At 24.9% G+C, this 115,343-nt stretch carries 109 protein-coding genes, 4 tRNA genes and 1 other RNA gene (2 of these 114 cut by a window edge); 60 read left to right on the top strand and 54 right to left on the bottom strand.

The window, feature by feature from the left end:
* Window positions 1-314, bottom strand: partial view of an rRNA maturation RNase YbeY gene (gene ybeY / locus DM817_RS02565; RefSeq protein ID WP_113738459.1) — the 5' portion only. The gene continues 112 nt to the left of window position 1, outside the view; the window shows 314 of its 426 coding nt (coding positions 1-314); it begins with the start codon at window positions 312-314; the stop codon falls past the left edge of the window.
* A 61-nt stretch (window positions 315-375) separates the two neighbouring features.
* On the opposite strand from ybeY, the gene DM817_RS02560 reads away from it, so the two are divergent.
* Together DM817_RS02560 and DM817_RS02555 are read left to right on the top strand one after the other, a co-directional pair.
* On the top strand, window positions 376-1,110 hold the full coding sequence (locus tag DM817_RS02560) for a CDP-alcohol phosphatidyltransferase family protein (protein ID WP_113738458.1): 735 nt from the start codon (window positions 376-378) through the stop codon (window positions 1,108-1,110).
* A 5-nt stretch (window positions 1,111-1,115) separates the two neighbouring features.
* Complete coding sequence (locus DM817_RS02555) at window positions 1,116-1,886, top strand: 3'-5' exonuclease (protein WP_113738457.1); 771 nt, start codon at window positions 1,116-1,118, stop codon at window positions 1,884-1,886.
* A gap of 11 nt (window positions 1,887-1,897) precedes the next feature.
* Here DM817_RS02555 and htpG read toward each other — a convergent pair whose 3' ends face one another.
* The 5 genes from htpG to rpmB all read right to left on the bottom strand — a co-directional run bounded on the left by htpG (window position 1,898) and on the right by rpmB (window position 5,415).
* Window positions 1,898-3,727 carry a molecular chaperone HtpG gene (gene htpG, locus DM817_RS02550; protein ID WP_113738456.1) on the bottom strand — a complete coding sequence of 610 codons (1,830 nt, stop codon included), beginning with the start codon at window positions 3,725-3,727 and terminating at the stop codon, window positions 1,898-1,900.
* A gap of 104 nt (window positions 3,728-3,831) precedes the next feature.
* Complete coding sequence (gene ftsY / locus DM817_RS02545) at window positions 3,832-4,806, bottom strand: signal recognition particle-docking protein FtsY (protein ID WP_113738455.1); 975 nt, start codon at window positions 4,804-4,806, stop codon at window positions 3,832-3,834.
* Between the two features lie 33 nt (window positions 4,807-4,839).
* On the bottom strand, window positions 4,840-5,004 hold the full coding sequence (locus DM817_RS02540) for a DUF4295 family protein (RefSeq protein WP_113738454.1): 165 nt from the start codon (window positions 5,002-5,004) through the stop codon (window positions 4,840-4,842).
* 2 nt (window positions 5,005-5,006) lie between these two features.
* Complete coding sequence (rpmG, locus tag DM817_RS02535; RefSeq protein WP_113738453.1) at window positions 5,007-5,189, bottom strand: 50S ribosomal protein L33; 183 nt, start codon at window positions 5,187-5,189, stop codon at window positions 5,007-5,009.
* Window positions 5,170-5,415: a 50S ribosomal protein L28 gene (rpmB, locus tag DM817_RS02530; protein ID WP_113738452.1), complete on the bottom strand. Its 246-nt coding sequence runs from the start codon at window positions 5,413-5,415 to the stop codon at window positions 5,170-5,172. The genes rpmG and rpmB overlap by 20 nt, the downstream gene beginning before the upstream one ends.
* 123 nt (window positions 5,416-5,538) lie before the next feature.
* Here rpmB and DM817_RS02525 point away from each other — a divergent pair, with 123 nt between their 5' ends.
* The 3 genes from DM817_RS02525 (at window position 5,539) to DM817_RS02515 (ending at window position 6,664) form a co-directional block, all read left to right on the top strand.
* Window positions 5,539-6,255: a YebC/PmpR family DNA-binding transcriptional regulator gene (locus DM817_RS02525; RefSeq protein ID WP_113738451.1), complete on the top strand. Its 717-nt coding sequence runs from the start codon at window positions 5,539-5,541 to the stop codon at window positions 6,253-6,255.
* Window positions 6,255-6,572, top strand: an RNA gene (gene rnpB, locus DM817_RS02520) — RNase P RNA component class A. The genes DM817_RS02525 and rnpB overlap by 1 nt, the downstream gene beginning before the upstream one ends.
* Before the next feature lie 6 nt (window positions 6,573-6,578).
* Window positions 6,579-6,664, top strand: a tRNA-Ser gene (locus DM817_RS02515).
* Here DM817_RS02515 and DM817_RS02510 read toward each other — a convergent pair.
* From DM817_RS02510 to rho, 3 genes are all read right to left on the bottom strand, one after another.
* Complete coding sequence (locus DM817_RS02510) at window positions 6,665-7,834, bottom strand: DNA recombination protein RmuC (RefSeq protein WP_113738450.1); 1,170 nt, start codon at window positions 7,832-7,834, stop codon at window positions 6,665-6,667.
* A 43-nt stretch (window positions 7,835-7,877) separates the two neighbouring features.
* A tRNA-Met gene (locus DM817_RS02505) sits at window positions 7,878-7,950 on the bottom strand.
* Between the two features lie 59 nt (window positions 7,951-8,009).
* Window positions 8,010-9,560 carry a transcription termination factor Rho gene (gene rho, locus DM817_RS02500; protein WP_113738449.1) on the bottom strand — a complete coding sequence of 517 codons (1,551 nt, stop codon included), beginning with the start codon at window positions 9,558-9,560 and terminating at the stop codon, window positions 8,010-8,012.
* Window positions 9,561-9,692: 132 nt separating this feature from the next.
* On the opposite strand from rho, the gene DM817_RS02495 reads away from it, so the two are divergent.
* Both DM817_RS02495 and prfA read left to right on the top strand, forming a co-directional pair.
* A complete protein-coding gene (locus DM817_RS02495) occupies window positions 9,693-10,109 on the top strand; it encodes a DUF4293 family protein (protein WP_113738448.1) in 417 nt (138 codons plus the stop codon).
* 82 nt (window positions 10,110-10,191) lie between these two features.
* Window positions 10,192-11,316, top strand: a complete 1,125-nt coding sequence (prfA, locus tag DM817_RS02490) for a peptide chain release factor 1 (RefSeq protein ID WP_113738447.1) — start codon at window positions 10,192-10,194, stop codon at window positions 11,314-11,316.
* On the opposite strand, the gene accC is transcribed toward prfA, so the two are convergent.
* From accC to rpmF, 3 genes are read right to left on the bottom strand one after another with little or no spacing between them, the layout of a single operon-like run.
* On the bottom strand, window positions 11,285-12,655 hold the full coding sequence (accC, locus tag DM817_RS02485; protein ID WP_113738446.1) for an acetyl-CoA carboxylase biotin carboxylase subunit: 1,371 nt from the start codon (window positions 12,653-12,655) through the stop codon (window positions 11,285-11,287). The genes prfA and accC overlap by 32 nt on opposite strands.
* Before the next feature lie 22 nt (window positions 12,656-12,677).
* Window positions 12,678-13,157: an acetyl-CoA carboxylase biotin carboxyl carrier protein gene (gene accB / locus DM817_RS02480; RefSeq protein ID WP_113738445.1), complete on the bottom strand. Its 480-nt coding sequence runs from the start codon at window positions 13,155-13,157 to the stop codon at window positions 12,678-12,680.
* A gap of 42 nt (window positions 13,158-13,199) precedes the next feature.
* Window positions 13,200-13,382, bottom strand: a complete 183-nt coding sequence (gene rpmF, locus DM817_RS02475) for a 50S ribosomal protein L32 (RefSeq protein WP_113738444.1) — start codon at window positions 13,380-13,382, stop codon at window positions 13,200-13,202.
* Between the two features lie 126 nt (window positions 13,383-13,508).
* Between rpmF and proS the strand changes: the two genes are divergently transcribed.
* On the top strand, window positions 13,509-14,981 hold the full coding sequence (gene proS, locus DM817_RS02470) for a proline--tRNA ligase (RefSeq protein ID WP_201260529.1): 1,473 nt from the start codon (window positions 13,509-13,511) through the stop codon (window positions 14,979-14,981).
* Here proS and DM817_RS02465 read toward each other — a convergent pair.
* A complete protein-coding gene (locus DM817_RS02465; RefSeq protein WP_113738443.1) occupies window positions 14,978-15,922 on the bottom strand; it encodes a dihydroorotate oxidase in 945 nt (314 codons plus the stop codon). The two genes, proS and DM817_RS02465, sit on opposite strands and share 4 nt — an antisense overlap.
* Before the next feature lie 73 nt (window positions 15,923-15,995).
* Between DM817_RS02465 and pyrF the strand changes: the two genes are divergently transcribed.
* Together pyrF and DM817_RS02455 are read left to right on the top strand one after the other, a co-directional pair.
* Window positions 15,996-17,363 carry an orotidine-5'-phosphate decarboxylase gene (pyrF, locus tag DM817_RS02460; protein WP_113738442.1) on the top strand — a complete coding sequence of 456 codons (1,368 nt, stop codon included), beginning with the start codon at window positions 15,996-15,998 and terminating at the stop codon, window positions 17,361-17,363.
* Between the two features lie 152 nt (window positions 17,364-17,515).
* Window positions 17,516-18,088 carry a MarC family protein gene (locus DM817_RS02455; protein ID WP_113738441.1) on the top strand — a complete coding sequence of 191 codons (573 nt, stop codon included), beginning with the start codon at window positions 17,516-17,518 and terminating at the stop codon, window positions 18,086-18,088.
* A 21-nt stretch (window positions 18,089-18,109) separates the two neighbouring features.
* On the opposite strand, the gene DM817_RS03100 is transcribed toward DM817_RS02455, so the two are convergent.
* From DM817_RS03100 to fbp, 3 genes are read right to left on the bottom strand one after another with little or no spacing between them, the layout of a single operon-like run.
* Window positions 18,110-18,286: a hypothetical protein gene (locus tag DM817_RS03100; RefSeq protein WP_113738577.1), complete on the bottom strand. Its 177-nt coding sequence runs from the start codon at window positions 18,284-18,286 to the stop codon at window positions 18,110-18,112.
* Window positions 18,283-18,477, bottom strand: a complete 195-nt coding sequence (locus DM817_RS02445) for a hypothetical protein (protein WP_113738440.1) — start codon at window positions 18,475-18,477, stop codon at window positions 18,283-18,285. The genes DM817_RS03100 and DM817_RS02445 overlap by 4 nt, the downstream gene beginning before the upstream one ends.
* Window positions 18,478-18,484: 7 nt before the next feature.
* The gene (gene fbp / locus DM817_RS02440) at window positions 18,485-19,474 is read right to left on the bottom strand and encodes a class 1 fructose-bisphosphatase (protein WP_113738439.1); all 990 of its coding nucleotides are present in this window, start codon (window positions 19,472-19,474) and stop codon (window positions 18,485-18,487) included.
* Between the two features lie 215 nt (window positions 19,475-19,689).
* Between fbp and DM817_RS02430 the strand changes: the two genes are divergently transcribed.
* Window positions 19,690-20,454, top strand: a complete 765-nt coding sequence (locus DM817_RS02430; protein WP_113738437.1) for a lysophospholipid acyltransferase family protein — start codon at window positions 19,690-19,692, stop codon at window positions 20,452-20,454.
* Window positions 20,454-20,936 carry a ribonuclease HI gene (locus DM817_RS02425; protein WP_113738436.1) on the top strand — a complete coding sequence of 161 codons (483 nt, stop codon included), beginning with the start codon at window positions 20,454-20,456 and terminating at the stop codon, window positions 20,934-20,936. Before DM817_RS02430 ends, DM817_RS02425 begins: the two co-directional genes overlap by 1 nt.
* On the opposite strand, the gene DM817_RS02420 is transcribed toward DM817_RS02425, so the two are convergent.
* Window positions 20,929-21,726: an RNA methyltransferase gene (locus DM817_RS02420; protein ID WP_113738435.1), complete on the bottom strand. Its 798-nt coding sequence runs from the start codon at window positions 21,724-21,726 to the stop codon at window positions 20,929-20,931. The two genes, DM817_RS02425 and DM817_RS02420, sit on opposite strands and share 8 nt — an antisense overlap.
* 13 nt (window positions 21,727-21,739) lie before the next feature.
* Here DM817_RS02420 and DM817_RS02415 point away from each other — a divergent pair, with 13 nt between their 5' ends.
* Both DM817_RS02415 and DM817_RS02410 read left to right on the top strand, forming a co-directional pair.
* Window positions 21,740-22,165, top strand: coding sequence for a deoxycytidylate deaminase (locus DM817_RS02415; RefSeq protein WP_113738434.1), 426 nt, complete (start codon window positions 21,740-21,742; stop codon window positions 22,163-22,165).
* 127 nt (window positions 22,166-22,292) lie between these two features.
* A tRNA-Leu gene (locus tag DM817_RS02410) sits at window positions 22,293-22,375 on the top strand.
* Between the two features lie 25 nt (window positions 22,376-22,400).
* Here DM817_RS02410 and ureC read toward each other — a convergent pair.
* Together ureC and DM817_RS02400 are read right to left on the bottom strand one after the other, a co-directional pair.
* A complete protein-coding gene (gene ureC / locus DM817_RS02405) occupies window positions 22,401-24,107 on the bottom strand; it encodes an urease subunit alpha (RefSeq protein WP_113738433.1) in 1,707 nt (568 codons plus the stop codon).
* On the bottom strand, window positions 24,104-24,733 hold the full coding sequence (locus tag DM817_RS02400) for an urease subunit gamma (protein WP_113738576.1): 630 nt from the start codon (window positions 24,731-24,733) through the stop codon (window positions 24,104-24,106). The genes ureC and DM817_RS02400 overlap by 4 nt, the downstream gene beginning before the upstream one ends.
* A gap of 358 nt (window positions 24,734-25,091) precedes the next feature.
* On the opposite strand from DM817_RS02400, the gene DM817_RS02395 reads away from it, so the two are divergent.
* A complete protein-coding gene (locus DM817_RS02395; RefSeq protein ID WP_113738432.1) occupies window positions 25,092-27,020 on the top strand; it encodes an aspartate kinase in 1,929 nt (642 codons plus the stop codon).
* A gap of 15 nt (window positions 27,021-27,035) precedes the next feature.
* On the opposite strand, the gene DM817_RS02390 is transcribed toward DM817_RS02395, so the two are convergent.
* On the bottom strand, window positions 27,036-27,830 hold the full coding sequence (locus DM817_RS02390) for a thymidylate synthase (RefSeq protein ID WP_113738431.1): 795 nt from the start codon (window positions 27,828-27,830) through the stop codon (window positions 27,036-27,038).
* Between the two features lie 35 nt (window positions 27,831-27,865).
* Between DM817_RS02390 and DM817_RS02385 the strand changes: the two genes are divergently transcribed.
* The 3 genes from DM817_RS02385 to DM817_RS02375 are packed head-to-tail and all read left to right on the top strand — an operon-like array spanning window position 27,866 to window position 29,891.
* Window positions 27,866-28,798 carry a ribose-phosphate pyrophosphokinase gene (locus DM817_RS02385; RefSeq protein WP_113738430.1) on the top strand — a complete coding sequence of 311 codons (933 nt, stop codon included), beginning with the start codon at window positions 27,866-27,868 and terminating at the stop codon, window positions 28,796-28,798.
* A 6-nt stretch (window positions 28,799-28,804) separates the two neighbouring features.
* A complete protein-coding gene (locus DM817_RS02380) occupies window positions 28,805-29,431 on the top strand; it encodes a 50S ribosomal protein L25 (RefSeq protein WP_113738429.1) in 627 nt (208 codons plus the stop codon).
* A 13-nt stretch (window positions 29,432-29,444) separates the two neighbouring features.
* On the top strand, window positions 29,445-29,891 hold the full coding sequence (locus DM817_RS02375) for a nucleoside deaminase (protein ID WP_113738428.1): 447 nt from the start codon (window positions 29,445-29,447) through the stop codon (window positions 29,889-29,891).
* Window positions 29,892-29,900: 9 nt separating this feature from the next.
* Here DM817_RS02375 and DM817_RS02370 read toward each other — a convergent pair whose 3' ends face one another.
* Window positions 29,901-30,554, bottom strand: coding sequence for a DedA family protein (locus DM817_RS02370; RefSeq protein WP_113738427.1), 654 nt, complete (start codon window positions 30,552-30,554; stop codon window positions 29,901-29,903).
* A 338-nt stretch (window positions 30,555-30,892) separates the two neighbouring features.
* On the opposite strand from DM817_RS02370, the gene aroB reads away from it, so the two are divergent.
* Together aroB and gyrA are read left to right on the top strand one after the other, a co-directional pair.
* Window positions 30,893-31,957 (top strand): 3-dehydroquinate synthase, encoded by a 1,065-nt coding sequence (gene aroB / locus DM817_RS02365; RefSeq protein WP_113738426.1) that lies wholly within the window; start codon window positions 30,893-30,895, stop codon window positions 31,955-31,957.
* A gap of 94 nt (window positions 31,958-32,051) precedes the next feature.
* Window positions 32,052-34,493, top strand: a complete 2,442-nt coding sequence (gyrA, locus tag DM817_RS02360; protein ID WP_113738425.1) for a DNA gyrase subunit A — start codon at window positions 32,052-32,054, stop codon at window positions 34,491-34,493.
* A gap of 41 nt (window positions 34,494-34,534) precedes the next feature.
* Here gyrA and DM817_RS02355 read toward each other — a convergent pair whose 3' ends face one another.
* Window positions 34,535-36,631, bottom strand: a complete 2,097-nt coding sequence (locus DM817_RS02355; protein ID WP_113738424.1) for a carboxy terminal-processing peptidase — start codon at window positions 36,629-36,631, stop codon at window positions 34,535-34,537.
* Window positions 36,632-36,687: 56 nt separating this feature from the next.
* Here DM817_RS02355 and surE point away from each other — a divergent pair, with 56 nt between their 5' ends.
* The 13 genes from surE (at window position 36,688) to guaA (ending at window position 53,800) form a co-directional block, all read left to right on the top strand.
* Window positions 36,688-37,485 (top strand): 5'/3'-nucleotidase SurE, encoded by a 798-nt coding sequence (surE, locus tag DM817_RS02350; RefSeq protein WP_113738423.1) that lies wholly within the window; start codon window positions 36,688-36,690, stop codon window positions 37,483-37,485.
* An 18-nt stretch (window positions 37,486-37,503) separates the two neighbouring features.
* Window positions 37,504-38,478 (top strand): Holliday junction branch migration DNA helicase RuvB, encoded by a 975-nt coding sequence (gene ruvB, locus DM817_RS02345; protein WP_113738422.1) that lies wholly within the window; start codon window positions 37,504-37,506, stop codon window positions 38,476-38,478.
* Window positions 38,479-38,542: 64 nt separating this feature from the next.
* Window positions 38,543-39,847 (top strand): adenylosuccinate synthase, encoded by a 1,305-nt coding sequence (locus DM817_RS02340; protein ID WP_113738421.1) that lies wholly within the window; start codon window positions 38,543-38,545, stop codon window positions 39,845-39,847.
* Window positions 39,848-39,883: 36 nt separating this feature from the next.
* Window positions 39,884-41,317 carry an adenylosuccinate lyase gene (gene purB, locus DM817_RS02335; RefSeq protein WP_113738420.1) on the top strand — a complete coding sequence of 478 codons (1,434 nt, stop codon included), beginning with the start codon at window positions 39,884-39,886 and terminating at the stop codon, window positions 41,315-41,317.
* Between the two features lie 49 nt (window positions 41,318-41,366).
* Window positions 41,367-45,092 (top strand): phosphoribosylformylglycinamidine synthase, encoded by a 3,726-nt coding sequence (locus tag DM817_RS02330; protein WP_113738419.1) that lies wholly within the window; start codon window positions 41,367-41,369, stop codon window positions 45,090-45,092.
* Window positions 45,093-45,101: 9 nt separating this feature from the next.
* Complete coding sequence (gene purE / locus DM817_RS02325; RefSeq protein ID WP_113738418.1) at window positions 45,102-45,590, top strand: 5-(carboxyamino)imidazole ribonucleotide mutase; 489 nt, start codon at window positions 45,102-45,104, stop codon at window positions 45,588-45,590.
* Between the two features lie 2 nt (window positions 45,591-45,592).
* Entirely contained in the window at window positions 45,593-46,321 is a 729-nt protein-coding gene (purC, locus tag DM817_RS02320; protein WP_113738575.1) for a phosphoribosylaminoimidazolesuccinocarboxamide synthase, read from the top strand.
* A 47-nt stretch (window positions 46,322-46,368) separates the two neighbouring features.
* The gene (gene purF, locus DM817_RS02315) at window positions 46,369-47,811 is read left to right on the top strand and encodes an amidophosphoribosyltransferase (RefSeq protein WP_113738417.1); all 1,443 of its coding nucleotides are present in this window, start codon (window positions 46,369-46,371) and stop codon (window positions 47,809-47,811) included.
* A gap of 5 nt (window positions 47,812-47,816) precedes the next feature.
* A complete protein-coding gene (gene purM, locus DM817_RS02310; protein ID WP_113738574.1) occupies window positions 47,817-48,803 on the top strand; it encodes a phosphoribosylformylglycinamidine cyclo-ligase in 987 nt (328 codons plus the stop codon).
* A gap of 10 nt (window positions 48,804-48,813) precedes the next feature.
* Complete coding sequence (locus DM817_RS02305; RefSeq protein WP_113738416.1) at window positions 48,814-49,377, top strand: formyltransferase family protein; 564 nt, start codon at window positions 48,814-48,816, stop codon at window positions 49,375-49,377.
* Window positions 49,378-49,442: 65 nt separating this feature from the next.
* On the top strand, window positions 49,443-50,960 hold the full coding sequence (gene purH / locus DM817_RS02300) for a bifunctional phosphoribosylaminoimidazolecarboxamide formyltransferase/IMP cyclohydrolase (RefSeq protein ID WP_113738415.1): 1,518 nt from the start codon (window positions 49,443-49,445) through the stop codon (window positions 50,958-50,960).
* An 11-nt stretch (window positions 50,961-50,971) separates the two neighbouring features.
* Window positions 50,972-52,207 (top strand): phosphoribosylamine--glycine ligase, encoded by a 1,236-nt coding sequence (purD, locus tag DM817_RS02295; protein WP_113738414.1) that lies wholly within the window; start codon window positions 50,972-50,974, stop codon window positions 52,205-52,207.
* Between the two features lie 39 nt (window positions 52,208-52,246).
* The gene (guaA, locus tag DM817_RS02290; RefSeq protein ID WP_113738573.1) at window positions 52,247-53,800 is read left to right on the top strand and encodes a glutamine-hydrolyzing GMP synthase; all 1,554 of its coding nucleotides are present in this window, start codon (window positions 52,247-52,249) and stop codon (window positions 53,798-53,800) included.
* 9 nt (window positions 53,801-53,809) lie between these two features.
* On the opposite strand, the gene accD is transcribed toward guaA, so the two are convergent.
* The 3 genes from accD to DM817_RS02275 are packed head-to-tail and all read right to left on the bottom strand — an operon-like array spanning window position 53,810 to window position 57,869.
* Complete coding sequence (gene accD, locus DM817_RS02285) at window positions 53,810-54,649, bottom strand: acetyl-CoA carboxylase, carboxyltransferase subunit beta (protein ID WP_113738413.1); 840 nt, start codon at window positions 54,647-54,649, stop codon at window positions 53,810-53,812.
* A 4-nt stretch (window positions 54,650-54,653) separates the two neighbouring features.
* Complete coding sequence (gene fbaA, locus DM817_RS02280; protein WP_113738412.1) at window positions 54,654-55,721, bottom strand: class II fructose-bisphosphate aldolase; 1,068 nt, start codon at window positions 55,719-55,721, stop codon at window positions 54,654-54,656.
* A 54-nt stretch (window positions 55,722-55,775) separates the two neighbouring features.
* Window positions 55,776-57,869, bottom strand: coding sequence for a POTRA domain-containing protein (locus DM817_RS02275; RefSeq protein ID WP_152025806.1), 2,094 nt, complete (start codon window positions 57,867-57,869; stop codon window positions 55,776-55,778).
* Window positions 57,870-57,925: 56 nt separating this feature from the next.
* On the opposite strand from DM817_RS02275, the gene DM817_RS02270 reads away from it, so the two are divergent.
* The gene (locus DM817_RS02270) at window positions 57,926-60,499 is read left to right on the top strand and encodes a UvrD-helicase domain-containing protein (RefSeq protein ID WP_113738410.1); all 2,574 of its coding nucleotides are present in this window, start codon (window positions 57,926-57,928) and stop codon (window positions 60,497-60,499) included.
* A gap of 12 nt (window positions 60,500-60,511) precedes the next feature.
* On the opposite strand, the gene lipA is transcribed toward DM817_RS02270, so the two are convergent.
* Window positions 60,512-61,366 carry a lipoyl synthase gene (gene lipA, locus DM817_RS02265; protein WP_113738409.1) on the bottom strand — a complete coding sequence of 285 codons (855 nt, stop codon included), beginning with the start codon at window positions 61,364-61,366 and terminating at the stop codon, window positions 60,512-60,514.
* Between the two features lie 117 nt (window positions 61,367-61,483).
* On the opposite strand from lipA, the gene DM817_RS02260 reads away from it, so the two are divergent.
* The 3 genes from DM817_RS02260 to DM817_RS02250 are packed head-to-tail and all read left to right on the top strand — an operon-like array spanning window position 61,484 to window position 63,994.
* Window positions 61,484-62,587 carry a Nif3-like dinuclear metal center hexameric protein gene (locus tag DM817_RS02260; protein WP_113738572.1) on the top strand — a complete coding sequence of 368 codons (1,104 nt, stop codon included), beginning with the start codon at window positions 61,484-61,486 and terminating at the stop codon, window positions 62,585-62,587.
* Between the two features lie 8 nt (window positions 62,588-62,595).
* The gene (locus DM817_RS02255) at window positions 62,596-63,393 is read left to right on the top strand and encodes a zinc ribbon domain-containing protein (protein ID WP_113738408.1); all 798 of its coding nucleotides are present in this window, start codon (window positions 62,596-62,598) and stop codon (window positions 63,391-63,393) included.
* A gap of 34 nt (window positions 63,394-63,427) precedes the next feature.
* Entirely contained in the window at window positions 63,428-63,994 is a 567-nt protein-coding gene (locus DM817_RS02250) for a thioredoxin family protein (RefSeq protein WP_113738407.1), read from the top strand.
* Here DM817_RS02250 and DM817_RS02245 read toward each other — a convergent pair.
* From DM817_RS02245 to DM817_RS02230, 4 genes are read right to left on the bottom strand one after another with little or no spacing between them, the layout of a single operon-like run.
* Window positions 63,978-64,985, bottom strand: a complete 1,008-nt coding sequence (locus DM817_RS02245) for a DHH family phosphoesterase (RefSeq protein ID WP_113738406.1) — start codon at window positions 64,983-64,985, stop codon at window positions 63,978-63,980. The genes DM817_RS02250 and DM817_RS02245 overlap by 17 nt on opposite strands.
* Window positions 64,986-64,988: 3 nt before the next feature.
* Window positions 64,989-66,416, bottom strand: coding sequence for a CCA tRNA nucleotidyltransferase (locus DM817_RS02240; RefSeq protein ID WP_113738405.1), 1,428 nt, complete (start codon window positions 66,414-66,416; stop codon window positions 64,989-64,991).
* Between the two features lie 5 nt (window positions 66,417-66,421).
* The gene (locus DM817_RS02235; protein WP_113738404.1) at window positions 66,422-67,006 is read right to left on the bottom strand and encodes an L-threonylcarbamoyladenylate synthase; all 585 of its coding nucleotides are present in this window, start codon (window positions 67,004-67,006) and stop codon (window positions 66,422-66,424) included.
* 15 nt (window positions 67,007-67,021) lie between these two features.
* A complete protein-coding gene (locus tag DM817_RS02230) occupies window positions 67,022-67,849 on the bottom strand; it encodes a 2,3,4,5-tetrahydropyridine-2,6-dicarboxylate N-succinyltransferase (protein WP_113738571.1) in 828 nt (275 codons plus the stop codon).
* A gap of 58 nt (window positions 67,850-67,907) precedes the next feature.
* On the opposite strand from DM817_RS02230, the gene ruvX reads away from it, so the two are divergent.
* Window positions 67,908-68,330 (top strand): Holliday junction resolvase RuvX, encoded by a 423-nt coding sequence (gene ruvX / locus DM817_RS02225; protein WP_113738403.1) that lies wholly within the window; start codon window positions 67,908-67,910, stop codon window positions 68,328-68,330.
* Between the two features lie 3 nt (window positions 68,331-68,333).
* Window positions 68,334-68,876 (top strand): peptide deformylase, encoded by a 543-nt coding sequence (gene def / locus DM817_RS02220; protein WP_113738402.1) that lies wholly within the window; start codon window positions 68,334-68,336, stop codon window positions 68,874-68,876.
* Here the strand turns inward: def and rplT are convergent.
* From rplT to DM817_RS02165, 11 genes are all read right to left on the bottom strand, one after another.
* Window positions 68,866-69,213 carry a 50S ribosomal protein L20 gene (rplT, locus tag DM817_RS02215; RefSeq protein WP_113738401.1) on the bottom strand — a complete coding sequence of 116 codons (348 nt, stop codon included), beginning with the start codon at window positions 69,211-69,213 and terminating at the stop codon, window positions 68,866-68,868. The genes def and rplT overlap by 11 nt on opposite strands.
* Window positions 69,214-69,226: 13 nt before the next feature.
* Window positions 69,227-69,415 (bottom strand): 50S ribosomal protein L35, encoded by a 189-nt coding sequence (gene rpmI / locus DM817_RS02210; protein WP_113738400.1) that lies wholly within the window; start codon window positions 69,413-69,415, stop codon window positions 69,227-69,229.
* 1 nt (window position 69,416) lies between these two features.
* Window positions 69,417-69,932 (bottom strand): translation initiation factor IF-3, encoded by a 516-nt coding sequence (gene infC / locus DM817_RS02205; protein WP_113738399.1) that lies wholly within the window; start codon window positions 69,930-69,932, stop codon window positions 69,417-69,419.
* A 72-nt stretch (window positions 69,933-70,004) separates the two neighbouring features.
* The gene (thrS, locus tag DM817_RS02200) at window positions 70,005-71,207 is read right to left on the bottom strand and encodes a threonine--tRNA ligase (protein WP_113738398.1); all 1,203 of its coding nucleotides are present in this window, start codon (window positions 71,205-71,207) and stop codon (window positions 70,005-70,007) included.
* A gap of 89 nt (window positions 71,208-71,296) precedes the next feature.
* Window positions 71,297-72,013 carry an MIP/aquaporin family protein gene (locus DM817_RS02195; protein ID WP_110477651.1) on the bottom strand — a complete coding sequence of 239 codons (717 nt, stop codon included), beginning with the start codon at window positions 72,011-72,013 and terminating at the stop codon, window positions 71,297-71,299.
* Between the two features lie 26 nt (window positions 72,014-72,039).
* Window positions 72,040-73,536: a glycerol kinase GlpK gene (gene glpK, locus DM817_RS02190; RefSeq protein WP_113738397.1), complete on the bottom strand. Its 1,497-nt coding sequence runs from the start codon at window positions 73,534-73,536 to the stop codon at window positions 72,040-72,042.
* Between the two features lie 37 nt (window positions 73,537-73,573).
* Complete coding sequence (locus DM817_RS02185) at window positions 73,574-75,178, bottom strand: glycerol-3-phosphate dehydrogenase/oxidase (protein WP_235610871.1); 1,605 nt, start codon at window positions 75,176-75,178, stop codon at window positions 73,574-73,576.
* Between the two features lie 152 nt (window positions 75,179-75,330).
* The gene (gene ffh / locus DM817_RS02180) at window positions 75,331-76,668 is read right to left on the bottom strand and encodes a signal recognition particle protein (protein ID WP_113738395.1); all 1,338 of its coding nucleotides are present in this window, start codon (window positions 76,666-76,668) and stop codon (window positions 75,331-75,333) included.
* Window positions 76,669-76,683: 15 nt separating this feature from the next.
* Window positions 76,684-78,444 (bottom strand): arginine--tRNA ligase, encoded by a 1,761-nt coding sequence (gene argS, locus DM817_RS02175; protein ID WP_113738570.1) that lies wholly within the window; start codon window positions 78,442-78,444, stop codon window positions 76,684-76,686.
* A 5-nt stretch (window positions 78,445-78,449) separates the two neighbouring features.
* Window positions 78,450-79,511 (bottom strand): branched-chain amino acid aminotransferase, encoded by a 1,062-nt coding sequence (locus DM817_RS02170; protein ID WP_113738394.1) that lies wholly within the window; start codon window positions 79,509-79,511, stop codon window positions 78,450-78,452.
* Between the two features lie 94 nt (window positions 79,512-79,605).
* On the bottom strand, window positions 79,606-82,044 hold the full coding sequence (locus tag DM817_RS02165) for an alpha-ketoacid dehydrogenase subunit alpha/beta (RefSeq protein WP_113738393.1): 2,439 nt from the start codon (window positions 82,042-82,044) through the stop codon (window positions 79,606-79,608).
* A 115-nt stretch (window positions 82,045-82,159) separates the two neighbouring features.
* On the opposite strand from DM817_RS02165, the gene ndk reads away from it, so the two are divergent.
* From ndk to DM817_RS02150, 3 genes are all read left to right on the top strand, one after another.
* Entirely contained in the window at window positions 82,160-82,597 is a 438-nt protein-coding gene (gene ndk / locus DM817_RS02160) for a nucleoside-diphosphate kinase (protein WP_113738392.1), read from the top strand.
* Window positions 82,598-82,684: 87 nt separating this feature from the next.
* Window positions 82,685-83,290 carry a LemA family protein gene (locus DM817_RS02155; protein ID WP_113738391.1) on the top strand — a complete coding sequence of 202 codons (606 nt, stop codon included), beginning with the start codon at window positions 82,685-82,687 and terminating at the stop codon, window positions 83,288-83,290.
* Window positions 83,291-83,315: 25 nt separating this feature from the next.
* On the top strand, window positions 83,316-84,071 hold the full coding sequence (locus tag DM817_RS02150) for a TPM domain-containing protein (RefSeq protein ID WP_113738569.1): 756 nt from the start codon (window positions 83,316-83,318) through the stop codon (window positions 84,069-84,071).
* A 1-nt stretch (window position 84,072) separates the two neighbouring features.
* On the opposite strand, the gene DM817_RS02145 is transcribed toward DM817_RS02150, so the two are convergent.
* Window positions 84,073-86,718 carry a valine--tRNA ligase gene (locus tag DM817_RS02145; protein ID WP_113738390.1) on the bottom strand — a complete coding sequence of 882 codons (2,646 nt, stop codon included), beginning with the start codon at window positions 86,716-86,718 and terminating at the stop codon, window positions 84,073-84,075.
* 25 nt (window positions 86,719-86,743) lie between these two features.
* On the opposite strand from DM817_RS02145, the gene DM817_RS02140 reads away from it, so the two are divergent.
* A complete protein-coding gene (locus tag DM817_RS02140; RefSeq protein WP_113738389.1) occupies window positions 86,744-87,241 on the top strand; it encodes a dihydrofolate reductase in 498 nt (165 codons plus the stop codon).
* A gap of 4 nt (window positions 87,242-87,245) precedes the next feature.
* Here the strand turns inward: DM817_RS02140 and DM817_RS02135 are convergent, their stop codons facing one another.
* A complete protein-coding gene (locus DM817_RS02135; protein WP_113738388.1) occupies window positions 87,246-87,860 on the bottom strand; it encodes a bifunctional nuclease family protein in 615 nt (204 codons plus the stop codon).
* A gap of 158 nt (window positions 87,861-88,018) precedes the next feature.
* Between DM817_RS02135 and DM817_RS02130 the strand changes: the two genes are divergently transcribed.
* The gene (locus tag DM817_RS02130; RefSeq protein WP_113738387.1) at window positions 88,019-88,636 is read left to right on the top strand and encodes a hypothetical protein; all 618 of its coding nucleotides are present in this window, start codon (window positions 88,019-88,021) and stop codon (window positions 88,634-88,636) included.
* 105 nt (window positions 88,637-88,741) lie between these two features.
* Window positions 88,742-89,722: a pyruvate dehydrogenase complex E1 component subunit beta gene (locus tag DM817_RS02125; protein ID WP_113738386.1), complete on the top strand. Its 981-nt coding sequence runs from the start codon at window positions 88,742-88,744 to the stop codon at window positions 89,720-89,722.
* A 5-nt stretch (window positions 89,723-89,727) separates the two neighbouring features.
* Here DM817_RS02125 and metF read toward each other — a convergent pair whose 3' ends face one another.
* Together metF and serS are read right to left on the bottom strand one after the other, a co-directional pair.
* The gene (metF, locus tag DM817_RS02120; protein ID WP_113738385.1) at window positions 89,728-90,687 is read right to left on the bottom strand and encodes a methylenetetrahydrofolate reductase [NAD(P)H]; all 960 of its coding nucleotides are present in this window, start codon (window positions 90,685-90,687) and stop codon (window positions 89,728-89,730) included.
* A gap of 14 nt (window positions 90,688-90,701) precedes the next feature.
* Complete coding sequence (gene serS / locus DM817_RS02115; RefSeq protein ID WP_113738384.1) at window positions 90,702-91,973, bottom strand: serine--tRNA ligase; 1,272 nt, start codon at window positions 91,971-91,973, stop codon at window positions 90,702-90,704.
* A 105-nt stretch (window positions 91,974-92,078) separates the two neighbouring features.
* Here serS and rsmA point away from each other — a divergent pair, with 105 nt between their 5' ends.
* Window positions 92,079-92,852 (top strand): 16S rRNA (adenine(1518)-N(6)/adenine(1519)-N(6))-dimethyltransferase RsmA, encoded by a 774-nt coding sequence (rsmA, locus tag DM817_RS02110; RefSeq protein ID WP_113738568.1) that lies wholly within the window; start codon window positions 92,079-92,081, stop codon window positions 92,850-92,852.
* Window positions 92,849-93,730 carry a bifunctional 5,10-methylenetetrahydrofolate dehydrogenase/5,10-methenyltetrahydrofolate cyclohydrolase gene (locus tag DM817_RS02105; RefSeq protein WP_113738383.1) on the top strand — a complete coding sequence of 294 codons (882 nt, stop codon included), beginning with the start codon at window positions 92,849-92,851 and terminating at the stop codon, window positions 93,728-93,730. The genes rsmA and DM817_RS02105 overlap by 4 nt, the downstream gene beginning before the upstream one ends.
* 220 nt (window positions 93,731-93,950) lie before the next feature.
* Here DM817_RS02105 and hisIE read toward each other — a convergent pair whose 3' ends face one another.
* The 8 genes from hisIE to hisG are packed head-to-tail and all read right to left on the bottom strand — an operon-like array spanning window position 93,951 to window position 101,175.
* Window positions 93,951-94,580 (bottom strand): bifunctional phosphoribosyl-AMP cyclohydrolase/phosphoribosyl-ATP diphosphatase HisIE, encoded by a 630-nt coding sequence (hisIE, locus tag DM817_RS02100; RefSeq protein WP_113738382.1) that lies wholly within the window; start codon window positions 94,578-94,580, stop codon window positions 93,951-93,953.
* A gap of 10 nt (window positions 94,581-94,590) precedes the next feature.
* Window positions 94,591-95,352: an imidazole glycerol phosphate synthase subunit HisF gene (hisF, locus tag DM817_RS02095; RefSeq protein ID WP_113738381.1), complete on the bottom strand. Its 762-nt coding sequence runs from the start codon at window positions 95,350-95,352 to the stop codon at window positions 94,591-94,593.
* 18 nt (window positions 95,353-95,370) lie between these two features.
* The gene (gene hisA / locus DM817_RS02090) at window positions 95,371-96,102 is read right to left on the bottom strand and encodes a 1-(5-phosphoribosyl)-5-[(5-phosphoribosylamino)methylideneamino]imidazole-4-carboxamide isomerase (RefSeq protein WP_113738380.1); all 732 of its coding nucleotides are present in this window, start codon (window positions 96,100-96,102) and stop codon (window positions 95,371-95,373) included.
* A gap of 17 nt (window positions 96,103-96,119) precedes the next feature.
* Window positions 96,120-96,710, bottom strand: a complete 591-nt coding sequence (hisH, locus tag DM817_RS02085; protein ID WP_113738379.1) for an imidazole glycerol phosphate synthase subunit HisH — start codon at window positions 96,708-96,710, stop codon at window positions 96,120-96,122.
* Window positions 96,711-96,731: 21 nt separating this feature from the next.
* On the bottom strand, window positions 96,732-97,877 hold the full coding sequence (gene hisB / locus DM817_RS02080; RefSeq protein ID WP_113738378.1) for a bifunctional histidinol-phosphatase/imidazoleglycerol-phosphate dehydratase HisB: 1,146 nt from the start codon (window positions 97,875-97,877) through the stop codon (window positions 96,732-96,734).
* Between the two features lie 14 nt (window positions 97,878-97,891).
* A complete protein-coding gene (gene hisC, locus DM817_RS02075) occupies window positions 97,892-99,022 on the bottom strand; it encodes a histidinol-phosphate transaminase (protein WP_235610870.1) in 1,131 nt (376 codons plus the stop codon).
* Window positions 99,019-100,311, bottom strand: coding sequence for a histidinol dehydrogenase (gene hisD / locus DM817_RS02070; RefSeq protein WP_113738377.1), 1,293 nt, complete (start codon window positions 100,309-100,311; stop codon window positions 99,019-99,021). Before hisD ends, hisC begins: the two co-directional genes overlap by 4 nt.
* 6 nt (window positions 100,312-100,317) lie before the next feature.
* Entirely contained in the window at window positions 100,318-101,175 is an 858-nt protein-coding gene (gene hisG / locus DM817_RS02065) for an ATP phosphoribosyltransferase (RefSeq protein WP_113738376.1), read from the bottom strand.
* Window positions 101,176-101,389: 214 nt separating this feature from the next.
* Here hisG and DM817_RS02060 point away from each other — a divergent pair, with 214 nt between their 5' ends.
* Complete coding sequence (locus tag DM817_RS02060; RefSeq protein WP_113738566.1) at window positions 101,390-102,157, top strand: exodeoxyribonuclease III; 768 nt, start codon at window positions 101,390-101,392, stop codon at window positions 102,155-102,157.
* Between the two features lie 13 nt (window positions 102,158-102,170).
* Here the strand turns inward: DM817_RS02060 and DM817_RS02055 are convergent.
* Window positions 102,171-102,243: transfer RNA gene (locus tag DM817_RS02055), tRNA-Lys, on the bottom strand.
* Between the two features lie 110 nt (window positions 102,244-102,353).
* Between DM817_RS02055 and DM817_RS02050 the strand changes: the two genes are divergently transcribed.
* From DM817_RS02050 to DM817_RS01995, 12 genes are all read left to right on the top strand, one after another.
* Window positions 102,354-102,866: a shikimate kinase gene (locus DM817_RS02050; RefSeq protein ID WP_113738375.1), complete on the top strand. Its 513-nt coding sequence runs from the start codon at window positions 102,354-102,356 to the stop codon at window positions 102,864-102,866.
* A gap of 6 nt (window positions 102,867-102,872) precedes the next feature.
* Complete coding sequence (gene tilS, locus DM817_RS02045; protein ID WP_113738374.1) at window positions 102,873-104,231, top strand: tRNA lysidine(34) synthetase TilS; 1,359 nt, start codon at window positions 102,873-102,875, stop codon at window positions 104,229-104,231.
* Between the two features lie 66 nt (window positions 104,232-104,297).
* A complete protein-coding gene (gene serC, locus DM817_RS02040) occupies window positions 104,298-105,362 on the top strand; it encodes a 3-phosphoserine/phosphohydroxythreonine transaminase (RefSeq protein ID WP_113738373.1) in 1,065 nt (354 codons plus the stop codon).
* Window positions 105,363-105,364: 2 nt separating this feature from the next.
* Window positions 105,365-106,030 (top strand): YggS family pyridoxal phosphate-dependent enzyme, encoded by a 666-nt coding sequence (locus DM817_RS02035; RefSeq protein ID WP_113738372.1) that lies wholly within the window; start codon window positions 105,365-105,367, stop codon window positions 106,028-106,030.
* 718 nt (window positions 106,031-106,748) lie between these two features.
* Entirely contained in the window at window positions 106,749-108,626 is a 1,878-nt protein-coding gene (locus DM817_RS02030) for a putative porin (protein ID WP_161520724.1), read from the top strand.
* Between the two features lie 303 nt (window positions 108,627-108,929).
* Window positions 108,930-109,337, top strand: a complete 408-nt coding sequence (gene gcvH / locus DM817_RS02025) for a glycine cleavage system protein GcvH (protein WP_113738565.1) — start codon at window positions 108,930-108,932, stop codon at window positions 109,335-109,337.
* Between the two features lie 39 nt (window positions 109,338-109,376).
* Complete coding sequence (locus tag DM817_RS02020; protein WP_113738370.1) at window positions 109,377-111,602, top strand: heavy metal translocating P-type ATPase; 2,226 nt, start codon at window positions 109,377-109,379, stop codon at window positions 111,600-111,602.
* A 22-nt stretch (window positions 111,603-111,624) separates the two neighbouring features.
* Window positions 111,625-111,795 carry a cbb3-type cytochrome oxidase assembly protein CcoS gene (ccoS, locus tag DM817_RS02015; RefSeq protein WP_113738369.1) on the top strand — a complete coding sequence of 57 codons (171 nt, stop codon included), beginning with the start codon at window positions 111,625-111,627 and terminating at the stop codon, window positions 111,793-111,795.
* Window positions 111,792-113,987 carry a cytochrome-c oxidase, cbb3-type subunit I gene (gene ccoN, locus DM817_RS02010; RefSeq protein WP_113738368.1) on the top strand — a complete coding sequence of 732 codons (2,196 nt, stop codon included), beginning with the start codon at window positions 111,792-111,794 and terminating at the stop codon, window positions 113,985-113,987. The genes ccoS and ccoN overlap by 4 nt, the downstream gene beginning before the upstream one ends.
* 11 nt (window positions 113,988-113,998) lie before the next feature.
* Entirely contained in the window at window positions 113,999-114,172 is a 174-nt protein-coding gene (locus DM817_RS02005) for a cytochrome oxidase (RefSeq protein ID WP_113738367.1), read from the top strand.
* An 8-nt stretch (window positions 114,173-114,180) separates the two neighbouring features.
* Window positions 114,181-115,062, top strand: a complete 882-nt coding sequence (locus tag DM817_RS02000) for a cbb3-type cytochrome c oxidase N-terminal domain-containing protein (protein WP_113738366.1) — start codon at window positions 114,181-114,183, stop codon at window positions 115,060-115,062.
* A gap of 48 nt (window positions 115,063-115,110) precedes the next feature.
* Window positions 115,111-115,343 carry the 5' portion of a FixH family protein gene (locus tag DM817_RS01995; RefSeq protein WP_113738564.1) on the top strand. 214 nt of this gene lie beyond the right edge of the window, so the window shows 233 of its 447 coding nt (coding positions 1-233); the start codon lies at window positions 115,111-115,113; its stop codon lies off the right edge, out of view.

The following is a 115,343-nucleotide window of genomic DNA, read 5'->3' as shown; positions in this document are numbered from 1 at the left end:
TTTAATTCAACTTGAAAAAATTGATTCCATTGTTTAGAATTATCTAAAACTCTATCTATGCTAATAAATATATCTCCTGATATATATTTTTTTTTCTTTTTTTCATCAAATTCTGAAAAAGCTATAACATCAGTATAATAATCTTTTCGAAGAAATTTTTTATTTATATTTAAAATATAATTATCACTACAAAAAATATAATTAATATCTCCAACATCTTTTCCTTCATTTTTTAATATAATACAAATAGATTGAATAAATATAGATTCATTTTGAATAAAAAAATTAGAAATTTCGTAATAAAAATTTATCATAGCGTATAAAAAATAAAAAAATGAAATAAAATATTATTTTTATAATATCATATATTTATTAATGAAAAAAATAAAAAAAATTATTCCAAATATTTTTACTCTATTAAACTTATTTTTTGGGTGTATTTCTATTATTTTTTTACAATCAAAACTTTTTGAATATGCTGCTATTTTTACTATATTTTCATTAATTTTTGATTTTTTAGATGGATTTATATCTAGATCTATGAAAATAGAAAATCAGTTTGGTAAAGAATTAGATTCCTTAGCAGATATGGTATCTTTTGGGTTAGTCCCATCGATAATAGTTTTTCTTTTGTTTAAAAATATGAATGGTAATCAAAAAATAATACCATTCATAGAATGGTCTTCTTTTTTGATTACCATATTTTCGGCATGTCGTTTAGCTAAATTTAATATAACTTATTATATGGATAAAAAAAATTATGGGTTGACCACTCCAGTGAATACCATATTTTTTACTTCTTTATCTATTATAATGAAATATAAACCCAATAATAATATAAATATTTTAATAAAAGAAATTATATTTTCTCCTATTATAATGTTTTTAATAATTTTTTTTTCCTGTTATTTTTTAATAACTAAAATTCCGATGATTTCCTTAAAATTTTATGGTTTTTCTTGGAAAAAAAATAAAAAACGTTATTTATTTTTACTCATGAGTATACTTCTTTTATTAACTTTACATATGGTAGCTATTCCATGTATTGTTATTTTATATATGATAACTTCAATTTATTTTCATAGATTTAATAGAAAAAAATTACATTAAACAATATGAAATTACAACTAAATCGTCCTATTTGTTTCTTTGATATAGAATCTACAGGAATAAATATTGGAAAAGATCGAATTATAGAAATATCTATATTGAAAATATTTCCAAATGGTAAACAAGAAGATAAAACTTGGCTTATTTTTCCTGAAATGCCTATCCCACCAAAATCTACAGCTATTCATGGAATTAAAGATGAAGATGTAGAAGGAAAATTACCATTTAAAAATGTAGCGATTCCTATTCTAAAAATGATTGAAAATTCGGATTTAGCAGGTTATAATTCTAATAGATTTGATATACCCATTTTAGTGGAAGAAATGTTACGTGCAGGAATTTCTTTTGATATCAAAAAACATAATACAATAGACGTACAAGTAATTTTTCACAAAATGGAACCTAGAAATCTTTCTGCTGCTTATAAATATTATTGTAGAAAAGATCTTGTAAAGGCACATAGCTCCAAAGCAGATACATTTGCTACGTATGAAATATTACTTGCTCAATTAGAAAAATATGAAGATCTAAAAAAAGATGTGAAAAGTCTAAACAAATTTTCTTATCAAAAAAACATAGCAGATCTTGCTGGTTTTATAAAAATAGATGAAAATGGGGATGAAATATTCAATTTTGGAAAATATAAAGGAGAAAAAATATTAAAAATTTTTGAAAAAGATACCAATTATTATGATTGGATACAAAATTCAGATTTTCCATTATATACAAAAAAAGTATTAACAAGTATTAAATTAAAAAAATTTAATAATAATTAACTAATTGATTTTTATTGAGTAAGATCTTCTATTTTTTTTGAAATAAAAATCATTAGATTTTTTCCTTTTAATAAATTATTTGATAAAAGTGTGAAATTTAAAGCATCTTGAATAAGTTTTTTTTTTCTTTCATTATATGGTTCCCTTAATATTTTCTTCATTAAAATATGATTTGTATTTACAATTAATTGATAAAATTTTTCTTTATCAATATCTTTTCCTAGAGTACTAATTTCTCTCATTCTTCTTATAAATTCTGGTATGATGATTAAAAAAGGAGGATCTATTTGAGATAAGTTTTCCAATTTTACGGAAAATTCATATTCTTTTATTAAATTTTCATTTACAAAATTTTTTAAATATTCTTTTTCTTTTTCAGAAAGTTCAGAATAATATTTTTCTTTTTTCTGATCGATTAATTTATCAATATGATCTGAATCTACACGAACAAAAGAAATATCCTTATGAGTTATTTCCAATTGTTGTATTAAATGTGCTGTAAGTGGACTATTTAAAATCAAAACTTCATAAGATCTTTTTTTTGCCTCTTGAATATAACTATATTGTTTTTCTTTATCTGAAGTATAAAGAAAAACAATTTTTTCATCTTTATTTTTTTGAGAATTTTTTACTTTTTCTTTTAATTCCTCTAAAGTAAAAAATTCTCCATTTATTGTAAGATAAATGAAAAAATTATTAGCTTTATCAAAAAAATTTTGTGTACTAATCATCCCATATTCTATGATAATTTTTATGTATTCCCACTTTTTTTGAAAATTTTTTCTATCTTTTTTAAACATAGAATTAAGTTTATCAGCAACTTTTCTTATGATATATTTTGATATATTTTTTACTGATGTATTCGATTGAAAATGAGTACGTGAAACATTAAGAGGAATATCTGGGGAATCTATTACCCCCTTTAATAAACTTAGAAAATCTGGAACTATTCCTTTTAAATTATCCGTTATATAAACTTGATTCTTATATAAATGAATTCTACCTTTTTGAACATCCATTTTATTTTCTATTTTTGGAAAATATAAAATACCAGTTAAATGAAAAGGATGATCTATGTTTAGATGTGCCCAGAATAAAGCCTCTTCTAAGTTTTTTGGATATAATTCATGATAAAAATTTAAATAATCTTTGTCACTTAAATGAATAGGATTTTTTTTCCAAATAGGATCAATATTGTTGATGATAATTTCTTTTTTTTCTTCTGAAAATAAGGATATAGGAATAGGCATAAATTTACAATATTTATGAAGTAATTTTAAAATACGATTGTATTCTAAAAATTCTTTACTATCTTCATTAATAAATAAAATGATTTCTGTTCCTCTTTCTCTTTTTTCAGTTTCTACCATGTTGAATTTTGGAGTCCCTTCACATGACCATAGTACTGTAGATGAATTTTTGATATAAGATTGAGTAATAATAATTACCTTTTTTGCTACCATAAAAGAAGAATAAAATCCTAATCCAAAATGACCAATGATAGAAGAGGCGTTATCTTGATATTTTTGAATAAATTCTTCCGCTCCAGAAAAAGCTATTTGATTTATATATTTTTCTACTTCTTCTCTTGTCATTCCAATTCCATTATCAATGATATGAATTGTCTTATTTTTTTGATCTATTTTTACTTTAATTTTCAGTAAATGATCATTAATAACCTCATCTATTTCTTTTACTTTTTCTAGAGTTTTTAATTTTAAAATCGCATCCGTTGCATTGGAAACTAATTCTCGTAAAAAAATTTCTTGATCAGAATAAAGGAATCTTTTTATAATTGGAAAAATATTATCTGAAGTAACACTAATCTTAGTCTTTTCCATAATTAAAAAATTTTAATGAAAAATAGCAAAAAAAAATAACAATAACTATACCATTTTAAATAGAAAAAAAATAACGTCAGTTATCCTGTATTATATATTCTTTATTATTTAGTTATAGTAGTATTAAGAAAAAAAGAATCGATAAATTTTTTACCATCAAATTCTTTCAAATCTTGTATTTTTTCTCCTATTCCAATATATTTAATAGGTATTTTAAATTGATCCACGATTCCTATGACTACTCCTCCTTTAGCGGTCCCTTCTAATTTTGTTAATATTATAGAAGAAACTTTCACAAAAGAAGAAAATTTTTTCACTTGTTCAAACGCATTTTGACCCGTTGTAGAATCCAAAACCAGCATAATTTCATGAGGTGCTTCAGGTATCACTTTTTTCATAACCCTACTTATTTTAGAAAGTTCTTCCATAAGTCCAATTTTATTTTGTAATCTACCAGCTGTATCAATCAAGACAACGTCCATATTTTTAGATTTTGCAGATTGCAAAGTATCGTACGCTACAGAAGCTGGATCCGCATACATATGTTGTTTTATCAATGGAATATTGACTTTTTTTGACCATATTTCAAGTTGTCGTATAGCAGCTGCACGAAATGTATCCGAAGCTCCTATAATTAAATTAAATCCTTTTTTTTTTAAAAAAAATGCTAATTTACCAATAGTAGTCGTCTTACCTACTCCATTAACTCCAATTATCATAATGACATATGGTTTTTTTTCAGATTTTTTTATTGTTCGTTCTAACCCTTCATTTTTAATATCCATAAAAGGAACTTTCATTTCTTCTTTCAAAAATTCATATAATTTTTGATCATCTTCATATTTTTCCTTTTTAATTCTATTTTCAAGATTATTAATGATTTTTATTGTAGTTTTTGTTCCTATATCCGAAGATAATAATATATCTTCTATATGATCTAGAAAATCTTCTATATCAATTTTCAATGTTGATTTTCGGAAAAAAATATTTTTTATTCTAGAAAAAAAGGATTCTCTAGTTTTTTTTAATTCATGATCGAATGCTTCTTTTATTTCCTTTTTTTTTTTTGGAAAAAACATTTTTATTGATTAAATTTTTTAAATAATCCACTATTAATTTTTCATTTTATACTGGAAAAATTTCTCTACTTCATTATCGGTTATGATTTTATTTTCAAAAGTGTAAAAACCAGATTTTTTAGATTTAATTATTCGGATAGCCAGAATCATCTTTTTATCATTTTTTTTCTTTTTATTTTCTACAATTTTTTTAGACATATTTATTTTATTTCCTTATAAATTGTGTATTTCCTCAATTTTGGATTATATTTTTTTAATTTAATTCTATTTGGAGTATTTTTTTTATTTTTTGTAGTAATATATCTATAGGAACCAGAAATTCCAGTCTTTCTTTGTTCAGAACATTCCAATATTATTTGTATTCTATTTCCTTTCTTTCCCATAATATTTATATTTAAAACGTTTTAATGTATTTTCAATTCCAATTTTATTAATCAATTTAATAACAGAAGTACAAATTTTTAAAGTAATCCATTTTTTTTCTTTTGTTAAAAAAAAACGTTTTTTGCATAAATTTATATTGAAACGACGTTTATTTTTATTATTAGCATGAGAAACTCGATTCCCTATCATTGCTTTTTTTCCTGTAAGTTCACAAACTTTTGACATAATTATTTTTTTTACTAAATTGCTTTTCCAATTTTTTATTTGTAGTTAGTGATCTTTTAGCGAAGATAGATAAAAAAAATCTGTCTATTCAAAATAACTTTATAAATAATTATAAAAATTTCCATGTCAGGACATAGCAAGTGGACAAATATCCAACATAGAAAATCTCATCAAGATTTTATAAAATCTAAAAAATTCTCTAAAATTATTAAAGAAATTTATATTTCTGTCAGAGAATCAGGATCAAATAATAATTCTTTTCGTTTAAAAAAAGCTATTATCAATGCAAAATCATTGAATATACCCAAAATAACTATAGAAAGAACTATACAAAAAGCTTTACAAAATAATAAAAATAATTACAAAAATTTAAATTTAGAGGGACAAATACAAGGAATTAGTTTGATTATAGAATGCATGACGGATAATAGTATTAGAACTACTTCCAATATAAAAATTTTTTTTAATAAAAATGGAGGAAGATTATTTCATAAGGGGACGTTGACTCATTTATTTAATCGTATAGGTTTTTTTTCTATAAAAAAAAAAGATATTCCTTTCTCAATGGATAATTTTGAACTGATGTCCATAGATTTTGGAGCAAAGGAGATTAGAAAGGATGAAAAAAAAATGTATATATATACAGATTTTAAATATTTTGGTTTTATGAAAAATAATTATGAAAAATTAAAAATTTTTCATAAATCTATAATAAAAAGAATTGCTAAACATCCTAAATCTCTTTCAAAAGAAAATGGAAAAAAAATATCCACTTTTATTGAAGAACTTAAAGAAAATGAAAATATAAAAAATATTTACTCCAATATGGTAATAAAATAAAAGTAAGACGTCCTATCACATTATTAAAAAATAATGAGGAAAGTCCGGACACCATAGAGCAGTACAATGGATAACATCCATCCACCGTAAGGTGAGGAATAGTGCAACAGAAAGAAAGTACAGAAAATATATGATAATAAATATAAAATATAAGCTGTAGTGAAATCATGTAAACTCTGTACGGTGAAATGCCATATATACCGGAAAACTGACTCGGTTGATACCGGGGGGTAGGCAGATTGAGATAATAGGTAACTACTATCCTAGATAAATGATAGGTATAAAAACAGAATCCGGCTTATAGTCTTACTTTTATTGGATTAGGAGAGATGGCCGAGAGGATTAAGGCGCACGCCTGGAAAGCGTGTTCACAAAAAAAGTGTCAAGGGTTCGAATCCCTTTCTCTCCGCTAATAATTATCTATATCTCTTAATTTTTTTTCAATTAAATTTTTCCTAACACCCATTACTTTATCTATATTTTTCGAAGCTTCTTGTAATTTATCTTGTGCTTGATGAAGCAATGATCCAAATTTTATAAATTCTTTTTTTACAGTTTCTAAAACTTTCCATACTTCGGAACTTTTTTTTTGAATAGATAAAGTCCGAAACCCAATCTGTAAACTATTTAACATAGCAGCCAATGTAGAAGGTCCTGTAATTACAATTTTATATTTTCTTTGTAATTCTTCTAATAAGCTTGAATTTTTTACGATTTCAGCATATATTCCTTCAAATGGCAAAAAAAGAATAGCAAAATCAGTAGTATGTGGAGGATCTATATATTTATCATTAATGTCCTTAGCCATTTTTTTAAGAACAGATACCATATTTTTTTTAGCTATTTCTATATTTTTTCTTTCTCCTAAATTATAAGCAATTTGCACTTTTTCATAAGTTTCTTTTGGAAATTTTACATCAATCGGTAACCATATAATATTTCCATCTCCAAGTCCTGGAAGCTTAATAGCAAATTCCACTACAAAATTTGTACTAGATTTAGTAACTACGTTACAAGCATATTGTTCTGGTGATAAAATCTGTTGCAAAAGCATAGATAGTTGCATTTCACTAAAACTTCCACATATTTTGACATGATTTAAAGTCCTTTTCAAAACATTTACATCCTGTGCAAGATTCTTCATATCTCCCAACCGTTCCTGTAAAAAAGACAAATGATTCCCAATGATTTCAAAAGATTTACCCAAATGTAAATTCAAAGATTTTTGAAGTTTTTCATTCACATTTTCTTTGATTTCTTCTAATTTTTTCTCTGTTATTCTAACTAATTTTTCTTGTTCTAAATGAATAAAATTTAATTTATTAGATTGATTTTCAATATAAAAATGAATTCTTCCATCAATAGAATTTTGAAAATCAATTATAGATTGTATCATTTCATTCTTAATCTCTTTTAAATAATTTTCAAATTCAATTCTATCATATTGAAATATTTTTTGTATTTCATTTCGATGATCTTTTAACTTTTCTATCAAAAAAAATTCTAATTTCCTAAAAAAATAGATAAATATAAAAAAAATAAAAGAACATAAAATTCCCAAACAATAATAGAATACCATAAAAAATAAAAGTATATTAAGAATTTTATGAAGTTAAAAAAAATAGCGGGAATAGGACTCGAACCTATGACCTTCGGGTTATGAGCCCGACGAGCTACCAACTGCTCCATCCCGCGCTACTTTTATAATATAATATTTTTCATTCACAAAATCAAGTATTAATAAAAAATTTTGATCATCCATTCATTGATATTAAAAATTCTTCATTATTTTTAGTTCTAGACATACGTGATCTTAAAAATTCCATGGCTTCTACTGGATTCATATCGGAAAGATGTTTTCGTAAAATCCACATTCTTTGCAACGTATTTGTGTCTAACAATAGATCATCCTTTCTTGTGCTAGATGAAACAAGATCAATAGCTGGATAAATTCGTTTATTAGAAATTTTTCTATCTAATTGAAGTTCTTTATTTCCGGTTCCTTTAAATTCTTCAAAAATAACTTCATCCATTTTTGATCCTGTATCGATCATAGCGGTAGCAATTATTGATAAAGACCCTCCATCTTCTATATTTCTAGCCGCTCCAAAAAACCTTTTTGGTCTATGCAAGGCATTAGCATCTACTCCTCCTGATAAAACTTTTCCAGAAGCAGGAGAAACAGTATTATATGCACGTGCTAAACGGGTGATAGAATCTAATAATATCACAACATCATGAGAACATTCTACCATTCTTTTAGCTTTTTGTAATACAATATTAGCTACTTTTACATGTCTTTCTGCTGGTTCATCAAAAGTAGAAGCGATGACTTCTCCTTTAACATTTCGTTGCATATCTGTAACTTCCTCTGGTCTTTCATCAATAAGTAAAATAATTAGATAAACCTCAGGATGATTAGCAGCAATTGCATTAGCAATTTCTTTTAATAAAGTAGTTTTTCCTGTTTTTGGAGGAGCTACAATCATTCCTCTTTGTCCTTTTCCTATTGGGGTGAAAAGATCTACTATTCTTGTAGAAAGAGTCGCATTTTTTTCAGCTAGTTTAAATTTTTCATTTGGAAAAAGTGGAGTTAAATGTTCAAAAGAATCTCTTTCTCTTACAAAAGAAGGATGTCTTCCATTAATTTCGATAATTTTAATTAAAGGAAAATATTTTTCTCCCTCTTTAGGAGGACGAACCTCTCCTCTTATCGTGTCTCCTGTTTTCATTCCAAAAAGTCTAATTTGAGATTGAGAAACGTAAATATCATCAGGAGATGATAAATAATTAAAATCAGAAGACCTTAAAAAACCATAGTTTTCTTGCATTATATCTAGAACTCCTTCACTAATTATAATACCCTCAAATTCATATTCAGGAGAACGATATTTATTGGATGTTTTTTGTTGTGAACATCCACTATCTAGACTAATAGGATTTTTAAATTCCGATCTATCAATTTTTTTCCAACTTGGAAAATATTTTTTTTGATATTTTCCAGTTTCTTCTTGAATTTTAGAAGATTTCTTTAAATTTTCCTTAGAAAAAAATTTCTTTTTTTCATTAATATTTAGAATCTTGGATTCTGTTTTTTTTTGAATTTTAAATCCTTTTTTTAATAAAGAATTTTCTATCTTTGAAGAAGACATTTGAGGATATTTTTTTTTATTGAAAATGGAAATTATTTTTTCTAGGAGTTCGTTTTTTCGTAATTGTGTACATTTTTTTAATCCTGAAGAACGAGCAATCTCCTGTAATTCAAAAAGTTTTTTACTTTTTAATTCAGTAATATCATAATACATAATAAAGTCATTGGGTTAGATTTTATATTCCAATCTTGGCTTTTAAGATAGTATCTTTACTAACTATAAATGCAATTATACAAATTAATTTGAATTTTAATCTAAAAAATTATAAAATATTTTTTTAATCTTATGTTATACCGAATACAAACTTTTTATTTATTTCTATCTATATTCATTTCCTCTATTTCTTTATACGTTTATTCTTATCAACAAAAAGAAATAAAAAATTACTTTTTTCTAGATAAAATATTTTTAATTTTTTTAATTATAACTTTGATTTTATCTATTGTAAGTCTTCTGTTTTTTAAAAAAAAAGAAATTCAAATTTTTTGTAATTGTTTAAATATACTTATAAATAGTGCTACTTTAATATACATTCTGTTTTTTTCGTATTATTATAAATATTTTTTAATCAAAAAAAATATTATTATTCTTATACTTATACTATCTATTCTTAGATTATTAACAATATTATTTTTATATCTTTCTAATCAAAAAATAAAAAAAGATATAGAATTAATTCGTTCTATGAATAGAATACGATAATAAATAAACATTGGTAATGGAACAAATAAACATCAAAATATAAATATATAAAATATTTTTTTTTACTTAACGAAAAAAAATAATGAAAAAAAATTCGTTGATTAATAAATTTGAAGTAATTGAAAAAGAATTTCAAAAAATATCAAATTCTATTTTAGATCCTAAAATTATATATAAAAATCAAAAAAAATATAAAATATACTTAAAAAAATATCGAATATTGAAAAATATAATGGATATTTATGAAAAATACAAAAAAAAATTATCCTCTCTTCAAGAAGCCAATGATATTTTAAAAAATGATTCTGATCCTGAAATGAAGGAAATAGCTTCTTTAGAAAAAAATAAAATTTTAGAAGATTTATATTCTATTGAAAAAAAATCATATAATATTCTATTTTCTAATATAAATACAGAAGAAAACAATGATGACTATAGAAATGCTATTGTAGAATTACGTTCTGGAACAGGAGGAGATGAAGCATGTCTTTTCGTAGAAGATATATTAAGAATGTATATAATGTACTTTAAACAAGTAGATTGTAAATATGAAATTATAAATATTCAAAAAGGAGGAATTAAAGGATACAAAGAAATAATTTTAAATGTAAGTGGAAATAATATAAAAGGAGGAGTTTATGGAAACTTAAAATTTGAATCTGGAGTACATAGAGTTCAAAGAATTCCAAAGACTGAATCTCAAGGCAGAATCCATACATCGGCTATTACAGTTGCTGTACTTCCTGAAATAAAAGATATAGAGATGAACATACATTTATCTGATATAAAAAAAGATACATTTCGATCTAGTGGTTCTGGAGGGCAACATGTAAATAAAACAGAATCCGCTGTACGGTTAACTCATTTGCCAAGTAAAATTACGGTAGAATGTCAAGAAGAACGCTCTCAACATAAAAATTTTGAAAAAGCTATGAACGTTTTACGATCACGTCTTTATCAAAAGGAAATGGAAAAACAATCTAAAGAAAGATCTATAAAAAGAAAATCTTTAGTCTCTACAGGAGATCGATCTGTCAAAATACGTACCTATAATTATCCTAAAAAAAGAGTAACAGATCATAGAATTCATAAATCTATCCATGATCTTACAGGATTTATGAATGGAAATATTCAAGAAATGATTGATTTTTTAAAATTTTTTGAAAAAAAACAAATCAACAATTTGAATGATCATTATCAAATTTAGAATCTAAGTGAAATTGGGTTAAAAAATTTGTATGATAATTTCCTTTTAAAAAATCATTATTTTGCATAAGCTGTCTATGAAAGGGAATGGTAGTACGAATTCCTTCTATTAAAAATTCTTCTAAGGAACGACGCATTTTTTCAATAGTTTCTTTTCTACTTTTTGCAGTGGTGATAATTTTTGCAATCATAGAATCATAATGATGTGGGACTCTATATCCAGCATAAATATGCGTATCAATACGTACTCCTTTCCCTCCTGGGAAATGGATTTGAATAATTTTTCCAGGAACAGGACGAAAGTTTTGATAAGGTTCTTCTGCATTAATTCTACATTCTATTGAATACATTTTTGGATAATAATTTTTTCCAGAAATTTTTTTTCCATCAGCTAAAAAAATTTGTTCTTGTACAAGATCTAAACCGGTTATTTCTTCGGTTATAGTATGTTCTACTTGAATTCTGGGATTCATTTCCATAAAGTAAAAATTCTTATTTTTATCTACTAAAAATTCTATAGTTCCTATACCTTCATAATGAATAAACTCAGCAGCTTTTACAGCTTCTTCACCCATTTTTTTTCTCAAAGCAATGGTTAAAAATGGAGATGGGGCCTCTTCGACCAATTTTTGGTTTCTTCGTTGAATTGAACAATCTCTTTCGGATAAATGACAGGATTTTCCATATCGATCGCTAATTATTTGTATTTCTATATGTCTTGGATCTATAATGAATTTTTCTATATACATATCTGTTTTTCCAAAACATGCTAAAGCTTCTTTTTTTGCTTCTTCCCAAGATTTTTTTAATTCTTTTTTATCCAAAACCGATCGTATTCCTTTCCCTCCACCTCCATAAACTGCTTTAATAATAATAGGATATCCTATTTTTTCTGCTATTTTTTCTACTTCCTTATAAGAAGATTCAACACAACAATCAGATCCAGGTAAACACGGAATTCCAGCATTTTTCATAGTTTTTTTAGCTGATATTTTATTCCCCATCTGAATTATTTGATTTGGAAGAGGACCTATAAATTTAATTTTATGTTTTCTACACATAGATGAAAAATAGGCACTTTCGGATAAAAATCCATATCCAGGATGAATAGCATCTGCATTAGTAATTTCAGCAGCAGATATTAAATTTGGAACATTTAGATAAGATTGATAAGAATAAGGAGGACCAATACATACAGCTTCATCAGCGAAATAAACATGAAGACTATATTTATCTGCAGTAGAATAAACAGCTACTGTTTTTATTCCCATTTCTTTAACGGTTCGTATAATCCGTAAGGCAATTTCACCACGATTAGCAATTAATATTTTTTTGAACATATATTTATTGGAGTTATAAAAACTAATAATCAGGATCTAAAATAAATAAAGGTTGATCATAATCAACTGGAGTAGCATCTTCTACAAGAATTTTAACAATTTTTCCATCTACTTCAGATTCTATATCATTAAATAACTTCATGGCTTCTATTACACAAACTTTTTCCCCAATTTTGATTTTATCTCCAATATTAACAAAAGGATCTTTATCTGGATGTGGTCTACGATAAAAAGTTCCAATCATAGGAGATTTAATGGTAAAATAACGATCTTTTTCAAGATCTTTTTCTTCTAATTTAGAAAACTTATCGGAAAAATCAGAAATATGGGAATATCTTCTTCTATAATTATTTGTAAAAATAGGATTCAATGTATTTTTTTTCTTTTTTCTAAATATTTTATTTTTAATATGAATTTTTGTTTCTCCTATTTTAATCATTATTTCATAAATATCAGATTTAGAAATAAATTGAATAAGCGATTTAATATTTTTGTAATCCATTCAGTTTTTCTATCTATATAAATATAATTAAATGAATATGGATTATTTTTTTTTCAATACTTTTTTTCCTCTGTAATAAAGTTGTTCTTCATGCCAATAAGCATTATGATATAAATGCTTTTGATTAGTTAAAGAACATTTCACTAATAAAGGTTCCTTTATTTTTAGATGAGTTCTTCTTTTATTTTTTCTGGATTTAGATTGTCTTCTTTTAGGATGTGCCATGATGATATAACGTATCTATTTTTTTAATTAATTACTAATTTAGAGATAAAATCAAATGTATATATAAAATAATTTTTTTATATTTATCATATCCTTTTGATTTTTAATTAATATTCATAAATCAATATGCATCAATTAACTAAACGTAATGAGGATTATTCCAAATGGTATAATGACATTATCATTAAATCTGAATTAGCAGAATTTTCTGGAGTTCGTGGTTTTATGATTATTAAACCATATGGATTCTCTATATGGGAAATAATGAAAAAAAAATTGGACAAAATGTTTAAAGAATCGGGCCATAAAAATGTTTATTTTCCATTATTAATTCCTAAATCTTTCTTTTCAAAAGAAAAAAAACATATTGATGATTTTTCGAAAGGATGTGCTATAGTTACGCATTACAAGTTTAAAAAACATAAGAATCAAAAAAAATTAACAATTGATTCAAAATCTAAATTAAAAGAAGAATTAGTAATTAGACCTACTTCTGAAAGTATCGTATGGAAAACTTACAGACGTTGGATTCAGTCTTATAGAGATCTTCCTATTCTTTTTAATCAATGGGGGAATGCTATTAGATGGGAAATGCATACTCGTTTATTTTTAAGAACTTCTGAATTTTTATGGCAAGAAGGTCATACTGCTCATTCTACAAAAAATGAAGCTATAGAAGAAACTAAAAAAATATTAAATATTTATACCCAATTTTCAGAAAATATTATGGCTATTCCTGTCTTGAAAGGAATAAAACCTTATATGGATCAATTTTCGGGATCTGAAACTACTTATTGTATTGAAGCGCTTATGCAAGATGGAAAAGCATTACAAATTGGAACTTCACATTTTTTAGGCCAAAATTTTTCAAAAGTTTTCGATGTAAAATTTACTAATCAAAATGGAGGGAAAGAATACGTATGGTCTACATCTTGGGGTGTATCTACTAGATTAATAGGTGGATTAGCAATGTTACATTCAGATGATCATGGGTTGATATTACCTCCAAAAATAGCGCCTATACAAACTGTTATTATTCCTATATATAAAAATAAAAAAGAATTAGGAAAGATAAATGAAATAGTTGAAAAAATTCAAAAAATTCTTAAAAATAAAGGAATTAGTATACAATATGATAATAGAGAACTTTTTACTCCTGGATGGAAATTTCATGAATACGAAATGAAGGGAATTCCCATACGGATTAGTATTGGACAAAATGAAATAAAAATGGAAAAAGTTGAAGTTTTTAGAAGAGATACTTACGAAAAAGTACATATATCTTGGAATAAGATAATAACATTAATTCCAGAACTTCTTGAAAAAATACAAAAAAATATTTATCAAAAAGCTTTAAATAGAACAAAAAAATTGACCATTATTTCAGATCATTATGAAGATTTTAAAAAAAAAATAAAGGATAAAGGGGGTTTTATTCTTGCTCATTGGGATGGTACTATTAGTACAGCAAAAAAAATTCAAAAAGAAACAGAGGCTACTATACGTTGTATTCCTATTCCAAATGAAAAAAAACTTGGAAAATGTATTTATTCTGGATCACCTTCTACTCAACGAGTAGTTTTTGCTAAATCTTACTAAAATACATTTAATTTTCCTTTAAAACTATTTAAAGATGAATAATTTTTCTTTTTTAGAATAATCATTAATTCCTTGATTAATCTATCAAATACAGGAATCCCTTCTTTTAAAAATTGAGTACCAATCTGAACTGCAGATGCTCCACACAATATATATTCAAATACATCTTTTCCAGTACAAATTCCTCCACATCCTATGATAGGAATATCTTTACGAAGATAAGTGTAAAATTTACGAACATTAGCAAGTGCAAATGGTTTTATAGATAATCCACCTATTCCACCAAACCCTTTTTTTGGATGAATAACTACAGATTCTTTATTTATATCAATGAAAATACCATTTGGTAAACTATTAATACAAGTAACAAAACAAATAGGGTATTTATTTAATATAAAAGCCATTTTTCTAAAATGAAAATCTTCAAAATAAGGAGGTAACTTAACTCCTAAAGGTTTTTTATAGAATTGAAATATATTTTCTAGAAAGTCTGAAATTTGAGAAAAATCGTAACCTAATATTTTATCTTTTTCCAATAGATTTGGACAGGATAAATTTAATTCTATAGCATTCATATTTGAAGAAATATTCGCTTTACGAAGAATAAGATAGTTTTCTTCGATAGATAGTCCTGATATAGATAATAAAAAAGGTTTTTTAGAATTTTTTTTTTCTAAAAAATCTAAATAAAAATCTATTCCAAGATTTGGCAATCCCATAGAATTAATACTTCCTTCCTTCCATTCAAAATACCTTGGTTTTAAATTACCATTTCTTGGTTTTATCGTACAACTTTTTGTAACTACAGCTCCAGAAGAACTAATCATAAGATCGTAAAGTTCTTTTTCTGTACAACATAAAATACCTGAAGCATTCATGATACATGATGAAAATTTTATTCCATTTATATTAGTGGAAATATCTATTTTTTTCATAATCATAGCATATATTATGTAATATTACAAAAGAATCCCAAAAGTATAAAATTTTTAACTTTACTAAAAAAGGTTTTTTATGAAGGACAAGGAACAGTTTTTTTTAAAAATTTATAATTTAGGGATTATTAAATTTGGTCATTTTACCTTAAAAAGCGGAATGAATTCTCCCATATATATAGATTTTCGTCCAATTGCTTCTAGACCAGATTTATTAATAAAACTATCGGATCTTCTTTTAAACGAAGTTCCGCCTCATACATTTGAATTAATTTGTGGAGTACCTTATGCAGCTTTGCCAATAGCTACTACTTTATCATTAAGATCTAATATTCCTTTAATTATTAAAAGAAAAGAAAATAAAGGTTATGGAACAAAAAAAATGATAGAAGGAATTTACAAAAAAGGACAAAACTGTCTTCTCATAGAAGATGTAATCACAAGTGGAGATAGTTTATTAAAAACAGTAATAGATATTGAAAAAGAAGGATTGATTATAAAAAATATTTTATCTATTCTTGATCGTGAACAAGGAGGAATAGAAAATATAAAAAATAAAGGATTTAATATACGATCTTTATTTCGTATAGGAGAAGTTTTAAAAATATTAGAAAAAAAAAATCTTTTAAAAGAAAAAGAAATACATATAATTAAGTTTTTTTTCCAAAAAAAAAATATAAAAAACATTCAGAAAAAACGTATTTCTTATGAAGAAAAAAAAGAAAAAATTTATCATCCAATAGGAAAAAAACTGATTGATATAGCATTGAAAAAAAAAACTAATTTGATCGTTTCAGCAGATTTAATACATTCTGAAAAAATTTTAGAATTAGTCAATTTAATTGGAGATCAAATTTGTGGATTAAAGCTTCATGTAGATATTATTAGTGATTTTTCATTTTCATTCATCCACTTTCTTAAAAAAATTTCTTTAAAAAAGAAATTTTTGTTATTTGAAGATAGAAAATTATGCGATGTAGGACCTACAAATTATCTTCAACTACATCATGGAATACATAAAATTTCTTCTTGGGCAGATGTGATTACAGTACATGTACTTGCAGGAAGTAAAAGTATAGAAAATTTAAATATTCCTTCTAATATTGGGTTAATTACTATATCTGAAATGTCTTCTTATGGTAGATTATCTGATGATAACTATATAAGAAAAGCATTAAATATTTCTTTAAAAAATTCAAAAGTAATTGGAACAGTAGCACAAAGAAAAGTTGACAATAGATTATTATTGTTTACTCCTGGTATACATTTTTCTGATTCAAGAAAAAACTATGAAGGAAATACTTACATTCATCCTAATCAAGCTTTTATAAAAAAAAATAGCGATTTTATTATTGTTGGAAAAGCTATTTATCAATCCGATAATCCAAAAATAGTTGCAGAAAATTATAGAAAAGCAGGATGGATAGCCTATGAAAATAGCTTTTAAAAAACATGAAAAAATAAATATATTAAAATTTTTTTTTTAAAAATTAATAATACTGATTGTATTTTTGTTTAATTTGTTGTTGTTTTAATATTATATATTAGGATTATTGATAATCATTCTTTATTAAAAAATTTTATGAATATATTTTGAATATGAAATGGATAAATTCATTCATAAGTTGTTTTATGATACTTTTTAGTATTATAGATATACTAGGAAATGCACCGATAATTATGGGTTTTAAATCCAAAGGGAATATTATAGATACTCAAAAAGTAATAATATCTTCTTTTGTTATATTTTTATCTTTTTTATTTTTAGGCCTGCCTATGTTAAAAATTATCGGTGTAGATATCTATTCTTTTTCGGTAGCAGGATCTATAGTTTTATTTTTAATAGGGCTAGAGATGATATTAGGTATAGATATTCATAAAGTTACAAAAAATTCTCAAACTTCTATCGTTCCAATAGCCTTTCCACTGATAGCTGGACCAGGATCTTTAACCACTTTAATTTCACTAAGGTCAACTTATGATGTTAATATTATTCTTTTATCTTTAATTCTTAATATGATAGTGGTCTATTTTGTTATAGATAAATGTGATTTTATTGCTAAAACAATAGGAAATAACGGATTAGATATCCTAAAAAAAATATTTGGAATTATTTTACTTGCTTTTTCAGTCAAAATATTTGGAGCAAATGCAGGTCAATTATTTCAATAAGGATTGTGAATCCATAATGATTTATTCCCATTTAATTACTTCATAAAATATTTTTTTAACAGATTGATTAATTTCTTCGAAATTTGGTAAAACAACTCCTTTATAAAGAAAAACAATATGATAGCTTTGATATTGATCTTTTTTTTCTTCTAAAATAGATTTATTCCATAAAAAAGAAGACCGTAATAAACGTTTTATTTTATTTCTATGAACCGATTTTTTAAAATTTTTTTTTTTACCAAAGTTCCAATTAGTTTGATCCCTTTATGATATATTTTATTTGAATGTAATAGTACGTATGTATAAATAGGAAAAAAAAATAAAGATTTTCCGTATTTAATTGTATTAATAATGTTTTTGGATCCTTTTATTTTTAATTGAACTTTCATACTTGACTTATGGATTTATAAATTCTTCTAATTTAGTAACCATACTTATAGGTCCACAAATAAATGGTGTTCTTTGATGTAAATTTAAAGGTTCTATATCTAGAATTCTTTTTTCCCCATCAGAAGCTTTTCCACCAGCTTGTTCCGTTAAAAAAGCTATAGGATTACATTCATAAAGTAATCTCAATTTTCCTTTTGGAGAATATGCTGTTTTAGGATAAATATAGATACCTCCTTGTATCATATTTCTATGAAAATCTCCTACTAAAGAACCAATATAACGTGCTGTATAAGGACGATTTTCTTTTTTTTCTTGACAATATCTTATAAATTTTTTGATGCCGTTAGGAAATCTAGAATAATTCCCTTCATTAATAGAGTAAATTCTTTCTATTTTAGGATAACGAAGATTCGGATGAGATAAATAAAAGGTACCAACCGATGGGTCTAAAGTAAACCCATGTACTCCATTTCCTGTAGTATATACTAATATTGTAGATGATCCATAAATAATATACCCTGCTAAAATTTGTTTATTTCCTTTCTGTAAAAAATCTTCTATTGTTAAATTCATAGAAGATTTTCTTCTATATACTGAAAATATAGTCCCAATAGATACATTTACATCTATATTAGATGAACCATCCAGGGGATCTATTAAAACAATATATTTTTTTTGAAAAGAATTTTCTTTTTCTCCCTTTATAACTATAATATCTTTACTTTCTTCTGAAGCTATTCCACAAACTATATTTCTGCTTTTAAAGGATTCTATGAAAACTTGATGTGCAAAATTATCTAATTTTTGTTGATTTTCTCCTTGTATATTAATAATTCCAGAACTTCCTATAATTTTTTCTGTTAACCCAGCTTTATTCACTTCCTTATTAATTGCCTTAGCCGCTAGCTTGATAGAGCTAAATAGACGCAATAATCCTTCTGTAGAATACGAAAAATGATCTCTATTTTCTATAATAAATTCTCCCAATGTATACATGTATCAGGAAATACTTTCTATAAATATCAGATTTTTTTATAAAATCCATTTTTATAGAAAAAAGTTTCTTGAACTATTTTTTAAACATAAAAAAAAAAGTTTTAAATTTTTGAAAATTTATCTGACAAAAAGTAAAAAAATAAAAAAAAAAATACATTATGATAAATCATATGAATGAATTACAATATATTGATGAATTTCGTTAATTAATGAGAATGAAAATTATTCAAGTATCATTAATATTATTATGGCGTGTATGGTTTTTTATAATCAATATATTTCTAATTCCATTATTAGCAGGAGCTTCTATCCCATTTCTCTTTAAAAATAAATATTATTATATCGCATATTGGTTTCACCAAATTTGGGCGAGAAGTAATCTTTTTCTTATGGGTTTTTGGTATGTGTTAGAAAAAGATAAAGAAATTTTAGATAAAAAAAAACAATATATGATTATTAGCAATCATAGTTCTATCATGGATATTATGTTGATTTATTCTTTAATGAGAAATCATCCTTTAGTTTTTGTAGGAAAAGCGGAATTAGCTAAACTTCCTTTTTTCGGATTTGTTTATAAAAGAAGTAATATATTAATAAATAGAAAAAATTTGTCTAGTTGTATGCAAGTATTTCAACAAATACAAAAAAAAATTGATTCTGGAAAAAGTGTTTGTATTTTTCCAGAAGGTGGAGTTCCTAATCCATCTATTTTATTAGATCATTTTAAAAATGGAGCTTTTTATATAGCCATAATAAAAAAAATATCGATTATTCCATTTACTATAGCTGATATAAAAACAAAGTTTCCTAAATCTCCTATAAAAGGAGGACCTGGAAAAATACGGATCAAACAACACCATTCTATTTTAACAAAAAACTTATCCTTAAAAGACAAAAATTTTCTAAAAGAAAAATGTTTTAATTTAATCCAATTTCAATTAAAAAAATTTGAACGTGAAAAAAATAAACAGATATTTTAGTGAATAAAAAAATTCATATTTACACTGACGGATCTTCTAAAGGGAATCCTGGTCCAGGAGGATATGCTATTTTTATAGAAATGGCCGGGACATCTTATTGGAAAATTATTTCCGAAGGATTTCGTTATACAACCAATAATAGGATGGAGCTATTAGCTATAATAGTTGGTCTAGAAAAAATTACGAAAAAAAAACAAAATATTATTGTTTTTACTGATTCTAAATATGTAATAAATTCTATTCAAAAAAATTGGATTTTTAAATGGGAAAAAAATAACTTTAAAAAAAAAAAAAATGTGGATTTATGGATACGATTTTTAAATTTATTTCATAAACATTTTATTATTTTTCAATGGGTTAAAGGCCATCATCTTCATTATATTAATGATTATTGCGATCGATTATCTGTAGAAGCATCAAAAAGTAAAAACTTGAAAATAGATCATGTCTATGAAAAACAAAATTTAAAAAAAATTATTTAGAAAACTTATATGTATTTCTTTGTCTAATTATTTCATATATAATTACAGATGTGGCATTACTTACATTCATAGAATCGATAGATCCAAACATAGGAATCGTTATTATTTTATCGGATATATTAAACCATATATTGGATACTCCTTTGCTTTCGGAACCTAAAACAATAGCTAAATGTGAAGAAAATTTAGTTTGATATAATTTTTTAGATTTTTTATTATGGAATCCTGTTACTGCAATTTCTATGTTTTTTTCTTGTAACCAAGAAATAATTGATTTTATTTTTTCTATAAAAATTTTTTTTGTAAAAACGCATCCTACACTACATCTAATTACATTAGGATTAAAAATATATGTTTTCGTATTACATAATATAATAAAATGTACTCCTGCAGCATCAGCAGTCCTGAATATAGATCCTAAATTTCCAGGTTTTTCTATTCCATCCAATATAAGAATAAAAGGATTTTTAGGAATTTTTATACTTTCTAGACTAGAAAATTTTTTTTCCTTAAAAAAGGCAATGATTCCACCTGAATTTTTTCTACATGCTAATTGTTGAAAAGTTTTTATATTAATAAAAAATACAATGTGATGAAAGGATTTAATCATATTATTTTGATAAAAAATATTTTTACATATAAATATTCCTATTGGTCTATAATTTCCTATTATAGCCATTTCAAATTCTTTGACTCCTTCAACAAGGAACATTTTATTATCCTTTTTTTTTTTATAAATCTTTATTAAATTTTTAATTTTTATATTACGTAATCCATGTATTTTTTCCATAAAATATTTTATAATGAATTGTGAAATTTATAAAAAAAAGGACATAATTTATATGAATAAAGCCATAAAATGTTCTAAATTATCTTATTGCAAAAATAAAAAAGTAGGAGCTATTATAGTAAAAAATAATCGGATTATATCCGATGGATATAACGAAACTCCAAGTGGATTTGATAATATATGTGAAGATCAAAATGGAAAAACTAAATGGTATGTTTTACATGCAGAAGCAAATGCTATATTAAAAATGGCTTTTTCTTCAAAATCTTGTAAAGATTCGTATTTATATATTACACATTCTCCATGCAAAGAATGTAGTAAATTGATTTATCAATCTAAAATTAAAAGAGTGGTATATTTACATAAATATTCAGAAAAAAATGAGGGATTAAATTTTTTGAAAAAATCAAAAATTATAATACATAAACTTATTTATTAAAGATCATTCGATCATTCATACGAACTATTTTGATATTATTATGTTAATTTAATATCATATAGTTATAGTATGTATAAAAAAATGACAAAAAAAATTGACTAACAATATTTTGAATAGATATCAAAGAATCCAGATGGCGGAATAGGTAGACGCGCTAGACTCAAAATCCAGTGATTTTAAATCATGCGGGTTCGAATCCCGCTCTGGGTATTTGTTTATGATCTATTCATAAAATTTAGAATAAAAAATATCTTTGAGAAAGAGGTAACATATACGATGGATTAGATCTTATTTTTTCTCCATCTATATAAACGCTATAGGTTTTTGGATCTATCTTTATATCTGGAGTCTCTCCATTTAATATCATATCTTTTTTAGATAAAATACGACATCCTTTTACTATCTTAAGTCGCTTTTGTATTTCATTTTTTTCTATGAAACCATCGTTTATCGCATGTATTGAAATAAAAAGACTACTCAATTTTGGTTCAAAAAAACCAAACATTTTACGATACATAAATGGTTGAGGGGTAGGAATAGTAGCATTAGGATCTCCCATGCTTGCGTATACAATCATTCCACTTTTGATTACTAATTCCGGTTTTACTCCAAAAAAAGAAGGTTTCCATAAAACTAAATCTGCCATTTTTCCAAGATTAATTGATCCAACATACTCTGAAATCCCATGAGTAATAGCAGGATTGATGGTATATTTAGATATATATCTTTTTACTCTAAAATTATCATTCTTATGAGAATCATTATTTAAAGATCCTCTCTGTTTTTTCATTTTATCAGCAGTCTGCCAAGTACGTTTGATTATCTCTCCAATTCTTCCCATAGCTTGAGAATCAGAATTGATCATACTAATAGCTCCTATGTCATGTAATACCCCCTCTGCACTAATCGTTTCAGATCTAATACGTGATTTTGCAAACGCAATATCTTCTGGAATATTAGAATCTAAATGATGACATATCATTAACATATCTAAATGCTCATCAACAGTGTTATAAGTATAAGGCATAGTTGGACTTGTAGATGATGGTAAAATATTAAAATAAGATATAACTTTCAATAAATCAGGAGAATGTCCCCCACCAGCTCCTTCTGTATGATAAGTATGAATTGTTCTATTTTGAAATATTTTTAAGGTATCCTCGACATAACCTGATTCGTTTAAGGAATCTGTATGAATATTTACTTGTACATCTAATTTTTCCGATACTTCTAAACAATGATCTATCACAGATGGAGTACTTCCCCAATCTTCATGAATTTTTAATCCACCTGCACCAGCCTTGATTTGTTCAATTAAAGCTTCAGGATTAGAACTGCTCCCACTCGCAAGAAAAACAAAGTTTATAGGAATGTGATCTGTACTTTTTAACATTCTTTGAATATTCCATACTCCAGAAGTACAATTAGTTGCTATAGTTCCTGTAGTTGGACCTGATCCCCCACCAATAATAGTGGTTGTTCCATTTTCTAATGCTACTTCAAATAATTGAGGACATATAAAATGAACATGACTATCTACACTTCCAGCTGTCACAATCATCTTTTCTGAAGAGATTACTTCAGTCCCCACTCCAATATACATATTTGGAGTTACTCCATCCATAACATATGGATTTCCTGCTTTTCCAATACCAACAATTACTCCATTTTTTATTCCAATATCTGCTTTTACGATTCCCCAATAATCAATAATAATGGCATTAGTTAAGACTAAATCTAAAACTCCTTCATTATTTGTCGCTAATGGATGTTGTCCCATTCCATCTCGGATAACTTTTCCTGCTCCAAAAATACATTCATCTCCATAAATGGTATAATCTTTTTCAATTTCAATCCACAAAGACGTATCTCCTAAACGAATTTTATCTCCTTTTGTCGGTCCATACATACTTGCATAAGATTCTCTATCTATTTTTTTCATATTTTCGTATTTTCTTTTACCGAAAAACCATAAATTTTTTTTATACCTCCTATTTTTACCAAAAAAATTTCTTTTGTTTCTCCTGGTTCAAAACGGATAGACCTACCAGAAGGAATATCGAGTCTATATCCTTTAGTTCCATTTCTATCAAAATGAAGAGCAATATTAGTTTCATAAAAATGAAAATGAGATCCTACTTGTATAGGACGATCTCCCGTATTAGAAACTATTCTTTTTATACGAGATCTACCAGGTAATAAAAAAATATCATCTTGAAGAAGTTCATATTGTCCTGGAATAAAATTTGATTTTTTTTTAAGTATTTTTTTAATAGGATTGTGTATAGTTACTAATTTTGTACCATCAGGAAAAGTGGCTTCTATTTGAATATTATTAAGCAATTCATATACTCCATCCATAACTTGACCATCGTGAAGAATATTTCCAGCTTCATACATAAGTTCTTTCACAGTTTTTCCATCACGTGCACCTTCCATAACATAATGAGTGATAAAAGCTACAGATTCAGGATAATTCAATTTTAATCCTCTTTTTAAACGTTTTTTTGCTAATTCTCCAGCCATATGTAGAATAATTTTTTCCTTTTCATAAAAAGTTAAGTGCATACTTTTTTTATATTTTGATTCATATTTATAAAAAACGAACATTCTACAAATTTAAAGTAATATATTTATTTATCATTTTGAAAAAAAAAAAATAATAGAGTCATATACAAATTCCACTATTTTTATTAAAAATATAAAAATCCTTATTAAAAAAATGTTTATTATATATTGTATTTGAGAATTTTATATTTTCTAATTTTATGGAATATTTTTATGGAAAAAAAAGTTTAATAAATAGGAATTATAAATGAATCAAATAGTTTTTAAAAAAAATTACTCCTATTTTTTATCATTATTTTTGTCATCATCTTTAACATTTAAAATAAAAGGTAAAAATTATTAACTAATTCATTAAAAAATGCAAGTTTTAAAATTTGGGGGGAGTTCCGTAGCTCATTCTGATTCCATAAAACGTATTTGTTCTTTATTAGAAAAAAAACCAAAAGGAAAATATGCGATCGTGGTATCAGCATTAGGAAATATAACCGATCAATTAATCCAATGTGGTCAATTAGCTTCTGAAAGAAATAATGTTTATAAAAATATTATAGAAAAAATAAAAATTAGGCATTTTCATATTATCAGAGAATTATTTCCTATCTACTATCAAAGTAATTTAATTAGTTGGATAAAAAAAAATATCAATGATTTAGAAAGTTTATGTAACGGTATTTTTCAAGTAAAAGAACTTTCTAAACGTACTTTAGATAAAATTATGAGTTTTGGTGAACTTTTTTCTTCTTTTCTTATTGCAAAAAAACTAAAAAAATCCGGATTAAATGCAATTTTCAAAGATAGTAGGGACTTAATTATTACAGACTCCAAATTTGGATGTGCAAAAGTAGATTTTATTAAAAGTAATCACCATATTCTTCAATTTTTTCGTAAAGAAAAATCAGAATATGTGGTTTTACCAGGGTTCATAGGATCAAATTTTCAAAACCAAACAACTACTCTTGGAAGAGGAGGATCTGATTATACTGCAGCTATTTTAGCTTCTGCTATATCTGCTAGTTTACTTGAAATATGGACGGATGTTAGTGGTATGATGACAGCAAATCCAAAAATGGTTCATCAAGCATTTCCTATAAAAGAAATTTCTTATGAAGAGGCAATGGAATTATCGCATTTTGGAGCAAAAGTCATTTATCCTCCAACGATAAAACCAGCTATGAAAAAGAATATTCCTATAAAAATTAAAAATACCTTTTATCCAATAGATCCAGGAACTTTAATTCATATTAGTAACAAAAAAACAAAAAACCGTCAACCAGTTACTGGAATTTCTGGAATTCAGAATTTAGCTTTGTTAACTCTTAAAATTCGTTTAATAATATGTATATCAATGTATTCAAAACGTTTATTTAAAGTTTTATCACGTGAAAAAATAAATGTAATTTTCATAACCCAAAATTCTTCAGAAAATTTCATTACCACAGGTATTCATGAAATGGATATCATTAAAGCAAAAAAGGTAATAAATAGTGAATTTTCTCAAGAAATATATCAAAAATATATCGATCCATTAAAAATAGAATATGATCTTTGTATCATTGCTCTAGTAGGATACAATATGAAAAATATTCATGGCCCCAGTGGAAAAATGTTTTCTTCTTTAGGAAAAAATAGAATTAAGGTAAGAGCTATTTCACAAGGTCCTACGGAAAAAAATATATCAGCCGTTATTCAAAAAAAAGATTTTAAAAAAGCTTTGAATACCTTACATGAAACCTTTTTTGAAAAAAATCCAAAACAAATTAATCTTTTTATTTGTAGAGTTGGAAAAGTAGAAAATAAATTACTTGAAAAAATAGATCAAAAAAAAAATTATTTTCTTGAAAAATTAAAACTTAAAATGAGAATAATTGGATTATCAAATAATATTCAAAGAATATATTTTGATAATAAAAATGGAATCCATTTATCTCCATGTAAATCCAATTTTATGAATAAAAAGGGTCTTAAAATGAAGATCTATTCATTGATGGAAAAAAAATGGAAATTTAATTTAAGAAATAGTTTATTTTTAGATAATACAGCTATTGAAAAAATAACTGGTTCTTCTGATTATAATCATTATCAAAAATTAAAAACGATTTCTAGCTATTTGTTAAAATATCCATTTTTATTCAAAACAAATGTAGGAGTATATATTCCAGTTATTAGCACTATTAACGATCTTATAAACATTGGAGATAAAATAAAAAAAATAGATGTTATTTTTTTAAATTCAGAAAAAATAAAAAATATATCTATGTCCAATCATTACGATTATTTTCAAAATTAGTTACTAAAAAACGGATCAAATAGCTACGTTACCTTTGATATGAGGATCAGGATGGTAATTTTTTAATTCAAAGTCTTCGAAATTAAATTGAAAAATATTTTTAACAGAAGAATTTAAAATAATTTTTGGCAATGGTTTTGGGGTACGACGGATTTGAAGTTGAATTTGTTCTATATGATTATTATATACATGGGCATCTCCTATAGTGTGAATTAATTCTTTTTCTCTAAAATTTAGCGTTCTAGCTATCATAGTAAGAAATAGAGCATAAGAAGCTATATTAAAAGGTAATCCAAGAAAAATATCTGCACTTCTTTGATATAATTGCAACGATAATTTTTTTTCATAAACATAAAATTGAAAAAGTAAATGACAGGGAGGTAATGCCATATTTGGAATCATTCCTACATTCCAAGAAGAAACTATTAAACGTCTTGAATTAGGATTTAATTTTATTTCTTCTATAAGATTAACTATCTGATCAATATAATGACCATCATAAGTAGGCCATTTACGCCATTGTAATCCATATATTGGACCTAGATCTCCATTTTTATCAGCCCATTCATTCCAAATAGATACTTTATTTTTTTTTAAATACTTTATATTTGTATCTCCTTTCAAAAACCATAATAATTCATAGATAATAGACCGTATATTTAATTTTTTGGTAGTTAAAAGAGGAAATCCTTTTTTCAAATCAAATTTCATCTGATATCCAAATATGCTTTTCGTACCTATACCAGTACGATCCATTTTATTTATTCCATTTTTTAATACGTTTCTTAATAAATTTAAATATTGTTTCATCTTTAAAAAGTATTTTTGCATAAAAAAATATAATTATGAATCAAAAGGTACTCTTCTTTTCTACAAGAAGTGGATTAAAACTATCAGAAAAAATAGCCTATTATTATGGTAATTTACTTGGTAAAATTCGTTTTTTGGAATTTAGTGATAGAGAATATACCCCATGTTTTGAACAATCTGTTCGTGGATCAAGAGTTTTTTTGATTGGATCTACTTTCCCTCCAGTAGATAATTTGATGGAATTACTTTTAATGTGTGATGCAGCACGTAGGGCATCTGCTCATAATATAACACTTGTTGTCCCCTATTTTGGATGGGCCCGACAAGATCATAAAGATAAACCAAGAACTCCTATTGCAGCAAAACTTGTAGCTAATTTAATGGTTGCTTCAGGAGCTACTAGAGTTATGACTATGGATCTTCATGCAGATCAAATTCAGGGATTTTTTGATATTCCTGTAGATCATTTGTATGCATCTAGAATATTTATTGATTATATTAGAAAATTAAATATGGACCAATTAACCATTGCTTCTCCAGATATGGGAGGTGCCAAAAGAGCTAGGAGTTATGCTGGTTATTTAGGAACAGATGTCGTTATCTGTTATAAAGAAAGAAAAAAAGCAAATGAAATAGAATTTATGAATCTTATTGGAAATGTGAAAGAAAAAAATATCATACTCATAGATGATATGGTAGATACAGCTGGAACTTTAACAGAAGCAGCAAATTTAATCAAAAAAAAAGGAGCTAAAAGTGTACGTGCTATAGCAACTCATCCAGTTTTATCAGGAAATTCATATGAAAAAATAAGAAATTCAGATCTTGAAGAATTGGTGATTACTGATTCTATCCCAATAATAAATAAACTATATAAAATAAAGATATTATCCTGTGCACCACTTTTTGCAGAAGTCATGAAATCTGTACATAATGACGAATCTATAAGTAAAAAATTTATAATTTAATTTAATATGCAATATATAAATATATACGGAAAAAAACGAAATATAGGAAAAAAAGAGATTGAATCAATTCGATCTTCCGGAGAAGTTCCTTGTATTTTATATGGAAAAAATATTAACATTCCATTTTCTACTTCATTAGAAAGTTTCAAAAATTTAGTATATACATCAAAAATACATTGGGTTAACATTCAAATAGAAGGAAAAAATATAAATGCAGTTCAAAAAGAAATTCAATTCGATCCTATTAGTGAAAAAATATTGCATGCTGATTTTTGGAAAATTGATAAAAAAAAATCTATTATATTAGAAATTCCTGTAAAAACTTTTGGAAGACCTATTGGGGTTTCTAAAGGAGGAGAATATGATTCTACGATTAGAAAATTAAAAATAAAAGCTATTCCTTCTTTTTTTCCAGAATATATAAAATTGGATATTAGCCATTTAGATATAGGAGAAAAAATTACAGTGAAAGATATATATCCAAAAGGATATACCATTTTACATCCTAAAAATACTCTTATAGCTAGAGTAAAACACTCTCGTATTACTGCTACTGAAGAAAAAAAAACGGATCCTATCAGTAATAAAAAAGAATCTCAAGAAGAAAATAAAAAAAAGAATATAAAGAAATAAAGTTTTGATTCTAATGATAATAAGAGATCTTGATTTTATGAAAATTGCTCTTGAAGAAGCTTTGATTGCTTTTCACGAAAAGGAAGTTCCTATAGGAGTTGCAATTACCTATAAAAATATAGTCATAGCTAGAGCTCATAATTTAACCGAAACTTTAGGTGATATCACCGCACATGCAGAAATGTTAGGGATTCACTTAGCATCTAATTATTTAGGGGAAAAATATATCCGAGAATGCACTTTATATGTAACTATCGAACCCTGTATTATGTGTGCAGGTGCCTTATTTTTATCTCAAATTGGGAGAGTAGTTTGTGGAGCAAAAAATTATAAAATAGGATTTTTATATACAGGGATAAAATTACATCCAAAAACAAAATTTTTATCTGGAATTATGAAAAATCAATGTAGTCATCTTCTAAAAAAATTTTTTTTCTTGAAAAGAATTCATCAATTTTAGGTAGGTAAGTTATAGAAGTATTTTTTTCTTTTTTCTTATTTTTAATTTAAGTAATATTGGTAATGTAGTCATTAAAACAATCAACAAAATAATCCATTCCAGATGATTTTTTAATTCTGGGAACCTTTTGTCTAGGTAATGCCCAGCTAACATGATCGAAAAAGTCCAAGCAAGAGCTCCAATAATATTATAAATCATAAATTTTTTAAAGTTAATACGTATTGCCCCAGCTACAATTGGGGCAAAAGTACGAAGTATTGGAAGAAAACGACTCATGATAAGTGCCGTTGTTTTATATTTATTATAAAATAATTTTGCTATGATAAGATGTTTTTTCTTAAAAAAAAAGGAATCTTTCTTTTTATACAAAAAATTTCCAGATTTATATCCAAGCCAATATCCTTGTATATTACCAAGTACAGCAACACATGCAACAATTAAAATAATTACGAAAAATGGAACATTATAAAAATTTTTGCATAAATTTTCTCCGAATATTCCAGCAGTGAATAATAAGGAATCTCCTGGTAAAAAAAAACCGATAAAAAACCCTGTTTCTGCAAAAACAATGGCTAAAAGAATAAATAAAGCTGTATTTCCAAAATAGAAAAAAATCCATCTAGGATTGAATAAATGCTGAAAAAAATCCCAAATATCTGACATTTTATTATGTTGAATATAATATTCTTATAAACTTTAAAGAAAAATAAAATATTTCCATTTCTTTTCTTTCAATAAAAGTTTAAAATATTTATTTTTAATGAAAAACATGATATTTTTTTTATGGAATTTTTATTCAAATTTATTAATATTTTAGGATGGGGTCCAAATATATTTTTCATAATCGTTTTTTTTATCTTTATAACTTATTGGTTATACAAAATATTTTACTTTATTGATTAAAAAACTTTATGGATTGATCTGGATTATAATAATCTTTATTCCTATTAATAAATTGGTTAATTTTGTTGTATCAAGTATAAAAAAACGATTTTATTGTTATGTTTTGTGATAATAAAAAAATTATATTTTTTAATGAAGAAGCTTATCAAAAATTAGAAAATTATCTACTTCATCATATTGATTCCATCAAAAATACATTTATTCTAGTAGATTATTGTACCTATATTCATTGTCTTCCAATTCTTTTCCATCATATAAATTGTTTAGAAAAATCTAACATTATTCAAATTAAACCAGGAGAAAAAGAAAAAAATATTTATACATGTATTCAAATATGGAAATATTTGGAAAATTTTAAGGCAACTAGAAATAGTTTAATTATTAATTTAGGAGGGGGAGTTATTACAGATATTGGTGGATTTATTGCCTCTGTGTTTAAAAGAGGAATTCGGTTTATTAATATTCCTACAACGTTATTAGGTATGGTAGATGCATCTATAGGATATAAAACTGGAATTAATTTAGAATCTATTAAAAATGAAATAGGTTCTTTCTATTGTCCAGAATTTTTAATCATTGATCCTTTTTTTTTAAAAACTCTTCCTGAAAAAGAATTTATTTCAGGAATGGCAGAGATGTTTAAACATGGGTTAATAGCAGATGAAAATTTTTGGATTGATATGAAAAAATACCAAATAAATAAGGATCAAAATAAATGGAAAGATTTAATCTATCAATCTATATTGATAAAAAATAAAATTGTAGAAAAAGATCCTAAAGAAAAAGGATTAAGGAAAATTCTTAATTTTGGACATACTATCGGTCATGCTTTAGAGAGTTATTTTCTAGATTCTAAAAAAGAAAAACTTTTACATGGTATAGCGATCGCTATGGGAATGATATATGAATCTTGGATTTCTTACAAAATAAATGGATTATCTATAAATGATTATCAAGAAATAAAATCGAATCTTTCTAGATTGTATCCAATTAAAAAAATATATAATTCAGAATTTGATCAAATTTTTTTTATTATGGAACATGATAAAAAAAATGATAAAAATAAAATTCAATTTTCTTTATTAAAAAAAATAGGAATTTGTTCTTACAACTGTCAAGTTCCTTATTCTTTAATCAAAGAAAGTTTTTTACAAAAAAAATAAACATTTATTTTTTTTCTTAATTGATTAATATTTTTTATATTAAGTATCGATATTCCTTTAATTATACTGAAGCTAAATAATACAACTATATAAAATGGGAGAAAAATTAATTCCTATTAATATTGAAGACGAAATGAAATCTTCTTACATAGACTATTCTATGTCTGTTATTGTATCCAGAGCTCTTCCTGATGCAAGAGATGGATTAAAACCTGTACATAGGAGAGTTCTATATGGAATGTTCCAATTAGGAATTTTTTCTAAAAATACTTATAAAAAATCGGCTCGTATTGTTGGAGAAGTACTAGGGAAATACCATCCACATGGAGATATTTCTGTTTATGATACTATGGTTCGTATGTCTCAAAAATGGATACTTCGTTATCCTTTAATAGATGGACAAGGTAATTTCGGATCATTAGATGCGGATCCACCTGCAGCAATGCGTTATACGGAAGTTAGAATGAAAAAAATATCTGAAGAAATGTTATCGGATATAAAAAAAGATACGGTGGATATGAAACTTAATTTTGATGATTCTCTAGAAGAACCTACGGTATTACCTACCCGAATCCCCAATCTTTTAATTAATGGCTCTTCTGGAATAGCCGTAGGAATGGCTACCAATATTCCACCTCATAATTTAAAAGAAACTATTAAAGCAATTTGCGCTTATATTGATGATAATAATATATCTATAGAAAAAATAATAGAATATATTAAAGCTCCAGATTTTCCTACAGGAGGAATTATTTATGGATACGATGGAGTCAAGAAAGCATTTCATACTGGAAAAGGCCGTATTGTATTACGCGCAAAAGTTCATTTTGAAGAAATTCAGGGGAGAAAATGTATCATTGTAGATGAAATTCCTTATCAAGTAAATAAATCAGAAATGATTAATAGAACTGTAGAGTTAATCAAAGAAGGTAAGATGGATGGGATCTATCAAATTCGTGATGAATCTGATAGGAATGGATTACGCATAGTATATATGCTAAAACAAAATACAAATTCTAATGTATTATTGAATAATTTATTCAAATATACTTCTTTACAAACTTACTTTAATGTTAATAATATTGCATTAGTTAATGGAAAACCAGTTAAACTAAATATTAAAGATCTGATAAAACATTTTGTAGATCATCGTCAGGATGTTATTATTCGTCGTACTCAATACGAATTAAAAAAATATAAAGATAGAGTTCATACTTTGATGGGCTTTTTAAAAATATTAGATCATTTAGATAAAATGATTGAATTAATCAAAAAATCTAAAGATCATCATGAAGCTTGTGATAGACTCATTAAAAAATTTAGACTATCTAAAAATCAATCTAAATCTATTTTAGATCTTCGCTTGCAAAGTCTTACTTCTTTAGAAATTAATAAAATTAAAAGAGAATATGAAGAATTAGTCAAAAATATAGAACATTTGGAAAATGTTTTATTAAAACATTCTATCAGAATGCAAATTATTAAAAAAGAACTTTTATATATCAAAGAAAAATATCAAGATGGACGTAGAACAAAAATCGATTACTTAGGAAATGAAGTACATATAGAAGATCTTATTGATGACGAACAGGTAGTACTGACTATCTCTCATGCTGGATATATAAAAAGGACTTCTTTATCTGAATACAAATGTCAAGGAAGAGGAGGAGTAGGGAATAGAGGGGCTAGTACTAGAGAATCAGATTTTTTAAATCATCTTCTCATTGCTACTAATCATCAATATCTACTTTTTTTTACAGAAAAAGGGAAATGTTTTTGGTTAAGAGTCTATGAAATACCAGAAGGATCAAAAATTTCTAAAGGAAGAGCTATACAAAATATGATTCAGATACAAAAAGATGATAAAGTAAATGCCTATATATTAACTAGAGATCTTAAAGATACAAAATATGTTCAGAATCATTATGTTATGATGGTTACTAAAAAAGGAATTATTAAAAAAACTTCTTTAGAGAACTATTCACGTCCTAGAAAAGATGGAATAAAGGCTATTCTCATTCGAGAGGGAGATTCCTTATTAGAAGCAATCCTAACTAAGGGTAAAAGTCATGTTTTGATTGCTGTAAAAAGTGGAAGAATTATTCGTTTTTCAGAGAATAATGTTCGTAAAACTGGAAGAACTTCTTCTGGAGTAATAGGGATAAATTTAAAAAAATATGATATTGTAATTGGAATGATATGCGTAGAAGAAGAGGAAAAAGGAAATGTTTTAGTAGTTTCGGATAAAGGATTTGGAAAAAGATCAAATATCAAAGATTATCGAATTACTAATCGTGGAGGAAAAGGGATAAAAACCATAAATATTACTAAAAAAACAGGTCATTTAATTTCTATAAAACATGTAAAGGATCCAGATGATTTAATGATTATTAAAAAGTCTGGAATAATCATCCGTATTCCAATATCGGATATAAGAGTGATGGGTAGGGCTACACAAGGTGTAAGATTAATCTATCTCAAAGAGAAGGATGAAATTGCTGATGTAGAAAAAATTGATAAAAAACAGGTCATTTAATTTCTATAAAACATGTAAAGGATCCAGATGATTTTTTTTTATTAATTTTCATTAAAATCTCGTAAAATATTTACACATTCTGCTATATGAAAATCTTTCAATAAATTATTTTTCCACTCTTTTTTTTCCGATTTATATTTTGAAATAATTTTGTAAGATGGAGTATAAGCTTTTAATCCATATATATTTAAGTAATCTTTTAACTTTTGAAAGGCTTCGTTTCTTTTTTTTATTTTTAAATTATCATAATAAAAATCTTTCCAATTTAAAGAAAAATTTCTTTGTTTTATAAATTTTTTTTCGAATAATTGTATAGTTTTATAGATAGTATTTATATCCTGATGTTTTTTCAAACGATTTAGGCTTTTTAACTTTATTTTTTCCAAATCTACTTTCCCTTTCCAAGGTTTATAAGGAATAGAATCAATACGATCCCATCTCATGGAGTTAGGTTTTTCTTTTTCCATTTTTTTTATGGAAAAAGAAATATTATTATTTGGGATAACTATATCTGAATTTACGCCTTTTAATTGAGTAGAACTTCCATTTACGCGATAAAATTTATTCATAGTAAATTTTAAAGTACCCAATTCATTATTAGAAAATAAAAATGAGTTTAATGGATAAAATGTTTGAACAGTCCCTTTACCGTATGTTTGATCGCTACCAACAATGATCCCTCTTTTATAATCTACTATAGTAGCCGCTAGTATTTCTGATGCAGAAGCAGATAATTCGTTGACAAGAATAACGAGAGGCCCTTTCCAAAGGATATTATCCTCATTATTTTTGATGATCTTCTTTTTTCCAGAAGATAGTTTTACTTGTACTATTGGAACTTTTCCTAAAAAAAAACCTGAAATTTGAACAACAGTATCTAAAGATCCTCCTCCATTGTTTCTTATATCAATAAGAAGACCTTTAATTTTTTCTTTTTTTAATTTTTGAATAATTTTTTTCATATCTTGAGCTGCATTTCTTCCATTTTTATTTTCAGGATTAAAATAAAATTCTGGCAAATGAATTAAACCATATTTATTTTTATTATTATCCAATAATATGACACTTTTTGCGAAAATTTCTTCTTTTTCAATTATATCCCTAATAATGATAACTTCTTCTATAGAACCATTTTTTTTTTGAATTGTTAATTTTACTTTACTTCCTTTTTTCCCTCTTATAAGACGAACGGAATTTTCTAATAACATTCCTATAATATTTTTAGATTCTGAATTTAGATTTTTTGCTACTCGAATAATTTTATCTCCTATATCTATCCTTTTACTTTTCCATGCAGGTCCACCAACGATAAGTTTTACAACAGTTGCATAACCTTTATAATCTTGCAATTCAGCACCAATTCCTTCTGTTTTACCAGATATATTTAAATCAAAATTTTCCTTTTCTTTAGTAGAAAAATAAATAGTATGAGGATCATAATGAGATATAATAGTATTTACGTACATAGAAAACCAGTCTATTTTTTTTTTCATTTTTAATTTTCTTAAATATTCACGGATATCCTCTTCCACTTTTTTTCTTGATTTTTTTTCTTTATGAATAAATAGATTCTTCCAAATATTCTTTTTGTAATTTTTACAAAAATTTTTCTTTGTATTTATTGAAGTTACTATTTCCATAAGAGTTAAATATTTTAAATATTTTCTCCATTCTTCTATCCATTCTTCTTTATTTTTAGGATAAAAATATTTATATTCTCCAGGAACAAATATTTCTTTTTTATTGAAATCAAAAGGTTTTTTTAAAATTTTAAAACAAAAATTTTCTACTTCTTTGATTCTTTGATCAAAACGATTTATTGTCATATTAAAAAATATCGGGTCACCATTGATCCAATAATCATCTATTTTTTCTCTATAGTAAGATAGATATTCTAGATCTTTTTTCAGAAAAAAACGTTTTTGAAAATCTAAATTTTCAAAATATTTTTTATATACTTTTTTAGAAAAATCATTATTAATTTTAATAGGACTAGGATGTAAAAAATAAAGTATTTTGTATATTTTTTTTAGTATAATACTATGATTTTCTACTTCTCCTTTTGGAGAACAAAAACTTAATAAAAAAGTAAAAATAAAACCAATTATTATATTTTTAAATTTAAAATCTACAATCATTCTGATACTGATTAATAAATAATAAAATTACAAATATTTATATCCTTTATGAAAAAATGAAAAATAAACCAATTATTTTAGTGACTAACGATGATGGAATTATAGCTCCAGGTATTCGAGCTCTTGTTAATTTTATGAATTCTTTAGGAGAAGTTTATGTTGTTGCTCCAAATAAACCTCAATCTGGAATAGGGCATGCCATAACTATGGATACCATTTTATATTGTGATTCTGTACGAATAGACAATGGATGTCAAAAAGAATGGGAATGTTCAGGGACTCCTGTTGATTGTGTAAAATTAGCTATTAGTAATATACTTCCAAGAAAACCTGATATTTGTGTTTCTGGAATTAATCATGGATCGAATTCTTCCATAAATATTATGTATTCTGGAACAATTTCTGCAGTAATAGAAGCTGGAATTGAGGGGATCCCTTCTGTTGGTTTCTCTCTTTTGGATTTTGATTGGAATGCAGATTTTGAACCAGCAAAAAAATATGTATGTAAAATTGTAAAAAAAATTCTTTATAATCCTATCCCAAAAGGGGGTATTAGTCTTAATGTAAATATTCCAAAAAAAAAAATAAAAGGAATGAAAATATGCAGGCAGGCAGAATCTAAATGGAAAGAAAGTTTTGATAAACGTTATAACCCAAAAGGAAGAACTTATTATTGGCTAATTGGAGATTTTATTAATTTTGATAAAAAATCGGATACAGATGAATGGGCCTTAAAAAATGGATACGTTTCTATTGTTCCTATAAAATTTGATTTAACAGATTATCCAATTTTAAATATTTTGAAATCATGGAATTTGATATTATTATTTATTTTTTTGGATACTCTATTATGAATAAAAAATTTATATATAGTGTCACCTATTTTAGAAGTAACTTTAAATCCAAAAAAAATTCAAGAATTTGTTGGGCAATGTGATATTTTAGAAAATTTAAAAATTTTTATTCAAGCTGCTAAAAAAAGAAAAGAATCCTTAGATCATATTCTTTTTCATGGTCCTCCAGGATTAGGAAAAACTACTCTTTCTCATATTGTTGCTAATGAATTGGGCGTTAATATATCTGTAACTTCAGGATCCGTTTTAGATAAACCAGGTGATTTAGCGGGTATACTTATTCATTTAAATTTGAACGATGTTCTATTTATAGACGAAATTCATCGTCTTTCTCCTATAGTTGAAGAATATTTGTATTCTGCTATGGAAAATTATAAAATTGATATTATAATAGATTCGGGATCTAATGCACGATCAGTACAAATTGATTTATCTCCTTTTACTTTAATAGGAGCAACAACAAGATCTGGATTATTGACAGCACCTATGCGTTCTAGATTTGGAATTAATTTACGTTTAACTTATTATCAAAAAGAATTATTAAAAATAATTATAGAACGTAGTGCAAAAATATTAAACATTCCAATAACCGAAGAATCTTCTTATGAAATAGCCACTAGAAGTCGTGGAACTCCACGGATAGCTAATTCTTTACTTCGTAGAATTCGTGATTTTGCTCAAATAAAAGGGGATGGAATTATAGATAGTAACATATGTGATTTAGGATTAAAATCCCTTAATGTAGATAAATATGGATTAGATGAAATGGATAATAGAATTCTTACATCTATTATTGATTCCTTTAAAGGAGGGCCTGTTGGAATTAATAATATAGCAACAGCTGTAAATGAAAATTCCGATACAATAGAAGAGGTTTATGAACCTTTTCTTATTCAAGAAGGATATTTAATAAGAACACCTAGAGGGAGAATAGCAACAAAGTTAGCTTATCAACATCTTAAACGCCCTATTTGCAATAATAAAAAAATTTAGATTTTTTTATTATCTATTTATAAAAAACTAACTTTGTAGAAAAAGTATAAAATTGTAAAAAATCATGCCTTCAAATGTTATTGTTGGTCTCCAATGGGGTGACGAGGGAAAAGGTAAAATAACAGATTTACTTTCTAAAAATTCAGATTATGTAATTCGTTATCAAGGAGGAAATAATTCGGGTCATTCTATTCATATTAATAATCGTTATTTTATTCTTCATTTAATTCCATCTGGAGTAGTTAATCCTGCTATTAAATGTATTATAGGACCTGGAATGGTTATTGACCCTAAATCCTTGATTCAAGAATTTAAAAAAATAGAATCTATCGGAATAAATACCTCTAGAGTTTTTTTGGCAAAACGTGCACATCTAACCATGCCTTATCATCGATTACTAGATGAATATAAAGAAGAAGCTTTAGGTTCTAGATCTATTGGAACTACACATCGTGGAATTGGTCCTACTTATGAAGATAAAATAGCCCGTATAGGAATCCGTTTATTAGATTTTTTGAATTTCAAAGTATTTCATAAAAAATTAAAGGATAACGTAGATTATAAAAATAAGATTATTACAAAAGTATATAAAAAAAATCCTATTTATTTTAAATCAATATATGAAGAATATATCGAATATGCTAAGATTCTTTCTCCTCGTATTATTGATTCTGTACATGAAATTCATTATGCTTTTCATAAAAAAAAGAAAATTTTATTTGAAGGGGCTCAAGCTATGTTATTAGATATAAATTATGGAACATATCCATATGTAACACCTTCTTCAACTTCTACAGGTGGGGTATGTACAGGAACTGGGATTCCTCCTAATTTTTTGAAAAATTTTATAGGAATAGCAAAAGCTTACTGTACACGTGTAGGATATGGCCCATTTCCTACAGAGATTAGGAATAAAATGAGCGATATCATACGTAAAAAAGGTAATGAATATGGTTCAACTACCAAACGGTCAAGAAGATGTGGATGGTTAGATCTTTTATCTCTAAAATATTCCTGTATGATTAATGGAATTAATTATTTAATCATTACAAAATTGGATGTTTTAAGTGAATTAGAATTAATTAAAGTATGTGTAAAATATCAAATTCATGGAAAAAATATACAATATTTTCCATCTAATATAGAATTGGAAGAAAAAGAAATAGAAGCTATTTATATAGATTTTCCTGGTTGGAAAAAAGATATTTCTCATATACATGAATATGAGGATTTGCCTAAAAATTGCAAGAAATATGTTAACTTTATAGAAAGTTATTTAAATTTAGATATTGTATTAATTTCTGTAGGATCTGAAAGAAGTCAAAATATTATTAAAAATAAATCTTCTTTTTTGAAAATTTTTTCTTAGAAAAATATTGCCATTTATTATAAAAATGATTCTTTTGTGAAAGAATATAAAAATCCTTTAGTAGAACGATACAGTAGTCAAGAAATGTTGTATAATTTTTCTCCCGAAAAAAAATTTACTACATGGAGAAAACTTTGGCTATCTTTAGCAGAATGCCAAAAAAAATTAGGTTTAAATATTAAGGAAGAACAAATTAATGATTTAAAAAAACATTTAGATGATATTGATTGGAATAGAGTTTCTTTCTATGAAAAAAAATTTCATCATGATGTAATAGCTCATTTATATGCACTTGGAGAAAAAGCGACTATAGCAAAACCAATTATTCATTTAGGTGCTACAAGTGCTTTTTTAGGAGACAATACGGATCTTATTCTCCTACGTGATGGATTAAAAATTATCCTTAATAAATTAATTAATGTTCTTTTTCGTCTTAGAAATTTGACCTTAGAATATCATAATACTCCTACTTTGGCATTTACTCATTATCAACCGGCTCAGTTAACTACTGTTGGAAAACGTTCTTCTTTGTGGATACAAAGTATCCTAATGGACATAGAAGAATTGGAATTTAGATTCCAAAATCTATGTTTCAGAGGAGTAAAAGGAACTGTAGGAACAGCTGCTAGTTTCAAAGAATTATTTAATGGAAATTTAAAAAAAGTAAAATATCTGGAAAAAAAATTATCCCAACAATTTGGATTTCAAAAAATTTTTCCTGTTACTGGTCAAACTTATGATAGAAAAGTAGATGCACAAATCTTAAATTTATTATCCAATATTTCTCAATCTTCTCATAAGTTTAGTAATGATTTACGTTTATTACAAAATTTGAAAGAAATGGAAGAACCATTTAATAAAGAACAAATTGGATCCAGTGCTATGGCATATAAACGAAATCCAATCCTTAGTGAACGGATGGCCTCTTTAGCTAAATATGTAATTTCTCTATCAAATAGTTCAGCTATGGTAGCAGCCACTCAATGGTTAGAACGTACTTTAGATGATTCAGCAAATAGAAGATTGGTGATTGCACAATCTTTCTTAGCTACAGATGCTATTTTAATGATTTGGAATCATGTATTAGAAAATATTGTAGTATATCCTAAAATGATAGAAAAAAATATCTATCAAGAACTTCCATTTTTAATTACTGAATCTATTATTGTAAAAAGCGTAAAAAATGGAGCAGATAGACAAGAAATCCATGAAAGACTACGAATTCATTCTATGAAAACTAATTCTAAAATGAAATTAGAAGGTAAAGAAAATGATTTTATAAAACGTATTTTAAACGATGAAAAAATACCGATTAATGAAAAAGAATTAAATAAAATGCTTGATCCTAAAAATTTTATAGGTTTTTCTTCAGATCAATCTTTAGAATTTATTGATAAAAAAGTAAATCCTATTTTGGATCGATTTCATCGTTTGATAAATTCAAATTCAAATAGAAATCTTAAAATTTAGAAAAATTCTATTTTTATATCATAAATAATATTCTAATTCTATTTTTTTAATGAATTTAAGGATTTATATACAAAAGAAAAATTTTTTCGACATTTATTCTAGAAAATTATATCAAGAATTAAATGATATGAATATATCGTTATCTGAAGTTATTATTTATCATATATACGATATATTTCAAATAAAACAAGAAGTTTTTATAGATAGTTTATATAAAATTTTTGTGGATCCTGTCACAGATATTTATCGTAAAAAATTACATTTAAAAAATCCATATTTTTCTATAGAATATTTACCAGGAAAATATGATCAACGTGCAGAAGCGGCTATGCAATGTCTAAAAGTTATAGATCCTATATCTACAGTTTTTATAAAAACAGGGAAATTAATTGAATTAATAGGATTGAATAATCAAAAAAATGATATTATTAAAATCAAAAAATATTGCATAAATCCAAATATTTGTAAGGAAAAAAATCTTAAAGAAATGATTCCTCCATATTTTTCTAATATAAAATATGTAGAAAAAAAGATGAAAATCCTAGAAGGATTTATTCATTTTACTCATGAAGAAATCAAAAAAATTCATAAAAAATGGAATTTTTCTATAGAAATAAAGGATTTACTGTTTATTCAAAAATACTTTTTTGAAGAAAATCGTGATCCTAAAGAAGAAGAATTACGGATTTTAGATGCTTATTGGTCTGATCATTGTCGACATAGAACTTTTTTGACTACATTGGTAGATATCACTTTTGATGGAATATTGAAAGAGACCTATCAAAATATTTTTAACAAATATTTAAAAGATCGTGATTCAATAGGAAGATCAAAAGATCCTATAAATTTGATGGATTTATCTAATCTTCCTTCTCAAATTCTTTCTAAAAAAGGAAAATTGAAAAACTATGTATTTTCTAATGAACGTAATTCTTGTATAATGAGAATTGACGTAGATATTATAGGAAAAAAAAAGGAAAAATGGTATCTTTTATTTAAAAACGAAACCCACAATCATCCTACAGAAATTGATCCGTTTGGAGGTGCTTCTACTTGTATAGGTGGAGCAATTCGTGATCCATTATCTGGTAGAGCTTTTGTTTATCAATCTATTCGATTAAGTGGTGCGGATGATCCAACTAAAACAAAAACATTAAATGGAAAAATAGAGCAAAGAAAAATATGCCGTGAAGCGGCTAATGGGTATAGTTCTTATGGAAATCAAGTTGGAGTGGCTACTACTCATATACATGAAATATATCATAAAGGTTATAAAGCTAAAAGGATGGAAGTCGGAATGGTTATTGGAGCCGTTCCAGTAGATTATGTAAAACAAAAAAATCCCAAAAAAGGAGATATTATTTTGTTAATTGGTGGATTAACAGGAAGAGATGGAATAGGAGGAGCAACGGAGTCTTCTAAGAAATATGAATATAATTTCAAAAATACATCTTACAATATTCAAGTACAAAAAGGAAATCCAATAATAGAACGACAAATTCAAAGATTTTTTAGAAAAAAAGCAGCCATATCTTTGATCAAAAAATGCAATGATTTTGGTGCAGGAGGAGCTTCAGTAGCTATAGGGGAATTGAGTAATAGTTCGATCCTTTATTTAGATAAAATACCAATAAAAAATACATCTTTAGATTCTATAGAAATAGCACTTTCAGAATCTCAAGAACGTATGGCTGTTGTTTTAAATCCCTATGATGTAAAAAAGTTTATTAATTTATCTCATGAAGAAAATATTCTATCCATTCCTATAGCTAGGATTACGGATAATGAACGTATAATTTTTTATCATAAAAATAAAGAAATATTTAACTTAAAAAGTTCTTTTTTAAATACAGGAGGATCTCATAAAAAAAAAATTGTTCAGGTAAGTTCTCCAACTTCTATTTCTCCTTTTAAAAAATCCCAAAAAATTACTTTTAATAAAAAAACTTTCTTAAAAAATATTTCTAAATTAAATATTGCATCTCAAAAAAGTTTAGTAGAAATGTTTGATAGTACTATAGGTGGGGGGACTATATTGATGCCTTTTGGAGGAAAGTATCAAATGACGCCATCTGAAGGAAGTGTACAAAAAATTCCTGTTTTAAATGGAGAAACAACAACAGTAAGTTTAGCATCTTGGGGGTTTCATCCAAATATATCTACTTGGAGTCCTCTTCATGGAGGGGCTTATGCGATAGTAGAGTGTGTTTCTAAAATTGTTTCTATGGGAGGTAATTATAAAAATACTTATTTTAGTTTTCAAGAATATTATCAAAAATTAGGAAAAAATCCAAAAAATTGGGGGAAACCATTTGCTTCTTTATTAGGAGCTTATCATGCACAAATGGCTTTTGAATTAGCTTCTATTGGAGGAAAAGATAGCATGTCGGGATCATATAAAAATATCCACGTTCCACCAACATTAATAGCCTTTGGAGTAAGCATAGGTTCCTGTTGGAATATTATATCACCTGAATTTAAAAAAATAGGAAATAGAATATACTTATATCATCATAAACCATTAAAAAATGAAATGCCAGATTTCGATTCTCTGAAAAAGGCATATGATAAAGTTTATGAAGGGATTTGTTCCGGTAAAATAGTGTCTGTGAAAACTATAAAAGATGGAGGGATTTCCATTGCTATTGCAAAAATGTCTTTTGGAAATCGTTTAGGTGTTGTTATTCAATATAATAATCATTTACTTGAAACAAATATAGGTTCATTAATTATAGAATCCTCATCTTCACTTTCAGAAGATTTCATCTTAATAGGAGAAGTGGTTGCATCTCAAAATTTAAATTTTAATGGTATTACTATTGATATAGATGAATCCATCGAAAATTGGATAAAAACTTTAACTCCTATATATTCTATAAATCATAATAATCGAGATCTCAAATATCCTAAAAAACATATACTACGAAAAAGTATAAAATTCCATAAAAAAATTACATTAAAATGTAAATCAATTAAAAAAGGAATACCACGTGTATTTATTCCAATATTTCCTGGAACAAATTGTGAATTTGAATCAATTCATGCTTTTGAAAAAGAAGGAGCAATAATAAAAACTTTTGTATTGAGAAATTTAAGAGATCAAGATCTTATTCAATCCATATCTAAAATGGTAAAATATATAAAATCTGTACAAATATTTATGCTTTGTGGAGGATTTAGTGCTGGAGATGAACCAGATGGTTCTGCAAAATTTATAACGTCTATGTTACATAATCCCTATATCAAAGATTCTATTGAATATTTTCTTGATCATGATGGATTAATTTTAGGTATCTGTAATGGATTTCAGGCCTTGATAAAATCTAGTTTATTACCTGACGGTAAAATCAATTTGCGGAATCATAAATCTCCAACACTTACCTATAATGAAATAGGAAAACATATATCTCAATGTGTTCATATAAAAGTTATTTCTGATCAATCTCCATGGTTAAAAGGAATGAAAAATAAAGTATATACTATTCCCGTCTCTCATAGTGAAGGGCGGTTTTATTCTAGTGAAAAAATGATTAATATTTTATTAAGAAAAAATCAAATAGCTGCTTTATATGTAGATTTAAAAGGAAATCCTACTATGGATTTTCCTTTTAATCCAAATGGATCTATTGGAGCAGTAGAAGGATTATTAAGTCATAATGGAAAAATTTATGGAAGAATGACTCATCCGGAGCGTTATAATAATGGATTATTAAAAAATATACCTGATATTAAAGAGCATTCTATTTTTAGAAATGCTGTGCAATATTTTTTATAAAAAAATTATATGAAAGTAGCTATATTTTGTGGAAGTATATCTGATAAACCAACGATGAAAATATCGGAAGATATACTAAATATATTTAATATAAAAAACCAAACTTATGTTATATCTGCACATCGTTTACCAGATATATTATCAAAAACAATAAAAAAAATAGAATCTTTAGAAGAAGGTGTGGAAATTATTATTGCAGGATCTGGTTTATCTGCTCATTTACCTGGAATAATAGCTTCAAGAACTATTATACCCGTTATAGGAGTTCCTCTTTATGCTAATAATGGATTATTAGGTGGAATTGACGCTCTTTTTTCTATTGTTCAAATGCCTAAAGATGTTCCTGTTGCTACAGTAGGAATCAATAATGCATACAACGCGGCTTTATTATCCGTTCATATATTAGCTATAAAATATAACGAAATAAAAAAATTATTATTAAAATTTCGAATGAAAAAAAAAGAAAAATTAATGAATGAAATAGATAAATATTTATGATTATGAGCAGTATAACTAAAAAAAAGTATTTATTAGAAGGAAAAACAAAAAAAATCTATTCTACAGATAATCCAGATGAAATTATTATTCATTATAAAGATAGTATAACTTCTTTAGATGGATTAAAAAAGGAATTATTACATGATAAAGGAATTTTAAATAATGAAATAACAACATTAATATTTAAATTTCTTAAAGATTATGGAGTAAAAAATCATTTTATTCGTAAGATAAATAATCGAGAACAATTATGTCATAAGGTGGATATGTTTCCATTAGAATTTGTAGTTCGAAATATTGTTGCTGGAAATCTTTCTAGACGTTTAGATATAAAAGAAGGGATGACTATAGATAATCCAATTATTGAAATATTTTACAAGAATGATGGATTAAAAGATCCATGGTTAAACCACCATCATGCTGTATTCTTAGATCTAATTGCTTATGAAGAATTAAATAAAGTTAATCGAATTGTCTCAAATATTAACAATATTCTGAAAAAATATTTTTTAGATAAAAATATTATATTGGTAGATTTTAAAATAGAATTTGGAAAAAATAAAAAAAATCAAATTTTACTTTCTGATGAAATTAGTCCTGATACATGTCGTCTTTGGGATAAAAAAACAATGAAAAAACTTGATAAAGACAGATTTAGAAATGAATTTAATGATAAGGAAGAGGTAATAGATACTTATATGGAAATATTAAAAAGGCTCAATGCAGGTTAATCCATTTAAGGGACAAATATTTTCTTTTTCCAGAAAAAAAAAAGAGGATGTCTCAATTATTTCCTATTCTAGAGAAAAAAAATTATTATGATAAATTTCATGAGGAATGCGGAGTTTTTGGAATTTATTCTACTCATAAAATAGATACATTTTCTCTCATTCAGTTTGGTTTATTTGCCTTACAACACCGAGGTCAAGAAGCATGTGGTTTTTCTGTTTTACGAGATGGATTTATTTTATCTCATAAAAGTGAAGGTCTTGTTTTAGATTCATTTAGAAAAATTTCGAATTCTGAATGTTATCATGGAAATGCGGTTATTGGACATACACGATATTCTACAGAAGGAGGACAAAGCCAAAAAAATATTCAACCATTCTTTGGAGAAGATATCTATGGTAAAAGTATCATTTCTATTGTCCATAATGGAAATTTAATAAATGCTAAAACAATTCGGAAAAATCTAGAATCGAAAGGAATTACATTTATATCATCTGATTCGGATTCCGAAGTAATTTTACGTTTAATACAAAAATATTTATCAGAATATGATAATGACCTAAAAATAGCTATTCAAAAAACAACTTTTGATATTCAAGGAGCATATTCTGTAATAGTTCTTATGGATAATAAAATTGCTGCTTTTAGAGATCCAAATGGAATTAGACCTTTATGTTATGGGATGCTTAATGAAAAAACTTATATATTTAGTTCTGAAACTTGTGGAATAGATTCTGTAGGGGGATATTATGTAAGAGATTTATTTCCAGGAGAAATAGCTATTGTCGATCAAAAATCCATTCAATTTTATCTTCTTAGAAAAAAAAGGTATACAAAACGAAGAATATGTTCCTTTGAATATATTTATTTTTCCCGTCCTGATTCTTTCATTGAAAATATAAACGTTTATGCAGTTCGTGAAAAAAGTGGAGAAGTTCTTTATGAACAACATCCAGTAGAAGCTGATGTCGTTATTGGGGTCCCAGATTCTGGTGTACCAGCATCTATTGGATATTCCAAAGCATCCGGAATCCCTTTCAAACCCATTTTAGTGAAAAATAAATATATTGGAAGATCTTTTATTTTACCAAAACAAGAAATGCGTGAAAAAATGGTGAATTTAAAACTAAATTCTATTTTAAATGAAATTAGAGGGAAACGTATTGTCATTATTGATGACTCGATTGTTCGTGGGACTACGAGCCGTAGATTAGTTTATATTTTAAGAAAATCAGGAGCAAAAGAAATTCATTTTAGAAGTGCTTCTCCACCTATTATAGCTCCATGTTATTTAGGGATAGATACTCCTACTCAAAAAGATCTAATTTCATTCAATATAGATAAGGAAAATATAGCTAAGTTTTTAGATGTAGATAGTTTAGAATTTTTAAGTATGGCTAATTTAATCGATATTCTTGGAAGTAAGAATTACTGTTTCGGTTGTTTTACTGGAAATTATCCCATTCATAAAAAAAATGATTGTATATTATAGTAATAATGAAAGAAAGTCATCGTACCATATCTAAAATTAGTTCAATTTTAGAAAAAACTTATAATAATAAGGTAATTAGTACATTAGATAATTTTGCCGCACTTTATAAAATGCCTTACTATGAATATAAAGAACCTGTTTTGGTATCTGGAGTTGATGGGGTTGGGACTAAACTTCTTTTAGCTATTCATTACAAAAAATATGATCTAATTGGAGAAGATTGTTTTGCTATGTGTGTAAATGATGTATTATGTCATGGAGCAAATCCATTATTTTTTCTAGATTATTTAGCTTGTGGAAAACTTGATTCTAATATTGCAGAAAAAATTATACAAGGTATAGCTACCTCCTGTAAAAAGACGAATACATGTCTTATTGGAGGAGAAATAGCAGAAATGCCAGGTATTTACAAAAAAAAAGATTATGATATAGCAGGATTTTGTGTAGGGATTGTAGAGAAAAAAAAGGTTATAGATGGAAAAAAAAACATTAAAGAAGGAGATATTTTAATTGGGATCCCATCTTCAGGTGTACATAGCAATGGTTTTTCTTTAATTCGAAATATTTTTTATACAGAAGATTTATTGATGAAAAAATTCCAAAAAAAACCATTTTATGAAACTCTTTTAATTCCAACTAGAATTTATTATTCTACTATTCATCTTTTATTAAAAGAGTTTGTAATACACGGATTAGTTCATGTTACTGGAGGGGGGATATACGATAATTTATTTCGTGTTCTTCCAGAAAATTTATTAGCTATAGTAGAGAAAAAAAAAATTCCTATTACACCTATTTTTCATTATATTCAGGAAAAAGGTTTTTTATCCGACCAAAAAATGTGGAATACTTTTAATATGGGAGTTGGAATGATTATAATAGTTTCTATTAAAGATCAAGGTCAAATTTTTGATAGATTACGTTTTCTAGGAGAAAATCCTTTTGTATTTGGAAATATCCTTAAAGGAGATAAAAAAGTATTTTTGAAATAAAAATATTTTCATGAAAAAACTATCTATTTTGGTTTCTGGAACAGGGACCAATATGCAGCATATTCTAGAATCTATTTCAAATGGAAAACTTTCTAAAGTTAAGATAGATACAGTTATTTCTGATAGATCTTGTAGAGCTATTCAATATGCATCGAAAGAAAATATTTCAACTTTTTCTTTAAAAAATACTAAAAAAATACTTTTATCTAAAGAGATAGATAATATTTTTCTAAAAAAAATTCCAGATATTATAGTACTTTGTGGTTTTCTTTCCATACTTGATTCGGAATTTTGTGATAAATGGGATGGGAAAATTATCAATATTCATCCATCTCTTTTACCTAAATATGGAGGGAAAGGGATGTATGGCATGAGAGTACATCAAAAAGTTATTAATCATAAAGAAAAAATATCAGGTGCTACAATTCATTATGTAACCAAAAATATTGATTCAGGAAATATAATTTTAAAAAAATCATGTAATCTTTCTTCAAAAGAAACTCCAATATCGTTATCTAAAAAAATATCTATCATAGAAAAAGAGATCCTCATTCAATATTTAAAAAATATTTGACCTATTATATTATTTTTTTTTATAGGATATAAAAAAATTTAGAATTCTTTAATTATTGTATATATATGAAAAGAGCTTTGATTAGTGTTTATGAAAAAAATGAAGAATTATTCGATTTTGTCTTTTTTTTAAATAAAAAAGAATATCAAATTATTTCTACTTGTGGGACTTATCAATACTTAAAAAAAAATGGAATATCTAATATTCTAAAAATAGAAAATATCATTTCATTTCCTGAAATTTTAGATGGAAGAATAAAAACTATTCATCCATCTATTTATGGGGGAATTCTTGCTAATCGTTCTATTGATAAACATATGAAAAGTATTCATTTTTACGGAATTAATCCTATTGATATTGTATTGGTAAATTTTTACCCATTTTTTGATAAATTCAATAAAAAATCAATTAATTCTATAATTGAATTTATTGATATAGGAGGACCATCTATGTTGCGAGCAGCAGCTAAAAATTTTTTTCATGTAACCCCTATTACAGATAAAAAAGATTATATTTTAGTAAAAAATGAAATTGAAAACTATGGTAATACTTCATTAAAGTTGAGAAAAAAATTAGCAGGTAAAGTATTTAATCTTACTTCTGCTTATGATTCTGCAATTTCTCAATATCTTTTAATGGAAGAAAATTTTCCTACTTATTTACATTTTTCTTATGAAAAAAAAATGAATCTTCGTTATGGGGAAAATCCTCATCAGGAAGCCGCTTATTATATTAGTACTATTCATAATGGAGCAATGTGTAATTTTAATCAATTACATGGTAAAAAGCTTTCTTTTAACAATTTAAGAGATATGGATATAGCTTGGAAAGTAGTATCTCAATTTTCTGAACCAGCTTGTTGTACTGTTAAACATGCAACACCTTGTAGTGTTGCATTAGGAAAAAATGTTATAGATGCATTTAAAAAAACTTATTATGCGGATTCCATTTCTTCTTTTGGAGGAATTATGGCCGTAAATGTTCCAATAACAAAAGAATTAGCGAATAAAATGAATAGTCTATTTTTAGAAGTTATTTTATCTCCTAGTTATGAAAAAGATGGATTAAGTATTTTAAAAAAAAAAAAAAATATAAGAATCATTAGGATAAAAAACCCTATTTCTGATACATTGGAATATGTAAAAATAGATGGAGGAATATTGGTACAACAAGTAGATCCTACTTTATCTTATGATTATCAAATAGTAACCAAAAAACAATTTTCTTATCAAGAAATAAGATCTTTATTTTTTGCTCAAAAAGTAGTAAAATATGTAAAATCTAACGCTATTGTTGTAGCTAAAGGGACACAAACTTTAGGGATTTCTGGAGGTCAAACAAATAGAATTTGGGCAGCTCGTCAAGCTATAGAAAGAGCTTTAGAAAAAAGAAAAGAAGATTTAGTCCTTGTTTCTGATGCTTTTTTCCCTTTTAGGGATGTCGTAGATGAAGCGGCTATATCCGGTAAAATAAGAGCCATTCTTCAACCAGGAGGATCTATACGGGATAAAGAATCTATCCAAGCTTGTGATGAACATGGAATAGCTATGGCTTTTACGGGAAAAAGACATTTTAAACATTAAAAAAAAATATTATGAAAGTTTTAATTCTCGGAAATGGAGGACGTGAACATGCTATGGGAAAAAAATTTTTAAAAGATTTTCCTACTATAGATCTTTATTTTTATCCTGGTAATGGAGGCACAGATCAAATAGGAAAAAATATTAAAAATACTTATACAACATTAGATTTATGTTTATATGCTAAAAAAAATGCAATAGATATAACTATTGTTGGTTCAGAAACTTTTCTATTGGATGGAATTGTAGACGTATTTCAAAATTTTGGACTAAAAATTATGGGGCCACATTACCTTGCTGCTAGATTAGAAGGTGATCGTGTTTTTTCTAAATCATTTATGAAAAAATATGGGGTACGTACTCCTAAATACGAAGTTTTTTCTTCTTATCAAAAAGCTGTAGATTTTTTAGAAAAAAAAAATTATTCTGTAGCTATCAAAACAAGTGGTATAGCAGGAGGTAAAGGAGTAATCTTAGTAAGAAATAAAAACGAAGCAAAGAAGGCTTTGACTTCTATTATGATAGATCATAAATTTGGAAAATCGGGAAATAAAGTTATCATAGAAGAATTTTTGCAAGGTAAGGAATCCTCTATTATATCCATATTTAATGGAAAAGAGATTATTCCTTTTTTATCCGCTAAAGATTACAAAAAAATTGGAGAAAAAGAAACAGGCAGCAATACTGGAGGAATGGGAACGATAGCACCTAATCCTTATATGAATAATGAAGTTTGGATAGATTTTAAAAAAAATATATTGGAACCAACTTTAAAAGGCCTTTTTTTAGAAAAATTAACTTTTTTGGGATTTATTTATTTCGGATTAATGATCACTTCAAATAGTGTATACTTATTAGAATACAATACTCGTATGGGAGATCCTGAAACTCAAACTTTATTGCCATTAATGGAAAGTAATTTTTTTCAGATAATACAGTCGGTTTTTCTTCAAAAAGAAATATCTATTTCTTGGAAAAAATTATGTTCTTGTTGTATCGTCCTATCTTCAAAAGGATATCCTGAACAATATGAAAGTGGAAAAATTATAAATGGATTAAATTCTTTAAAAGAACCTTTTTATATTGCTGGTGCTAAAAAAGAAAAAGAAAAATGGATGACATCACATGGACGAGTTTTAAATATAGTAGGAATAGGGGGGACAGTCGATGAGGCTATAAAAATAGCTTATAATAAGGTAAAAAAAGTTCATTTTGAAAACTTGTATTTTAGGAAAGATATTGGATTATAGTTTTTTTTAAAAAATTCCAATGATACAAAAGAAATGATAATGAAAAAAGACTCTATTTTAGTATTAGATTTCGGTTCCCAATATAGCAAGATGATTTCACGAAGAATTCGAGATATAGGAGTATATGCACATTTATATCCTTATGATATTTCTATTCATAATATTTTATCAAAAAAACCAAAAGGGATTGTTTTATCAGGAAGTCCTTTTTCTGTTTATGACGAAAATCCTCCATTAATATCTAAAAATATATTTCAATTGAATATTCCTATACTTGGAATTTGTTATGGAATGCAACTAATTTCTTTTCTTTTTGGAGGAATAATAGAAAGATCAAAGTATAAAGAATATGGAAAATCCATTTTTATGATAGATCATTGTAAAAATGATTTATTAAACGGAATTCCTAAAAAATCTATTGTTTGGATGAGTCATTTTGATGAAATCAAAAAGATTCCAAAAGAATTCAAATCGATCGGACATACTTCTTCTTGTGCTATTGCTGCTTTAATTCATAAAAATAAAGATATTTATGCCGTACAATTTCATCCAGAAGTGAATCATACTGAATTTGGAGTTCCGATCATGAAAAACTTTATCCTTAAGATTTGTAAATGTTATCCAAATTGGAAACTCAATCATTTTGTACAAGAAAATATAGAAAAAATAAGAAAACGTGTAGATAATAAAAAAGTAATATTAGGATTTTCAGGAGGTGTAGATTCTTTTGTAGCAGCTTATATCATTCATAAAGCTATTGGGTCATCCTTATATTGCATTTTCGTTGATACTGGTTTCCTTCTCAAAGAAGAAACAAAAAAAATATCTTTTTTGTGTAAAAAAATGAATTTATTGATTAAAATAATAGATGCTCAAAAACGTTTTTTATCTAGTTTAATTGGAATTATTGATCCTGAAATGAAAAGAAAAATTATCGGAAAAGAATTTATTTCTATTTTTCAAGAAGAATCAGAAAAAATTAAAAATGTAGAATTTTTAGCGCAGGGAACTATATATTCAGATGTAATTGAATCTTCTACATATTCTTCCTCAAAATTATTAAAAAAGACTGTTTTTATTAAATCTCATCATAATGTAGGAGGATTACCTAATTTAATGAAATTAAAACTTCTGGAACCATTAAAAGAATTATTTAAAGATGAAGTACGAAAAATAGGAAAATATTTAGGAATTCCACAAGAAATTTTATATCGACATCCATTTCCAGGTCCTGGATTAAGCATTCGTATTATTGGAGAAGTAAATAAAAAAAAAATTTCTCTTCTTAAAGAAGCGGAAATAATTCTTTTGCAAGAATTAAAAAATTATAATCTTTACAAATCTGTAAGTCAAGCTTTTATAGTATTATTACCTATAAAATCCGTAGGAGTAATGGGGGATAAACGAACCTATGAATATGTTGCTGTATTACGTGTTACAAATACGGAAGATTTTATGACTGCTACTTTTTCACATTTACCTTATAATTTTTTAGAAAAAATTTCTAGTAGAATAATTAATGAAGTGAATGGAATTAATCGTTTAGTATACGATATTACTTCCAAACCTCCATCAACTATAGAATGGGAATAATTTTTTTTTTTACATCATCATAGAAACAAGATTGGATATATTTTTTTTTAAATTAATTCTAGAAGAAATTAAATCTATAAATCCATGTTCTAGAAGAAATTCTGAAGTTTGAAATCCATCTGGAAGATTTTTTCCAATAGTTTCTCTAATTACTCTAGGTCCAGCAAATCCAATTAGAGCACCTGGTTCTGCTATATTTATATCTCCAAGTAAGGCATAAGATGCTGTAACGCCTCCTGTAGTTGGATCTGTAAGAATGGATAGATAAGGAATTCTTGAATCACGTAATTGAGTCAATCTAGCTATTGTTTTAGCCATTTGCATTAAAGAAAAAGAAGATTCCATGATTCTTGCCCCTCCCGATTTAGATATCAATACATATGGAAATTTTTTTTCAATACAATGTTTTATAGCTCTAGATATTTTTTCTCCTACTACAGATCCCATAGATCCTCCTATAAAAGAAAAATCCATACAAGAAATAACCATGTTAATCCCATTTATTTTTCCAACTCCTGTTCTAATAGCATCATATAAATTTGTTTTTTTTTTTGCTTCCTCAATTCTATCTGTATATTTTTTTCTATCTATCCATTTTATAGGATCTTTACTAATCATTTTAACATTTATTTCTGAAAAATTTCCATTATCAAAAAGAATATCAAAATATTCCTTGCTCTGAATTCTTACATGATATCCATCTTCCGGACTCACATATGCATTTTTTTTTAGTTCATCCGTATCTATAATTTTTCCATTTGGAGTTCTGTACCAAAGCCCTTTAGGTAAATCTTTTCTATCTTTTATAGGGGTAATAATATTTTTTTTCTTTCTTAAAAACCATGCCATGGTTTTATAAAGTGTTAATATTATTCATTAATTCAAAATATTTTTTTAGTAAATTTTTGAATGATTTTTCTCCTTTTCTAAGCCATATTCTAGGATCATAATAGTTTTTATTTGGAAGATATTTACCTTCTGGATTTCCGATTTGTTTATCCAAGTATTCCTTATTTTTACTCATATAATCTCTTATTCCACAGGTAAAAGCATATTGTAAATCTGTATCTACATTCATTTTAACAACCCCATAACTAATAGATTCTTGAATTTCTTTTATGGAAGACCCAGATCCTCCATGGAAAACAAAAAAAACTGGTTTTTCTTTGGTATTAAATTTTTTTTGTATGTACTTTTGAGATTCTTTCAAAATAACCGGACGTAAAATAATATTACCAGATTTATATACTCCGTGTACATTTCCAAAAGAAGCCGCTATAATAAATTCTTTGCTTATTTTGATTAATCTTTCATAAGCATACGAAACTTCTTTTGGTTGAGTATAAAGTTTATTATTTTCTATATTAGAATTATCTATACCATCTTCTTCCCCACCCGTTACTCCAAGTTCTATTTCAATGGTCATTTGAATTTTATTCATTCTTTCAAAGTATCTTTCACAAGTACTCATATTTTCTTCTAAAGATTCTTGAGATAAATCTAACATATGAGAACTAAATAACGTTTTACCAAAACGTTTATAATTTTTTTCATTAGCAATCATTAACCCATCTATCCATGATAGAGATTGTTTAGAACAATGATCTGTATGAAGAATTACAGTAGATTTATACAATTTAGCTAGTTCATGGATATGTTTTGCACAAGCTATAGACCCTTGAATAGCTGCTTTTTGTTCGTGATTACTTAATCCTTTTCCTGCGTTAAAAATAGCTCCACCATTTGATATTTGAATAATGATAGGGGAATTAACCTCTGCAGCAGTTTCCATTGCTGCATTCATAGTATTAGATCCAATAACATTTACAGCAGGTATGGAAAATACTTTTTCCCTAGCATATTCAAATATTTCTTGGATAATACTACCGGTAATAACCCCAGAAGGAAATTTTTTAGACATATGTTTTTTTTTATTTAATTAAGAATTAAAAAATGTAAAAAAAAGAATTTTTTTCTAAAAAGGTGGGTCAATTCCAAAATTGATCAATGGTTTTTTTAATTTTATATAATTTATGATCCATCCCTTTTGAGATGAATCATACAATTTATATACAAAATCTACAAAAAAAACAAAAAATTTAAGATCATATCGAACTCCTATTCCTCCTTCTAATAAAAATTCTTTATAAAAAGGGTTCCATATCAACTTTTCTATTTTTTTTGAATTATTATTTTCTTTATTTAACAGTTCTCTATTTTCTAAGTACAAAAAAATAACTGAAAATAAATTAGAAAGTATTTGATTTCTATATTCATTGACTAATAAAATTTTATTAAATGATGAATTTTTATCTACATTTAGATGAATACTATTCAATTTTCTACCATTTTTACAAAATTCAGATATTCCTGAAAAAAAATTTTTTGGAATTTTTTCATAATTAAAATTCTTTTCAATAAATAATCTTGATATTAGAAAATCATTTTTAGATAAAGAAAAAGATTGTTTGAAATCTAAATTGTATTTAACCAAAAAAATATTATTCAATAACTTATTAGGAAAAAAAAATCTTTGAAATAAATAATATAAAATATTGACAGAAATATTGATATTTCCACGTAATGCAATAGGATATTTTTTACTATGATCAAAAAATTGATTCATCTCATAATTATAAATAATAGAATTGATAAAATTATCCTTTATCCTATTAATTTGTTTTTTTTGTATAGGATTTTTTGAATCAAAATGATCATTATTTTTTTTTTTAAAATTTTTAGAATTAATCATTTTTTTGATCACTTTAAAAGTGATCATTTTTATTTTATGTTTTCTATAAGGGGTGACCTTCCATTCATAATTAATAAAATTGGAAAATATGTATTTTTTTATATCCATATTTTTTTTATTTTTTATTTGAAAAAAAATAGAAGTATGAGTCCTATATAAGGAATATTTAGGACTCATAGATGAGATAAAATTGGTTGTAAATCCTGGATATATCAAATTTCCTTTCAAGGAAATTTTAGATAGGTTAAAAATTTCTTTGGGAGAATAATTTAAACTTCCATTTATAGAAAACATAAAATTTGCACCATTTTGTTGTAGTATATTTCTACTTAGTAAAGTAATTTTTGGATTGATTGTTATATCCATTTTTTTGGATATAGAATTTACTAAATAAAATTTAAATTCATTACTTCTTAAAGTTTTTAAAAAAATTTTGGCATTTAAAAAGGCTATTTTTGAATTTAAATTAGTTTTTTTTTCTTCTTCTACTTTAAATTGATTAATATCAAAATGATGCAAAGAATAAATATTTTTTTGAGTCTTTAAAACCTCATTTTTCTTATACAAAGATCCAGGAAAAATAGTTAAAATATCCGTGATAATTTTTGGATTTAATTTTTTATCGGTAGGAACAAAAAATTTATATCCATTGTAAATGAAGAAATTCTTATTTTCATTATTAATTCTTATCACAATTTTATTGAAAAAATATTTTTTATGATTATGGAAATTTTTTACTTCCATATATAAATTTATTTTTTGATTTTCTATAGAATTTACATGAAACTTAATATCTGATACATGAAAATTATAATAACCATGATTTTCATACATTTTTTTCATCCTTTCTATTTCAAATATTATTTTTTTTTCACTGTATTGTTCTCTTTTTTTAATTAAACTAGAATGAATATTATTTATATAAATATCCTTTAAGTCTTTTTCTTGAAAATTGTAAATAATTTCGTTGATAAAATAAGGTCTTCCACTAGGATGAATATTATTATAAGTTATTTTTCCTGTTTTTTTCTTTTTTCTAAGAATAGAAAAATTTATATTATCCTCAAAAAATACTTTTGAATTAAAATTTTTTACAGATTTTTTTTTTAAATAAGGGGATTCAATTTTTATAGATTTTTCTCCGTTTTTAAAACGAAAATAATTACAATAAATACTTTTTATATACTTATTTTTTTGTATATATTTTTCTTTCGGTACTTTTTTTATAATATTACACGATACAAAAAAAAATACGAAAAAAGAAACGAGAAATAATATATTAATTAAATATGTTTTTTCCCCAATTTTTTTTATCATTCTAATTTTTTTCTTATTTCGTTTTATATTTAAAAGAATCATTGATCAAATTTATTATGTTGATTCCAGCTACATTAAAAATATACAACGCTTCAGCAGGATCTGGAAAAACTTTTTTTTTGGTAAAAAATTACCTTTTTATTCTTTTTAAAAGTCCTCATTGTGACGAATTTAAACGAATTTTAGCTTTAACTTTTACCAATAAAGCTACTGAAGAAATTAAAAAAAGGATATTACAATGTATAAAAGAATTTTCTAATCAAAAAATTAGTAAGGAATATCATTCTTTGTACAATTCTATTATAAAAGATTTAAAATTAACAAAAAGTCAACTATCTGAACGCGCTAAAAAAATATTATCTGAAATTTTATACGATTTTTCTTCTTTATCTATAAGTACTATCGATAAATTTACTTATCGGATCATTCGATCTTTTTTTTCTAATAAAAAAATATATATAGAAATGGATACCCATAAATTTTTATGGGAAGTTGTAGATAATTTATATAATAGATTACAAAGTTCAGAAAAATGGTCTCATATTTTGATCCAATTTTCTTTAGAAAGATTAAAGAAAGGAAAAAATTGGGATATTAGAAAAGAACTATTTAAAATAGCTAGTCTCATAGTAGAGGAAAATAGTTTTTTTTCTATGAAAAAAATTAGATTGCAATCTTTTGATGATTGGATAATACTAAAAAAAAAATTGTTAAAAAGAACGAAAAAATTTGAAAAAAAATGTAAAAAACAAGGAGAAAAATTTTTTAAATTTTTAAAAAAAACATCTATTCAAAAACATTCATTCTATTATTCAGATTTTCCAAAACTTTTTCAAAAATTACGTGTAAAAGACATAATTTTAAATCCTTTTCATCAACGTATTGAAAAATCTATTCAAAAAGAAGTATTATATAGTAGTAAAAATTCTACCAAAAATATGGATCAAAAAATATTGATAGAAAGGAATAAAAAAAAAATACTTTCTTTGTATAAAGAAACAAAATTTATATATAAAAAATATATTTCATCCTATATTTTAGATAAACTTTTTTTTAAAAATTTTCATCTTTTATCTATAATACAGGAAATAGAAAAAGAATTTCTATCTTTAAAAGAAGAAAAAAAAATTCTTTTAAACGCAGAATTAAATAAAATACTTCATGAAAGAATTATTCAAGATCCCATACCCCTAATTTATGAAAAACTAGGGGTACAATACAAACATTATTTTATAGATGAATTTCAGGATACTTCATTTTTACAATGGTATAATATTCGAATTTTAGTTGAAAATGCTTTATCAGAAAATGGATCAGCTATGATTGTAGGAGATCCTAAACAATCTATATATCGTTGGAGAGGTGGAGATTATAATCTTTTTCTTCATTTAATTTCTTCTTCATCTAAATCTTATTATAAAAAAATAATCACTATAGGTACTAATTTTCGTAGTTATGAAGAAATTGTAAAATTTAACAATTCACTTTATCAATCGGTATCTAAAATTTTTAATTCTACTCTTTACAAAGAAATATATAAGGAATCCAAACAAAAAGGATTTAAAAAACCTGGAGGATATGTAGAATTAAATTTTGTTATAGAACAAAAAAATTACAAACATGAACTTTACTGTAAGATACAAAAAAAAATAAAAAAATTGTTAAAACAGGAATATAAATTATCGGATATAGCTATATTAGTTAGAAATAACGAAGATGGAAATTTTTTATCTGAAAAACTTTTAGAAGATGGATTTATTGTAAATACTTCCGTATCTCTTCTTATAAAGAATCATTTGGAAATAGAAATCATTATACATTTTTTTTATATACTTTTAAAACCTCATTGTTATCAAAAAAGAGCTACTTTAATTTTATTATTATTGAAAAATAAGTTAATTCATACCAAACAAAAAGATCATGACTTTCTTGTAGAATCGATTTTTTTACCATTTGATCTTTTGTTAAAAAAAATTTTTACAAAAAAAACATTAAATTTAAAATCTCTATATAATAAATCTATATACAATATAGTAGAACAGGTAATTGATGGATTTGGATTATTAAATCAATATAATACGGAATCTATCTATTCTTTTTTAGACTTTGTTCATCGTTCTATGAAAATTGTAGGAAATTCTATTGTAGATTTTTTAGAATATTGGGAATCTAAAAAAGAAAAAGAAAGTATCATTATTTCTGATAATAAAGAGGCTATTCGTATTATGACGATTCATAAATCTAAAGGATTACAATTTCCTGTAGTAATTCTACCTTTTACAGATTGGAATGCTTTTTCAAAAAAAAAAGAAGGAATATGGATAGATGTATGTCCGGATTTATATCATGGGTTGGATTCTATCTATCTAGAAATAGAACCTTATTTTAAACATATAAATGACCATTTTTTCATAAATATTTATGAAGAATATCTATCTAAAATAAGGATTGATAATCTAAATTTATTATATGTAGCTACTACACGTCCTGTGGAACAACTTATTATTTTTTCTAGATATGGAAAGGATAAATCTGTATCGTTTTATCTAAAAAATTTTCTCTATGAAAAAAAATTATGGAATGATAAAATATTTCAGTATTCTTTTGGAATAGAACAAAAAAATTATTAAAAAATATTTTTTTTATTTTACATGTTTTTCTGCATGATAAGAAGAACGAACCAAAGGTCCACTTTCTACATATTTAAATCCTATTTTTAATCCAATTTTTTTCAATTCTTGAAATTCTTCCGGTAAAACAAAAAAACGTACGGAAAAGTGTTTTAAAGAAGGTTGTAAATATTGTCCTATGGTTAAAATATCTACTTTAGAGTCTTTGATATCTTTCATCGTTTCTAATATTTCTTCTTTTTTTTCTCCCAATCCTAACATAATTCCCGTTTTTGTCCGAATATTTTTATTTTTTTCCTTAATATATTGTAAAACTTTCAGACTACGATCGTATTTTGCTTGAATACGTATTTTCTTTGTTAACCTAGGGATAGTCTCTACATTATGAGAAATAACTTCTGGATTAAGATCTATTATTTGATCTATAATTTTTTTTTCTCCTTTAAAATCCGGAATCAATGTTTCGATTGTTATCCCTGGATTTATCTGTCTGGTAAGTTTGATGGTTTCTATCCATATAGAAACCCCCATATCTTTTAAATCATCTCTATTCACAGAAGTGATAACAGCATGTTTAATTTTCAATATTTTAATTGATTGAGCCACTTTTTTTGGTTCTTTCCAATCTATATTTTCAGGACGTCCTGTTTTGACTCCACAAAATCTACAAGATCTTGTACAAACGTTACCTAATATCATAAAAGTGGCAACTCCTTTTTCCCAACATTCTCCTATATTAGGACAACTACCACTCTGACAAATTGTATTCAGTTTGTGTAAAGAAACTAATTGTTGTAAATTCTTATAATTTTTTCCAATCGGGAATTTCACTCTTATCCAATTAGGTTTTTTTTGAATTAAATTCATGATTATTTTTTTTTATTTTAAAAATAGAATTTGATATAGATTTTATATATATAAATAAATATAATAAAATCAATTTTTTTTATAAATTTGTCATACTTTTTCTTTTATATTTTTTTAATGGAAGTCTTAGTCAGAGATATCGCTGAAGAGTTAGAAAATTTAGCTCCTAGGGAATATGCAGAATCCTATGATAATATAGGACTTATAGTGGGATCTTATTTTCAAAAAGTAAAAAAAATATTGATAACTTTAGATCTTACTGAGGATGTATTTTCAGAGTCTATACATAAAAACTGTAATCTTATTATATCATTTCATCCTGTCATTTTTAAATCAATAAAAAGTTTAACTGGAAAAACTTTTTCAGAAAGAATCGTAATTTCTGCATTAAAAAATGATATATCTATTTATGTAATTCATACTAATCTGGATGTCACATGGAAAGGAACTCATTCTTATATATCCAAACTTTTGCAGTTAAAAAGAGAAAAATCTTTATTTCCTAAAAAGGGGACTATAAAAAAATTAACCACTTATGTTCCAATTTCTTATTCTGATAAAGTTAGAAATTCTTTATTTAATGCAGGAGCTGGAAAAATATCTAATTACAGTCGTTGTAGTTATAATTTTGATGGTTTTGGAAGCTTTATGGGGAACGAAAAATCAAAACCTTTTTTTGGAAAAAAAGGACATTTTCATATGGAAAAAGAAACTTGTATTAATGTAGTTTTTTCATCCCATAAATTGAATCTAATTAAAGAAGCACTTTTTAAAAGTCATCCTTATGAAGAAGTTCCATATGAAATTTATAATATTGAAAATATTAATCCCTATATTGGAATAGGAATCATAGGATTTTTAATAGAGGAAATGAATGAATATGATTTTCTTCTTTATTTAAGGAATAGAATGAATTTATTGTGTATTAGACATTCTATATTCATAGGAAAAAAAATTAAAAAAATAGCTATGATAGCAGGGTCCGGAAGTTTTGGGATTGAAAAAGCTATAAAAGAAAAAGCCCATGTTTTTATATCGTCTGATTTTAAATATCATGATTTTTTCAAATCTGAAAAAAAAATATTGATTGTAGATATAGGACATTATGAATCTGAAAAATTAAATAAAAATCTTCTTAAATCTTTTTTAGATAAAAAATTTACTCATATACCTGTTTATGAATCAGAAATTCATACTAATCCAGTTAAATATTTTTATTAAAAAATATTATGGAAAATAATAAAATAAAAGTAGCTATTACAATAGTAGATAAATTAAGAGTTTTATATCATCTTCAACTAATAGATTCTCGTATAGATGAAATAGAAAATTTTCGTAAAAATATTCCTATAGAAATCAATTCTTTGGAAGAAGAACTTGAAAAAATGAAAAAAAGATTGAAAAATATTCATGAGGAAATTATTTCTATAAAAGAGGATCTCAATCAAAAAAATAAAGAAATTAAATATTCAGAAAATTTGATAAAAAAATATGAAAAACAGAAAGAAAATATAAGAAATAATAAAGAATTCTATTTTCTAGAAAAAGAAATTGATTATCAAAAACTAGAAATTAAATTATCTAAAAAAAGGATTCAACAAATGAATTTAAACATTCATCAAAATGAAGAAATTCTAAAAAAAAAAGAAGATCTTTTTTTAAATCAAAAAGAACATATTTTTCATAAAAAAAAAGAATTAAATCAAATTTTTTCAGAAAATGAAAAAGAAGAAAAATTTTTACTAGAAAGATCTAGAGATTTTTCTAAAAAAATCGATAATAATTTATTAAAAATTTATCAAAAAATAAGAAATAGAGTTAAAAATGGAGTAGCTATTGCTCCTGTACAAAGAGGAGCACCGTTAGGATCTTATCTTGCAATTACCCCACAAAAATACTCCGAACTAATACAACGTAATAAACTTTTAATAGATGAAAATAGTGGAAGAATATTAATAGACGAGGAATTAGCTGAAGAAGAAAAAAAAAAATATTTTGTTTTTTTTTCAAAAAAAAAGAAAAAATAAACTAATTTTATTACATTGGTAAAAAAAAATAATTATGGTAATAACCTATTCTTCCAATGAAATTAAAAAAATAAAAATCAAAAATTTTAAATTATTAGAATCCTTATCAGGGGAAAAAAAATCTATTCAAGATTTTTTTTCTGATATAGCAACTGTGATTATGTTTATTTGCAATCACTGTCCGTATGTTAAACATATAAATCCAGAATTAGTACGTTTAACTAATGATTATCTTCCTAAAGGAATTTCATTTTTAGCTATCAATTCAAATGATATCGAAAAATATCCAGAAGATTCTCCTGAAAATATGAAAAAAATATCTCATAAATTAGGTTATATATTTCCTTATTTTTTTGATGAAAAACAAGAAGTAGCTAAATATTATGGAGCTCAATGTACCCCTGAATTTTTTATATTTAATGGTATAGGAGATTTATATTATCATGGACAATTAGATGATTCTAGACCAAAAAATGGAATTCAAGTTACAGGATACGATGTGAGAAAAATATTAAACTCTATTTTAGAGGATGATGGTGTAAAAAAAATATATCCAATAAAAAAACCAAGTTACGGATGTAATATTAAATGGAAAAAATAAGATGTTTATGATAATTAGGAATAATTTTTAAAAAGTATTCAATCGTTTCGGATAAACTTTTTTCTAATATCCCCCCAGCTGCATTTTTATGTCCCCCTCCTCCAAAATATTTTCTAGAAAACATATTTACATCAAAATTTCCTCTTGAACGAAAAGAAATTTTAATTGGATATTGTTCTTTTTCTTCAAAAAAAAATACTGAAAAAACAATATTTTTTATTCCTAATCCATAGGAAATAATACCTTCGGTATCCCCTTTTTTATAAGGATATAAATCTATATCATAAGCATTAATACTGGTATAAGCTGTACGATATTTTTCGATTACTTTCAATTTACCCAAAGCTTTAGACAAAATTTTCAACCTATTTTCGTTATATTTTTCGTGTAAATGATTATATATATTTTCTACGTTTATTCCATTTTCTATCAATTTACCAGCAATAAAATGGGTTTCCGATGTGACGGAAGGAAAACGAAAATTTCCAGTATCTGTCATTAACCCTACGTATAAACATGTAGCTATTTTTTTATCTATTTTATCTAAATTATTCATTTTAGATATCAATCTAAATACTAAAATACTAGTAGCTGCTACCGTTTGATCTGAAAACATAAAATCAAAATAAAAAGGATAAGGATGATGATCTATTAATATTTTTTTTGCTTTAGAAAATGAAAGTAATTTTTTCAAAATTTCTATTCTTGATAAATTATTAAAATCTATAAAAAAAATATAATCGGAATCTATAATTTTCTTTTTTATCAAAGATTGAGTTTTTTTAGAAAAAATAATAATATCCTTACTTCCAGGAAGCCATCTAAAAGATTCGGAATATTCTGTAGGAGATATTAAATCTACATCATGTTTAAGTTTTCTTAAATAAAATAATAGAGCTAAAGAAGAACCTAAAGCATCTCCATCGGGATTATTATGTGGTAATAATACAATTTTTTTTTTTTCTTTTCCGTTAATGCTATCAAAAAACATATATTAATTTTTAATTATTTTTTTCAATCCTAATTCTTTTCCTTTTTTTAACATAAGAAAATAGGCAGAATGAAATTCATTAGATATTTTTCCTTCTAAAATAGACTCCTTAATAAAATTTTTTATTATTCCTATTTCTTTACATGGATTAATATGAAAAGCATTCATAATATCGTTTCCGGATATAGGAGGTTTCCATTTTTGGAGACGATCTTTCTCTTCCAATTTTTTCATTCTTTCCATTAAAAGAAAAAAATTTTTTTTATAGTTATTTTTTTTTTCTATATTTTTTGTCGTAATATCCGCTATACATAGTTTTATTAAATCTTCCATATATTCTCCCATATCAAATAATAATCTACGTATAGCTGAATCACTAGAATTATGTTCGATTAAAGAAACCGGTCTATAGCTATTCTGGATTATTTTTTTTACGTATTTTATATATTTTCCTTTTGGAAGCTTTAAACGTTGAAATATATTTGAACTCATTTTAGATCCTACAAACTCATGTGCATGAAAAGACCAACCAATTTTTGGTAAAAATTTTTTCGTATTAGGTTTTCCTATGTCGTGTAGCAAAGCTGCCCATCTTAACCATAGAGAATTATTTTCTTCTTTACTAATATTATCCACTACTTGTAAAGTATGATAAAAATTATCTTTGTGCTTATATCCATTTTTTTCTTCTATTCCTTGTAATAAAACTAATTCCGGTAATATTATTGATAATAATCCAGATTTAGATAATAAAAATAATCCTATAGAAGGCCTTTTAGATAGAAGTATTTTATTAAATTCTTCTGTAATTCTTTCTATAGAAACAATACTGATTCTATTTTTATTTTTCTGAATAGATTGAAATGAAGATTTATCTATGATAAATTGAAGTTGAGTTGCAAATCTTATAGCTCTCATCATTCGTAATGGATCATCAGAATAAGTAATATCTGAATTTAATGGATTCCTTAAAATTTTTTTTTTCAAATCTAATACCCCTCCAAATGGATCAATCAATTTTCCATAATTATTTTTATTTAAACTAATAGCTAAAGCATTAATTGTAAAATCTCTTCTATTTTGATCATCTTGCAATGTTCCAAAATCAATGATAGGATTTCTACTGTAGAAATGATACGATTCTTTTCTAGAACTAACAAATTCTATTTTTTGATTATCAAATTCTAACATAGCAGTTCCAAAACGTTTAAATATATTTATTCTAGGAGAGGGGTTGATCTGTTTAGAAACTTCTTTAGCTAATTTAATCCCTTCTCCTATTGTTAAAATATCTAAATCTTGGGAAAGATTTTTACCAAGTAAAAAATCCCGAACATAACCTCCTACTACATAACAATCTTGTTGTATTTTTTTAGCAGAATTACTAATAATACGAAATATATCCCTATGAATAGCAGAAACTAAATTCATGTAAATTACATACGTAATATTTTAATTTTATTTGAACTAATTTTTAGTATAGAAGAACTATTATAGCGAGATTTTTCACTTCTACGAAAATTAACAGAATAATCTATTTTACTTAATATAGAATAACTAATTTCAGAAAAGGATTGAGGAGTTGGAAATCCTGATAAATTTGCAGAAGTAGATATAATAGGTCTATCTAATGTTTTAATTAAATGAGAACAAAAAGGATCGTTGGTTAATCTGATAGCTAAAGTGTTATCTATACTATTTATCAATAAATTAGAAACTATTTTACGAGGTTTTTGATATACTATAGTAATAGGTTTCTCTTTTTTTATATAATTATCCTTAATAATTTTCTTAACTAAGTTAGGAATATACTCTATTAATTCGTATAAACGATTTATATTTTCTACTAAAATAATCATAGATTTAGAAATATTTCTATTTTTTATTTTATATATTTTTTCTACAGAATTTAAATTAAAAGCATCACATCCCAATCCCCATACAGTATCTGTAGGGTATAATAAACATTTTCCTCTTTTCAAAATTTTTACACTTTTTTCTATTTCTTCATAAAAATACATGATAAGTAAAAAAAATTACAAAACAAGATGATGCGTTCTCAAAGCTTCATTTAAAGATGTTTTTTTATTAGTGCTTTCTTTTCTTTTTCCTATAATCATTGCACATGGAATATGATATATTCCTGAAGGAAATTTTTTTGGGTAGGATCCAGGGATTACTACAGAATATTTAGGAACTACACCTTTCATTTCTATAGGTTTTTTATTTGTTACATCAAAAATTTTAGTAGAGGAAGTTATAACAACATTTGCTCCTAATACGGATTCTTTTTCTATAAGGACTCCTTCTACTAAAATACACCTAGATCCGATAAAAACATTATCTTCAATAATTACAGGATTATCTTGTATTGGTTCTAAAACTCCTCCTATTCCAACTCCTCCACTTATATGGACTCTTTTTCCAATTTGAGCACAGCTTCCTATAGTTGCCCATGTATCTATCATGGTTCCCTTTCCTATATAAGATCCTATATTTACATAAGAAGGCATTAGGATCACTCCAGGAGAAATATAAGAACCATAACGTACTATAGCATGAGGAACTACGCGAATTCCTTTCTTTTTAAATTTATTTTTTATTGGTATTTTATCATAAAATTCGAATGGACCAAATTCTATAGTCTTCATTTTTTTTATAGAAAAATACATAATTATAGCTTTTTTTATCCATTCATTGACTCTCCATTTTCCATTTATAAACTCCGAAACTCTTATTGATCCTTGTTCTACATAATCAATAACATGGATCACTAGTTTTTTGATACTATTATTTGTAGACCATACTTCTTTTTTTTTATCCCAGTAATTTTCTATTTCTAATTTTAGTTGATTTACTTTCATAAAAATTGATACAAACCAAGACAAAAATATATATAATATAAATATATTTGTTACAATAATGAAAAAAATATTGGGGATAGATTACGGAAAAATTATAACTGGGTTGTCTATATCAGATACTTCACAAGTATTTTCTTTTGGATTAAAATCCATTCTAACTAAGAAATTAATGAATTTTTTAGATATTTTTATAGTTAACGAACAGATCGAAAAAATTGTTATAGGGTTACCTAAAACATTAAAAAATAAAAATTCTTTAATAGAAAAATCTATTCAAAAATTTATTTTTAAATTTCATAGAAAACACCCTAAAATATTAATAGATAGATTGGATGAACGTTTTACATCTAAAATTGCTTTTTATACTATGATCGAATTAGGTATAAAAAAAAAAAAAAGAAGAAAAAAAAATATTTTAAATCAAATTAGTGCTACCCTCATTTTACAATCTTATCTTGCAAAAAAAAAGAAAAAAAATTAATCTATGATCTTACCTATAATACTTTATGGAAATCCTATTTTGAGAAAAAAATGTATAGATATAGATATAAATATCTATTACAAAGATAATCGAATTAATCAATTGATCAAAGATATGTTTGAAACTTTACATAAAGTAAATGGAATAGGATTAGCAGCACCTCAAATTGGTAAAAATATACGATTGTTTATAGTAAAAACGCCTTATCTATCAAAAAAGGTAAATGATAATTATCAAGAAGTTTTTATTAACGCTAAAATATTGAAAATATATGGAGAAGAATGTGAATTCAATGAAGGGTGTCTAAGCTTTCCTGGAATCATGGAATATGTCAAAAGAAAATCTCATATATTAATAGAATATTACGATAATAACTGGAATAAAAAACAAAAAACTTTAAAAGGAATTTGTTCAAGAGTGATCCAACATGAATATGATCATATTGAAGGTAAACTTTTTATAGATTATTTTTCTTCCATGAAAAAAAAATTAATAAAAAAAAAATTAATAATTTTTTTGAAAAGTAAAAAATTATTTATAAGGTAATATAATCCACTATTTTCTTGAAAACATCTGGATGATTCATAGAAAAATCTGAAAGAAATTTTCTATTAATTTTAATACTTTTATCAGATAATTTTTTCATAAACTTTGAGTAGGAAATTCCATATCTACGTGATCCAGCATTAATACGTTGAATCCAAAGAGATTTAAAATATTTTTTCTTTTTTTTCCTTCCTGAAAAAGCATAACTAAAAGATTTTTCTACAGCATTTTTAGCAATTGTATAAACCTTACTTCTAGCTCCATAAAAACCTTTTGCTAATTTAAGTATTTTTTTTCTTTTTCTTCTTGAGTAAACAGAATTTGTAGATCTTGGCATTATTTTCTATAATTTAGAATTGTTTTTTTATATTCTTTTTATCAGACTTCTTCAATAGAGAAAATGTAGAAAGTTTCCGTTTTCTTTTTTTTGATTTTTTCGTTAAAAGATGATTTTTAAATGCATGTTTTTTTTTTATATATCCATTAGCGGTTTTTTTAAATCTTTTTTTAGATCCTGATTTTGTTTTTAATTTTGGCATACTAAATTTTTTTTGGGGCTAATATCATGTACATTCTTTTTCCTTCCATAACTGGCATTTGTTCTACTTTTCCATATTCTTCAATTTCTTCTGCAAATTTTAACAATTTTATTTTTCCTTGGTCTTTATATACTATAGAACGACCTTTGAAAAAAACAAAAACTTTTACTTTATCCCCTCTCATTAAAAATTTTTCAGCACTCTTTATTTTAACTTTTCCATCATGATCTCCTATTTGTGGTCCAAATCGGATTTCTTTAGTATTTACCTTAATTTGTTTTGCTTTAAATTGCTTCTTTTTTTTCTTTTGTTCATATAGAAATTTTTTATAATCCAATATTTTACATACTGGAGGATCTACTTTCGGATTGATCTCCACTAAATCTAATCCTTTATCTATAGATAATTGAATAGCATCTTGAATGGAAAAAATTCCAGTTTTGATAGAATCACCAACTAAACGAACTTTATTAGAATTTATATGAGCATTAATACGATGTTCCTCCTTTTTTTTGATAAATGAACGATATATTCTCTTTTTTTTATTTACCCTTGAAAATTTTTTTTTTATGATAATAATTTTATAAATTTAATGAATTTCTTTAAAAATAGTGTCTATTCCGTTGGAAATGGATAATATACCTATATGACCTAAACCATGTTTTCGTAATGAAATAGTTTTAGTTATTACTTCTTTTTCCCCTAAAATAATCATATAAGGAATTTTATTTTCTTCCGAATCTCTGATTTTTTTATCAATTTTCTCGTTTCTTTTATCAATAAAAACACGAATATTATAATTTAACATCAAATTTAAAATTTTTTTTGCATAAACTATATATTTATCACTTATAGGAAGTATTACCGCTTGATTAGGAACCATCCATAATGGAAGGTTTCCCTTTGTATGTTCTATAAGAATTGCTATAATACGTTCTAAAGAACCAAATGGAGCTCTGTGTATCATTACTGGACGTTCTTTTTCATTATTTTTACCTCTATAATATAAATCAAACCTTTCAGGTAAATTATAATCTACTTGAATAGTTCCTAATTGCCAATTTCTTCCCAAAGAATCTTTAATAAGAAAATCCAGTTTAGGACCATAAAAAGCAGCTTCTCCATAATGAATAGTAGATTCTATTTTTTCTTCTTTTACCGCTATAAGTATAGCTTCTTCAGCTTGTTTCCAATTTTTTTCAGATCCAATATAATTATTTATTTTTTTTGGATCTCTAAGTGATACTCTAACTGTATATTCTAAAAAACCTAAACGACGAAATACATAAAAAAATAAATTTATTACTTTTTTAAATTCTTCCAATAGCTGATCATAAGTACAAAAAATATGTGCATCATCTTGAGTAAATCCTCTTACCCTTGTAAGTCCATGAAGTTCACCACTTTTCTCATAACGATATACGGTCCCAAATTCTGCAAAACGTTTAGGAAGATCCCGATAGGACCATTTCTGTGAACGATAAATTTCACAATGATGAGGACAATTCATCGGTTTTAAAAGAAATTCTTCTTCTGAATGAGGAGTTTGAATAGGTTTAAAACTATCTTTTCCATATTTATTCCAATGTCCACTTATAACATATAATTTTTTATGTCCAATATGTGGAGTAATAATCATCTCATATCCGGATTTTTTTTGAATATCGGTTAAAAAATTTTCTAAATTTTTTCTTAAAATTGTTCCTCTAGGCAACCATAATGGTAATCCTGATCCAACTCTATCAGAAAAAATAAAAAATTTCAGTTTTTTTCCTATTTTTATGTGATCCATATTGGAATCTTATTAAAAAAAAGGGATCAAATATTTATTATCCATTATTTATATATACACTTAATAAAAAAAAGTTACAAGTTTTTTTATTATGAGAATAACAATAAATATAATACAGCAGCTCCTGAACTACCTACAATAGGGCCTAAAACAGGAATAAAAGCGTAATCCCAGTTACTTTTCCCTTTTCCAGGAATTGGAATTATAGAATATATAATCCTTGGACCTAAATCACGAGCAGGATTAATTGCACAACCAGTAGTTCCACCTAAAGATAATCCAATTCCCAACACAACTAAAGAGGATAAAAAAGCCCCTAAAATACCTAATCCTACAATAGGATATTTTTTTGTAAGGTAACAATTCACCAACATAAAAATAAATGTAGCCAATACTTCGCTCAAAAAGTTAGAAAAAAAATTTTTTATAGTAGGGCCTGTACTGAAAACAGATAATTTATCTTGTTCTTTCTTAGTTTCTAAAAAATGATCTTTATAGAAAATCCATACTAATAAAGCCCCTAACATTGCTCCAATAAATTGAGCAAAAATATAAAAAGGAACAAGATTCCAATTTAACTTACCAGTTATGGCAAACCCTATTGTTACAGATGGATTTAAATGCCCTCCACTATAAGGATAAGAAACTAAAATACCTATAAAAACGGCCAAAGCCCATCCTACAGTAATAGTTAACCATCCTCCACCATTACCTTTTGTTTTTGACAAAAGTACGTTAGCTACTACTCCATTTCCTAAAAATACTAAAATCATAGTTCCTATAATCTCGGCATATATTTTTGTCATTTTATTTTCATTTTTATAAAAAAATTTTACTTACTAGACCAAGTACGGGTGGTTTTGATCGCTTTTTTCCACCCTTGAATTCTTTCCAAACGACTTGACATCCCTTTTGGTTCAAAAACCTGTTCCATTTTCCAGTTATCTTGAATTTCTTCAAGACTATTCCAATAATTTACAGCTAATCCAGCTAAATAAGCTGCTCCTGCTGCTGTAAGTTCAGAAATTTTAGATTTAACAACTTTTACATTTAAAATATCAGATTGAAATTGCATTAATAATTTATTTACTGTAGCACCTCCATCTACACGAATTTCTTTAATAGAAATACCGGAATCTGCTTCCATTGCTTTTAGTACATCCATATTTTGAAAAGCAATACTTTCCAAAGCAGCACGAACAAAATGAGCAGAAGAGGTCCCCCTAGTAATTCCAACAATAGTCCCTCTAGCTCTTTGATCCCAATAAGGAGCCCCTAACCCAGAAAAAGCTGGAACCATATACATACCTTCTGTATTTTCTACTGAAGATGCAAGTATTTCGGCTTCACTTGAAGATAAAAGTAACCCTAATCCATCCCTAAGCCATTGTACAACGGCACCTGCAATAAAAACACTACCTTCTAAAGCATATTGAACTTTATCTTTAATTTTCCAAGCAATAGTAGTTATTAAATTATTTTGAGAAAAAACTGGATTTTCTCCTACATTCATTAACATAAAACAACCAGTTCCATAAGTATTTTTTACCATTCCAATTTTTGTACACATTTGACCAAAAAGTGCGGACTGTTGATCTCCAGCAATTCCAGATATAGGAATCTTATTAGAAAGGATATGACCTGTTGTGTAACCAAAAATTTCACTAGATGATTTGACTTCTGGTAGCATTGTTTTTGGAATATCAAATAAATTTATTAAATCTTGATCCCAACTAAGAGTATGAATGTTGAAAAGCATAGTACGAGAGGCATTAGTGACATCCGTGACGTGAATTTTTTTTCCGGTTAAATTCCATATTAACCATGAATCTATAGTACCAAAAGCTAAATATCCAGAATCAGCTTTTTTCTTAGCTCCTGGAATATTTTCTAATATCCATTTTATTTTAGTAGCAGAAAAATATGGATCTATAACAAGACCAGTTTTTTTTCTAATCATTTCAGTTAGTCCATCATACTTGATTTTATCACAATAATTAGATGTTCGTCTATCTTGCCAAACTATAGCATTAAAAATTGGTTCTCCCGTTTTTTTATCCCATACTACAGTAGTTTCTCTTTGATTAGTGATTCCTATCGAAATAATATTTCCCCCTTCTAAATTTGCTTTTAAAATAGCTTCTAAAGCAACTGAAGCTTGTGTAGACCATATTTCTTCTGCATTATGTTCTACCCATCCAGGATAAGGATAAATTTGTGTAAACTCTCTTTGAGCTACGGAAATAATATTTCCAATTTGATCAAAAATAATAGCTCTAGAACTAGTAGTTCCTTGATCTAACGATAGCACATATTTTTTCATAAACATATAAATAATTACAAAAACTTTTCTCCTTAAAAAAAAATTAAACTAATGGATAATAATATTGCATGGCTAACTCTTTGAAAGAAGCTATCTGTGATTCTTCCCATTTTTTATCTCGAGAAAGTTCTTTTGCCATTAATGATGCTATTATTGGTGCTATATCTATTGCTATTTTAGCATTTAAAAATAATAAACGAAATCTTCTTGCTAAAACATCTTCAATTGTTCTAGCCATTTCATAACGTACCATCCATATAACTTCTGCTTTTGTACAATAATAAGGATATTGAGAAATTAATGGATCCCCCCATAAAGGATTTTCCTCAATTAATTTTTGAATATAAATTTCTTCTTCTCCATATTTATACCCCCAATTATTATAATTTTTACATGAAGAAGAAGAAGTTCTGGAACCAAAAATCTTAAGATTTTTGGTTCCAGAAGAAATTTTATTTAATTTTCCTATTTCAATAGCTTTATTTACAGTTTCTACTGCCATTTTTCTATATGTAGTCCATTTCCCCCCTATAATAGTTATTAGACCAGAAGGACTAATCATCAATTTATGAGATCTAGAAATATCTTTAGTAGAAGAATAAGATAAATTAGGAGGAACGAAAAGAGGACGTAACCCAGAAAAAGCACTTAAAATGTCTTTTTTATTCGGATTATATAAAAAATATTGGTTAAAAGTTTTTAAAATAAAATCTATTTCTTTTTCTAAAGGTTTGGGTTCAAGAACACTTTTTTCCAAAAATGTATCTGTAGTTCCTACTAAAACATGATCATACCATGGAACACTAAATAGAATTCTTCCATCCGAAGTTTTTGGAATTACTATAGCATCTGAACTACTAAAAAAATATTTTTTTAATACAATATGCGTTCCTTGACTAGGCTTTATCAATATAGTAGATGTGGAATCATCCATTTTTAAAATAGTATCGGCAAAAACTCCAGTTGCATTAATAACTATTTTTGAATAAATAGAATATTTTTTTTTAGTTTCAAGATCATAAGCTATTACTCCAGTTATTTTATTTTCTATTTTTTTGATAAGATTTTTCACTTGAAAATAATTTAATAATACTCCTCCTTGTTGAACACAAGTTTGTGCTAAATCAATAGCTAAACGAGCATCATCAAATTGTCCATCATAATATAAAATACCTCCTTTTAAATTATTTGGTCTAATTTCAGGAAACATTTTTAGTATTTCATTTTTAGATAAAAATTGAGAGTTTCCAAAACTCAAGGATCCAGATAACCATTCATAAATTTTTAAACCAGTCCAATACAAAATACCCATTTTCCAATTAAAAATAGGAATAATAAATCGTTTTTTTTTCACCAAATGAGGAGCATTTTGTAACAAATACCCCCTTTCTTGCAAAGCTTCATAAACTAATTTTATATTTCCTTGAGCTAAATATCTTATACCACCGTGAATCAATTTCGTACTACGACTAGAAGTTCCTTTAGAAAAATCATTTTGTTCTAAAAGTAAAGTTTTGAATCCTCTAGAAGCTGAATCTAATGCTATTCCTAACCCTGTTGCTCCTCCTCCAACAATAACAATATCCCAAATATTTATATTTTCTAAAATTCTTAAAAATTTATCTCTATTTAAAAAACCTTTCATCATGATTTACTCATTCATATTATTCAAAACGAAATATCCACCACCATCCTCTATTATTATTGGAATATTGAAACATATAACGAACAAAATTAAAAATATTTTCAATAAAAGAAAACTTTTATTAAAGTTAATCCAATAACTTTTTATATTATATTTTATTTATTAATAATTTTTGATAAAAAATTTTTTATAATTTCTTTTCCTGAATTCCCCTTAATGGTTTTCATGATTTTACTTATGTTATAAAATTGTTTTAATAAAAGATCTATCTCTTTTAATGAAATTCCACATCCATTTGATATTCTTTTTTTTCTTTTTATATCAGTAAGTATTTTCGGATTATTCCTTTCATAAGGAGTCATGGATAAAATCATAGATTCTATTTCTTTGAAAGAATCTTTTTTTTCCTTTTTATTATCAATCATTTTTTCCATACCAGGAATCATGGAAACAATATTTTTAATACTTCCTATTTTTTTTACTTGTTGAATCTGCTCTAATAAGTCTTCAAAATCAAAACTATTTTTTGAGATTTTTTTATAAATTTTTTTAGTTTTCTCCTCATCAAATTGTTCCTGAACTTTTTCTACTAAAGAAACTATATCTCCCATTCCTAAAATTCTATTAGCTATTCTTTCTGGATAAAAAATTTCTAGATTTTCTATCTTTTCTCCATTACTAATAAATTTAATAGGTTTTCCAATAACGCTAGACATAGTAATAGCTGCTCCCCCTCTACTATCTCCGTCTAATTTAGTCATGACTATTCCATCAATATTCAAAAATTTTGAAAAACTTTGAACAGTATTTATAGCATCTTGTCCAGTCATTGAATCTACAACGAATAAAGTTTCATCTGGTTTAGAATATTGATAAATTTTTTGAATTTCATCCATCATAATTTTATCAATAGCTAATCTACCTGCAGTATCAATAATAATGACATTGCATTTTTTTTCAGAAGCATAAATAAGAGATTTGTCAAAAATTTCTATGATATTTTTACTTTTTTTTAAGAAAAAAACGGGAAGATTATCTTTTTCTGCTATAATTTTTAGTTGATCTATAGCTGCAGGACGATGAATATCTGCGGCTACTAATAAAGGTTCTTTCTTTTTTTTTTTTAAAAAAAAAGAAAGTTTAGAAGAAAAAGAAGTTTTTCCACTACCTTGTAATCCACAAATTAATATAATAGAAGGATTATTAGAAATATTGATTTCTATGTTTTTTTTTCCCATTAAGGAAACTAATTCATCATATATTATTTTTATAATTAATTGTTTTGGATTTAAAGAATTGAGTACTTTTTTACCAATAGATTTTTCTTTAACCTTTTGAACAAATATTTTAGCTATCTTATAATGAACATCTGCATCAATAAGAGCTTTACGAATATCTTTCAGTGTTTCTGCTATATTGATTTCGTTTATTCTACTATTTCCTTTGAAAATATGAAGAGCTTTATCTAATTTTTTTTGTAAATATTCAAACATAAGTGTGTTTATTTATTACATACGATCAAGCATTTTTATTCCTAATAAACTCATTCCTGATTTTAAAATATTTCCTGTAACATGAATAATATTTATTCTAATATTACTATGAATAACATTTAAAGGATCTATTAATCTTTTATTTTGATAGAGATGGTTAAAAATTTTAGAAACTTCATAAACATAATTTGCTACTAAAGAAGGATTCAAATACATTGCTGATTTTTTTAATATTAATGGATATTTTTGAAGAATTTTAATCATTTTTTTTTCATAAAGATCAAATTTTATATTTGACCAATCCTCATTAGTTAATGAACATAAATTTAAAAAATTTCGTTCTAAAGAACGAATTCTAGAATAAGCGTATTGAATATATGTTCCTGTTTTACCTTTAAAATCTATAGATTTTTCTGGATGAAAAAGAATCCTTTTTCTAGGATCTACTTGAAGAAAGTAATATTTTATAGCTCCTAATCCTATTATTTCAGAATATTTTTCTTTTTCCATCTTGGGAATATTTTTTAAAAATTTTTTTTTTACAATGGAATACATTTCTAATATAAAACTATCAGCATCTATAATATTACCCATTCTAGATTTCATTTTACCACTTGGTAAATCAACCATTCCATAAGAAAGATGAGATAATTTTTTTACCCATATATATCCTAAACGTTTTAATATACTAAAAAGTACTTGAAAATGATAATCTTGTTCTTTTCCTACAATATAGATTAACCTATCTATACAATATTTTTTAAAACGTGCTACAGCAGTTCCTATATCTTGGGTAATATAAACAGAAGTTTCATCTGATCGTAATAAAAGTTTTTGATCAAATCCTTCTTTTTCCAAATTAACCCAAATAGATCCATCTTCTTTTTTAAAAAAGAGACCTTTTTTTAGACCATTTTTGACAATATTTTTTCCAAATTCATAAACATGACTTTCATATTCTATTTGATCAAAATTGACTCCCAATTTTTTATAAGTTTCTTTAAATCCTTCATAAACCCATTTGTTCATTTTTTTCCAAATACTTATAGTTTCATGATGTCCAGATTCCCATTTTTTTAATAAAATTCTTGCCTGTTTGAGAATAGGAATATTTTGATCATTGTAATCTTTATTTTTTTTGGAATAATCGTGAATTTCCTTATGATAAATTTGATCGAATAGACTATAATATTTACCTACAAAGTGATCTCCTTTCATTTTTGAACTATGAGGGGTTTCTCCTTTACCTAATTTTTTCCAAGCGATCATAGATTTACATATATGTATTCCTCTATCATTAATAATTTGAATTTTAGTTATTTTATGTCCAACTATTTTCAGTATTTCGGATATAGAATGTCCAATAAGGCTATTTCTAATATGACCTAAATGAAGAGGTTTATTTGCGTTAGGAGAAGAGTATTCCACTATGATATTTTTAGATGGTAATTTTAAATTATAAAAATTGTTATTCAACATTCTTTTAAGAATATGAAGATAATAACTATCCTTAAAAATAAAATTTAAAAAACCTCCTATAATAGAAAAAGTGATAAGATCTCCTAATTGACTCTTTACATAATTTCCAATATCCTTACCAATTTTTTCTACAGGTTTTTTTAATTTTTCAGATAAAGGAAATAAAATCAAAGTAATATCTCCTGGATATTCTTTCTTAGTATATTGAAAATTCAAACTGGGACAAGGTTTTAATTTATATAAAATAAATAAAGATTGTTTGGTTATTTTTTCTATGGATTGAAATTCTTCATTCATAGATATTACAAAATACTTTTTAATTTTAACCTCCATCCAAAAGGATCTTCCGATAAATTATGTTGTATATCTAATAGTCTTTTTCTTAATCGAATTGATATCCTTTCTTTATCTGAAAGATCCGGGAGAAAAAATTTTTTACCTTTATAACTAATTGTTTCAAAATAAGCAACAACTACTGCTGTACCACAACCAAAAGCTTCTTTTAAGATCTTATTTTTCAATCCATTTATAATTTCTGAAACCTTTAATTTCCTTTCCTCTATCTTTAATCCTTCTTTTTTAGCTAAAGAAAGAAGACTTTTACAGGTGATTCCGCTTAATATATTCTCATTAGCTAATGGAGTAATGAGTTTATTTTTTAACCAAAAAAATACATTCATAGTTCCAGATTCTTCAATTATTGTGTGAGTAGAAGAATCTGTCCATAATATCTGATCAAATCCCTCTTCTTTAGCTAATCTAGTAGGATAAAATGAAGAAGCATAATTACCAGCAGCTTTAGTAAAACCAACACCTCCAGATGCAGAACGACTATATTTTTCTTCTATCTTGATTTTTAAAGGTTTTTTATAATAATAATCTGCAGGTGTAGATATAATCATAAATAGATAATCATTAGAGGGCTTTGCCGACAAACATTTATCTATTGCAATTAAAATAGGACGAATATATAAAGATTGTCCATACTTTTTGGGAACCCAATCTCTATCTATATCTATTAAATTTTTTAATCCATTCATAAAAATATATTCTGGAATAGTAGTCATTTCTAAACGTAGAGCAGATTGATTCATTCTTTTTAAATTTTCTTTTGGACGGAATAAAAATACTTCTTCATGTTTATCTTTATATGCTTTCATCCCTTCGAAAACAGATTGACCGTAGTGAAAAACAAGAGATCCAGGAGAAAACATAATATTTCCAAATGGTTTAATAATAGAATTTATCCACTTTCCATTTCGAAATTCTGAATAATACATATGATCCGAATAGTGATTTCCAAAAGAAATATTTTCGAAATCCATTTTTTTGATTCTTGAATGCAAGCTTCTTACTATTTTCATAATAAAAATAAAACTGAATCTTTTTGATAATTCAAAGATAATAATTTTATTACTACTACTTAATAAAATTATTATATATACTACTATTCACTAATTAATTATTATGCATTATTTTCAATACTTTTTCTACAATATCTTCAATAGATGGTTTGGAAAAATAATCTCCATCTGATCCATAAGGTGGACGATGTTCTTTAGCCGTAATTGTAATAGGTGGACAATCCAAATAATAGTATCCCTTTTGTTCTTCTAATATCTTTTGTAAGATATAAGCAGATGCCCCACCTGGAACATCCTCATCAATAATTAATAATCGATTTGTTTTTTTTAAACTTTTTTCAATATCTTTTCGAAGATCAAAAGGTAATAATGATTGAATATCAATTACTTCAGTTTCTATATTCATTTTAGATAATTCATTTGCTGCTTCATTAACAATTCTCCATGTAGAACCATAAGTAACTATAGTTATATCTTTTCCTATCCTAGTAACTTCTACTATTCCAATTGGAATTCTAAAATAACCTAAATTTTTTGGTAATTTTTCCTTTATTCTATAACCATTTAAACACTCAATTACTAAAGCTGGATCGTCTCCATATAACAAAGTATTATAAAAACCAGCTGCTTTTACCATATTTCTTGGAACAAGAATCAAAATTCCTCTTAAATAATTAATAATTCCTCCCATAGGAGATCCAGAATGCCAGATTCCTTCTAAACGATGACCCCTAGTTCTAATAATAACGGGGGCTTTTTGTCCTCCTTTGGTTCTATATTGCAAAGTAGCTAAATCATCACTCATGATTTGCAAAGCATAAAGAATATAATCTATATATTGAATTTCAACTATGGGACGAAGTCCTCTCATTGCAAGACCTATACCTTGTCCAAGTATTGTAGATTCTCGAATTCCAGTATCAAAAATACGTATTTCTCCGTATTTATTTTGAAGTCCTTCTAATCCTTGATTGACATCTCCAATTTTACCAACATCTTCTCCAAAAATTAAAAGATCCGGATATAGTTCTAATAATTTATCAAAATTATCTCTTAAAATTATTCTTCCATCTACCTCATAATCAGAATAAATTGGTTTAATTTCGGTTATTTTTATTGATGATTTTTCAGAAATGCTATATAAATTTGAAGAATAATTTTCTTTTTCTTTATTGAATTTTTCTTTTAACCATTTTATCAGAAAATTTTTTTGATAAAATTCTTTTTCAGTAAGTAAATATAAAGATCTTCGAATAATACAAAATATAAATTTTTTAGTATATAAATGTTTATTTATATGTAATTCTTTGATCTGTTTTTTTATCCATTTTTTACAAGGAAATGCATTTTGCAACTTTTCTAAAATAGTTATAGCTTCATTTTTTATTTCTTCAATAGGTTTTTGAAAAGATTCCCAAGCCTTTTTTTGTTCAGAATGAACATATTCTTTTGCTTCTATATCTATTTTATCTAAAGAATGCATATCTGAAATATTATGAAATATTCCTGGTTCATTTTCAATCCTAAAATTCAAAATCCAATCTCTAAATTTCTTTATTCCATCATTTTTTTTTTCCCATTCTAAACGTTCTTTGGATTTATATCTTTCATGTGATGAAGAAGTAGAATGTCCTTGTGGCTGAGTTAAATCAGTAACATGTATTATTACAGGAATATGTTCATAACGTGCTATTTTATCTGCTTTAATATAAGTCTTTGTAAGATCTATGTAATTGGATCCATTTACACGAATAATTTCTATTCCATTTTCTTTTTTAGTTCTTTGAAATCCATATAAAATATCACTAATATTTTTTTTTGAAAATTGATATCTATTAGGAACAGATATCCCATATTCATCATCCCAAATAGAAATAATGATTGGTATTTGTAATACTGAAGAGGCATTCACTGTTTCCCAAAATAATCCTTCAGAAACACTTGCGTTACCAATAGTTCCAAAAGCAACTTCATTTCCATTATTAGAAAATATTTTATGTGTTTTTTTTAAATTTTTTAAATTTTTATAAATTTTGGAAGCTTGAGCTAACCCTAATAATCTTGGCATTTGAGAAGCTGTAGAAGAAATATCTGCACTAGAATTTTTTTGGTTCATTAAATTTTTCCAATTCCCATCATAATGGAGTAGACGTGTCCCAAAATGAGATGTCATCATTCTACCAGAAGAAACCGGTTCTTCCTCTAAATCAGAATGTGCATATAACTGAGAAAAAAAACTTCTTACATTTAAAACACCAATGGCAATCATAAAAGTTTGATCTCTATAATATCCAGATCTAAAATCTCCATTTTTAAAAATTTTAGACATAGCTATTTGAGGAATTTCTTTTCCATCTCCAAATATTCCAAACTTAGCTCTACCATTTAAAACTTCTTTACGTCCTAAAATGCTTATTTCACGACTTATTTTTGCTAATTTATAATCATTTAAAATCATTTTCTGAAATAAATAAAAAGAGGAAACTCCAAAACTTTTAAAATTAAATTTATTGTTCTTTTTTTTTTTATTCATGATCATGAATACTAATTTTTTTTTAAAATACAGTAATTTTCATTTTATTTATTTCTAATTTTAGAATTATTTAAATTAAAAAAAATACAATTATAATGATTTTTCATATAAAAATATGATAATAGGAAAAATAACATTAGCTATTATAAAACCTGATGCTGTTGAAAACGGATATATAGGACCTATTTTATTTCATATTATTAATGCTGGATTTTTTATAAGAGCAATTAAAATGATGGAAATTTCCAAAAAATTAGCTAAAAAATTTTATTATGAACATAAAAAAAGTTTATTTTTCGAATCTTTAGTGAAATTCATGTCTTCTGGACCGATAGTATTGATAATCCTAGAAAAGGAAAATGCAGTAAAAGATTTTAGAACTTTAATAGGAAATAAAAATCCAATAAAATCCAAAGTAGGAACTATACGTAAGTTATATGCAAGTTCTTTAGAAAAAAATGCTATTCATGGATCAGATAGCAATAAGAATGCTTTTAGAGAATGTCGATTTTATTTTTCTGATATAGAAATATTCTTAAAAGAAGGTTTTTAAATAAAATACTTAATTATTAATTAAAAAAAATATAAGAATTAAACATTACAAAAAATTTGTATTTTGTAAAAAAATACTTAATTAAAAATGAAAAAAGGTTTTTTAATTTCGATTTCTACTATTTTTATAGTGATATTTTTAATTTTTTTTTGGATTACTGGAACATATAATCAATTAGTTCAACTCAACGAAAATATAAAAACACAATGGAGTCAAGTAGAAAATTCTTATCAACGAAGATCCGATTTAATCCCAAATTTAGTAAATATAGTTAAGGGATCTTCTAATTTCGAAAAAAATACCTTGAATCAAGTAATAGAAGCAAGAGCAAAAGCAACCTCTATAAATATAAATCCAGATAATTTAAATCAAAATCAAGTAAGTAGATTTCAAAAATCACAAGAAGGATTAAATAACTCTATCAATAGGTTACTCTTAATTGTAGAAAATTATCCTAATTTAAAATCTACACAAAATTTTTCCGAATTACAAAATCAATTGGAAGGGACAGAAAATCGTATTAATGTGGAAAGAAATAGATTTAATGATAAAGTCAATAATTTTAATACTTATAGAAATAAATTTCCAAAAATTATCATCTCAAATTTTTTTTCTCAATTTAGAGAAAAAGGATATTTTAAATCTCAAATAGGATCGGAAAAAGCACCTATTGTAGATTTTGATAATTCATGATAGGGTTAAATTGAAAAAATTAGGAATGAAAAATTTCATAAAAAAAGTTTTTAACTCATTATTTATTTTACTATTTTTTACAAATATCGTACAAGGACAATTCAATATACCTGACCCTCCAAAAAAAATATATCCTGTTAATGATTATGCAGGAGTACTATCTCATATTCAAATAGAAAAATTAAATAAAAAACTTATTCAATATTCGAAAATTACCTCAACAGAAATTTTAATTCCTATCGTTCAAGATATACATGGAGAAGATTCTAATTTTTTAGCTTCCAAATGGGGAGAAAAATGGAATATTGGAAAAAAAGATAAAAATAATGGAATTATTATTTTATTATCTATAAAAGATAAAAAAATATCTATCCAAAATGGATACGGAATTGAGCCATATCTGACAGATTTTTCAACTCAAAATATAATCAAAAAAATAAAACCTTTTTTAAAAAATAATCTTTATTATAAGGCTATAGATATCGGTATTCAAGAAATATTTAAAATTTTAAAAAATAAATATGAATACAAAAAAAAATATAATAAAAACCCTTTTTATATATGGAAATTTTTTATTCCTATTAGTATCTTTTTTATTATGTTTTTTTTATTTCAAAAAAAAAGGATTGACCCTTCATTATTAAATACATTATTTTTAACAAGTATTCTATTCAAAAATAGATCTATAAAAAATCCAAACGATCATAACCATGAAGATAATTTTGACGGATTTGGAGAAGGAGGAACCTTTGGAGGTGGAGGATCTAGTGGAAACTGGTAATTTAATTCATTTTTTTTAAAATCTCTTTAAGATAAACTATTTTTTTCAAAGTATCACTTTCTTTTTTTTTTTCCTTTAAAAGGAGGTGTTTTGGAACCGATTTTACATATTTATCGTTTGATAAATTTTTACGAATGATAGATAAAAAATTATGAAAATACTGAATTTTTTTTTCAATATTAAATGAATCATTTTTATCTAAATGATACTTTCTATCTAAAGATAAAAAGTATCTATCCGTTCCAATAAAAAAAGAAAAAAATCGTCCTTTTTTAGGTCTTTTTAAGATTTCAATAATTTGAGATAAATTTGCTAATTTTAATATCACTGGATGATATTCTTCTTTATTTTTTACAGAAAATAAAACTAAACTTGTCTTATGAGGAAGATGTATTTGATTTCTGATATTACGTATTTTAGATACAATTTGAATAGCTCTTTCAAAAGAAACTAATAAATTCCAATTATATGATTTTTTTTTAGGCCAAGAAGAAATAATTAAAGCTTCTTTTTCCGTTCTCTTTTTAAGAAGACTCCAAATTTCTTCTGAAATAAAAGGCATATATGGATGTAATAATTTTAAAATATTTTCAAACCATTTAACAGTCTTTAAATACACAGTTTTTGATATAAACTTTCCAGAAATCGGTTTAATAATTTCAAGAAATAATGAACAAAAATCATTCCAAATGAATTTATATAAAATCATTAACGATTCATCAAATTTATATTTATTGAAATAAATCTCAAAAAGTTCTAATACATAATAAAAACGATTTTCAAACCATATAAGTGCCATATTAGATACTTTAGGAATATCATCATAATATAGATTATGATTTTCTTTTATTTCCCAACTTTGTATCAAACGAAAAGCATTCCATATTTTATTAGAAAAATTTCTTCCTTGTAAACAAAAATTTTCCTCAAAATGAAAGTCTTTTCCTGCACTAGCTCTAAGCATAATACCCATCCGAACAGAATCTGCTCCATATTTTTCAATTAAATCTATAGGATTTGGAGAATTATTTAATGATTTAGATATTTTTTTATTTTTAGAATCTCTTAAAATACCTGTAAAATAAACATTTTTAAATGGTTTCTTTTTTTGAAAAAAAAATCCTGCTATAATCATACGAGCAACCCAAAAAAATAATATATCCGAACCTGTAATCAAATTTTCAGTAGGATAATAATAAGATATTTCATGATTATTAGGATTAGAAATTCCATCAAATACAGATATAGGTAATATCCAAGAAGAAAACCAAGTGTCTAAAACATCTGAATCTTGCCAAAGATTATCATAGTTTAAATCGTAATTATGACTCTTAATTTTCGCTTTTTTTAAAGCTGATTCCAAATTTTCTGCAACAACAAAATCATTTGGAGAATGACCATAATAATAAACAGGAATACGGTGCCCCCACCATAATTGTCTCGATATATTCCAATCATGAATTTTATCCATCCATTGAAAATAAATTTTTTTAAATCTACTTGGATAAAATTTAATTTCCCCATTTTTAACTGCTTCTATAGCCGGATTCGATATTTGTTTCATTTTTAAAAACCATTGAAGAGATAATTTTTGTTCTACCACAGATTTAGTTCTTTCTGAAATTCCTATTTTTTGATTAAATTTTTCTCTATTTACTATAAATCCTAATTTATCTAACTCTTGAATTATCTTTTTTTTTACTTCAAAACGATCCATTCCTTGATAGTGAAGTCCATTTTCATTGAGAGTTGCATCCTCATTAAAAATATCAATTATATCTAAATGGTATTTATCCGCAATATTTTTATCATTAATATCATGAGCTGGAGTTATTTTTAAAAATCCTGTACCAAAATTTGGATCTACGTATGAATCTTGAATAATGGGAATCACTCTATTTATTATTGGGATAATTACATACTTTCCCTTTAAATGATAATAACGTACATCATCTGGATGAAAACAAACCGCTGTATCTCCAAATATCGTTTCCGGACGACTTGTTGCAATAATAATAAAATCTTCTTTTCCTTTGATTTTGTATTTTATATAATAAAGAGTTCCTATCCTTTCTTTATATACAACTTCTTCGTCAGAAATAGTAGTTCTAGCTTTTGGATCCCAATTAACTACATGATATCCTCTGTATATATATCCTTTTTCATATAAATCTATAAAAATTTTTGTGATAGATTTAGATAATTTTTTACTCATTGTAAATTGAACACGAGTCCAATCACAAGAACATCCCAATTTTTTTAATTGATTAAAAATAATCTTTTTGTGTTTTTTAGACCATTCCACAACATAGGATAAAAATTTATCTCTTCCTATAATAAATTTGGATAACCCTTTCTTTTTTAATTGATAAACAATCTTTGCTTCTGTGGCAATAGAAGCATGATCTGTTCCTGGAATCCAACATGGATTATTCCCTTTCATTCTAGCATATCTAATTAATATATCTTGTATAGTATTATTCAAAATATGTCCTATGTGAAGAATTCCAGTAATATTTGGAGGTGGCATAATAATAGTATAAGATTTTCGATTATCTGGATAGGAAAAAAAGTAATCATTATTTATCCAATGATGATATATTTTTTCTTCTACAGATTTTGGATCATATTTAATTGGAATATCCATAAAATATAAAAAAAATTAATTTTTAATGAAAATTGTACTTGTCTCTGCGATTTCTAAAAATGGATTTATAGGAAAAAATAATAAATTAATGTGGCATCTTCCTAATGATTTAAAACGATTTAAAAATATGACTATTGGAGAAATTGTTCTTATGGGTAGAAAAACTTTTGAATCAATTGGTAAACCACTTCCAGGTAGAAAAAATATCATATTAACAAAAAAAAATAAAATAAAATTATCATATTCTTATAACGGAATTTTTAAAATTTTTTCTTCTTTAAAAGAAGTATATGATTTAAATTATAAAAAAATATTTGTTATAGGAGGAGAAAAAATATATACTTCTACTATAAATAAAGCAAAAATTTTAGAATTAACAATCATTCATCAAAAATTTTACGGTGATGCAAAATTTCCCAAAATTAATTTTAAAAAATGGGAAAAAAAATATGAATTTTTTTATGAAAAAGATCAAAATCATTTATACGATTATAGTTTTGTTCGATACGAAAAAAAATTGTAATTGATTATTCTCTTCTATTATCTAGTTCTTTTTTGATTTTTGCTGCAAGTTCATAACATTCATTTACTACCGCATGATTCAATAAAGCATTAAGATCTCTTTCTGTCATTTTTTCTAATTCTTTTTTACTTTTTTCTTGATCAGAAAAAGAGGAAGAAGTTTTTTTTTCTAATTCTCCTTCAAAATTATCATTTTCAGGAAATCCATTTTCAAAATAAATTCCAGCTTTATCAAAAATTTCTTTTGTAGTATAAATAGGAGATTGAAATCTTACGGCTAAAGCAACTCCATCCGATGTTTTTGAATCTATTTTATATTCTTTATTTTCTCTTTCAAATAAAATATAAGAAAAAAATATTCCATTGACTAATTTATATATAACCACTGATTTTAATCTAATATGAAATACTTTTGCAAAAGTTAAAAATAAATCATGTGTAAAAGATTTGGATATATCTCTTTTACCTATAGCAGAAGCGATAGATTGAGCTTGTAAACTTTCTATAACAATAGGTAGTTTTATTTTTCCAGATTCTTCTTCCAATAATAAAACATATATCCCAGATTGTATTTGACTTAAGGATATACCACGTATAGCTAATCTGATTAGTTGTTCCATAGGAAAAAATATATAAATCTTTCTATTCTCATCAAATATACTAAATTTATGTCTTTTGATAAGGAGAAAACATATAGAATTTTTTGTAAAAAAAGAAGAGTATTCATCTGTAATAATTTTTTTTATATATTTAAAAACTATAACTAAAAATTTTTATTATGAATACTTCTATGAAATTTTTAATTCCAACAATTTTTCTATCGTTAGGAGTTTTTATTGTATCCTGTAATGATGATGAAATGACTTATTCCAATGATCCTGTCAATAATAATACAAATCCTCAACCATCCCATAATATCCCACAAAATCCAACTTTTGTAAATTCTATTCCTGAAGCAAATATTATTCCTCCAAATTATCCTTTTTTTATGGAGGAAATTCCTAATTTTCACATACCTTCTGATATAAAACCTGAAGAATTATCTAAAAGAATAAAAGATCTAGAAGTAAAAATAAAAAAATTAGAAAAAGAAAGTAATTTTCATCAAAATCAATATTATGATATGATAAATAATCAGAAACAAATTTTAAATGAAACAAAGAGAAGAAGATCGGTAATGAGATCTAAACCTTACGGTTCAGAAGAGCAATTACAAGCTAAAAAAGATTTTGAAGAATATAAAGAATATGGAAAAGGAAAATTAAAAATTCTTAAAGAGAAAAGTTTATTTTTGAATGACATAAATAAATCTCTAACAGATTCTAAAAATGAACAAATAGCTCTTCAAAAAATGCAGGAAGATTTACAAAAAAAAAATCAAACAACTAATAATTAATTATTCAAAACGGAAAAGGAATCTATTTGATTCCTTTTCCGTTGTTCTTTTTTATATGGAATTTTGACTTTTTACTAAAAGTTGGATCCATTAAAAAAAAATATTATGAAAAAAATGACTTTTCGTGAAGTCATAGCGGAAGCTATGAGTGAAGAAATGAGAAGAGATCACTCCGTATATCTAATGGGTGAAGAAGTTGCTAAATATAATGGAGCTTACAAAGCTTCTAAAGGTATGTTAGAAGAATTTGGACCAAAAAGAGTCATTGACACTCCAATCTCAGAATTAGGATTTTCTGGTATAGGAGTAGGATCTGCAATGAATGGGTGTCGCCCTATTATTGAATTTATGACATTTAATTTTTCTTTGGTAGCAATGGATCAGATTATCAATAATGCTGCTAAAATACGTTATATGAGTGGAGGGCAATGGAATATTCCTATTGTTTTTAGAGGGCCTACTGGATCTGCTGGGCAATTAGGAGCTACCCATTCTCAATCTTTTGAAAGTTGGTACGCAAGTTGTCCTGGATTAAAAGTAGTCATTCCATGTAATCCATATGATGCTAAAGGTCTTTTAAAATCTTCTATTCGAGATAATAACCCCGTAATTTTTATGGAATCTGAACAAATGTATGGTGATACAATGATGATTCCAGAAGAAGAATATCTACTTCCTATTGGAAAGGCAGATATAAAAAAAGTAGGAACTGATATAAGTTTAGTTTCTTTTGGAAAAATTATGAAAATGGCTTTAAATATAGCAGAAAAATTAGAAAAAGAAAATATTAGTGTAGAAGTAATAGATATTCAAAGTATTCGTCCATTAGATTATGAATCTATACTTTTTTCTGTAAAAAAAACCAATCGTTTAGTGATTTTAGAAGAATCATGGCCTTTTGCTTCAATAGCTTCTGAAGTTTCATATATTATACAAAAATATGGATTTGATTACCTTGATGCTCCTATTAATAGAATCACTTTACTAGATACACCAGCACCTTATTCTTCCAATTTGATAAGGAATTGGTTCCCTAATGAAGAAAAAGTAATCCACTCCATAAAAGAGACTCTTTATCTTGTTTAATTTTTTTAATAAATAGCTTGAACTATCTTATAAATATTTTCTGGTTTATCCATTGTGTAATAATGAATAACTTTGACTCCAGAATTTTTTAGTTCCTTAGACTGTTGTATAGCCCATTCAATTCCAATATTAAAAATCAATTTTTTATCTTTCGCTTTTTCAATTTCTTTTACTAATTCATTAGGTATATTTAAATAAAAACGAGAAGGAAGACTATTTAATTGAATTTTAGAAGAAATAGGTTTAATTCCAGGTATTATAGGGATAATTATCCCTTCAGATCTACATTTTTTTACAAAAGTAAAGTATTTTTTATTATCAAAAAACATTTGAGTAACAATATAATTAGCTCCAGCTTCAACTTTTTTTTTCAAGAAAAATAAATCACTTTCCATATTTGGAGCTTCTAAATGTTTTTCTGGATATCCAGCTATACCAATACAAAAATCAAATAATGGAGAATTTTTTTTTTCAAAAGTTTTATTAAGATACTTTCCTTTGTTCAAGTTTTGAACTTGTTCTACCAATTCTACTGCATATTTATGTCCATCTTTTTTAGAAAAAAACTTATTTTCTGATTTAATAGGATCCCCTCTAAGTACTAAAACATTATCTATTCCTAAAAAATTTAGATCTATTAAAGCATTTTCAGTCATTTTTTTATTAAAACCACCACAAATAAGATGTGGGACTGCATCTATTCCATATTTATTCATAATTTCAGCACAAATACCTATAGTACCAGGACGCCTGGATACAGATTTTCTTTGTAAAAGACCATTTTCTTTTTCTACATAAAAAAATTCTTCACGATGATATGTAACATCAATAAAAGGAGGATTAAATTCCATTAATGGATCTAAAGTAGAAAAAATATTTTTGATATCATGTCCTCTTAAAGGAGGTAATATTTCAAAAGAAAATAAACTTTTTTTCGCTTTATCTATATGATCAGTCACTTTCATAAAAAAAATATTTTTTATTTAATATTATCAAATCCTGTATAAGGAATTAAAACTTTAGGAATATTAATTTGATTAACAGTTTGATTATTTTCTAATAAAGCGGCAATAATTCGTGGTAAAGCTAGAGAGCTTCCATTAAGTGTATGACAAAACTCCATTTTTCCTGTAATAGTTTTATATCGAAGATTTAATCTATTAGATTGAAAATTAGTGCAATTTGAAATAGAACTTACTTCTAACCATTTTTTTTGTACCATAGAATACACTTCAAAATCATAAGTTATAGAAGAAGAAAAACCTAGATCTTTCCCAATCAAACGAAGTATTCGAAACGGTAATTCTAAAGATTTTAGAATATTTTTAACATGTAAAATCATTTCCTCTAAATAATCATAAGAAGTTTCATGGGTAGTAATTTGAATGATTTCTACTTTTTCAAATTGATGTAATCTATTTAACCCTCTAATTTGAGAACCATAAGATCCAGCTTCCCTTCTAAAACAAGAAGTATAAGTGGTCGCTTTTATAGGTAAGTCCTTATATGTAAGTCTATTATTTCTATAACAATTCATAAGAGGAATTTCTCCAGTTGGAATCAGATAAAAATTATCTTTTTCTATTAGATACATTTGACCTTCTTTATCCGGAATTTGTCCTGTTGAATATCCTGACTTTTCATTTATAAGATAAGGAAAACTATATTCTGTATATGAAGCACGTATGTTCTGATCTAAAAAATATTGAATCAAACTTCTTTGTAATTTAGCCCCTTTTCCGATATAAACTGAAAAACCAGATCCACATATTTTCGTACCTAATAATAAGTCGAATAAATGAAATTTTTTAGCTAATTCCCAATGTGTAAGTGCTCCTTCCATTATTATTGAATCAATAACCCCTTCTTGAAAAAGAATATCATTCTTATCTGCATTTTTTTTTACTTTTTCATTGGGTATATTAGGTATTTGATTTAGTTTTTCTTCTAAACATTGAATAATATTTTTTAATTGAATATTAAGATCTTTTTTTTTATTTTTTAGAAAAAGGGATTTTTCTTTTAAAGAATTTATTTTTATACCTTTATCAATCTTCAGAATAAGATGACTGATATTTTTGGATATTGTATTTTTTTCTTCTGAAATTTTATTCAAAAAAGTTTTTAATTCCTTTTTCTTTTTATCTAAAGTCAATATTTCATCTATCAAAAAAATTTTCTTAAATTTTCTTTTTTTTAATCCTAATAAAACTTTTTTTCTATTATTACGTATAAAAGAGGGTTGAAGCATAGAAAAATTAAAATTGTATTTCCAATCTTAATAATAAATAATACAAATACAATAAAAAATAAATATACAAATAATATTAATATATTTCTTTTCTATATTTGCATAATGAAAGAATATTTTTTTAAAAAAAAATTCGATCAATATTTTTTAAAAGATAAAAATATAGCTAAAAAAATTGTAAAAAATCTATCTTTTCAAGATTATAATACAGTAGTAGAAATAGGTCCAGGGGTAGGAATATTAACTCGTTATTTATTATTATTATGTAAAAAAGTATTTTTAATAGAAATTGATGAAAATCTCATCTTTTTTTTAAAAAAAAATTTTTTTATTCCTAAAAATCAAATTATACATCAAGATTTTTTAAAATGGAATCCAGAAGAAATAAACCTTAAAAATTTTGCATTAATTGGAAATTTTCCCTATGGTATTTCTTCTAAAATATTATTTCATATATTAAAATATAATCAATATATACCAGAATGTATTGGAATGTTTCAAAAAGAATTTGTAGAACGGATATTTTTTTCTCATAAAGGGATTGGTAAGTATGGAATTTTATCTGTTTTAGTACAATCATTCTATGATGTAGAATATCTTTTTTCTGTCAAAAAAAATGTATTTTATCCTATTCCAAATGTAAAATCGGCCGTAATATCCTTAAAAAGAAAAAAATTAGAAATCCTTTTTAATAAGGATATTTTATTTAAATGTGTAAAAATGGCTTTTAATCAAAGAAGAAAAATATTGAAAAATTCACTCCAATATTTTAAAAAAATACCAAATTTTTATGATATTCCATTTTTGAATAAAAGAGCAGAACAATTATCTATAAAAGAATTCCTTCAATTAACAAAAGAAATAGAAATTCGAAAATGACCCAATTATTAAATGGAAATCTATTAGCAATCGAAATAAGAAAAGAAATTTCTAAAGAAATTGATCAAAATATACGAAATAAAAAAAAAAGGATTCCTCATCTTGGAATTATTTTATTAGGAAATAATAGTTCCAGTATAACATATGTCAATAGCAAAATAAAAGAATGCAAAAATATTGGAATACGATCAACTTTAGTACATTTAACTGTAGAAAGTTCCGAATTAAAATTATTAAAAGAAATTCAAAAAATGAATGAAAATTCTTTGATAGATGGTTTTATTATACAATTACCTCTTCCAAAACATATCAATACGGATAATATTATTTTATCGATTAATCCAAAAAAAGATGTAGATGGATTTCATCCAGAAAATTTTGGAAAAATGTCTTTGAATATGAATTCTTTTTTACCTGCTACTGCATTAGGAATATTAACTCTTTTAGAAAGATATAAAATAAAAATTTCTGGAAAAAATACTGTAGTAATTGGAAGAAGTCGTATTGTAGGAATACCTATTAGTATCTTGATGAGCAGAAAAAATTATCTTGGAAATAGCACTGTAACACTTACTCATAGTCATACTCAAAATATAGAACATTATACGAAAAAAGCAGATATCATTATAATTTCTGTTGGTATTCCAGGTTTTTTAACAGGAAAAATGATTAAAAAAGGAGCTATAATTATAGATGTAGGCATTAATAAAGTAAAAAATAAAAAAAAATTTATTTTAAAAGGAGACGTTGATTTTAATAGCGTTTATGGAAAAGCCTCTTATCTTACACCTGTTCCAGGCGGAGTTGGTCCTATGACCCGTATTATGCTTATAAAAAATATTTTAATAGCTTTTTCATTCAACAATGAAAAAAAATAATCTATTTGATCCAATATCTATATAGATATAATAGAAATCTTATCATTTTTTTACAAGTGATATTATTATAGAATATCAGTATATTTTTTAGAAAAGAAAATATAAAATGTAATTGGTGGGATACTATAAAAATATTTCCAAAAATAATTTTTTATATTATTTTATATTAATAAATTTATATAAATAAAGTGTAAAATTTTTTTTTAAAATACAAAAAATATTAAATATCCATTAATTCTTTTTTTTTATTTTTTAAATGTCTTTCTTCTAAAATATTTATAACTTCCTGTATAGAAAATCCTTTTTTATGTAAAAGAATAAGATAATGAAATAACAAATCTGCAGATTCATTTAAAAAAAAATGTGGATCATTATCTTTAGATTCAATGATCATTTCTACGGATTCTTCTCCTAATTTTTGAGATATTTTATTAATTCCTTTTTGGAATAGTTGAAAAATGTAAGAATTTTTATATTTTTTATTTATTCTATTAGAGATAATATTTTCTAAATGAAATAAAAAATTTATTTTATTTATTTCTTTCCAACAAGTATCCGATCCTTTATGGCAAATAGGTCCTGTAGGGGTAGCTTTAATCAACAAAGTATCTTGATCACAATCAATTAATATATCTTTAATTAAAAGATAATTATGACTAATTTCTCCTTTTTTCCACAATCTTTTTTTAGATCTGCTATAAAAAATAACTTTTTTTTCTTCAATACTTTTTCTATAGGACTCATCATTCATATAACCAAGCATTAAAACTTTACTAGTTTTTGAATCTTGAACAATAACGGGAATTAATCCTTTTTGAAAATTTATTTCTTTTTTTTGAATAAACTTCATTTTTTTTAATTTATTTATTAGTTCTCACAGGTATATTATGATAATTTAAATAATATTTTAATTTAGGAATTTCTATTTCTCTATAATGAAAAATACTAGCAGCTAATGCTGCATCTGCTTTCCCATTTTTAAAAACTTGATAAAAATCTTCTAATTTTCCAGCTCCACCTGAAGCAATAATAGGTGTAGAAAGTAGATCCGAAATTCTTTTAGTTATATCTAAAGCAAATCCATTTTTCATTCCATCATGATTCATTGAAGTTAATAATATTTCTCCTGCCCCTCTATTTACTCCTTCCTTAGCCCAATCTAAAGTTTTTTTTCTGGTTGGAATTCTTCCTCCATTTAAATATACCCACCATTCATTTTTTTCGTATTTTGTATCAATAGATAAAACAATACATTGACTACCAAATCTTCTAGAAAGAATTTCTAAAATTTTTGGATTTTTAAAAGCAGCTGTATTAATAGATATTTTATCTGCTCCTGCATTTAATAATAATTCTACGTCTTTTTCTTCCATGATCCCACCTCCAACAGTAAAAGGAATATTAATATAACGAGAAATTTTTTTCACTAAAGAAAATAATGTTTTTCTTTTTTCATTTGTAGCTGTGATATCCAAAAATATTAATTCATCTGCACCTTGTTTTGTATACCAATGACTCATTATAATTGGATCTCCAGCATCTTTTAAATTCTGAAAATTAACTCCTTTGACAATCCTTCCATTTTGGATATCTAAACAAGGTATAATCCGCTTAACTAACATAGTTAATATAGTTTATTTTCATTTTTTTTCACCATATTCCCAATTTTTAAGTTCCGATAACGATATTTTATTTTCATATATAGCTTTTCCAATAATCACTCCATGACAACCTAAATCATATAATATTTTGATATCTGACATATTTCTTATTCCTCCACTTGCAATAAGTTCAATATTTGGGAACCTATGAATAATATCCTTATATAAGGATAAAGATGGACCAGAAAGATCTCCATCTTTAGATATATCCGTACAAAAAAATTTTTTTATTCCATGAATATTTTTTTCTTTTAAAAAATCCCAGAAAGGAATCTGATGAAATTTTGTCCATCCATTAGTAGCAATTTTATGATCCTTAACGTCCACTCCAAGAAGGATTTTATCTCTTCCATAAATTTGAATCCATTTTTTTAGAAGAAATGGATTTTTTACAGCTATACTTCCAATAGTAACCATATCTCCTCCATTTTCAAATACAATCCTAACATCCTCTTCTGTCTGAATCCCCCCTCCAAAATCAATGATTAAATGTGTATACTTTGCAATTTTTTCCAAAATATTCCAATGAATTACTTTCCCTTTTTTTGCTCCATCTAAATCTACTAAATGTAATCTAGATATTCCATGATCTTCTAATAAAAATGCCATATCTAATGGATTTTTATGATAAATTTTTTTTCTTTTATAGTCTCCTTGTGTTAAACGAACACATTTTCCATCAATAAGATCTATAGCTGCAATAATATTCATTATAAAAATTTATTTTTTTATAATCTTATAAAGTTTTCTAATATTTTATTTCCCACATAAGAAGATTTTTCTGGATGAAATTGTACAGCATAAAAATTTTTTTTTTGTAGTGCTGAACTATAAGAAACTATATAGTCTGTTTTAGCTATAGTATATTTTCCTAAAGGAGCATAATAACTATGTACAAAATATTGATAACTTCTATTTGGAATATCTTCAAATAATGGTCCTTTTAGTGTATCAATAGTATTCCAACCAATTTGAGGAATTTTATGATTTTTATTTTCTGATTGAAATTTTTTTACTAATAAATCAAAAATGCCTATACAAGTAGTACTACTTTCTTCAGAATATTTACATAATAATTGCATTCCTAAACATATTCCCAATACAGGTTGTTCCAATTTAGATAAAAGAATATCCAATTTTTTTTCTTTCAAATATTTCATAGCAAAATTGGCTTCTCCTACACCAGGTAAAATGACTTTTTCTGCATTTTTAATAGACTCTCGAGAGTCCGTTACGAAAGCATCTATTCCTATTCTTTCTAAAGAAAAAAGGACAGATTGTACATTTCCAGCAGGATATTTTATAATAATTGTTTTCATAATTTTTTTATTGAAAAATTTTTATAATAGGCCTTTAGAACTAGGCAATTTTTTAATATTATTTTTTTGTATAGCCATTTTAATAGCTCTAGCGAAAGCTTTAAAAATAGATTCTATTTTATGATGATCATTTTTTCCTGTAGCATGAATATGAATATTGCATTTTGCAGAAGAAGAAAAAGACTTAAAAAAATGAATAAACATTTCTGTAGGGACTTGACCAATCTTTTCACTTAAAAAATTTGTTTTCCAAGATAATTCACTTCTCCCTCCAAGATCCAATATTACTGTAGCTAAAGAATCATCCATAGGAATGAAAAAAAAACCATAACGTTCTATTCCTCTTTTATCTATAATAGATTGATGAAAAACTTCTCCTAAAGCAATTGCAGTATCTTCTATAGTGTGATGTTCATCTATATTTAAGTCTCCGTTTGTGTGAATATTCATATCTATCATACTATGAAAAGCTATTTGTTCTAGAAGATGATCAAAAAAACCTAATCCTGTTTTTATATCTGATTTCCCTTCTCCATAAAGTTGAATAGTGATTCTTACGTCTGTTTCTAATGTTTTTCTTCTATGTTTAACCAATTTTTTATTAGATGCATATTTCAAATATTCGTAAATATTTTTCCAATTATCAGTTTTCAAAACTATTTTTTTTTTGAAATTTTTTATTTCTATGGAAAATTCTTTTTCGGATACATTATGATGATTTTTATTGATCCATATGGACTTACATCCTAAGTTATTAGCTAATAAAACATCCGTAATTCTATCTCCAATAACAAAAGAATTGGAAAGATCATAATCCGAATGAAAATAAGAAGTGAGCATTCCGATTCCTGGTTTTCTGGTAGAAGAATATTCTTCTGGAATAGTTCTATCTATATGAATAGAAGAAAAATGAATTCCTTCTGTTTTTAATATCTTTAATATATGATTATGTATAGGCCAAAATTTTTTTTCAGGAAATTTTTCAGTACCTAATCCATCTTGGTTAGTTACCATAACTAAATCATAATCTAATTCATTAACTATTTTAGTTAAAAAAAATATAACTTTTGGATAAAAATTCACCTTTTCAATAGTATCAATTTGATAAGTAGGAGGGGTTTCTTGGATTATTGTTCCATCTCTATCAATAAATAATATTTTTTTCATGGTATTTTTTTATTTTATTCCTTATACTTAGAACATTTTTCGGAATATTTTTTGATTTGATCTATCAAATACTCATTTTCTTCATGAGTACCTACTGTTATTCTTAAACATTCATTACACAAAATGATTTTAGATCGATCTCTAACAATAATATTTTTATTAACTAAATGTTGATAAAGATTTTTTGATGAAAAGGAAATTTTAACTAGTATAAAATTTGAAGAACTAGGATATACTTTATCTATAATTGGAATTTTTTTTAAAGAGTCTTCCATATATTTTCTTTCTGAAAGGATATTTTTTAAATGATAAAAAAATAAATCCTTATTATTAAGAGCTTGAATAGCTATTTTTTGAGATATTTGACTTACGTTATAGGGAAATTTCACTTTATTCATCCATTGAATAATTTTTTCAGAAGAAATAGCAATTCCTATTCTTAATCCAGCCAGTCCCCAAGATTTAGAAAGTGTTTGTAAAATAATTAAATTGGGATATTTCTCTATTTCTAGAGAAAAAGATTCTTTTTCTGAAAAATCAATATAAGCTTCATCTAAAACAACAATACCGGTAAATTGTTTTATGATATTTTCAATATCTTCTTTTTTTATATCATTTCCAGTAGGATTATTTGGAGAACAAATAAAAATTATACGACTATATGGATTAATTGAATTTTTGATTTTTTTCAAATTTAATTGATATTCTTCTTCCGTTAGAAAAACTTTTACAATATCTACTCCATGAATTTTTCCACTAACTTCATACATGCCATATGTAGGTGGAAAAATAATTACATTATCTGTATTTGGACGAGAAAAAATACGATAAATTAAATCAATAATTTCATCACTTCCATTTCCTAAAAAAATTTTGGATGAAGAAATTTTTTTTATTTCTGATATTTTTCTTTTTAATTCTTTTTGTAATGGATCCGGATATCTATTGTAGGAATTAGAAAAAGATAAAGGAGCCCCAAAAGAATTTTCATTGGCATCTAGAAATATAGAATTTTTTTCTTGATAAGAATATTCTTCTCTAGCAGATAAATAAGGATCTATTTTTAAAATATTATCTCTGATTAAGGAATTCAAATCAAAATTTGAAAAATCATCTCTATTCATGCATTCACATTCAATATTCATTTTTTTAATCTAATATTAATCGATTTTTTATGTGCTATTAATCCTTCTTCAGAAGACAATAAATCAACACATTTTGATAAATTTCGTAATCCTTTTTTGGAAATTTTTTGAAAAGTGATTTTTTTAATAAAACTATCTACAGATACTCCACTATAAGATTTAGCATAACCATATGTAGGAAGTACATGATTGGGACCAGAAGCATAATCCCCAATACTTATTGGAGAATAATTTCCTATAAAAATAGACCCAGCATTTTTTATTTTGTTACTCCAATAAGAAGCATTATTACAATTAATAATAAGATGTTCTGGAGCAATTTCATTAATTAAGTTTATCCCTTCTTCCAAAGAATCAAAAACAATAATTTTGCTTTTTTCCAAAGCCTTTTTCATAATATTTTGTCTATAGGATAGATTAATTAATTGTTTTTTTAATTCACTTTTTACTTTTTCTATCCACCAAGATTCATTTATAGTAACTAAAATAATATAACTTTCCATATCATGTTCTGATTGAGAAAGTAAATCGGAAGCTACATATTCTGGATTAGCTGTATTATCTGCTAATATAACAATTTCTGAAGGACCTGCAGGTATGTCAATAGACACAATTCCCTTTTGGGATACAATTTGTTTAGCTATTGTTACATAAGAATTACCTGGTCCAAATATTTTATAAACTGATGGGATACTTTCTGTCCCATATGCCATGGCAGCTATTGCTTGAGCTCCTCCTATTTTATATATTTGTGTAATCCCTATATATTTAGCTGTGTATAAAATAGATGGATGTATTTCTCCATTTTTATTTGGAGGTGAACATAAAATTATATTTTTGCATCCTGCTAATTTACCTGGAATTCCTAACATTAATACAGTAGATAATAAAGGAGCGGATCCTCCAGGTATATAAAAACCTACTTTTTCTATAGGAACAGATTTTCTCCAACAAAGAATTCCTGGTAATACCTCAATTTTAGATTCTTCATGGATTTGTTTTTGATGAAAAAATTTTATGTTTTTATATGCTATTTCAATAGATTTTTTCAAACAATTTGAAATTTTTATATTTGCTTTATTAATATCTTCTTCCGTTACTTGAATATATTTTAGATTAAAATTATCATATTTTTTTGTATAGGTTTTTAAGGCTAAATCTCCATATTTTTTTACATTATTTATAATAGGAGTCACTGAATCAATTAATATGGAAATATCTTTAATAGGTCTTTTTATAAGATATTTCCACGTATTGAATGAAGGATGCATATAAACTTGAATATTCATATTATATTAAAGTATAATTTTTTCTATTGGAAGAACTAATATATCTTGTGCACCAAGTTCTTTTAAATTTTCTATAATCCCCCAAAAATCATTTTCATTGACTACAGAATGTACAGAACTGCATTTTGAATTTGCTAATGGAAGAATAACTGGACTTTTAATTCCTGGAAGATGAGATATTATTTTTTCTAAGTGTTCATTAGAGACATTTAAAAGAATATATTTATGATTTTTAGCTTTTTTTACAGATCGAATCCGAAATAACAATTTTTCCATTATGATATTTTGTGGTTCTCCTAAATGCAGATTAGATGCTAAAACAGCTTCAGATTGAAGAATTGTTTCTACTTCTTTTAATCCATTCATAAAAAGTGTAGATCCACTACTTACCAAATCACAAATACAATCTGCTAATCCTATTCCAGGTGCAATTTCTACAGCTCCAGAAATTTCGTGAATTTCTGCTTTTATATATTTTTTTTCGAAAAATTCTCTAACCAAAAATGGATAACTTGTAGCGATTCTTTTCCCATTTAAATCATTTATTTTTTTATAAACCAAAGATTTAGGAATTGCAATAGCAAGACGGCATTTTCCAAATCCTAAAGTTTCTTTTATTTTTATTTTTTTTCTTTTTTCCAAAAGAACATTTTTTCCAACAATTCCTATATCAGCTACTCCATCTTCTAAATATTGAGGAATATCATCATCACGTAGAAAAAGTATTTCTAGTGGAAAATTAAGAGCTGTTGTTTTTAATTTATCTATTCCAATATTAACCTCTATACTACAATCTTTAAGTAACTTGATGGAGTCGTCATAAAGACGCCCTGATTTTTGAATAGCTATTTTAAGTTTATCCATTATATAGGAAGGAATAATATATTTAATAGTAAAAGCTTACAATATAGTAAGCTTTTACAGTAATTTTTATCTTTATCTCTAGATTTAATGAGCAAATATAAAAAACTATTTTGAATATTCTTTAACCTTTTCGACCACTATTTTTTTTATTCATTATTTAATAATTATTATAAATTGAATGATTATTTTTAATAAAAAATTTTTTTTATGGAATATGAAAATTATTAGTTATAATATTAATGGAATTAGATCTGGAATCAATAAAGGGTTATCCAATTGGATTAAAATAAATCAACCAGATATTTTATGTTTTCAAGAAATAAAAGCTTTTCCGGAACAAATAGATACCAGTATATTTGATAATTTGGGATATTACCATTATTGGTATCCTTCAATAAAAAGAAAAGGATATAGTGGAGTAGGTATTTTATGTAAAAAAAAACCAAATCATATAGAATATGGAATTGGAATCGATACTATCGATCAAGAAGGAAGAATATTACGAATAGATTTAAAAAAAATATCCGTGATTAATCTTTATCTTCCCTCAGGAATAGATATGAAAAATAGATTAAATTTTAAATTTTATTTTATGGATAATTTCATTTATTATATAGAAAAAATGAAAAAAAAATTCACAAATCTTATTATTTGTGGAGATTACAATATTTGTCATAAAAAAATAGATATTTATGATCCTATAAAAAACCATGAAAATTCCGGATTTTTGCCAAAAGAAAGAAAATGGATGAGTGATTTTTTAAATTTAGGATTTATAGATAGTTTTAGAAGATATGTTAAAGAATCTAAACATTATAGTTGGTGGAGTTATCGTTATAATTCAAAAAAAAATAATAAAGGTTGGAGAATTGATTATATAATGGTTAGCACTTTTTTAAAAAAAAAAATGATAAATGCATATTTATTACCTGAAATAAAATATTCGGATCATTGTCCAACTGTATTAGAAATTGAAATATAAATGATGAATGAAATGACCTGACTGGGATTCGAACCCAGGACCCTTACATTAAAAGTGTAATGCTCTGCCAGCTGAGCTATCAGGTCTGAATTCTAATATATTTGAATTCTATCTATGCTATCTATGGATTATATATATTAATTATTAATTAATTTAATTTAATAAACAAATATACTATTATAAATTTTATATTTTCATGAAAGTAACTTTGATTGGATATATGGGAAGTGGGAAAACTTATATAGGAAAAATTTTATCCAAAAAATTGAAATTTGTTTTTTATGATTTAGATTCTATGCTAGTTAAAAAAAAAAAGGATTCTATATATAATATTTTCAAAAAAAATGGAGAAACTTTTTTTAGAAAAATAGAACATTTAATGCTTAAAAAATTTTTAAAAAAACATAAAAAATATATTTTATCTGTTGGTGGAGGGACTCCGTGTTATTATAACAATATTGATTTATTAAATAAATATTCGAAAACATTTTATCTAAAAACAAATATTTATACATTATATAAAAGGCTGTATATAGAAAAAAAAAATAGACCTCTTATATCTCATTTATCTAAAAATGAATTATTTATATTTATTATGAAGCATTTTTCAAAGAGAATTTTTTTTTATGAAAAATCTTCTAAAGTAATTGACATTACTGGAAAATCTAAAAACAAAATAATTAAGGAAATTATAAATCATATTGATTGAATCATTATGGAATATAAATTATCTGATCCTTTATTTTTAAAAAAATTAATAAAAGAATTTTCAATTGAAAATAAAAATGTTTGTGTTGCTGTAAGCGGAGGATTAGATAGTATGGTCCTTCTCAATTTATTACTTTATATTTCTTTTAATTTTAATATCACATTAAGTGTAGCTCATTGTAATTTTTTACTAAGAAATAAAGAATCTAATGAAGATGAAGATTTTGTAAGGAATTTTTGTGTTAAAAAAAATATTTCATATCATATTAAACGATTTAATACTTTTGATTTTTCTAAAAAAAAAAAATTATCCATACAAATGGCTGCTAGAAAACTTAGGTATAATTGGTTTGAAGAATTATTAGAAATATATTCATATGAATATATAGCTTTAGGGCATCATTTTAACGATTCTATCGAAACATTTTTTATTAATATGATGAGAGGAACAGGAATTAAAGGATTATTAGGAATACCTATAAAAAATAAAAAATTTATTCGTCCTCTTTCTGATTTTACTAAAAAAGAAATTTTATATTATGCTAAAATAAAAAATATAAAATGGAGATTAGATAGCAGTAATAAAGAGTATAAATATTTAAGAAATAAAATTCGCTTAATAACATCTACTTTTTCCAATTCTTTTTATAAGGGTGTAAAAAAAAGTATGGAATATCTTTATAAGGAAAATCTTTTTATAGAGATAGAGGTAGAAAAAATCAATAAAGAGATTACAGTAGAAAAAAAAAATAATCCATTTTTATGGAAGATAGAATGCAAAAAAATAAAAAATTTACAACCATTATCATTTTATTTATTTAAGTTATTTTTTCCATATGGATTTTCTAATATAGAAAATTTAAAACATCTTATTCATGCACAATCTGGGAAACAACTTATCTCAAAAAAATATCGTATTATTAAAAACCGAAATTATTGGATTTTAATAGAAAATCATTTTTTTGATAAAAACAATAAGGGGTACTTGATACAGGATATAAAATTTGGAAATTTAAAATATTTACCTATTGATATAAAATTTATTATAAACCCTCCTACAACTACAAATACAATAAAAAAAGAAGAAAATACGAAAAATATGTCATTCATAGATTTTGATAAAATTAAATTTCCTTTAGAATTAAGAACATGGAAAAAAGGAGATTACTTTTTTCCTTTAAACATGAAAGGTAAAAAAAAATTAAGTAAATATTATAAAGAAAAAAAATTTTCTCTTTTGGAAAAAAAACAAATATGGTTATTAATTAATGGTAATGGATATATTATTTTGGTTATAGGGAATCGATTAGATGATAGATTCAAAGTTACAAAAAAAACAAAAAAAATATTAGGAATAAAGATATAATTTTGTTATTACATTAGTATTTTTTTTAATTTTGGAAAAGAATTAGTTATTCTAGTTATTCATGATATGAAAATACATAATTTTAATGCTGGTCCTTCTATTTTACCAAAAGAAGTTATTAGAAAATCAGCTCAATCTGTAATTAATTATAATCAATACGGATTATCTTTGCTTGAAATATCTCATAGGAGTAAAGATTTTGAAGAAATAATGGAAAAAACTACTAATTTGGTAAAAAGTTTGATGAATTTAAATGAAGATTATGCAGTTTTATTTCTTCAAGGAGGTGCTACATTACAATTTACAATGGTTCCATATAATTTAATGAAAAAAGAAGCAGCTTATTTAGATACAGGAATATGGGCTAATAATGCTATTGAAGAAGCGAAAAAAATTGGAAAAGTAAAAATACTTTTTTCTGGAAAAAAAACAAAATATGTTTATATATCTAAAAATTATAAAATTCCAGATGAAGTAGATTATTTTCATTGTACTTCAAATAATACTATTGTTGGAACACAAATGAAAATATTTCCTAATACTTCTATACCCATAATTTGTGATATGTCTTCTGATATTTTTAGTAGAAAATTGAATTTTTGTAAATTTGGATTAATCTATGCTTCTGCACAAAAAAATGTAAGTTCTGCAGGAATGACAATTGTTATAGTAAAAAAAGATATTTTAATAAAAACTCAAAGAAATATACCTTCTTATCTAGACTATAAAATTCATATTAAAAATAAAAGTATTTTCAATACACCAAATGTATTTTCTATTTATACTTCTATGTTAACTTTAAAATGGATAGAAAATAAAGGAGGAATTTCTATTTTAGAAAAAGAAAATCAAGAAAAGTCTCAATTATTATATGATGAAATAGATAGAAATAATCTATTTGAAAATAAAATTTATAAGGAAGATCGTTCTAATATGAATGTTACCTTTTTTTTAAAAAAAAAAAATCTAAAAAAAAAATTTGATGATATGTGGAAAAAAGAAAATATTATTGGATTAGAAGGACATAGAGTTTTAGGTGGATATCGTGCTAGTATATATAATGCAATTCCATTAGAAAGTGTACAGGTTTTAATTGATATAATGAAAGAATTTGAAAGAATATTTTCATAAAAATGAAAAAAATCGAACATCGTATTTGTTCCATAAAAAAATCAATACCAAAAAATATAAAAATTTTAGCAGTATCTAAAAATCAAAATATTTCTTCTATAGAAAAAGTTTATCAAACAGGACATAGAGATTTTGGAGAGAATTATATTCAAGAAATGATCCTAAAATATAAAAAATTACCAAAGGATATTCGTTGGCATATGATTGGTAGAATTCAAAGTAATAAATTAAAATATATAGTTCCTTTTATTTATTTAATTCATAGTATTCAAAAAATTGAACATCTTAAAATAATAAATAAAGAAGCGCTTAAATATAATCGGTTGATAAACTGTTTATTGCAAATAAAAATTTGCAATGAAAAAAATAAATCCGGAATTACTAATAAAAAAGTTCATGAAATTTTGGAAAATGATCATTATAAAAATATGAAAAATGTAAAAATTATTGGACTAATGGGTATGGCTACTTTTCATGGATCTATTCAAAAAATACGTCATGAATTTGATTATTTAAATAAAATATATAATGAATATAAAAATAAATATAAATATTCTGTCCTTTCTATGGGAATGAGTAGAGATTATCCTATAGCTATAGAATGTGGGAGTACACTTATTCGGTTAGGAACGTATTGTTTTGGAAAAAGAAAAAAAAAGATTCAATAATTAATAAAATCTATTCGAGATTTTTTTCTAATCTTTATTTTTTTAATGATTCAATAAAGATAATTTCAATTATTCATTTATTTTCATATTTACATAATTCCAAAAAAAAATATTGAATATTATCGTAATATACGATATCCATAAAAATAATAATAAGGAATAGAGTAATTTTAACTTTTAAAGTTTTGAAAAAAAATCATTGATTAAAATTGGAATATTCCATCTATCATTGATTATAATTTTTTTATATTATGAAAAAAATTTGAATATAAAATATTCACTACATTTTTATATAAATATAAAAAAAGTTATAAAATTGGATTTATACAAAGAATAAAATTCATTATTTTTTAAAATAAGGATTATCAATTTTTAATAATAAAGTTTTTGGAAAAAAAAAAACTTAATTTTAAATTAAAATATAATTCTATTGGAGTAGTTCTATCATCTCAAATTTTTTCTGAATAGTTCTAAAAATAAATTTAAAAAAAAATACTTAAAAATAAAAAAAAACTCATAAATAATATTGTATATATAAAATAATTGGAATAGAAAAATCTTATACTATAAAAATAGTAATTATATGAATTTTAAAGTAAAACTATATATATAATATATTTTAACAAGTCACAAGTTCACAAGAATAAATAAATTTTTCATATTTAAGTTTATGTTATATTATTATTTATGTATGGATAATAAAATCAATTTTATTATTATGAAAATATTTATTTTTCCTTTTTTATTTTTGATTTTTTCTATTTCTTTTTCTGTGAAATCTATGGAAAAAGAAAATATAATGGAAAAAAAAATTTTAGATATTTATCATCCAATTTCTAAAGATTATCAATATTGGACAGAAGATAATAAAAAAAAAAGAAATTTGGATACAAATTCGTTTTCTATAGAAAACGAATATTCTAATAATTTTTTTATAAAGGATAATTTTGGTTTTTTTAAACTTAAAGAAAAAGATTTAATCATTCCTAATTCTGATACAAAAAAAAATTTTTTATCGTATTGTAATACAATATTTCTTAATAAAAATCATCTACCTAAAATGTATTTTTTAAATGATATTTTTTTCTCTCGTGAAAAAATTAGATACTTTGACGTAAAAACTCCAATATCAGAAATTTTTTATATAAAAAATTCTTTTCAAGAAAAAATACTAAGTGGTTTATTTAGTCAAAGTCCAAATCAAAAAATCAATTATTCTATAGAATATAGAAATATTTTTTTTGAAGAAGAATCAAATATAAATTTAAAAAAATATCATAATTTATTTTTAAGTACATTTAATTATAAATATTCTGATTCTGATCATGATAAATTAATATGGGGGCATTTTTTATATCAAAATTTTTATAAAAAAAAAAAAAATAAAATTCCTTTTTGGAAAACAACGGATAATTCGAATTTTTTTTTTGATAAAAAAAATCTTTTTCATCAAAGATTATACATAAGTTTTTTTCAAAATATACCCCATTCATGGATTCAATCAAAAAATAGAGAAAGTACTATTTTTTTAAAAGTCAACATGGAATATTCCAAATATTTGAAATCTTTTTTTTATTCTAAAGAAAAATTTCAAAATAATAGGATCAATTTATTATATTTTAAAAATGAATCTTCTTTAATTTTTGAAATTAAAAAAAAATTAAATCTAGAAATAGGTGCTATTTATGATCAAATACATTATCAATTATTTTCAAATTATTTATTTGATCCAATTTATGAAAATGAAAAGAAAAATTTGAATTTCAATAAAATATATTTAGAAACAAAAATTCATTATTTCATTAACAATATATTTAAAATTAATTCCTATGCAAAATGGTTGATATATAAAAATAATTTACAAATATCTACTCAATTGGATACAAATTTATGGTCAAAATTTCAGTTTTTAATCAAATTTAATATCAATAATAATATTTTTTCTGATTTTATCAATTTTTATATGTTTCAAAAAAATGGAAATTGTTACAATAATCAACAATACAATAATGAAATATTATATATAAAATCCATTAATCTTTCTTTTTTATCAAAAAAAAAGTTGAACGTTTTTTTTAATATATATGATATAAATCGTCCTGATCAAAATAATAATCCAAATCTATTATATTGGAAGTATATACGTTCCTGGAATTTAAAAATTAAAATAATTCATGATATATGGAAATTTCATTTTAATAATTTGATTTTATTCCAAAATCAAGAATCTGATCAATTAAATTTTTCCATTCCAAATTTTCTTTCAAAAAATACAATATCTTACGAAGATAGTTATTTTAATAAAGCATTATTAGTGCAAACTGGATTTTCTATTCATTATTTTAATAAATATTTTCATCAATATTTTTCATATCCCTTTGATTTATTTTCTTTTTATTTAGAAAATGAATGTTGCCCTACAAAAATAGGAGGATCACCTTGGTTAGATTATTTTTTAAATTTTAAAATATTTAGAACTATTTTTTATAGTAGCATACAAAATATAGGATTTTATCATAATAAAAAAAATATTTATAATCATAAAAATAAAAATTACTTTTTTAAAATAGGAATATTATGGAACCTTTTTACTTAAACTTAATTCGATTAATTAATCTTTTTTTTAATCTGTAATTTTAAGAAAATAATAAAAAAATAGAAGATATCATGACATATACTACTAAAAAAAAATATGCTTTATTTTTCGTTAAAAAAATGAAGAATTTTTAGACATTTCTAGATTTTTTTAATGATCATTCAATATTCTTTAAAAAAGTAAATTTTTGGACTATAATGAAAATTGAATAATTGATCAATTCATAAAAAAAAATAGATAAGTATTTAATTAAAATAAAAAATTAAATTTTTGTACAAAAAAAAATATTTAATATCTAATATAATGAACCTTAATAATTTAAAATATAGTAAAAATCATGAATGGATAGGATCATATGTTTTTAATGATAATAATAATGAAAATATATATGCAGTAGGAATTACTCATTTTGCTCAAAAGGAGTTAGGAGATATTGTTTATTTAGATATAGAGGAAACTATTATAGGAACAAAAATAAAAGAAGGAAATATCTTTGGAACAATAGAAGCAGTTAAAACTGTTTCCGATTTATTTATGCCAGTTTCAGGAGAAATACTAGAATTTAATAAAATTTTACTATCTAATCCAGAATATTTAAATAAAGATTCTTATAATAAAGGTTGGATACTTAAAATAAAAATATTGAATAAAAAAGAATATGATAACCTAATGTCATTTAAAGAATATAAAAAATATATAGGAGAAAAATAAAAAAGTAAAATTCTGAAATTAAAATAGATAATAATAAAAATGAAACGAAATGAAAATTTTAAATTTCTTGATGATGAAAAAATTGCAGAAAAAATAATTGATTTTAAAGATAAAAATATCACTTCTGTTCGTTTTTTTATTCCATCTATTCATTGCAGTTCATGTATTATGATTTTAGAAAATTTATCTAATATTCATAAAAATATAATTGAATCTACCGTTGATTTTCCAAGTAAAATAGTGAGAATAATATTCAATCATTCGGTATTAAAATTAAGTTATTTAGCAATTATTCTTGAAAAAATAGGTTATAAACCTTCTATTAATTTCGAATTTCTAGAAAACAAAAATAAGAAAAAAATATTTGATAGAAAATTGATAGGAAAATTAGCTATTTCTTTTTTTTGTTTTGGAAATATTATGCTTTTAGCTATTCCAGAATACGTAGGATCTCATGAAGATATATGGTTTTTAGAAAATCGTAATTTTTTCCGTTATTTAATGTTAATTCTTTCATTACCTATTGTATTATTTTCTTTCACAGATCATATAAAATATGCTATTTTAGGATTAAAAAAACATATTTTTAATATGGATATTCCTATTTCTATTGGAATATTAGTTCTTTTTTCATGGAGTTGTTATGAAGTATTTTTTGATTTAGGATCTGGATATTTTGATAGTCTATCTGGATTTTCATTTTTTTTACTTATCAGTAAAATATTTCAAATTCATACTCATAATAAAATATTTTCTTTTGAAAAAAGTTATAAATTCTTTTATCCTATTTCAATATCAAAAATTAAAAAAAATAATAAAGAAGAAAATATTTTACTTTTTTCCTTAAAAAAAGGAGATCATATTATAATTAGAAATGAAGAAATTATTCCTGTAGATTCTATATTAATAAAAGGATCCGCATTATTAGATAATAGTTTTATTACAGGAGAATCTTATTTAATAAGTAAAAAAATAGGAGAACGAATTTATGCTGGATCCAAACAAAAGGGGGAAGCTATCTATTTAAAAGTAATCAAAGATGTAGATCAAAGCTATCTAAGTTTATTATGGAATAATAAAAAATTCCGTAAAAACAAAAAATTTTTTCATTTAAATTCAATAACCAATAAATTTAGTCAATATTTTACTCCTATTGTTTTAATCATTTCTATAATAACTGGAATATATTGGTATTTTATTAATGTATCAAAAATTTTTCAAACTGTTTTTTCCGTATTAATTATTACTTGTCCTTGTGCAGTAGTTCTTTCAACTCCATTTATACTTGGAAATTTCATACGAATATTTTCTAAAAAAGGATTTTATATAAAAGATATTTCGACTATGGAACGAATTGCTAATATAAGTACTTTAATTTTTGATAAAACAGGAACTATTACAGATCAAAATAAAGACAAAATTTTTTTTATTGGTCCATATCTTAAATTTAAAGAAAAAAAAATTATTTCCTCTTTATTAAGAAATTCAATTCATCCCTTAAGTAAAAAAATTTTTTCAGAATTGTCTATACATCAATTCTATCCTATAAAAAAATTTCGGGAAATAATAGGTTATGGTATGGAAGGAATTATAAATAAGGTTCCAGTCAAAATTGGATCTTCCAAATATATAGGTGTGACAATAAATAATTCTCAAGGTACTTCAGTAGCTATTTCTATAAATAAAAAATTCATAGGTTATTTTTTATTTAGAAATTATTACAGAAAAGGAATAAAAAAAATATTCCAAAATCTAAAAAAAAAATATAAAATCATTATTCTTTCCGGTGATAATAATGAATTAGAAAAAAAATATTTAGAATCGATTTTACCAAAATCTAGTAAAATTATTTTTAATCAAAGTCCAGAAAAAAAATTAAATTATGTAAGAAAAATACAAAAAAATGGAGAAAAAGTAATGATGATTGGAGATGGAATTAATGATTCTTCTGCATTAAATCAAAGTGAAGTTGGCGTTTCTATATCAGAAACTCCAAGTAGTTTTTTCCCTAATTGTGATGCTTTTATTCAATCCAATTATTTGAATAAAATTTTTTTATTTTTAAAAATATCCAGGATATCAATCAAATTGATTATTGTAAATTTTATGATTAGTTTATTTTACAATGGTATAGGAATTATATTTGCAATAACCGGTTATTTAACTCCTTTTATCGCAGCTATTTTAATGCCTTTAAGTTCTTTATCCGTAATTATTTTTTCTTTATTATCTACTTGGATGGTTTCACGAAGATTTTTATCTTAGATAAATAAAAAATTATTTTTTTATGGATATATTAATTATAATGATATTATCTAGTATTTCTTTAGGAGCTATTTTTCTTATAATTTTTTTAATCAGTCTTTATTATGGTCAATTTGATAATTATGAATCTCATAAAATTAGAATTTTAATAGATGATCATAAAAAAAAAAATAATAATTCTATATTATTATGAAAATAGAAACATACTACTACAATAATCGTATTGTAAAAGCATTTCTATATGCTACCATATTTTGGGCTATTATTGGATTTTTTGCCGGATTAGTTATTTCTCTCTTATTATTTTATCCTGAATTACCTGATTTTATATTAGGAAGTAAACTGAAAAATTCCCAAGGAATATTTGGATTTGGGCGTTGGAGAATGTTACATACTAGTACAGTAGTATTTGCTTTTGTTGGAAATATTATTTTCACAGGATCTTACTATTCTTTACAACGATTATTAAAAACTAGAATATTTAGTGATAATCTTAGTTGGATTCACTTTTGGGGATGGCAAATTTTTATTCTTTCTACTTGGATAACTTTTTTATTGGGAATAAATACTAGTAAGGAATATTCGGAACATGAATGGCCTATAGATATAGGAATTTTTTTTATTTGGATGATTTATGGAATCAATATGATAGGAAGTATTTTAAAAAGAAAAATTAAACATTTATATGTCAGTATTTGGTTTTTTTTAGGAACATGGGTTGCCGTAGCTATGTTACACATTTTTAATAATCTTGAATTACCTATTGATATTCTAACTTTTAAAAGTTATTCTATATATGCTGGAGTTCAAGATGCTTTAATGCAATGGTGGTATGGACATAATGCTGTAGCATTTATTTTAACTACTCCTATACTTGGATTAATGTATTATTTTGTTCCAAAAGCATCTAATCAACCCATTTTTTCCTATAAACTTTCCATTATTCATTTTTGGTCTTTAATATTTATCTATATATGGGCTGGTCCACATCATCTTATGTATACATCTCTTCCTAATTGGGCTCAAATTTTAGGTACTATTTTTTCTATTATGCTAATTGCTCCTTCTTGGGGTGGTATGTTAAATGGATTATTGACCTTAAGAGGAGATTGGAATAAAGTAAAAAAGGATCCTATTTTAAAATTTTTTACAGTAGGAATTGTTTGTTATGGAATGGCTACTTTTGAAGGGCCTATGTTAGCAACTAAAAAACTAAATTCAATTGCTCATTTTACAGATTGGGTAATTGCTCATGTTCATTTAGGAACTTTAGGTTGGAATGGATTCATGGCTTTTGGAATAATCTATTGGTTAACAAAAAAATTATGGAATACTAAATTATATTCTACATTATTAGCAAATATTCACTTTTGGTTTGGAATATTTGGGATAATATTTTATATTTTTCCACTTTATTTCGGATCTTTATTACAATCTGAAATGTGGAAAAAATTTAATCCTGATGGGACTCTAGTATACAAAAATTTTTTGGATACCGTTATATCTATTATTCCTTTTTATAAAATAAGATTTATTGGTGGAATCATTTATTTTTTAGGTTTTATTATGATGATTTATAATATTTTTAAAACCATACAAAAAGGGTATTTTATTAATAATGAAGAATTTCAATTAATTTCATTGCATGAAAATGAAAATAAAATAGAAAAAAAGGAAAAATTTCATAATTGGTTAGAACAAAAGCCTATACAATTTGCTATTCTTTCTTTTATAGCTGTAGCTATTGGGGGGATAATAGAAATAATTCCTACTTTAGTGATAAAGTCTAATATTCCCACTATTGATAATGTAAAACCTTATAAGGCACTTGAATTAGAAGGTAGGGATTTATTTGTCAGAGAAGGATGTAATTCCTGTCATAGTGCTCAAGTTCGGCCTTTTAGAGATGAGGTAGTTCGTTATGGAGAATATTCTAAAGCAGGAGAATTCATATATGATCATCCATTTCTTTGGGGGTCTAAAAGGACAGGTCCTGATTTAGCTAGAGAAGGTGGAAAAAATCCTAGTTCATGGCATTTTAATCATATGCATAATCCTCGTTCTACTTCTCCTAAATCTATTATGCCAAGATATCCTTGGCTTATTTATAATGAATTGGATAGATCTAATACAGAAAAGAAAATAAAAGCTATGGTCAAATTAGGGGTTCCATATACTTTGGAATATATGAAATATATATATCAGGATATGGATACTCAAGCAAGAAAAATTGTATCTGATATTTATCAGGAATATCCAAGTTTAAAAAAAGAAATAGATCAACAGAGGAAAATAGAAAAAGAAAAATTTATTCCTTTGGAAAAAAGAGAAATCATAGCTCTAATTTCTTATTTACAACGTTTAGGTACGGATATTAAATCTTAAAAAAAAAATTGATGATAAATTTTTTTAAACAAAATTTTATAACAGAAAAATATATAGGAATATTTCAATCTATTATGTTAATTTTATTTTTTATCGCTTTTTTATTTATTTTATTTTTGGTTTTTGTAAAATCTTCAAAATATTATAAAGAGGTAAGTATAATTCCTTTAGAAGGAAAAAAATAAAAATATTTATGAGATCAAAAATTCCTTCTTTTATTATTATTCCTTTTTTTTTATCCGTTATAATATTCATTCTCTATATTTTTTTCGGAATAGATCATCGTTCGTACATAGTTAATCCAATAACTATATTCTTTTTTATTATTATAACAATATTATTGTTTATTTTAGATTCTATTAATAATTTAATTTATCGAAGAAAATTAAAATTTCTTACAGAAGAAGAAAGACGTAAAATTTTTGAAGAAGATGAAGGAAATTATTTTTATAGATTCTATAAATTTTTATTTCATGATTCCAAAAAAATGAATCAAGGGGTAAAAAAAATAGATCATGGATTTGATGGAATTCTAGAATTAGATAATAAATTACCAATGTGGTGGGTTCATCTTTTTTATACTACAATTTTTTTTTCCGCAATTTATTTTTTTTCTTATTTATTCATGGATTTTTCTAATCCTTATAAAGAATATGAAATAGCTTATAAAAATCAGTTAAGAGAAATAGATATTTTTGAGAAAAAAAAGCCACAAGTAACTATAGAAAATGCTTTTTTTAATCCAAAATTTATTGATAGTGGAAAAGCTCTTTTTGAAGAAAATTGTTCTACTTGTCACCAATCTGATGGTAGTGGAAATATAGGCCCTAATTTAACAGATGATTACTGGATAAATATAATAGAAAAAGATTTATTTAAGAATATATTTTCTATTATTTGGTATGGAAGTAAAAATAATCCTACTATGCGTGCTTTTGGTCAATCAGGGGAAATTAAAGGAAATGATATTCATAAAATATCTAGTTATGTTTATTTTATAAACATACAATCAAAAAAACCTATAAAATACAAAGCACCTCAAGGAAAAAAAAATATGGATTGGAATAAAATTTAATTGATTCAATTTTTATTTTTATTTTTTGAGTACACATATACATTAATTATGAGAATTAAATTTAGCTGGGAAACAAGTATTATATTATCTTTTTCTTTTTTTATCATTTTTATCATTTATATTGCGTTTTTCTTTCCTCATGTAGGTAGTCAGCTTGTATCCGATAGGTATTATGAAGAAGAAATAAAATATCAAGAAATTCTCAATGAAAAAAAAAATGTATTAAAACTTCCTAATAAAATTAAAATATTCATCTTATCTTCTGGAATTAGAATTATCTT

Origin of the sequence: Blattabacterium clevelandi (assembly GCF_003268615.1) — a bacterium.
GTDB lineage: Bacteria > Bacteroidota > Bacteroidia > Flavobacteriales > Blattabacteriaceae > Blattabacterium > Blattabacterium clevelandi.
Note: the sequence above shows the minus strand (reverse complement) of the source record. Positions and strands in the feature narration are given on the sequence as shown.

What these genes read in the sequence shown, in the direction of transcription:
- DM817_RS02560 (WP_113738458.1), top strand. Translation starts at nt 376, where the DNA reads ATGAAAAAAATAAAAAAAATTATTCCAAATATTTTTACTCTATTAAAC.
- DM817_RS02555 (WP_113738457.1), top strand. Translation starts at nt 1,116, where the DNA reads ATGAAATTACAACTAAATCGTCCTATTTGTTTCTTTGATATAGAATCT.
- htpG (WP_113738456.1), bottom strand. Translation starts at nt 3,727, where the DNA reads ATGGAAAAGACTAAGATTAGTGTTACTTCAGATAATATTTTTCCAATT.
- ftsY (WP_113738455.1), bottom strand. Translation starts at nt 4,806, where the DNA reads ATGTTTTTTCCAAAAAAAAAAAAGGAAATAAAAGAAGCATTCGATCAT.
- DM817_RS02540 (WP_113738454.1), bottom strand. Translation starts at nt 5,004, where the DNA reads ATGTCTAAAAAAATTGTAGAAAATAAAAAGAAAAAAAATGATAAAAAG.
- rpmG (WP_113738453.1), bottom strand. Translation starts at nt 5,189, where the DNA reads ATGGGAAAGAAAGGAAATAGAATACAAATAATATTGGAATGTTCTGAA.
- rpmB (WP_113738452.1), bottom strand. Translation starts at nt 5,415, where the DNA reads ATGTCAAAAGTTTGTGAACTTACAGGAAAAAAAGCAATGATAGGGAAT.
- DM817_RS02525 (WP_113738451.1), top strand. Translation starts at nt 5,539, where the DNA reads ATGTCAGGACATAGCAAGTGGACAAATATCCAACATAGAAAATCTCAT.
- DM817_RS02510 (WP_113738450.1), bottom strand. Translation starts at nt 7,834, where the DNA reads ATGGTATTCTATTATTGTTTGGGAATTTTATGTTCTTTTATTTTTTTT.
- rho (WP_113738449.1), bottom strand. Translation starts at nt 9,560, where the DNA reads ATGTATTATGATATTACTGAATTAAAAAGTAAAAAACTTTTTGAATTA.
- DM817_RS02495 (WP_113738448.1), top strand. Translation starts at nt 9,693, where the DNA reads ATGTTATACCGAATACAAACTTTTTATTTATTTCTATCTATATTCATT.
- prfA (WP_113738447.1), top strand. Translation starts at nt 10,192, where the DNA reads ATGAAAAAAAATTCGTTGATTAATAAATTTGAAGTAATTGAAAAAGAA.
- accC (WP_113738446.1), bottom strand. Translation starts at nt 12,655, where the DNA reads ATGTTCAAAAAAATATTAATTGCTAATCGTGGTGAAATTGCCTTACGG.
- accB (WP_113738445.1), bottom strand. Translation starts at nt 13,157, where the DNA reads ATGGATTACAAAAATATTAAATCGCTTATTCAATTTATTTCTAAATCT.
- rpmF (WP_113738444.1), bottom strand. Translation starts at nt 13,382, where the DNA reads ATGGCACATCCTAAAAGAAGACAATCTAAATCCAGAAAAAATAAAAGA.
- proS (WP_201260529.1), top strand. Translation starts at nt 13,509, where the DNA reads ATGCATCAATTAACTAAACGTAATGAGGATTATTCCAAATGGTATAAT.
- DM817_RS02465 (WP_113738443.1), bottom strand. Translation starts at nt 15,922, where the DNA reads ATGATTATGAAAAAAATAGATATTTCCACTAATATAAATGGAATAAAA.
- pyrF (WP_113738442.1), top strand. Translation starts at nt 15,996, where the DNA reads ATGAAGGACAAGGAACAGTTTTTTTTAAAAATTTATAATTTAGGGATT.
- DM817_RS02455 (WP_113738441.1), top strand. Translation starts at nt 17,516, where the DNA reads ATGAAATGGATAAATTCATTCATAAGTTGTTTTATGATACTTTTTAGT.
- DM817_RS02445 (WP_113738440.1), bottom strand. Translation starts at nt 18,477, where the DNA reads ATGAAAGTTCAATTAAAAATAAAAGGATCCAAAAACATTATTAATACA.
- fbp (WP_113738439.1), bottom strand. Translation starts at nt 19,474, where the DNA reads ATGTATACATTGGGAGAATTTATTATAGAAAATAGAGATCATTTTTCG.
- DM817_RS02430 (WP_113738437.1), top strand. Translation starts at nt 19,690, where the DNA reads ATGAAAATTATTCAAGTATCATTAATATTATTATGGCGTGTATGGTTT.
- DM817_RS02420 (WP_113738435.1), bottom strand. Translation starts at nt 21,726, where the DNA reads ATGGAAAAAATACATGGATTACGTAATATAAAAATTAAAAATTTAATA.
- DM817_RS02415 (WP_113738434.1), top strand. Translation starts at nt 21,740, where the DNA reads ATGAATTGTGAAATTTATAAAAAAAAGGACATAATTTATATGAATAAA.
- ureC (WP_113738433.1), bottom strand. Translation starts at nt 24,107, where the DNA reads ATGAAAAAAATAGATAGAGAATCTTATGCAAGTATGTATGGACCGACA.
- DM817_RS02400 (WP_113738576.1), bottom strand. Translation starts at nt 24,733, where the DNA reads ATGCACTTAACTTTTTATGAAAAGGAAAAAATTATTCTACATATGGCT.
- DM817_RS02395 (WP_113738432.1), top strand. Translation starts at nt 25,092, where the DNA reads ATGCAAGTTTTAAAATTTGGGGGGAGTTCCGTAGCTCATTCTGATTCC.
- DM817_RS02390 (WP_113738431.1), bottom strand. Translation starts at nt 27,830, where the DNA reads ATGAAACAATATTTAAATTTATTAAGAAACGTATTAAAAAATGGAATA.
- DM817_RS02385 (WP_113738430.1), top strand. Translation starts at nt 27,866, where the DNA reads ATGAATCAAAAGGTACTCTTCTTTTCTACAAGAAGTGGATTAAAACTA.
- DM817_RS02380 (WP_113738429.1), top strand. Translation starts at nt 28,805, where the DNA reads ATGCAATATATAAATATATACGGAAAAAAACGAAATATAGGAAAAAAA.
- DM817_RS02375 (WP_113738428.1), top strand. Translation starts at nt 29,445, where the DNA reads ATGATAATAAGAGATCTTGATTTTATGAAAATTGCTCTTGAAGAAGCT.
- DM817_RS02370 (WP_113738427.1), bottom strand. Translation starts at nt 30,554, where the DNA reads ATGTCAGATATTTGGGATTTTTTTCAGCATTTATTCAATCCTAGATGG.
- aroB (WP_113738426.1), top strand. Translation starts at nt 30,893, where the DNA reads ATGTTTTGTGATAATAAAAAAATTATATTTTTTAATGAAGAAGCTTAT.
- gyrA (WP_113738425.1), top strand. Translation starts at nt 32,052, where the DNA reads ATGGGAGAAAAATTAATTCCTATTAATATTGAAGACGAAATGAAATCT.
- DM817_RS02355 (WP_113738424.1), bottom strand. Translation starts at nt 36,631, where the DNA reads ATGATTGTAGATTTTAAATTTAAAAATATAATAATTGGTTTTATTTTT.
- surE (WP_113738423.1), top strand. Translation starts at nt 36,688, where the DNA reads ATGAAAAATAAACCAATTATTTTAGTGACTAACGATGATGGAATTATA.
- DM817_RS02340 (WP_113738421.1), top strand. Translation starts at nt 38,543, where the DNA reads ATGCCTTCAAATGTTATTGTTGGTCTCCAATGGGGTGACGAGGGAAAA.
- DM817_RS02330 (WP_113738419.1), top strand. Translation starts at nt 41,367, where the DNA reads ATGAATTTAAGGATTTATATACAAAAGAAAAATTTTTTCGACATTTAT.
- purE (WP_113738418.1), top strand. Translation starts at nt 45,102, where the DNA reads ATGAAAGTAGCTATATTTTGTGGAAGTATATCTGATAAACCAACGATG.
- purC (WP_113738575.1), top strand. Translation starts at nt 45,593, where the DNA reads ATGAGCAGTATAACTAAAAAAAAGTATTTATTAGAAGGAAAAACAAAA.
- purF (WP_113738417.1), top strand. Translation starts at nt 46,369, where the DNA reads ATGTCTCAATTATTTCCTATTCTAGAGAAAAAAAATTATTATGATAAA.
- purM (WP_113738574.1), top strand. Translation starts at nt 47,817, where the DNA reads ATGAAAGAAAGTCATCGTACCATATCTAAAATTAGTTCAATTTTAGAA.
- DM817_RS02305 (WP_113738416.1), top strand. Translation starts at nt 48,814, where the DNA reads ATGAAAAAACTATCTATTTTGGTTTCTGGAACAGGGACCAATATGCAG.
- purH (WP_113738415.1), top strand. Translation starts at nt 49,443, where the DNA reads ATGAAAAGAGCTTTGATTAGTGTTTATGAAAAAAATGAAGAATTATTC.
- purD (WP_113738414.1), top strand. Translation starts at nt 50,972, where the DNA reads ATGAAAGTTTTAATTCTCGGAAATGGAGGACGTGAACATGCTATGGGA.
- guaA (WP_113738573.1), top strand. Translation starts at nt 52,247, where the DNA reads ATGAAAAAAGACTCTATTTTAGTATTAGATTTCGGTTCCCAATATAGC.
- accD (WP_113738413.1), bottom strand. Translation starts at nt 54,649, where the DNA reads ATGGCATGGTTTTTAAGAAAGAAAAAAAATATTATTACCCCTATAAAA.
- fbaA (WP_113738412.1), bottom strand. Translation starts at nt 55,721, where the DNA reads ATGTCTAAAAAATTTCCTTCTGGGGTTATTACCGGTAGTATTATCCAA.
- DM817_RS02275 (WP_152025806.1), bottom strand. Translation starts at nt 57,869, where the DNA reads ATGATAAAAAAAATTGGGGAAAAAACATATTTAATTAATATATTATTT.
- DM817_RS02270 (WP_113738410.1), top strand. Translation starts at nt 57,926, where the DNA reads ATGTTGATTCCAGCTACATTAAAAATATACAACGCTTCAGCAGGATCT.
- lipA (WP_113738409.1), bottom strand. Translation starts at nt 61,366, where the DNA reads ATGAATTTAATTCAAAAAAAACCTAATTGGATAAGAGTGAAATTCCCG.
- DM817_RS02260 (WP_113738572.1), top strand. Translation starts at nt 61,484, where the DNA reads ATGGAAGTCTTAGTCAGAGATATCGCTGAAGAGTTAGAAAATTTAGCT.
- DM817_RS02255 (WP_113738408.1), top strand. Translation starts at nt 62,596, where the DNA reads ATGGAAAATAATAAAATAAAAGTAGCTATTACAATAGTAGATAAATTA.
- DM817_RS02250 (WP_113738407.1), top strand. Translation starts at nt 63,428, where the DNA reads ATGGTAATAACCTATTCTTCCAATGAAATTAAAAAAATAAAAATCAAA.
- DM817_RS02245 (WP_113738406.1), bottom strand. Translation starts at nt 64,985, where the DNA reads ATGTTTTTTGATAGCATTAACGGAAAAGAAAAAAAAAAAATTGTATTA.
- DM817_RS02240 (WP_113738405.1), bottom strand. Translation starts at nt 66,416, where the DNA reads ATGAATTTAGTTTCTGCTATTCATAGGGATATATTTCGTATTATTAGT.
- DM817_RS02235 (WP_113738404.1), bottom strand. Translation starts at nt 67,006, where the DNA reads ATGTATTTTTATGAAGAAATAGAAAAAAGTGTAAAAATTTTGAAAAGA.
- DM817_RS02230 (WP_113738571.1), bottom strand. Translation starts at nt 67,849, where the DNA reads ATGAAAGTAAATCAACTAAAATTAGAAATAGAAAATTACTGGGATAAA.
- ruvX (WP_113738403.1), top strand. Translation starts at nt 67,908, where the DNA reads ATGAAAAAAATATTGGGGATAGATTACGGAAAAATTATAACTGGGTTG.
- def (WP_113738402.1), top strand. Translation starts at nt 68,334, where the DNA reads ATGATCTTACCTATAATACTTTATGGAAATCCTATTTTGAGAAAAAAA.
- rplT (WP_113738401.1), bottom strand. Translation starts at nt 69,213, where the DNA reads ATGCCAAGATCTACAAATTCTGTTTACTCAAGAAGAAAAAGAAAAAAA.
- rpmI (WP_113738400.1), bottom strand. Translation starts at nt 69,415, where the DNA reads ATGCCAAAATTAAAAACAAAATCAGGATCTAAAAAAAGATTTAAAAAA.
- thrS (WP_113738398.1), bottom strand. Translation starts at nt 71,207, where the DNA reads ATGGATCACATAAAAATAGGAAAAAAACTGAAATTTTTTATTTTTTCT.
- DM817_RS02195 (WP_110477651.1), bottom strand. Translation starts at nt 72,013, where the DNA reads ATGACAAAAATATATGCCGAGATTATAGGAACTATGATTTTAGTATTT.
- glpK (WP_113738397.1), bottom strand. Translation starts at nt 73,536, where the DNA reads ATGTTTATGAAAAAATATGTGCTATCGTTAGATCAAGGAACTACTAGT.
- DM817_RS02185 (WP_235610871.1), bottom strand. Translation starts at nt 75,178, where the DNA reads ATGATGAAAGGTTTTTTAAATAGAGATAAATTTTTAAGAATTTTAGAA.
- ffh (WP_113738395.1), bottom strand. Translation starts at nt 76,668, where the DNA reads ATGTTTGAATATTTACAAAAAAAATTAGATAAAGCTCTTCATATTTTC.
- argS (WP_113738570.1), bottom strand. Translation starts at nt 78,444, where the DNA reads ATGAATGAAGAATTTCAATCCATAGAAAAAATAACCAAACAATCTTTA.
- DM817_RS02170 (WP_113738394.1), bottom strand. Translation starts at nt 79,511, where the DNA reads ATGAAAATAGTAAGAAGCTTGCATTCAAGAATCAAAAAAATGGATTTC.
- DM817_RS02165 (WP_113738393.1), bottom strand. Translation starts at nt 82,044, where the DNA reads ATGAATAAAAAAAAAAAGAACAATAAATTTAATTTTAAAAGTTTTGGA.
- ndk (WP_113738392.1), top strand. Translation starts at nt 82,160, where the DNA reads ATGATAATAGGAAAAATAACATTAGCTATTATAAAACCTGATGCTGTT.
- DM817_RS02155 (WP_113738391.1), top strand. Translation starts at nt 82,685, where the DNA reads ATGAAAAAAGGTTTTTTAATTTCGATTTCTACTATTTTTATAGTGATA.
- DM817_RS02150 (WP_113738569.1), top strand. Translation starts at nt 83,316, where the DNA reads ATGAAAAATTTCATAAAAAAAGTTTTTAACTCATTATTTATTTTACTA.
- DM817_RS02145 (WP_113738390.1), bottom strand. Translation starts at nt 86,718, where the DNA reads ATGGATATTCCAATTAAATATGATCCAAAATCTGTAGAAGAAAAAATA.
- DM817_RS02140 (WP_113738389.1), top strand. Translation starts at nt 86,744, where the DNA reads ATGAAAATTGTACTTGTCTCTGCGATTTCTAAAAATGGATTTATAGGA.
- DM817_RS02135 (WP_113738388.1), bottom strand. Translation starts at nt 87,860, where the DNA reads ATGGAACAACTAATCAGATTAGCTATACGTGGTATATCCTTAAGTCAA.
- DM817_RS02130 (WP_113738387.1), top strand. Translation starts at nt 88,019, where the DNA reads ATGAATACTTCTATGAAATTTTTAATTCCAACAATTTTTCTATCGTTA.
- DM817_RS02125 (WP_113738386.1), top strand. Translation starts at nt 88,742, where the DNA reads ATGAAAAAAATGACTTTTCGTGAAGTCATAGCGGAAGCTATGAGTGAA.
- metF (WP_113738385.1), bottom strand. Translation starts at nt 90,687, where the DNA reads ATGAAAGTGACTGATCATATAGATAAAGCGAAAAAAAGTTTATTTTCT.
- serS (WP_113738384.1), bottom strand. Translation starts at nt 91,973, where the DNA reads ATGCTTCAACCCTCTTTTATACGTAATAATAGAAAAAAAGTTTTATTA.
- rsmA (WP_113738568.1), top strand. Translation starts at nt 92,079, where the DNA reads ATGAAAGAATATTTTTTTAAAAAAAAATTCGATCAATATTTTTTAAAA.
- DM817_RS02105 (WP_113738383.1), top strand. Translation starts at nt 92,849, where the DNA reads ATGACCCAATTATTAAATGGAAATCTATTAGCAATCGAAATAAGAAAA.
- hisIE (WP_113738382.1), bottom strand. Translation starts at nt 94,580, where the DNA reads ATGAAGTTTATTCAAAAAAAAGAAATAAATTTTCAAAAAGGATTAATT.
- hisF (WP_113738381.1), bottom strand. Translation starts at nt 95,352, where the DNA reads ATGTTAGTTAAGCGGATTATACCTTGTTTAGATATCCAAAATGGAAGG.
- hisA (WP_113738380.1), bottom strand. Translation starts at nt 96,102, where the DNA reads ATGAATATTATTGCAGCTATAGATCTTATTGATGGAAAATGTGTTCGT.
- hisH (WP_113738379.1), bottom strand. Translation starts at nt 96,710, where the DNA reads ATGAAAACAATTATTATAAAATATCCTGCTGGAAATGTACAATCTGTC.
- hisB (WP_113738378.1), bottom strand. Translation starts at nt 97,877, where the DNA reads ATGAAAAAAATATTATTTATTGATAGAGATGGAACAATAATCCAAGAA.
- hisC (WP_235610870.1), bottom strand. Translation starts at nt 99,022, where the DNA reads ATGAATATTGAATGTGAATGCATGAATAGAGATGATTTTTCAAATTTT.
- hisD (WP_113738377.1), bottom strand. Translation starts at nt 100,311, where the DNA reads ATGAATATTCAAGTTTATATGCATCCTTCATTCAATACGTGGAAATAT.
- hisG (WP_113738376.1), bottom strand. Translation starts at nt 101,175, where the DNA reads ATGGATAAACTTAAAATAGCTATTCAAAAATCAGGGCGTCTTTATGAC.
- DM817_RS02060 (WP_113738566.1), top strand. Translation starts at nt 101,390, where the DNA reads ATGAAAATTATTAGTTATAATATTAATGGAATTAGATCTGGAATCAAT.
- DM817_RS02050 (WP_113738375.1), top strand. Translation starts at nt 102,354, where the DNA reads ATGAAAGTAACTTTGATTGGATATATGGGAAGTGGGAAAACTTATATA.
- tilS (WP_113738374.1), top strand. Translation starts at nt 102,873, where the DNA reads ATGGAATATAAATTATCTGATCCTTTATTTTTAAAAAAATTAATAAAA.
- serC (WP_113738373.1), top strand. Translation starts at nt 104,298, where the DNA reads ATGAAAATACATAATTTTAATGCTGGTCCTTCTATTTTACCAAAAGAA.
- DM817_RS02035 (WP_113738372.1), top strand. Translation starts at nt 105,365, where the DNA reads ATGAAAAAAATCGAACATCGTATTTGTTCCATAAAAAAATCAATACCA.
- DM817_RS02030 (WP_161520724.1), top strand. Translation starts at nt 106,749, where the DNA reads ATGAAAATATTTATTTTTCCTTTTTTATTTTTGATTTTTTCTATTTCT.
- gcvH (WP_113738565.1), top strand. Translation starts at nt 108,930, where the DNA reads ATGAACCTTAATAATTTAAAATATAGTAAAAATCATGAATGGATAGGA.
- DM817_RS02020 (WP_113738370.1), top strand. Translation starts at nt 109,377, where the DNA reads ATGAAACGAAATGAAAATTTTAAATTTCTTGATGATGAAAAAATTGCA.
- ccoS (WP_113738369.1), top strand. Translation starts at nt 111,625, where the DNA reads ATGGATATATTAATTATAATGATATTATCTAGTATTTCTTTAGGAGCT.
- ccoN (WP_113738368.1), top strand. Translation starts at nt 111,792, where the DNA reads ATGAAAATAGAAACATACTACTACAATAATCGTATTGTAAAAGCATTT.
- DM817_RS02005 (WP_113738367.1), top strand. Translation starts at nt 113,999, where the DNA reads ATGATAAATTTTTTTAAACAAAATTTTATAACAGAAAAATATATAGGA.
- DM817_RS02000 (WP_113738366.1), top strand. Translation starts at nt 114,181, where the DNA reads ATGAGATCAAAAATTCCTTCTTTTATTATTATTCCTTTTTTTTTATCC.